Source organism: Pseudomonas sp. GW821-FHT02H06, from assembly GCF_059421525.1.
The window spans coordinates 384,427-485,818 of record NZ_JBWKVD010000003.1 but is presented as its reverse complement, the minus strand read 5'-3'; the positions used below and the strand labels follow the sequence as shown (position 1 = coordinate 485,818).

The 101,392-nt window shown below is 59.9% G+C and carries 96 protein-coding genes and 2 pseudogenes (1 of these 98 cut by a window edge); 56 read left to right on the top strand and 42 right to left on the bottom strand.

The annotated features are described in order from the left end of the window. The coding region (locus tag AC07VF_RS08250) for a hypothetical protein (protein ID WP_495031052.1) at nt 1-225 on the top strand (225 nt) is incomplete at its 5' end. A 35-nt stretch (nt 226-260) separates the two neighbouring features. Here AC07VF_RS08250 and AC07VF_RS08245 read toward each other — a convergent pair. Further along, nucleotides 261-1,481: a CaiB/BaiF CoA transferase family protein gene (locus AC07VF_RS08245; protein WP_495008282.1), complete on the bottom strand. Its 1,221-nt coding sequence runs from the start codon at nt 1,479-1,481 to the stop codon at nt 261-263. Nucleotides 1,482-1,491: 10 nt separating this feature from the next. Beyond that, the gene (locus AC07VF_RS08240; RefSeq protein WP_495008283.1) at nt 1,492-2,673 is read right to left on the bottom strand and encodes an acyl-CoA dehydrogenase; all 1,182 of its coding nucleotides are present in this window, start codon (nt 2,671-2,673) and stop codon (nt 1,492-1,494) included. Between the two features lie 171 nt (nt 2,674-2,844). Between AC07VF_RS08240 and AC07VF_RS08235 the strand changes: the two genes are divergently transcribed. From AC07VF_RS08235 to AC07VF_RS08190, 10 genes are all read left to right on the top strand, one after another. Then, complete coding sequence (locus AC07VF_RS08235; protein WP_346628461.1) at nt 2,845-3,741, top strand: LysR family transcriptional regulator; 897 nt, start codon at nt 2,845-2,847, stop codon at nt 3,739-3,741. A 424-nt stretch (nt 3,742-4,165) separates the two neighbouring features. Continuing rightward, complete coding sequence (locus AC07VF_RS08230) at nt 4,166-5,287, top strand: Re/Si-specific NAD(P)(+) transhydrogenase subunit alpha (RefSeq protein ID WP_495008284.1); 1,122 nt, start codon at nt 4,166-4,168, stop codon at nt 5,285-5,287. 11 nt (nt 5,288-5,298) lie between these two features. Beyond that, the gene (locus AC07VF_RS08225; protein ID WP_065987890.1) at nt 5,299-5,619 is read left to right on the top strand and encodes an NAD(P) transhydrogenase subunit alpha part 2; all 321 of its coding nucleotides are present in this window, start codon (nt 5,299-5,301) and stop codon (nt 5,617-5,619) included. Next, the gene (locus AC07VF_RS08220; RefSeq protein ID WP_192174468.1) at nt 5,619-7,064 is read left to right on the top strand and encodes an NAD(P)(+) transhydrogenase (Re/Si-specific) subunit beta; all 1,446 of its coding nucleotides are present in this window, start codon (nt 5,619-5,621) and stop codon (nt 7,062-7,064) included. Before AC07VF_RS08225 ends, AC07VF_RS08220 begins: the two co-directional genes overlap by 1 nt. 186 nt (nt 7,065-7,250) lie before the next feature. Continuing rightward, nucleotides 7,251-8,744, top strand: coding sequence for a succinyl-CoA:acetate CoA-transferase ScpC (gene scpC, locus AC07VF_RS08215; protein WP_346628459.1), 1,494 nt, complete (start codon nt 7,251-7,253; stop codon nt 8,742-8,744). A gap of 319 nt (nt 8,745-9,063) precedes the next feature. Next, nucleotides 9,064-9,279 carry a DUF1127 domain-containing protein gene (locus tag AC07VF_RS08210; RefSeq protein WP_093466716.1) on the top strand — a complete coding sequence of 72 codons (216 nt, stop codon included), beginning with the start codon at nt 9,064-9,066 and terminating at the stop codon, nt 9,277-9,279. 362 nt (nt 9,280-9,641) lie between these two features. Next, entirely contained in the window at nt 9,642-9,959 is a 318-nt protein-coding gene (locus AC07VF_RS08205; RefSeq protein ID WP_133774179.1) for a DUF2388 domain-containing protein, read from the top strand. Nucleotides 9,960-10,075: 116 nt separating this feature from the next. Continuing rightward, nucleotides 10,076-10,381: a DUF2388 domain-containing protein gene (locus AC07VF_RS08200; protein WP_282365496.1), complete on the top strand. Its 306-nt coding sequence runs from the start codon at nt 10,076-10,078 to the stop codon at nt 10,379-10,381. A 38-nt stretch (nt 10,382-10,419) separates the two neighbouring features. Next, the gene (locus AC07VF_RS08195; protein ID WP_346628458.1) at nt 10,420-10,740 is read left to right on the top strand and encodes a DUF2388 domain-containing protein; all 321 of its coding nucleotides are present in this window, start codon (nt 10,420-10,422) and stop codon (nt 10,738-10,740) included. Continuing rightward, nucleotides 10,737-12,698, top strand: coding sequence for a DUF7844 domain-containing protein (locus AC07VF_RS08190; protein WP_495008285.1), 1,962 nt, complete (start codon nt 10,737-10,739; stop codon nt 12,696-12,698). Before AC07VF_RS08195 ends, AC07VF_RS08190 begins: the two co-directional genes overlap by 4 nt. 30 nt (nt 12,699-12,728) lie before the next feature. On the opposite strand, the gene AC07VF_RS08185 is transcribed toward AC07VF_RS08190, so the two are convergent. Further along, nucleotides 12,729-13,130 carry a GFA family protein gene (locus tag AC07VF_RS08185; protein WP_495008286.1) on the bottom strand — a complete coding sequence of 134 codons (402 nt, stop codon included), beginning with the start codon at nt 13,128-13,130 and terminating at the stop codon, nt 12,729-12,731. Between the two features lie 322 nt (nt 13,131-13,452). Here AC07VF_RS08185 and AC07VF_RS08180 point away from each other — a divergent pair, with 322 nt between their 5' ends. From AC07VF_RS08180 to AC07VF_RS08140, 9 genes are all read left to right on the top strand, one after another. Beyond that, nucleotides 13,453-14,760, top strand: a complete 1,308-nt coding sequence (locus AC07VF_RS08180; protein ID WP_192174463.1) for a CitMHS family transporter — start codon at nt 13,453-13,455, stop codon at nt 14,758-14,760. Nucleotides 14,761-14,826: 66 nt separating this feature from the next. Further along, nucleotides 14,827-15,594 carry a TerC family protein gene (locus AC07VF_RS08175; RefSeq protein ID WP_192174462.1) on the top strand — a complete coding sequence of 256 codons (768 nt, stop codon included), beginning with the start codon at nt 14,827-14,829 and terminating at the stop codon, nt 15,592-15,594. Between the two features lie 262 nt (nt 15,595-15,856). Further along, nucleotides 15,857-17,500, top strand: a complete 1,644-nt coding sequence (locus AC07VF_RS08170; protein ID WP_192174461.1) for a Na/Pi cotransporter family protein — start codon at nt 15,857-15,859, stop codon at nt 17,498-17,500. 67 nt (nt 17,501-17,567) lie between these two features. Continuing rightward, nucleotides 17,568-18,950 (top strand): M16 family metallopeptidase, encoded by a 1,383-nt coding sequence (locus tag AC07VF_RS08165; protein WP_495008287.1) that lies wholly within the window; start codon nt 17,568-17,570, stop codon nt 18,948-18,950. A gap of 128 nt (nt 18,951-19,078) precedes the next feature. Beyond that, the gene (locus AC07VF_RS08160; protein ID WP_346628456.1) at nt 19,079-20,254 is read left to right on the top strand and encodes a DUF5924 family protein; all 1,176 of its coding nucleotides are present in this window, start codon (nt 19,079-19,081) and stop codon (nt 20,252-20,254) included. Between the two features lie 10 nt (nt 20,255-20,264). Then, entirely contained in the window at nt 20,265-21,434 is a 1,170-nt protein-coding gene (locus AC07VF_RS08155; protein ID WP_495008288.1) for an ABC transporter permease, read from the top strand. Beyond that, a complete protein-coding gene (locus AC07VF_RS08150; RefSeq protein WP_423572130.1) occupies nt 21,431-22,237 on the top strand; it encodes an ABC transporter ATP-binding protein in 807 nt (268 codons plus the stop codon). The genes AC07VF_RS08155 and AC07VF_RS08150 overlap by 4 nt, the downstream gene beginning before the upstream one ends. Next, complete coding sequence (locus tag AC07VF_RS08145) at nt 22,237-23,175, top strand: MlaD family protein (RefSeq protein ID WP_192174478.1); 939 nt, start codon at nt 22,237-22,239, stop codon at nt 23,173-23,175. The genes AC07VF_RS08150 and AC07VF_RS08145 overlap by 1 nt, the downstream gene beginning before the upstream one ends. Then, a complete protein-coding gene (locus AC07VF_RS08140) occupies nt 23,172-23,810 on the top strand; it encodes an ABC-type transport auxiliary lipoprotein family protein (RefSeq protein WP_495008289.1) in 639 nt (212 codons plus the stop codon). The genes AC07VF_RS08145 and AC07VF_RS08140 overlap by 4 nt, the downstream gene beginning before the upstream one ends. Here AC07VF_RS08140 and AC07VF_RS08135 read toward each other — a convergent pair. The 6 genes from AC07VF_RS08135 to AC07VF_RS08110 all read right to left on the bottom strand — a co-directional run bounded on the left by AC07VF_RS08135 (nt 23,783) and on the right by AC07VF_RS08110 (nt 29,285). Beyond that, nucleotides 23,783-25,021: a nucleoside recognition domain-containing protein gene (locus tag AC07VF_RS08135; protein WP_192174455.1), complete on the bottom strand. Its 1,239-nt coding sequence runs from the start codon at nt 25,019-25,021 to the stop codon at nt 23,783-23,785. The two genes, AC07VF_RS08140 and AC07VF_RS08135, sit on opposite strands and share 28 nt — an antisense overlap. Before the next feature lie 97 nt (nt 25,022-25,118). Then, on the bottom strand, nt 25,119-26,450 hold the full coding sequence (gltP, locus tag AC07VF_RS08130) for a glutamate/aspartate:proton symporter GltP (RefSeq protein ID WP_346631481.1): 1,332 nt from the start codon (nt 26,448-26,450) through the stop codon (nt 25,119-25,121). Between the two features lie 699 nt (nt 26,451-27,149). After that, a complete protein-coding gene (locus AC07VF_RS08125; RefSeq protein WP_495008290.1) occupies nt 27,150-27,617 on the bottom strand; it encodes an inhibitor of vertebrate lysozyme family protein in 468 nt (155 codons plus the stop codon). 2 nt (nt 27,618-27,619) lie between these two features. Next, the gene (locus AC07VF_RS08120) at nt 27,620-27,784 is read right to left on the bottom strand and encodes a DUF1328 domain-containing protein (RefSeq protein ID WP_002555679.1); all 165 of its coding nucleotides are present in this window, start codon (nt 27,782-27,784) and stop codon (nt 27,620-27,622) included. An 89-nt stretch (nt 27,785-27,873) separates the two neighbouring features. Further along, a complete protein-coding gene (locus AC07VF_RS08115) occupies nt 27,874-28,158 on the bottom strand; it encodes a hypothetical protein (protein WP_495008291.1) in 285 nt (94 codons plus the stop codon). 272 nt (nt 28,159-28,430) lie between these two features. Continuing rightward, entirely contained in the window at nt 28,431-29,285 is an 855-nt protein-coding gene (locus AC07VF_RS08110; RefSeq protein WP_192174451.1) for a BON domain-containing protein, read from the bottom strand. A gap of 256 nt (nt 29,286-29,541) precedes the next feature. Between AC07VF_RS08110 and algB the strand changes: the two genes are divergently transcribed. The 3 genes and pseudogenes from algB to AC07VF_RS08095 all read left to right on the top strand — a co-directional run bounded on the left by algB (nt 29,542) and on the right by AC07VF_RS08095 (nt 32,686). Beyond that, nucleotides 29,542-30,888 carry a sigma-54-dependent response regulator transcription factor AlgB gene (gene algB, locus AC07VF_RS08105; protein WP_192174450.1) on the top strand — a complete coding sequence of 449 codons (1,347 nt, stop codon included), beginning with the start codon at nt 29,542-29,544 and terminating at the stop codon, nt 30,886-30,888. Nucleotides 30,889-30,898: 10 nt separating this feature from the next. Continuing rightward, nucleotides 30,899-32,300: pseudogene (locus tag AC07VF_RS08100) on the top strand (KinB sensor domain-containing domain); the annotation flags it as partial. A gap of 20 nt (nt 32,301-32,320) precedes the next feature. Then, complete coding sequence (locus AC07VF_RS08095; RefSeq protein ID WP_407073261.1) at nt 32,321-32,686, top strand: sensor histidine kinase; 366 nt, start codon at nt 32,321-32,323, stop codon at nt 32,684-32,686. A 15-nt stretch (nt 32,687-32,701) separates the two neighbouring features. On the opposite strand, the gene AC07VF_RS08090 is transcribed toward AC07VF_RS08095, so the two are convergent. The 6 genes from AC07VF_RS08090 to AC07VF_RS08065 all read right to left on the bottom strand — a co-directional run bounded on the left by AC07VF_RS08090 (nt 32,702) and on the right by AC07VF_RS08065 (nt 39,711). Then, complete coding sequence (locus AC07VF_RS08090) at nt 32,702-34,321, bottom strand: EAL domain-containing protein (protein WP_495008292.1); 1,620 nt, start codon at nt 34,319-34,321, stop codon at nt 32,702-32,704. 94 nt (nt 34,322-34,415) lie between these two features. Continuing rightward, the gene (locus AC07VF_RS08085) at nt 34,416-35,192 is read right to left on the bottom strand and encodes an N-acetylmuramoyl-L-alanine amidase (RefSeq protein ID WP_495008293.1); all 777 of its coding nucleotides are present in this window, start codon (nt 35,190-35,192) and stop codon (nt 34,416-34,418) included. A gap of 99 nt (nt 35,193-35,291) precedes the next feature. Further along, nucleotides 35,292-37,373: a GGDEF domain-containing protein gene (locus tag AC07VF_RS08080; protein ID WP_495008294.1), complete on the bottom strand. Its 2,082-nt coding sequence runs from the start codon at nt 37,371-37,373 to the stop codon at nt 35,292-35,294. Further along, a complete protein-coding gene (locus AC07VF_RS08075; protein ID WP_192174445.1) occupies nt 37,370-38,251 on the bottom strand; it encodes an endonuclease/exonuclease/phosphatase family protein in 882 nt (293 codons plus the stop codon). Before AC07VF_RS08075 ends, AC07VF_RS08080 begins: the two co-directional genes overlap by 4 nt. A 9-nt stretch (nt 38,252-38,260) precedes the next feature. Beyond that, entirely contained in the window at nt 38,261-38,902 is a 642-nt protein-coding gene (locus tag AC07VF_RS08070) for a thiol:disulfide interchange protein DsbA/DsbL (protein ID WP_495008295.1), read from the bottom strand. Nucleotides 38,903-39,093: 191 nt separating this feature from the next. Then, nucleotides 39,094-39,711 (bottom strand): c-type cytochrome, encoded by a 618-nt coding sequence (locus tag AC07VF_RS08065; protein WP_495008296.1) that lies wholly within the window; start codon nt 39,709-39,711, stop codon nt 39,094-39,096. A 234-nt stretch (nt 39,712-39,945) separates the two neighbouring features. On the opposite strand from AC07VF_RS08065, the gene yihA reads away from it, so the two are divergent. Then, nucleotides 39,946-40,581 (top strand): ribosome biogenesis GTP-binding protein YihA/YsxC, encoded by a 636-nt coding sequence (gene yihA / locus AC07VF_RS08060; RefSeq protein WP_065987940.1) that lies wholly within the window; start codon nt 39,946-39,948, stop codon nt 40,579-40,581. 238 nt (nt 40,582-40,819) lie between these two features. Here the strand turns inward: yihA and polA are convergent, their stop codons facing one another. Continuing rightward, a complete protein-coding gene (polA, locus tag AC07VF_RS08055) occupies nt 40,820-43,585 on the bottom strand; it encodes a DNA polymerase I (RefSeq protein ID WP_282365484.1) in 2,766 nt (921 codons plus the stop codon). 74 nt (nt 43,586-43,659) lie between these two features. Between polA and AC07VF_RS08050 the strand changes: the two genes are divergently transcribed. Both AC07VF_RS08050 and AC07VF_RS08045 read left to right on the top strand, forming a co-directional pair. Beyond that, on the top strand, nt 43,660-43,950 hold the full coding sequence (locus AC07VF_RS08050) for a DUF2782 domain-containing protein (protein ID WP_495008297.1): 291 nt from the start codon (nt 43,660-43,662) through the stop codon (nt 43,948-43,950). A 34-nt stretch (nt 43,951-43,984) separates the two neighbouring features. Next, nucleotides 43,985-44,935, top strand: coding sequence for a homoserine kinase (locus tag AC07VF_RS08045; RefSeq protein ID WP_192174440.1), 951 nt, complete (start codon nt 43,985-43,987; stop codon nt 44,933-44,935). Nucleotides 44,936-45,026: 91 nt separating this feature from the next. On the opposite strand, the gene znuA is transcribed toward AC07VF_RS08045, so the two are convergent. Then, entirely contained in the window at nt 45,027-45,956 is a 930-nt protein-coding gene (gene znuA, locus AC07VF_RS08040; protein WP_346631474.1) for a zinc ABC transporter substrate-binding protein ZnuA, read from the bottom strand. Between the two features lie 57 nt (nt 45,957-46,013). Between znuA and AC07VF_RS08035 the strand changes: the two genes are divergently transcribed. From AC07VF_RS08035 to AC07VF_RS08020, 4 genes are all read left to right on the top strand, one after another. Then, a complete protein-coding gene (locus AC07VF_RS08035) occupies nt 46,014-46,496 on the top strand; it encodes a Fur family transcriptional regulator (protein WP_122534313.1) in 483 nt (160 codons plus the stop codon). Then, on the top strand, nt 46,496-47,296 hold the full coding sequence (gene znuC, locus AC07VF_RS08030) for a zinc ABC transporter ATP-binding protein ZnuC (RefSeq protein WP_423572114.1): 801 nt from the start codon (nt 46,496-46,498) through the stop codon (nt 47,294-47,296). Before AC07VF_RS08035 ends, znuC begins: the two co-directional genes overlap by 1 nt. After that, nucleotides 47,289-48,071, top strand: coding sequence for a zinc ABC transporter permease subunit ZnuB (gene znuB / locus AC07VF_RS08025; protein WP_346631472.1), 783 nt, complete (start codon nt 47,289-47,291; stop codon nt 48,069-48,071). The genes znuC and znuB overlap by 8 nt, the downstream gene beginning before the upstream one ends. A 157-nt stretch (nt 48,072-48,228) precedes the next feature. Continuing rightward, the gene (locus tag AC07VF_RS08020; RefSeq protein WP_282365480.1) at nt 48,229-48,942 is read left to right on the top strand and encodes a PA5502 family lipoprotein; all 714 of its coding nucleotides are present in this window, start codon (nt 48,229-48,231) and stop codon (nt 48,940-48,942) included. A gap of 72 nt (nt 48,943-49,014) precedes the next feature. Here the strand turns inward: AC07VF_RS08020 and katE are convergent, their stop codons facing one another. Then, on the bottom strand, nt 49,015-51,174 hold the full coding sequence (gene katE / locus AC07VF_RS08015; protein WP_346627325.1) for a catalase HPII: 2,160 nt from the start codon (nt 51,172-51,174) through the stop codon (nt 49,015-49,017). A 382-nt stretch (nt 51,175-51,556) separates the two neighbouring features. Here katE and AC07VF_RS08010 point away from each other — a divergent pair, with 382 nt between their 5' ends. The 3 genes from AC07VF_RS08010 to AC07VF_RS08000 all read left to right on the top strand — a co-directional run bounded on the left by AC07VF_RS08010 (nt 51,557) and on the right by AC07VF_RS08000 (nt 54,077). Continuing rightward, nucleotides 51,557-52,564, top strand: coding sequence for a methionine ABC transporter ATP-binding protein (locus tag AC07VF_RS08010; protein ID WP_192174435.1), 1,008 nt, complete (start codon nt 51,557-51,559; stop codon nt 52,562-52,564). Next, nucleotides 52,564-53,238 (top strand): methionine ABC transporter permease, encoded by a 675-nt coding sequence (locus tag AC07VF_RS08005; RefSeq protein ID WP_192174434.1) that lies wholly within the window; start codon nt 52,564-52,566, stop codon nt 53,236-53,238. The genes AC07VF_RS08010 and AC07VF_RS08005 overlap by 1 nt, the downstream gene beginning before the upstream one ends. A 65-nt stretch (nt 53,239-53,303) precedes the next feature. After that, on the top strand, nt 53,304-54,077 hold the full coding sequence (locus tag AC07VF_RS08000; RefSeq protein ID WP_495008298.1) for a MetQ/NlpA family ABC transporter substrate-binding protein: 774 nt from the start codon (nt 53,304-53,306) through the stop codon (nt 54,075-54,077). Between the two features lie 46 nt (nt 54,078-54,123). Here AC07VF_RS08000 and AC07VF_RS07995 read toward each other — a convergent pair whose 3' ends face one another. After that, nucleotides 54,124-54,756: an SCO family protein gene (locus AC07VF_RS07995; protein WP_495008299.1), complete on the bottom strand. Its 633-nt coding sequence runs from the start codon at nt 54,754-54,756 to the stop codon at nt 54,124-54,126. 151 nt (nt 54,757-54,907) lie between these two features. On the opposite strand from AC07VF_RS07995, the gene AC07VF_RS07990 reads away from it, so the two are divergent. Beyond that, nucleotides 54,908-55,558 (top strand): hypothetical protein, encoded by a 651-nt coding sequence (locus AC07VF_RS07990; RefSeq protein WP_192174431.1) that lies wholly within the window; start codon nt 54,908-54,910, stop codon nt 55,556-55,558. Between the two features lie 21 nt (nt 55,559-55,579). Here the strand turns inward: AC07VF_RS07990 and AC07VF_RS07985 are convergent, their stop codons facing one another. The 3 genes from AC07VF_RS07985 to AC07VF_RS07975 all read right to left on the bottom strand — a co-directional run bounded on the left by AC07VF_RS07985 (nt 55,580) and on the right by AC07VF_RS07975 (nt 59,271). Then, on the bottom strand, nt 55,580-57,109 hold the full coding sequence (locus AC07VF_RS07985) for a SulP family inorganic anion transporter (RefSeq protein ID WP_192174430.1): 1,530 nt from the start codon (nt 57,107-57,109) through the stop codon (nt 55,580-55,582). A 131-nt stretch (nt 57,110-57,240) separates the two neighbouring features. Next, on the bottom strand, nt 57,241-57,906 hold the full coding sequence (locus tag AC07VF_RS07980; protein WP_407073260.1) for a carbonic anhydrase: 666 nt from the start codon (nt 57,904-57,906) through the stop codon (nt 57,241-57,243). 306 nt (nt 57,907-58,212) lie between these two features. Beyond that, complete coding sequence (locus AC07VF_RS07975) at nt 58,213-59,271, bottom strand: PA0069 family radical SAM protein (protein WP_495008300.1); 1,059 nt, start codon at nt 59,269-59,271, stop codon at nt 58,213-58,215. Between the two features lie 195 nt (nt 59,272-59,466). Between AC07VF_RS07975 and AC07VF_RS07970 the strand changes: the two genes are divergently transcribed. Next, complete coding sequence (locus tag AC07VF_RS07970) at nt 59,467-60,144, top strand: dual specificity protein phosphatase family protein (protein WP_423572106.1); 678 nt, start codon at nt 59,467-59,469, stop codon at nt 60,142-60,144. Nucleotides 60,145-60,296: 152 nt separating this feature from the next. On the opposite strand, the gene AC07VF_RS07965 is transcribed toward AC07VF_RS07970, so the two are convergent. Both AC07VF_RS07965 and prlC read right to left on the bottom strand, forming a co-directional pair. After that, nucleotides 60,297-60,584, bottom strand: a complete 288-nt coding sequence (locus tag AC07VF_RS07965; protein WP_192174426.1) for a YheV family putative zinc ribbon protein — start codon at nt 60,582-60,584, stop codon at nt 60,297-60,299. Continuing rightward, nucleotides 60,581-62,632, bottom strand: a complete 2,052-nt coding sequence (gene prlC, locus AC07VF_RS07960; protein WP_346627331.1) for an oligopeptidase A — start codon at nt 62,630-62,632, stop codon at nt 60,581-60,583. The genes AC07VF_RS07965 and prlC overlap by 4 nt, the downstream gene beginning before the upstream one ends. A 90-nt stretch (nt 62,633-62,722) precedes the next feature. Between prlC and AC07VF_RS07955 the strand changes: the two genes are divergently transcribed. Continuing rightward, nucleotides 62,723-63,271 (top strand): gamma carbonic anhydrase family protein, encoded by a 549-nt coding sequence (locus AC07VF_RS07955; RefSeq protein ID WP_192174424.1) that lies wholly within the window; start codon nt 62,723-62,725, stop codon nt 63,269-63,271. An 8-nt stretch (nt 63,272-63,279) separates the two neighbouring features. After that, nucleotides 63,280-63,929, top strand: a pseudogene (locus tag AC07VF_RS07950) (HAD family hydrolase). A 61-nt stretch (nt 63,930-63,990) separates the two neighbouring features. Here the strand turns inward: AC07VF_RS07950 and AC07VF_RS07945 are convergent. Continuing rightward, the gene (locus AC07VF_RS07945; protein WP_495008301.1) at nt 63,991-65,055 is read right to left on the bottom strand and encodes an aminopeptidase; all 1,065 of its coding nucleotides are present in this window, start codon (nt 65,053-65,055) and stop codon (nt 63,991-63,993) included. Between the two features lie 108 nt (nt 65,056-65,163). On the opposite strand from AC07VF_RS07945, the gene AC07VF_RS07940 reads away from it, so the two are divergent. After that, on the top strand, nt 65,164-65,580 hold the full coding sequence (locus tag AC07VF_RS07940) for a PA0061/PA0062 family lipoprotein (RefSeq protein WP_495008302.1): 417 nt from the start codon (nt 65,164-65,166) through the stop codon (nt 65,578-65,580). A 75-nt stretch (nt 65,581-65,655) separates the two neighbouring features. Here AC07VF_RS07940 and AC07VF_RS07935 read toward each other — a convergent pair whose 3' ends face one another. Both AC07VF_RS07935 and AC07VF_RS07930 read right to left on the bottom strand, forming a co-directional pair. Next, nucleotides 65,656-65,889, bottom strand: a complete 234-nt coding sequence (locus tag AC07VF_RS07935; protein WP_192174420.1) for a DUF1161 domain-containing protein — start codon at nt 65,887-65,889, stop codon at nt 65,656-65,658. Nucleotides 65,890-66,020: 131 nt separating this feature from the next. Further along, complete coding sequence (locus AC07VF_RS07930; RefSeq protein WP_037017022.1) at nt 66,021-66,452, bottom strand: OsmC family protein; 432 nt, start codon at nt 66,450-66,452, stop codon at nt 66,021-66,023. A 284-nt stretch (nt 66,453-66,736) separates the two neighbouring features. Here AC07VF_RS07930 and AC07VF_RS07925 point away from each other — a divergent pair, with 284 nt between their 5' ends. Beyond that, nucleotides 66,737-67,738 carry an LLM class flavin-dependent oxidoreductase gene (locus tag AC07VF_RS07925; RefSeq protein ID WP_192174419.1) on the top strand — a complete coding sequence of 334 codons (1,002 nt, stop codon included), beginning with the start codon at nt 66,737-66,739 and terminating at the stop codon, nt 67,736-67,738. Nucleotides 67,739-67,825: 87 nt separating this feature from the next. Here the strand turns inward: AC07VF_RS07925 and AC07VF_RS07920 are convergent, their stop codons facing one another. Together AC07VF_RS07920 and AC07VF_RS07915 are read right to left on the bottom strand one after the other, a co-directional pair. Continuing rightward, nucleotides 67,826-68,050 carry a DUF1161 domain-containing protein gene (locus tag AC07VF_RS07920; protein WP_192174418.1) on the bottom strand — a complete coding sequence of 75 codons (225 nt, stop codon included), beginning with the start codon at nt 68,048-68,050 and terminating at the stop codon, nt 67,826-67,828. A 161-nt stretch (nt 68,051-68,211) separates the two neighbouring features. Next, nucleotides 68,212-68,427 (bottom strand): dodecin, encoded by a 216-nt coding sequence (locus AC07VF_RS07915; RefSeq protein WP_065987998.1) that lies wholly within the window; start codon nt 68,425-68,427, stop codon nt 68,212-68,214. Nucleotides 68,428-68,609: 182 nt separating this feature from the next. On the opposite strand from AC07VF_RS07915, the gene AC07VF_RS07910 reads away from it, so the two are divergent. Next, a complete protein-coding gene (locus AC07VF_RS07910; protein ID WP_037017008.1) occupies nt 68,610-68,933 on the top strand; it encodes an ElaB/YgaM/YqjD family protein in 324 nt (107 codons plus the stop codon). On the opposite strand, the gene AC07VF_RS07905 is transcribed toward AC07VF_RS07910, so the two are convergent. Next, nucleotides 68,934-69,833 carry a LysR family transcriptional regulator gene (locus AC07VF_RS07905; RefSeq protein WP_495008303.1) on the bottom strand — a complete coding sequence of 300 codons (900 nt, stop codon included), beginning with the start codon at nt 69,831-69,833 and terminating at the stop codon, nt 68,934-68,936. 120 nt (nt 69,834-69,953) lie between these two features. Here AC07VF_RS07905 and trpB point away from each other — a divergent pair, with 120 nt between their 5' ends. The 3 genes from trpB (at nt 69,954) to AC07VF_RS07890 (ending at nt 72,619) form a co-directional block, all read left to right on the top strand. Further along, nucleotides 69,954-71,180: a tryptophan synthase subunit beta gene (trpB, locus tag AC07VF_RS07900; RefSeq protein ID WP_192174416.1), complete on the top strand. Its 1,227-nt coding sequence runs from the start codon at nt 69,954-69,956 to the stop codon at nt 71,178-71,180. After that, complete coding sequence (gene trpA, locus AC07VF_RS07895) at nt 71,180-72,040, top strand: tryptophan synthase subunit alpha (protein WP_282365463.1); 861 nt, start codon at nt 71,180-71,182, stop codon at nt 72,038-72,040. Before trpB ends, trpA begins: the two co-directional genes overlap by 1 nt. Nucleotides 72,041-72,115: 75 nt before the next feature. Further along, entirely contained in the window at nt 72,116-72,619 is a 504-nt protein-coding gene (locus AC07VF_RS07890) for an anti-virulence regulator CigR family protein (protein ID WP_346631426.1), read from the top strand. Nucleotides 72,620-72,812: 193 nt separating this feature from the next. Here AC07VF_RS07890 and AC07VF_RS07885 read toward each other — a convergent pair whose 3' ends face one another. Continuing rightward, nucleotides 72,813-73,763 carry a choline sulfate utilization transcriptional regulator gene (locus AC07VF_RS07885; RefSeq protein WP_423572095.1) on the bottom strand — a complete coding sequence of 317 codons (951 nt, stop codon included), beginning with the start codon at nt 73,761-73,763 and terminating at the stop codon, nt 72,813-72,815. Between the two features lie 114 nt (nt 73,764-73,877). Here AC07VF_RS07885 and betC point away from each other — a divergent pair, with 114 nt between their 5' ends. Then, nucleotides 73,878-75,383, top strand: a complete 1,506-nt coding sequence (gene betC, locus AC07VF_RS07880; RefSeq protein WP_495008304.1) for a choline-sulfatase — start codon at nt 73,878-73,880, stop codon at nt 75,381-75,383. Nucleotides 75,384-75,421: 38 nt separating this feature from the next. Continuing rightward, on the top strand, nt 75,422-76,348 hold the full coding sequence (gene choX / locus AC07VF_RS07875) for a choline ABC transporter substrate-binding protein (protein ID WP_495008305.1): 927 nt from the start codon (nt 75,422-75,424) through the stop codon (nt 76,346-76,348). A gap of 141 nt (nt 76,349-76,489) precedes the next feature. On the opposite strand, the gene aroE is transcribed toward choX, so the two are convergent. Further along, entirely contained in the window at nt 76,490-77,320 is an 831-nt protein-coding gene (aroE, locus tag AC07VF_RS07870; RefSeq protein WP_495008306.1) for a shikimate dehydrogenase, read from the bottom strand. After that, nucleotides 77,320-78,240 (bottom strand): oxygen-dependent coproporphyrinogen oxidase, encoded by a 921-nt coding sequence (gene hemF / locus AC07VF_RS07865; protein WP_346627338.1) that lies wholly within the window; start codon nt 78,238-78,240, stop codon nt 77,320-77,322. The genes aroE and hemF overlap by 1 nt, the downstream gene beginning before the upstream one ends. Nucleotides 78,241-78,465: 225 nt before the next feature. Here hemF and AC07VF_RS07860 point away from each other — a divergent pair, with 225 nt between their 5' ends. After that, nucleotides 78,466-79,443 carry an NADPH:quinone reductase gene (locus tag AC07VF_RS07860; protein WP_495008307.1) on the top strand — a complete coding sequence of 326 codons (978 nt, stop codon included), beginning with the start codon at nt 78,466-78,468 and terminating at the stop codon, nt 79,441-79,443. 28 nt (nt 79,444-79,471) lie between these two features. Here the strand turns inward: AC07VF_RS07860 and tsaC are convergent, their stop codons facing one another. From tsaC to AC07VF_RS07845, 3 genes are all read right to left on the bottom strand, one after another. Beyond that, the gene (tsaC, locus tag AC07VF_RS07855; protein ID WP_133774050.1) at nt 79,472-80,029 is read right to left on the bottom strand and encodes an L-threonylcarbamoyladenylate synthase type 1 TsaC; all 558 of its coding nucleotides are present in this window, start codon (nt 80,027-80,029) and stop codon (nt 79,472-79,474) included. Between the two features lie 39 nt (nt 80,030-80,068). Next, entirely contained in the window at nt 80,069-81,181 is a 1,113-nt protein-coding gene (gene dprA / locus AC07VF_RS07850; protein ID WP_495008308.1) for a DNA-processing protein DprA, read from the bottom strand. A gap of 124 nt (nt 81,182-81,305) precedes the next feature. Next, nucleotides 81,306-82,331, bottom strand: coding sequence for a LysM peptidoglycan-binding domain-containing protein (locus tag AC07VF_RS07845; RefSeq protein WP_282365455.1), 1,026 nt, complete (start codon nt 82,329-82,331; stop codon nt 81,306-81,308). Between the two features lie 141 nt (nt 82,332-82,472). On the opposite strand from AC07VF_RS07845, the gene def reads away from it, so the two are divergent. The 4 genes from def to trkA all read left to right on the top strand — a co-directional run bounded on the left by def (nt 82,473) and on the right by trkA (nt 86,807). Continuing rightward, nucleotides 82,473-82,979 carry a peptide deformylase gene (gene def / locus AC07VF_RS07840; protein WP_172610173.1) on the top strand — a complete coding sequence of 169 codons (507 nt, stop codon included), beginning with the start codon at nt 82,473-82,475 and terminating at the stop codon, nt 82,977-82,979. Nucleotides 82,980-83,110: 131 nt separating this feature from the next. Next, entirely contained in the window at nt 83,111-84,070 is a 960-nt protein-coding gene (gene fmt, locus AC07VF_RS07835) for a methionyl-tRNA formyltransferase (RefSeq protein WP_495008309.1), read from the top strand. Then, nucleotides 84,067-85,386, top strand: coding sequence for a 16S rRNA (cytosine(967)-C(5))-methyltransferase RsmB (gene rsmB, locus AC07VF_RS07830; protein ID WP_495008310.1), 1,320 nt, complete (start codon nt 84,067-84,069; stop codon nt 85,384-85,386). Before fmt ends, rsmB begins: the two co-directional genes overlap by 4 nt. A 47-nt stretch (nt 85,387-85,433) precedes the next feature. After that, nucleotides 85,434-86,807, top strand: a complete 1,374-nt coding sequence (gene trkA / locus AC07VF_RS07825) for a Trk system potassium transporter TrkA (RefSeq protein ID WP_495008311.1) — start codon at nt 85,434-85,436, stop codon at nt 86,805-86,807. Between the two features lie 4 nt (nt 86,808-86,811). On the opposite strand, the gene AC07VF_RS07820 is transcribed toward trkA, so the two are convergent. Next, nucleotides 86,812-87,699: a lysophospholipid acyltransferase gene (locus AC07VF_RS07820; RefSeq protein ID WP_282365452.1), complete on the bottom strand. Its 888-nt coding sequence runs from the start codon at nt 87,697-87,699 to the stop codon at nt 86,812-86,814. A 39-nt stretch (nt 87,700-87,738) separates the two neighbouring features. Beyond that, on the bottom strand, nt 87,739-88,311 hold the full coding sequence (locus tag AC07VF_RS07815; protein ID WP_346627343.1) for a DNA-3-methyladenine glycosylase I: 573 nt from the start codon (nt 88,309-88,311) through the stop codon (nt 87,739-87,741). A gap of 82 nt (nt 88,312-88,393) precedes the next feature. Here AC07VF_RS07815 and glyQ point away from each other — a divergent pair, with 82 nt between their 5' ends. The 4 genes from glyQ to AC07VF_RS07795 are packed head-to-tail and all read left to right on the top strand — an operon-like array spanning nt 88,394 to nt 92,789. Then, nucleotides 88,394-89,341: a glycine--tRNA ligase subunit alpha gene (gene glyQ / locus AC07VF_RS07810; RefSeq protein WP_065988033.1), complete on the top strand. Its 948-nt coding sequence runs from the start codon at nt 88,394-88,396 to the stop codon at nt 89,339-89,341. Continuing rightward, nucleotides 89,338-91,392 (top strand): glycine--tRNA ligase subunit beta, encoded by a 2,055-nt coding sequence (glyS, locus tag AC07VF_RS07805; RefSeq protein ID WP_495008312.1) that lies wholly within the window; start codon nt 89,338-89,340, stop codon nt 91,390-91,392. The genes glyQ and glyS overlap by 4 nt, the downstream gene beginning before the upstream one ends. Before the next feature lie 11 nt (nt 91,393-91,403). Then, the gene (gmhB, locus tag AC07VF_RS07800) at nt 91,404-91,961 is read left to right on the top strand and encodes a D-glycero-beta-D-manno-heptose 1,7-bisphosphate 7-phosphatase (protein ID WP_495008313.1); all 558 of its coding nucleotides are present in this window, start codon (nt 91,404-91,406) and stop codon (nt 91,959-91,961) included. 57 nt (nt 91,962-92,018) lie between these two features. Then, the gene (locus AC07VF_RS07795) at nt 92,019-92,789 is read left to right on the top strand and encodes a lysophospholipid acyltransferase family protein (protein WP_192174398.1); all 771 of its coding nucleotides are present in this window, start codon (nt 92,019-92,021) and stop codon (nt 92,787-92,789) included. Nucleotides 92,790-92,971: 182 nt separating this feature from the next. Here AC07VF_RS07795 and AC07VF_RS07790 read toward each other — a convergent pair whose 3' ends face one another. Beyond that, entirely contained in the window at nt 92,972-94,159 is a 1,188-nt protein-coding gene (locus AC07VF_RS07790) for an MFS transporter (protein WP_197984121.1), read from the bottom strand. 314 nt (nt 94,160-94,473) lie between these two features. Between AC07VF_RS07790 and AC07VF_RS07785 the strand changes: the two genes are divergently transcribed. Further along, nucleotides 94,474-95,616 carry an acyltransferase family protein gene (locus AC07VF_RS07785; protein ID WP_495008314.1) on the top strand — a complete coding sequence of 381 codons (1,143 nt, stop codon included), beginning with the start codon at nt 94,474-94,476 and terminating at the stop codon, nt 95,614-95,616. A 61-nt stretch (nt 95,617-95,677) separates the two neighbouring features. After that, nucleotides 95,678-96,826: an acyltransferase family protein gene (locus tag AC07VF_RS07780; RefSeq protein ID WP_495008315.1), complete on the top strand. Its 1,149-nt coding sequence runs from the start codon at nt 95,678-95,680 to the stop codon at nt 96,824-96,826. A gap of 65 nt (nt 96,827-96,891) precedes the next feature. Here AC07VF_RS07780 and gyrB read toward each other — a convergent pair whose 3' ends face one another. The 3 genes in view from gyrB to dnaN are tightly spaced (at most 13 nt apart) and all read right to left on the bottom strand, a layout consistent with a single transcriptional unit that may run on beyond the window. Further along, nucleotides 96,892-99,309, bottom strand: coding sequence for a DNA topoisomerase (ATP-hydrolyzing) subunit B (gene gyrB, locus AC07VF_RS07775; RefSeq protein WP_192174394.1), 2,418 nt, complete (start codon nt 99,307-99,309; stop codon nt 96,892-96,894). A gap of 4 nt (nt 99,310-99,313) precedes the next feature. Next, a complete protein-coding gene (gene recF, locus AC07VF_RS07770; RefSeq protein ID WP_495008316.1) occupies nt 99,314-100,417 on the bottom strand; it encodes a DNA replication/repair protein RecF in 1,104 nt (367 codons plus the stop codon). Nucleotides 100,418-100,430: 13 nt separating this feature from the next. Then, a protein-coding gene (gene dnaN, locus AC07VF_RS07765) for a DNA polymerase III subunit beta (protein ID WP_192174392.1) crosses the window boundary here: on the bottom strand, nt 100,431-101,392 show its 3' portion. The gene runs 142 nt beyond the window's last position; the window shows 962 of its 1,104 coding nt (coding positions 143-1,104); its start codon lies off the right edge, out of view — the gene reads right to left on this strand; its stop codon occupies nt 100,431-100,433.

Here is a 101,392-nt window from a genome sequence, read left to right as displayed (position 1 = left end):
TGTCAACTGCCTTTTTCACCGCTGTCGATTCAAGCATCTGAACCGAAGCATTCCTCGCTGCTTACTTCGTCCAACTCTTTGATTATCAAGGAGTTTTCCGTTTCGTCTGCGCCGGAAGTGGGGCGAATTATAGACAGATCCAGAGGGGCGTCAACACCTAATTTGAACTTTTGGCGAAAAAGCCAAAACCCTAAGGAAATCCGATACTTCCTTCTGTTTATATAGAGACCGGATAAAGACTCCTGCAAGAGCACCAGCCCTTAGAGAACGCCCCTCTGACGCAAGGCAATTACCTCAGCGTCAGGTAATCCTAATAATCCGGTTAGAACTTCCAGTGTGTGCTCCCCCAACAACGGCGGCGCACGCCGATATTCAACAGGCGTGGCAGATAAACGGATCGGACTGGCAACCTGAAGAACAGTCCCACCCAATGCATGAGGCAACTCGACCTGGAGACCGCGGAATTGCACCTGCGGATCTGCGAACACCTGGGCGACATCGTTAATAGGCCCACACGGTACTCCGGCCCCCTCCAACGCCGTGACCCATTCAGCCGTGGTCTTGAAGACGGTGGCCTGCCGGATCAGCGGGATCAGCTCGGCACGATGCGCCACGCGCTGCTCATTACTCGCAAACCGCGGATCGCTGGCCCACTGCGGTTGCCCGGCCACTTCCGCGAATTTGCGGAACTGGTTGTCGTTCCCCACCGTGAGAATGAAATCGCCATCGGCGGTGGGGAAATCCTGGTAGGGCACGATATTCGGGTGAGCATTACCCAGTCGCCTTGGCGATACGCCCGTCGTCAGGTAATTCATTGCCTGATTTGCCAGGCAGGCGACCTGCACATCCAGCAACGCCATGTCGATGTGCTGACCAGGCCCTCCCTGATCCCGATGCGCCAGAGCAGCAAGAATCGCAGAAGTCGAATACAGCCCCGTCAGAATATCCGTCAGCGCCACGCCGACCTTCACCGGTCCCGCGCCATCCTCCCCCTCGGGACGACCGGTAAGGCTCATCAGCCCACCGAGCCCCTGGATCATGAAGTCGTAACCTGCTCGCTTGGCGTAGGGTCCCGTCTGACCGAACCCGGTAATGGAGCAATATATGAGCCTGGGGTTCTCCAGTTGCAGTGATTCGTAATCCAAACCGTAGGCCTTCAGCCCACCAACCTTGAAGTTCTCGATGACGATATCGGACTTCGCCGCCAGTTCGCGGACCAGCTTCTGGCCTTCGGGTTGGGTGAAGTCGATGGTGACGGACTGTTTGTTGCGGTTGGCTGAGAGGTAGTACGCAGCTTCAGACGTGTTTTCTCCGCGCGGATCCTTCAGGAAGGGCGGCCCCCACGCGCGCGTGTCGTCGCCGTTACCCGGGCGCTCGATTTTAATCACCTCGGCGCCGAGGTCAGCCAGAATCTGCCCTGCCCAAGGGCCAGCGAGGACCCTGGACAAGTCCAGCACACGCAAATGCGATAACGCGCCCATTGCTGGCTCCTTAATAGAAGGCCTGGATGCCGGTTTGCGCGCGACCAAGGATAAGCGCATGGACGTCGTGGGTACCTTCGTAGGTATTCACCACCTCCAGGTTGACCAGATGCCTGGCGATACCGAACTCATCAGAGATGCCGTTGCCACCCAGCATGTCACGCGCCATACGCGCGATGTCCAGCGACTTGCCGCAGGAGTTGCGCTTCATGATGGAGGTGATTTCAACGGCTGCAGTGCCCTCGTCTTTCATCCGGCCAAGACGCAGGCAGCCTTGAAGCGCCAGCGTGATCTCGGTCTGCATGTCAGCGAGCTTTTTCTGGATCAGCTGATTAGCTGCGAGGGGACGGCCGAATTGTTGACGGTCCAGTGTGTATTGACGCGCGGCGTGCCAGCAAAACTCGGCAGCCCCCAAGGCACCCCAGGAAATACCATAGCGGGCGGAGTTCAGGCACGTGAACGGACCTTTAAGACCGCGGACGTCCGGGAAAATGTTCTCTTCCGGCACAAACACGTTGTCCATCACGATCTCGCCAGTGATCGAAGCGCGCAGGCCGACTTTGCCGTGAATCGCCGGAGCAGTCAGGCCTTGCCAGCCCTTTTCCAGTACGAAGCCGCGGATATCCCCAGCGTCATCTTTGCCCCAGACAACAAAGACATCGGCAATCGGGCTGTTGGTAATCCACATTTTGCTGCCGGTTAGACGGTAGCCGCCTTCGACGCTCCGCGCACGGGTGATCATCGCGCCCGGATCCGAACCATGATTGGGTTCGGTAAGGCCGAAGCAACCAATCCATTCACCGGACGCAAGCTTTGGCAGGTATTTCTGCTTTTGCGCTTCGGTACCAAATTCGTTGATAGGCACCATGACCAGGGAGGACTGCACGCTCATCATCGAGCGATAACCGGAATCGACGCGCTCGACTTCGCGAGCGATCAAGCCGTAACACACGTAGTTCAGACCGCTGCCGCCGTACTGCTCCGGGATCGTGGCGCCGAGAAGACCTATCTCACCCATCTCGCGAAAGATCGCCGGGTCTGTCTTTTCATGGCGGAAGGCTTCAAGCACACGCGGTACCAGTTTGTCCCTGGCGAACTGCTCGGCGCTGTCGCGAACCATGCGCTCTTCTTCGGTGAGTTGCTGGTCCAGCAACAGGGGGTCGATCCAACTGAAACTTGCCTTGCCGCTCATGACTCTCTCCTCACCAAATGCGCTTCCGGACCTGCCGGAGAAGTAATGAAGCGAGCCTAGGCCTGAACCCGGGATCGAGCAAACGACGATTTCGCATCACCCTGTGCTAATTTCTCACTCCGAGACACGGCCGGTGCCACCGAGCCGTCGCTGTGAGTGAGGCAAAGGTACATGCGTCGTAAAATCCCAAGCACCGCTGCGCTGGTGAGCTTCGAGGCAGCCGCGCGGCACGAGAGCTTCACCAAGGCGGCTGAGGAGCTTTCTCTGACCCAGAGCGCGATCTGCCGCCAGGTCGCGAGCCTGGAAGCGTTCTTGAATGTCGGCCTGTTCCGACGTTCGCGAAGGGGTGTGAAGCTTACGGAGGCTGGCCTTTCCTACAGCCGGCGCATCGCAACGCAACTTGACGCTGTTGAACGCGACACGCTGTCAGTGATGGGTCATCAGGGCGTCAATGTGATCGAACTGGCGGTAGTGCCCACCTTTGGCACGCAATGGTTACTGCCACGCCTAAAGGATTTTCAGAAGAACCACCCTGACGTCACTATCAACCTGACCAACCGCACGCGACCGTTTTTGTTTGCCGATACCGAATTCGACGCAGCGATCTACTTTGGTGATGCTGATTGGTCCGGTACCGAGTCCCACAGACTGATGGGCGAAAATCCCATGCCGGTCTGCAGTCCGGCACTGCTTGGGGCACGGCACAGCATCAGCGCTCAAGAGTTGGCCGAGATGCCGCTGCTCCAGCAAACCACTCGGCCCTACGCCTGGCGGCAGTGGTTCAATTCGCTGGACATGGGGGTGGCTCGCGACATGACAGGTCCCCGATACGAGCTATTCTCCATGCTCGCTCAGGCAGCCATGCACGACATGGGTGTGGCGCTCATACCACCATTTCTTATTCAGCATGAACTGGCCGAAAAACGCCTGGTGATTGCCAACCCTCACCAGCTCTCAAGCTCAAAGGCCTATTACTTGATGATTCCGGAGCGCAAAACGGAATCAGCGTCGCTGAAGGCGTTTCGTGACTGGCTGATTCAGCAGGCCAAGACCTACTCCCTGCCCTGAATGCCTATCCACAACACGAACGTTTCCGTGTAGTACGAAGATCCTAAAACCTACATATATCTTGATTTGTCGCATTTGCGACACACGCTTCTTTGTGCTCGCGTTATCCCAATAGTCATACAAATAGCGCTCTACAGCCTGATTTCGATTCATTTTAGAAATTTTGCCTTACCACGGTTGTGAGAAACCGTAACCATGAAAATGCGTCTGTTATCAATGACTTAACCGGTTTTGTGCGTCAATCGGTCACAGGGTGACTTGTAGTACATTTTTCGTTCAGTTACAGAAACCCTTGAAGGCCTCTGGCATCCCCTGCAAAATGCCGCGCCCGGCTGTTTTAACGGGCGTAGTGATCGCAATCCCAGCCCTCGGGCCGTAGCGCGCTGGCCTAATTAAGACAATAAGATCACGCAGGAGATTTGACGTGCACATTGGAGTCCCCCTCGAAACCCAGCCTGGTGAAACCCGGGTCGCCGCCACTCCCGAAACCATCAAAAAGCTCGTCGCCCAAGGCCACACCGTGACTGTGCAGAACGGCGCGGGCATTGCGGCGAGCGTGACCGACAGTGCTTATGAGGCGGCAGGTGCATTAATGGGCAGCGCCGCCGATGCGTTCGGCGCTGAACTCATCCTCAAGGTCTCCGCTCCCAACGACGCCGAGTTGCCGCTGATCAAAAGCGGCGCAGTGGTGGTCGGGATGCTCAACCCTTTCAATAACGACATGATCGCCAAGCTGGCTGAACGCGGTATCACCGCTTTTGCCCTCGAAGCCGCGCCACGTACCTCTCGCGCGCAAAGCCTCGACGTGCTGTCTTCCCAGGCCAACATCGCCGGCTATAAAGCCGTGCTGTTGGCGGCGCAGCACTATCCGCGCTTCATGCCCATGCTGATGACAGCGGCCGGTACAGTGAAAGCAGCGCGCGTGCTGATTCTCGGAGCGGGGGTTGCGGGGCTGCAGGCCATCGCCACTGCCAAACGACTGGGTGCGGTCATTGAAGCCTCGGACGTACGTCCAGCGGTGAAGGAGCAGATCGAGTCGCTAGGGGCCAAGTTCGTTGACGTGCCCTACGAGACTGACGAGGAGCGGGAAGCTGCCGTGGGCGTCGGCGGTTACGCCCGCCCGATGCCGGCCAGCTGGATGCAGCGTCAGGCTGTGGCCGTTCATGAGCGCGCCAAACAGGCGGACATCGTGATTACCACGGCGCTGATTCCCGGTCGCAAGGCTCCGGTGCTGTTAAGCGCTGAAACGGTCGCGCAGATGAAGCCCGGCTCGGTGGTGATCGATCTGGCGGCAGCGCAGGGCGGCAACTGCCCTCTGACGGTAGCCGACCAAGTGGTGGTCGAGCATGGCGTGACCATCGTTGGCCACACGAATCTGCCCGCCATGGTCGCGGCGGATGCGTCGGCTCTTTATGCCCGCAACCTGCTGGACTTCATGAAGCTGCTCTTCACCCAGGAAGGCCAGTTCCAGATCAACCTCGAAGACGACATCGTTACCGCGTGCCTTATGTGCCGCAATGGCCAAGTCATCCGCAAGAACGGCTGAGGATAAAAATAATGGAAGAGTTCATCTCACCCGGCATCTACAACCTGATCATTTTCGTGCTGGCCATTTACGTCGGCTACCACGTGGTCTGGAACGTGACGCCTGCACTACACACGCCCCTGATGGCAGTCACGAACGCTATCTCGGCCATCGTCATCGTCGGCGCCATGCTTGCCGCCGCGCTGACAGTGACGCCACTGGGCAAAACCATGGGCACCCTGGCCGTTGCGCTGGCGGCCGTTAACGTCTTCGGCGGTTTTCTCGTCACCCGGCGGATGCTTGAGATGTTCAAAAAGAAAGCGCCCAAGGCAAAAGACGAGGTGGCCAAGTAATGAGCATGAACCTCGTCACCTTGCTGTACCTCGTTTCGGCCATCTGCTTCATCCAGGCGCTGAAGGGCTTGTCTCACCCAACCACCTCGCGCCGAGGCAATCTGTTCGGCATGCTCGGCATGGGCCTGGCTGTTCTGACTACGATAGGACTGGTGTTCAAACTGGCTGCGCTATCTACCGACGGCGCCAGCGCAGGCATTGGCTACATCCTTATCGGTCTGCTGGTCGGCGGTACTGCCGGTTCGATCATGGCCAAGCGCGTCGAGATGACCAAGATGCCTGAATTGGTCGCCTTCATGCACAGCATGATTGGTCTGGCAGCCGTGTTCATCGCCATCGCTGCGGTGGTCGAGCCACAGTCGCTGGGCATCGTTCACCACTTGGGCGATCCGATTCCTGCGGGCAACCGTCTGGAGTTGTTCCTGGGCGCGGCGATCGGGGCGATTACGTTCTCCGGTTCGGTCATCGCCTTCGGCAAGCTGTCGGGCAAATACAAGTTCCGCCTGTTCCAGGGCGCACCGGTGCAGTTTGCCGGTCAGCACAAGCTCAATCTGGTTCTGGGTCTGGCGACGCTGCTGTTCGGCATCACGTTCATGCTGACGGGTAGCCTGTTCGCGTTCAGCGTCATGCTGATCCTGGCGTTCGTGATTGGCGTGCTGCTGATTATCCCGATTGGTGGCGCAGACATGCCGGTTGTGGTGTCGATGCTCAACAGTTACTCGGGCTGGGCAGCGGCGGGTATTGGCTTCTCGCTGAACAACTCGATGCTGATCATCGCCGGCTCTCTGGTCGGCTCATCCGGCGCGATTCTGTCGTACATCATGTGCAAGGCAATGAACCGCTCGTTCTTCAACGTGATCGGCGGCGGCTTCGGTGGCGCAGTGGATGCCGGTGCTACGAGCGGCAGCAAGGAAGCCCGTCCGGTTAAATCGGGATCGGCTGACGATGCAACCTTCCTGCTGACCAACGCCGACACCGTAATCATCGTGCCGGGTTACGGGCTGGCGGTTGCTCGAGCGCAGCACGCGCTGAAAGAGCTGACCGAAAAGCTGACCCACGCGGGCGTTACGGTGAAGTACGCGATCCACCCGGTGGCCGGCCGGATGCCGGGGCACATGAACGTGCTGCTGGCGGAAGCCGAGGTGCCTTACGATCAAGTGTTTGAGATGGAGGACATTAACTCCGAGTTCGGTCAGGCGGACGTCGTCCTGGTGCTGGGCGCCAATGATGTGGTCAATCCGGCGGCGAAAAACGATCCCAAGTCGCCGATTGCCGGCATGCCGATTCTCGAGGCGTACAAGGCCAAGACCATCATCGTCAACAAGCGCTCCATGGCCAGCGGCTATGCAGGCCTGGATAACGAACTGTTCTACCTGGACAAAACCATGATGGTCTTTGGTGACGCCAAAAAGGTCATCGAGGACATGGTCAAAGCGATCGAATAATCGCTGCAACTCGCGATGAAACAACCCTCGGCGCAGGTGATGGCCGAGGGTTTTTTACAGCCCGGGTAAAAGTGTTTCTCGCGCAAAGGCGCTAATTAGAGCCTTTAGTGCGACCTTGGTAGCGGGACGAACGCTCCTCAACTCTCTAGACTTCGCTCACGCATCTTTGTCATGAGATTAAACAACATGCACCGTGAACGAATCCGTCTGCCCTCGCTGATGAGCAAGATAATGAGCGCGGCCGACGCCGCTTCCTTGATCAAGGACGGCATGACCGTCGGCATGAGCGGCTTCACCCGCGCCGGCGAAGCCAAGGCCGTGCCCCAGGCGCTGGCCGAACGCGCCAAAACAGTTCCGCTGAAGATCAGCCTGATGACGGGCGCCAGCCTGGGCAACGATCTGGACAAGCAACTGACCGAGGCCGGCGTGCTCTCCCGCCGCATGCCGTTTCAGGTCGACAGCACCCTGCGCAAGGCCATCAACGACGGCACCGTGATGTTCATTGACCAGCACTTGTCGGACACCGTCGAGCAGCTGCGCAATCGCCAGATCAAGGCCGTGGACATCGCCGTGATCGAATGCGTAGCAATCACCGAAGAGGGACATCTGGTGCTCAGCACGTCAGTCGGCAACTCGGCGAGCTTCGCCATTCTTGCCGAACACGTGATTATCGAGATCAACCTTGCCCAACCCATGGAGCTCGAAGGGCTGCACGACATCTATATACCCACCTACCGGCCAACACGCCTGCCGATCCCGGTCCTCAAGACCGATACCCGAATCGGCAGTCAGGCAGTGAAGATCGATCCGGCCAAGATCGTCGGCATCGTGATCAGCAATCAACCCGACTCGCCGTCGACGGTGTTGCCGGCAGACACCGACACTCAGGCTATCGCGGGCCACTTGGTCGAGTTCTTCAAAGGCGAAGTGCGGCTGAACCGACTGACCAATCAGCTCATGCCGCTGCAGGCGGGGGTAGGTACGATCGCCAATGCCGTCATGACCGGGCTAATCGATTCGCCCTTTCACGGCATGACCATGTATTCGGAAGTGCTGCAGGACTCGACGTTCGATCTGTTCGAGGCGGGCAAGCTGGATTTCGCTTCGGGCTGTTCCATGACGTTGTCCGAGCGCAAGCACTCTGCGGTCTACGACAATCTGGAGCAGTACAGATCCAGACTGTTACTGCGCCCCCAGGAAATCTCGAACCATCCGGAGGTCGTCCGCCGCCTGGGCATCATTGGTATCAACACTGCCTTGGAGTTCGACCTGTACGGGAACGTCAATTCCACTCACGTGGGCGGCACACGGATGATGAACGGGATAGGCGGGTCAGGCGACTTCGCCCGCAACGCCCATCTCGCCATTTTTGTGACCAAGTCCATTGCCAAAGCCGGAGCCATTTCAAGCGTGGTGCCAATGGTCAGCCACGTAGACCACACCGAACACGATGTAGACATTCTGGTCACCGAGATCGGACTGGCAGACCTGCGAGGCCTGGCACCCCGCGAGCGCGCCCGGGTCATCATCGACAACTGTGTGCATCCGGCCTATCGCGAGGCGCTGAATGACTACTTCCGCCGCGCCTGTGCAATTGGCGGTCACACACCGCATGTGCTGCGGGATGCACTCAGCTGGCACCTAAACTTGGAAGAAACCGGCCGCATGTTGGCGATCTGAAGACACAGTTTGTCAGTGGCGACGACCTTTCGTCGTCACAGTTCGCAACCTGAACGCAAATTCTGCAAAAACTGTACTGCTGTACGGGTGATTTCACGTACTTCTAATGGGAAATGACTGGCCCAACTGACAAAAAAGCACACTTCTGGTGCAGACCCGTACAGTTGCCCCACTTCCGAACAAAACAGTGGTGATTAACAGTTAACTGGAGCAGCACAATACAAATGAACTGTGTCTAGAGAGAGACGGGCAATGAGAGGAATATTGTCACCAATCAAGTCAATCTCTAATCCCGCCACAAGCGGAAGGAAGAAGCATCATGGAACGCACCGTCAGTTCCGAATTGTTCTACGAAGACACCGCAAAAACCGCACAAGCCTCGTTGCCGCTGCGCATGTTCGCCAACCTGATGCTCTGGCAGCGTCGTCTGTCCAGCCGGCATCAACTGGCTCGCCTGGATGCACGTTTGCTGGCTGACGCCGGTATCAGCGAATCCCAGCGTTATGAAGAGCTGAGCAAGCCGTTCTGGCGCTAAGTTAGCGTCTGCTGGTCCCAGGCCGAGCGCCTCTCACCAGCAACCCGAATTGTTCAAACAAAACCCGTCAGCAGGTCACTGCTGGCGGGTTTTGTCGTTCTGGGGTCGGGCAAACCACGCTAAGGGCCGACCAGTACAGTTTTACGCAACTCAGCAAATCCCATTACAGTCCAACGATCACGGGTAATTGCGGCAGATATAGAGTTACGTAGCGGCGACTGGCACAAGGCCGGGATAGTTCGGCAGCCCGCTTATAAGCTAATCTTGCGCCACCTTGACCACGCAGTCACAAGACAGCTCTCGCTGAGCTTCCCGATTTATGCGTCTGTGGTTTTCGAATCCCGTTATTTTGGAGTGCCTGTATGTCTCGCGTTCGCCTGTTGAGTGCCGCTTTCCTGATCGTCGCTGCCACCGGAGCCCAGGCTTCCAGCTTTGTGGTTACAACGGACACCATCGTCCGTGCGCTCGATGCTTCGTCCAACGCCACGTCTAAAATTTCGTCCTCCTTCCACGATGACAAGATCGTTCTGGCCGCCCGCGACGACGCCGCAAGCTTCGTTGCCAGCGAAGGCGAGATCCGGGGCGTGAAGCTCCAGGGCGCCTTGCAACACATCCGCGAGGTTGCACCGGGCCTGCAAGCGTCGGACGCGCAACTCGCGCAAGCGATTCTTGCCATCTGATTCAGCTTCGCGACAGGTTTCTCAAACGCGAGCCCGGGTCTTTGCACTAGCTCTGGCCCAGGTGTTGCGCTAGCCTTGCGACTCGTTTCGCAGAACCTGAACAGCCCTGAATAGCCATGCATTCGTTGTTTCGCCTCGTGCTTGCCGTCACCGCAGCCTTGAGTATTTCAACTCAGGTTCTGGCGTTCGACGTGACAACACAAAGCCTGGTCAAAACCGGATACGCCACCAGCCAGGTGACAACCGGGCCTTTCGATAGCAAGTTGATAATTGCCGCCCAGGATGATGCTGCAGTGTTTGTCGCCAGTGACGGCCAACTGCGAGGAGCACGGCTGGAGTCTGCGCTGGCGTACCTGCGTCAAACCCGCCCAAAACTTCATGCAAGCGACCTTGAACTGGCGCAGGCAATCCTCGTCCAATAGTCACTTTTTTTGTAACTACCGTATTTTGGAGACGTTCCATGCGTACCCCGTTGATCGCTGCCGCCCTTGGCCTGCTCTTGCTGACTGATATGGCACAGGCACAAACCCTGAAGGCCACCAGTAACATCGTCGTTCGCGCCCTCGGCCGCAGCATCGATTTCACCTCCGACACCACCTCATCCGTGCGCAACTGGAAACTCATCCTCGAAGCGCGCGACGACGCCGCCAGCTATGTCGCCAGTAACGGTGACATCCATGGCGCACTGCTCGACGCTGCGTTCATCACACTGCGTGACCGCCTGCCTGAAGCCCGTAATGCCAGTGATCAGGACCTCGCCGAGGCCATCCTCGCACTGTGAAACGCCTCGCTGTCTGGCTGCTGACGTCGGCGCTCTCGCTGATTTGCACGAGCGCCTTCGCCGACCTGAGCCTGTCGTTGCACACCGACGGACTGAGTCCTGCGCAACAAAAGGCCAGCCAGACATTGCTCGACGAAGCCATGGCGCACCTGCCGCCATTGTTCGTCAGCAAGCTTGATCGCAAGGTGGAAGTGCATTGGACCGACGACATGCCGTCCAATGCCTACGGCCGTGCAGACGGTCCCTACCGTCTGGACCTGAATGAGCACCTGCTCGCAGGCCTGACCGACGGCAGCGCCGCAACGACACGAACCAACCGTCCTCACGGCACCGTGCGCGAGGAAATGCTCGCCACGGTCCTGCATGAGCTGACCCATATTTATGATCACGCGCAGCTCTGGTCCCCTGAAGACCGCAAGCTGATCGTTGCGTGTGCCCGGCAGGGCAAGAGCGTGGGGAAGGTTGGCCTGCGTGACAGCTGCCGGGGGCAGACCGACCGACGTTTCACGCTGAGTGATGATCCGCGCCTTCTGGATCTGGCGGGATGGCCGCAGTACGTCGGCCGCCGCGGTGACAGGGAAGAGCGCAATGGCCAGGTCGCGCGCAGCCCGGATATCTACGAAATCAGCAGCCCGCTGGAATTCGTTGCGGTGAACATGGAGTACTTCCTCCTCGATCCGGCCTACGCCTGCCGCCGTCCGGCGCTGTACGACTATTACAAGGCTCGGTTCGACTGGGCGCCAGCGACGAAGGATCAGTGCCCGACGTCCTATCCTTATCTCAACGCCGGTAACGACTTTGCCCGAGAGCCACTGGGCAAGCTCGACCCCGAGCGGGTGTATGAGGTCGATTACCTGCTGGCTGAGGCCAACCAGAATCTGGCGAGCCGTTGGGGTCACAGCATGCTGCGGCTGGTGATCTGCAAGCCCGGTCGCCCACGCGGCCCGGACTGCCGGCTGGACCTTGATCAGCACTTGGTGCTGTCGTATCGCGCGTTCGTCAATGATCTGCAGCTGTCCAGCTGGAGCGGCTTGACCGGCAAGTATCCGTCGCGCCTGTTTGTCCTGCCGCTGGGTCAGGTGATCGATGAGTACACCAAGACCGAACTGCGCGGCCTGGCCTCGGTCCCGCTGAAACTCTCCCGTGAGGAGATTAACGGTCTGGTTCAGCACGCAGCCGAGATGCACTGGGCCTATGACGGGGATTACTGGTTCCTGTCCAATAACTGCGCGGTGGAAAACCTGAAGCTGCTGCGCAGTGGCACTAACGATCCGCGGCTTGTCGGGCTGGACAGCATCATGCCCAATGGCCTGCTGGAAGTGCTGAAGGGCAGGGGGCTGGCGGATACCAGCGTGCTGGACGATCCCAAGAAGGCGCTGCGCATGGGCTACCGCTTCGACTCGTACCGCGACCGTTATCAGGCGATGTTCGATGTGCTGCGCAAGACCACCAACGTCAAGCAGACCACCGTTGAAGACTGGCTGGCATTGACGCCCCAAGAGCGGCGTCCTTATTTCGCTCAGGCTGACTTGCGTACCAGCGCGGCAATGCTGCTGCTGGAACAGGCCGGACTGCGTCGTCAACTATTGCTCGCGCAGGATGAGGTGAAACAGCGTTATCTAAGTGCTGTGGAGCAAAAGGATAACGGCGTTTCCAAGGCGACCGGTACATTGCAGGACATTCTGGCCAACAGCGGATTCCTGAGTCGCCCGGCGGAACTGCTCGGCAGCGGCGGCTACGGTCTGCCGCAGGAAGGCGAGTGGCAGCGTCTGGAAGACGAAAGTAGCCAGCGCCAGAAACAACTGCAGCGGCTCAGCGGTGATCTGGATAAAGAGGTGAGGGCGCTGCTTGATCCCGACCGCGCCGCCGAGATTGCTGCGACCGAAGACAATCTCAAGCAGGTCGGTGATCACCTGCGGGCATTGCACAAAGCAGCCGGCGGCCTGGAGCTGCCTTGATCGTTGCGCAACTGCACGCCCCGCGATGATTCAGTCAGTTTCCCCAGGCTCACCCGGCAGATGCTCGTCCAGGTGCAGCCAGGGCAGGCGGCTGTCGGTCCAGATATGCCGATCGGCAGGCGTGAGCTCCGGGCGATCAAGGGTGGCGATAGTCACGTCCATAGTCTCCGGGCTGTTGCGGCTGAACAGCGCGACCTGCGCCCCACAGTTATTGCAGAAATACCTGACGCACGTCGGCCCTGAATCATAGGGGGTCGGACTTCCCGCCAACCATTTGAAAGCCTCGACCGGCACGCTGGTCCACGTCACGACGATCCCCCCTGACGTGCGCCGACAAATCGTACAGTGGCAGTGGGCAACGTCATCCACGGGCCCATCGATCTGGTAACGCAGATTGCCGCAATGGCATCCGCCGGTATGCAATTCACTCATGAGCACTCTCCAGGTTATGTAGGGGTCTGACCGCATCCTGGGGTCGATAACTCAAACTCCCGCTCGTCAACTTCAGAAGTGCAACGAAAGCTGGCTGAAAGCTTCCCCGTTTAGCATCACCTCACCGCCGGCGACAGACCGGTCGGCCAGGACGAACGCGCTTGACGTTCTCCGGCCCATCTACAACAACAATTAGGTGATTCCCGATGCTTGCATGTGCCCTGCAGTACCCCCTCCGCAATCCCCGACTCCACGCGCCGCTCGTTTTGAGCTGATCGACTCGTCTCGTCCGTTCCCCGCCGCGTAACGCTGGAGTATTGCTATGTTGACCTTCCTCGGCTTCGCCATGGTCGTCGCCTTCATGTACCTGATCATGAGCAAGCGCCTGTCAGCGCTGATTGCCTTGATCATCGTTCCTATTGTTTTCGCTCTGTTCGGTGGTTTTGCCTCCGAAATCGGCCCGATGATGCTGGCCGGCATCACCAAACTTGCGCCAACGGGCGTGATGCTGATGTTCGCCATCCTTTATTTCGCGCTGATGATCGACTCCGGGCTGTTCGACCCGGCGGTGCGCAAGATCCTCAAGCTGGTGAAAGGCGACCCCGTCAAAGTGTCGGTCGGTACGGCGGTGCTGGCGCTGGTTGTCTCGCTGGACGGTGATGGCGCCACGACGTACATGATCTGCGTGGCCGCCATGCTGCCGCTGTACAGCCGTCTGGGCATGAGCCCGCGCATCATGGCGGGCCTGATCATTCTGGCCGGCGGCGTGATGAACATGACCCCATGGGGCGGCCCAACCGCGCGTGCGGCGAGTGCCCTGCATGTCGATCCATCCGACATCTTTGTGCCCATGATTCCGGCGATGCTGGCGGGCGTTGTGGCGATTCTGGTGATTGCCTACTTCTACGGCAAACGTGAACGTGCGCGCCTGGGCGAACTGCACTTGCCCGGTGACGAAGGCGATCATAGCGACATCAGCGTTTCCCAGTTTCCTGAAGCCCGCCGTCCCAAGCTGATTTGGTTCAACGCCGCACTGACGCTGGCGCTGATGGTGGCACTGATCATGGGCCTGTTGCCGCTGCCGGTGCTGTTCATGATTGCGTTCAGTATCGCCATGATCGTCAACTACCCGTGCCTGCAAGCGCAGAAAGACCGCGTCGCTGCCCACGCCGGCAGCGTGCTGGCAGTGGTCGGACTGATTTTTGCTGCGGGGATCTTTACCGGTATCCTGTCCGGCACCGGAATGGTCGACGCGATGTCGAAGAGCCTGCTGGCCGTGATCCCTGAAGCGATGGGCCCTTATCTGGCCGTGATCACAGCGGTGGTCAGCATGCCGTTCACCTTCTTCATGTCCAACGACGCGTTCTACTATGGCGTGCTGCCGGTACTGGCCGAAGCCGCTTCGCATTACGGCATCAGCCCGGTGGAAATGGCACGTGCCTCGATCGTCGGCCAGCCCGTCCACCTGTTGAGTCCGTTGGTGCCGTCGACGTATCTGCTGGTGGCACTGGCGGGCATCGAATTCGGTGATCACCAGCGCTTTACCCTCAAATGGGCCGTGCTGGTGTGCGTGTGCATTCTGATCGCCGCGCTGCTGATGGGAATCTTCCCGTTCTTCAGCAGCCTATAACGCAACTCAACGCTCCCTCTGGCGCAACCGTGCCGGAGGGAAAACGAACGCTCAAAGGAATACGTAATGGAATGGCTGACCAACCCTGAGATCTGGGTTGCTTTCTTCACGCTGACCGCCCTGGAAATCGTGCTGGGCATCGACAACATCATCATGATCTCGATTCTGGTCAGCCGCATGCCCAAGGCCATGCAGCCACGCACCCGTATCTTCGGCCTGGCGCTGGCGATGGTGACGCGGATTCTGCTGCTGCTGTCGATCACCTGGGTCATGCGCCTCACCGACGACCTGTTCGTGGTCTGGGGCCAGGGCATTTCCGGACGCGACCTGATTCTGTTTTTCGGTGGCCTGTTTCTGTTGTGGAAGAGCTCGCAAGAGATCTACCACGGCATGGAAGGCGAAGAAGAGACGCTGGACGAGCCGAAAGGCAAGGGCGGCATGTTTCTGTACACCATCATTCAGATTGCAATCATCGACATCGTATTCTCGCTGGACTCGGTCATCACTGCTGTCGGCATGGTGTCCCACGTACCGGTGATGGTGGCGGCGATCATCGTGGCGGTGCTGATCATGATGCTGTGCGCGGGCGTCATCAGCGACTTCATCGAGAAGCACCCGTCGCTGAAAATGCTGGCGCTGTCGTTCCTGATCGTCGTCGGTACCGTCCTGATTGCCGAGTCATTCGATGTGCATGTGCCGAAGGGCTACGTCTACTTCGCCATGGCGTTCTCGCTGGCAGTCGAAGCGATCAACATCAAGATGCGCACGTCGATGGCTAAAAAACGTGCGATGCAGGACCCTGTGAAACTTCACAAGGACGTGCCGGGTCAATAACGTCCGCCGCACAGACGTGAAAACAACGGGGCTATGAATGCCCCGTTTTTTATTGGCAGAGCGCAAAAGTGTGGCGTTCAAACACCTGATTTATGACAGATTTGTTTCAAGAAATAATCCGCTGTGCCATGCTGGCATTAAGGCCACAGGCCGACTAAAGCTTTAGTTGAGCGCGCTGTTCGATGCACCTCAAGCGCGTACGCTCGCTACACGCTGGACCTTTTAACTTTGCCCAATGGGCAACCTACAGGGGGCTCTCCGTATGCTGACCCTGCTCGATTTGCTTTCCGCCGTCGCGCTGTTGATCTGGGGCACACACATCGTTCGGACCGGCATTCTGCGTGTCTACGGCTCGCAGCTGCGCCGAGTCATTGGCCAGAATATGTCCAAACGCCCGCTGGCATTTGTCGCGGGGATACTCGTCACCGCGCTGGTGCAGAGCAGTAACGCCACGGCAATGCTGGTGACGTCGTTCGTTGGCCAGGGCTTGATGGGCCTGACGCCCGCGCTGGCCATCATGCTCGGTGCCGACGTCGGTACAGCGGTAATGTCGCGAATCCTGACGTTCGACCTGTCGTGGCTATCACCGCTGCTGATCTTTCTGGGCGTGATCTTCTTCCTGTCGCGCAAACAAACCCGTGTGGGCCAATTGGGTCGTGTCGGCATTGGCCTGGGCCTGATCATTCTCGCTTTGCAACTGATCGTCACTGCCGCCGCGCCGATTACCCAGGCTGCAGGTGTGAAGGTGCTGTTTGCGTCACTGACGGGCGATCTTCTGCTTGACGCATTGGTCGGCGCCATGTTCGCGCTGATTTCTTACTCAAGCCTTGCGGCCGTGCTGCTGACGGCGACCCTCGCAGGCGCGGAAATCATCAGCCTGCCGGTGGCGATCGGTCTGGTGATCGGCGCCAACATCGGCAGTGGTCTGCTGGCGTTCCTTAGCACCAGCATGCAAAACGTCGCCGGTCGGCAAGTGGCGCTGGGCAGCCTGCTGTACAAACTGATCGGCCTGCTGCTGATCACCCCGGTGCTGACCCCGCTGGTGGCGTGGATGGACACGCTGAATGTCAGTCCGTCGAGCCTGGTCATCAGCTTTCATGTGATCTACAACTCCCTGCGCTGCCTGATCATGCTGCCGACGGTGGGGCCGATGGGGCGTCTGTGCGCGTCGATTCTGCCGCAGCAGGCCGAGATCAACGGCCAGACCAAGCCTCGCCATCTGGACCTGACCGCACTCGCCACACCAAGCCTGGCGCTGGCAAACGCGGTGCGCGAAACCTTGCGCATGGGCGATCTGATCGACAGCATGCTCAATGCCATGCAAGAAGTACTGCGTGGCAACCAGACGGCGGTCACTCAGGAAGTGCGCCGGCTCAACGACGATGTCGAGGTGCTTTATAACGCCATCAAGTTGTACCTGGCGCAGATGCCACGCGACGACCTCAGCGATCAGGACAATCGTCGTTGGGCCGAGATCATCGAGCTGGCGATCAATCTGGAGCTGGCCAGCGGGCTGATCGAGCGCATGCTGCGCAAGGTCCAGCAGCAGAAAACGTCGCAGCGGCGGTCGTTTTCCGACGTGGGCCTGGAAGAACTCTCCGGGCTGCACGAGCAACTGATGGCGAATCTGCGTCTTGGCCTGTCGGTATTCCTCAGCGGTGACCCGGAAAGCGCGCGCCAGTTGCTGCGCGAGAAACGTCGTTTCCGGGCACAGGAGCGGCGGCTGGCCCACGCCCATGTCAGCAGACTGCAACGCAAGATCGTGCAGAGTATCGAGACCAGTTCTCTGCACCTCGAGCTGATTTCCGACATGAAACGCCTGAACTCGCTGTTCTGCAGCAGCGCCTACGCGGTCCTTGAAACCACCGACACAGGCGCCTTGTCCAGCGAGGGCAACGCGGATTAATCGTGGTGAACGCAGGGGCCTCTGCGAAGTCTGTTACACATACCGGCCCGCAAGGAAGCCCGTTTTTATGCGTTGCCTGCTGTTCGTTTGTCTGGTTCTGACATCCCTTTCTTCCATGGCCCTCGACCGGTTTCAGGTCGAGGGCTACGTGCTGCCCAACGGTTTGCAGTTGCTGCTCAAGCCTGCGGACAAAGGTCATGTCGCTATCCGCCTGGTCGTGGGCATTGGCTTCGATGACTTCAAATGCGAAGACAAAGAACTGCCGCATCTGCTTGAGCATCTGCTGTTCAGCGGGATCGACAACAGCGGTGAGGGCGGCCTAGAGCAGCAGATGCAGGCGTTGGGCGGTGAGTGGAACGCGTTCACCAGCAACACCGACACCACCTTCGTCATCGAGGCGCCGGCGCAGAATCAGCGCAAGGTGCTCGACCTGCTGCTCAATCTGCTGACCCACACGCAAATCAATCAAGCCAATCTGGACACCGCCAAGCGCATCGTCGCTCGTGAAGACGGGGGCCATTATTCGCATTTGCAACGCTGGCTGGACAAACGCGACCTGGGCCACGGCGCCAGCAGCCAGCTTGCCGTGGAGCTTGGCCTCAAGTGCCCGGAGCGGCCTGAGGTCGATCACCTGACGCTGGAGCAGATCGAGAATATCCACGACAACTGGTACGCCTCCAACAACATGACGCTGATTATCGTGGGCGACCTCGACAAACTGCTGCCTGCCTACCTTGAGCGCACCTTCGGTCAGCTCAATGCGGTGGATCCTACGGAACATCCGCCGCTGCGCTCGATCACTGAAAAGGCCGATCCTGAGCGCACGCTAGTGCGGGGCGCGTTGGGCGATGGCGCGAAGCTGCATCTGCTGTTCCCCGAGCCAGACATGGGCGAGCAGCACGATCAAACCTGGGATCTGGTGAAAGCGTATCTGGACTGGGCGCTGTACAGCGAACTGCGTCTGGACAAGGGTTATTCCTACGGGCCATGGGCCGATCGCGAAGCATTTGGGGACACCGGTTTTCTCAGCCTGAACGCTGATCTCAACCGCGAAGACGTCGATTCGGCCACGTCGGCGGTACGCTCGATGCTCCAGCGGCTGCGCAAGGAAGGTATGGACCCGGCGACCTTTGCTCGGCTACAGCAGGCGTCCATTGCCAAGCAGGCCTGGGCGGTTCAAGGCAACAGCGCGTTGGCCGACTATTACTGGGGTGCGCTGAATGATTACGATGATGGCCGCTTTGAGGATCCGGCCAAGAGGACCCGAGGCGTGAGTCTGGATCTGGCCAATCAGGCGATGCGTCAATTGCTGGCGCAACCCGGGTATCTTCGCGTTGAGGAGCCACTGCTCAGCTACGACGAGCTGTACGCAGTCGGATGCCTTCTGACGGCACTGGTGGCGTTGCTGATCCTCTGGCGGTGGCGGGTATACAAGAAGAGACCGTTGTAAGCGAGGCGCTTGGCGTTTCAATATTTCGACGAAGTGGGCGCAGTCCGGCTTGGTTATTTTTTATACACCCAGCTCCGTACATCCATACTCCAACACCAAGACTCACCCACGAAGAGCGACGCCCCGAGATGCCAGACATTAACGCAATCATTCAGCACTCGCTGGTACAGCGCGTGCTGGAGTTCATCAAGCGCTACCCCGGGCTGATTGCGTTCTTCGGGTTCTGCTCAGGCATCGGCAGCTTCATTCTGGTGGATCGCCAGGCCAAGCTGGCGACCTGGATTGCGGTCATTCTGCTGGTGAGCTGGATCTGGCTGATGGTAGAAAACAGCGCCGTCGCCCTGTTCGCGAAGCTGTTCAAACGCGAGATCCCGCAGCCGCTATTGCGCTACGGCACTCAGATGATCCATCAGGAAAGCCTGTTTTTCGTACTGCCGTTCTTCTTCGTCACCACCACGTGGTACAGCGGCCAGCTGGCGTTCACCGGACTGCTCGGGGCGGCAGGCCTGATTTCGATCATCGACCCGCTCTACTACAAATGGCTGGCGCCGCGCCGCTGGCTGTTCATGGCCCTGCATACCCTGACGCTGTTTGCCGCACTGCTCACGGCGCTGCCGATCATCGTTCACCTGACCACGGCCGAGAGCTACAAGCTGGCACTGGGCATTGCGATGCTGCTGTCGTTCCCGAGCCTGGCATCGGGCTACCCGATCAACAACTGGAAACGCGGCCTCGGTGTGGTGGCCATGACACTGGCCATCGGAGGGGTGGGCTGGATGGCGCGATTCTGGGTGCCGCCGGCGACGCTATGGCTGACCGAGGCGGCGATCAGCACGCGCTTCGATAACCAGAATCGCACCCCCGGCGAGAGCATTCAGGAGATCGGCGTCAACCAGCTGCGCAGCGCCGGGCTCTACGCCTACACCTCGATCAACGCCCCGCGCGGCCTGAATGAACGGATTTATCATGTGTGGCGCCATAACGGCGAGGAAATAGAGCGCATTGCTCTAGACATCAAGGGCGGTCGTGAGGAAGGCTACCGGGCCTGGACGCACAAACAGAATTTTCCGCCGGACGTGTTGGGTAAATGGCAGGTGAGGGTGCTCACTGAGGACGGGCAGATGATTGGTGTGCTGCGCTTTGACGTCACCGAGCGCGACCAGCCTGCCGTCACGCGCAACAAGATCAAGCCGGCAGGCCTGAAGCCAGGCACCGACGCTGCGGATCCGGATGATTCGGAGACGAAAAAACCTGCGGACAGTGCGCCAGCCGAGAGCCCATCTGCCCCGGCCAAAACCAACTAAGCTCGTCGCTATGACCCCATTGACCACGCAGGCTTCCTCCGCGCCCAAGGTTCCAGGACGCGTCTTACTGGACACTTCGATCAATCCCGTGCAACTGCGGATTGCCGGAGACTGGACGCTTGCCCATTACCGCGAACTCAAGCGCCAGACCGATGCGCTGAGCGCCGGATTCAGTCCAGCCACCCTCGTGGACATGGACGAACTCGGCGCCCTCGATACCGCCGGTGCGTCGCTGCTCGTGGAACTGCTCGGCGTACAGCGCCTGCGCCTACTGGCCGTGCAAGCGCCCAACCTGCCGGAATCCAGCCGCGCGCTGATGCAGACCATCCAGAGCGCACTGGCAGACTATTGCCAGCCAGTCCGAGAGCCCGAGGCGGCCGTGGGCATGCAGCTGCTGTCGCGAATTGGCTCGGCAGTGGAGGTGATCTGGAAGGACACGCTGCAGCTGCTCGGCTTCATCGGTCTCATCCTGCAGACCTTCGCGTCCACCCTGTTTCGCCCCAAACGCTGGCGCACCACGTCCGTCATCGCCCACATCGAGCAAATCGGCCTGGACGCCGCGCCCATTGTGGCGCTGCTGACGTTCATGGTTGGCGCGGTGGTAGCCTTTCTCGGCGCCACGGTGCTGAAAGCTTTTGGCGCGACGATTTTCACCGTTGACCTGATCGGCTTCTCGTTCCTGCGGGAATTCGCCGTGCTGTTGACCGCCATCCTGCTGGCCGGTCGCACGGCCAGCGCCTTCACTGCGCAGATCGGCTCGATGAAAGCCAACGAAGAGCTGGATGCGCTGCAAACCTTGGGACTGAGTCCTACAGAGCTGCTGGTATTGCCCCGCGTGATCGCGTTGCTTATCTCGCTGCCCATGCTGACCTTTCTCGCGATGATCTGCGGCATCGTCGGTGGCGGCGTGGTCTGCGCTCTGTCGCTGGGCATCTCGCCGGCGATGTTTCTGTCGTTGATGCAGGCTGACATCGGCGTGCAGCACTTTCTCGTCGGCATCGCCAAGGCGCCCATTTTTGCGTTCTTCATCGCAGCGATCGGTTGCCTGGAAGGCTTCAAGGTCGAGGGCAGCGCTGAATCCGTCGGGGCTCACACGACATCGAGCGTGGTGCAGTCCATTTTTGTGGTCATCGTGCTGGACGCACTGGTGGCAATGTTCTGCATGGAGATTGGCTGGTGACCCGACGCTGCGTACAACCCGTCGAGACGGTGATTGAGGTCCGCGGCTTGAGCAATCGATTCGGCCCGCAGGTGGTGCACGAGAACCTCGATCTGGACCTGTATCGCGGGGAAATCCTCGGCGTGGTGGGCGGCTCCGGCGCAGGCAAATCTGTGTTGCTGCGCAGCATTGTCGGGCTGCAAAGGCCTGCCGCAGGAAGCGTCCGCGTCTTGGGTCAGGATTTGCTGAATCTGTCCGACAAAGCGCGCTCCCAGGTTGAACGACGTTTCGGGGTGCTGTTTCAGAAGGGCGCGCTGTTCTCCTCGCTGACCATCACGGAGAACGTCGCGCTACCGCTGATCGAACACGCCGGCCTGAGCCGCGAGGAAGCAGAGCATCTGGCCGGGATCAAAATGGCGCTGGCCGGGCTGCCGCTGTCGGCGGCGCACAAATACCCTGCGTCGCTCTCTGGCGGCATGATCAAGCGCGCGGCGCTGGCACGAGCGCTGGCGCTGGATCCGGACATCCTGTTTCTGGACGAACCCACTGCCGGGCTCGATCCGATAGGCGCCGGCGCCTTCGATCAGTTGATTCTGACCCTGCGCGACGCCTTGGGGCTGAGCGTGTTCATGGTCACCCATGACCTCGACACGCTTTATACAATCACCGACCGCGTTGCCGTGCTGGCGCAGGAGCGCGTGCTGGTTGCGGACACCATCGACAGGGTGTCGGCGACCAAGGACGCCTGGATTCACGAATACTTTCATGGCCCGCGCGGCCGCTCGGCCTATTCGGCGGCCACCCACCCACACGAGGTCTCATGATGGAAACCCGCGCCCATCACGTTCTGATCGGCCTGTTCACGGTCATCGTGGTCGCTGCCGCGCTGCTGTTCGGTCTGTGGCTCGCAAAGTCCAGCGTCGACTCGGCGTTCAAGGACTATCAGGTTGTCTTCAACGAAGCGGTGACGGGGCTGTCTCGCGGCAGTCCGGTGCAGTACAGCGGGATCAAGGTGGGTGACGTCGTGCAGCTGCGCCTCGATCCCCAGGACCCTCGCCGCGTGCTGGCGCAAATCCGTGTGGCCGGTGAAACCCCGATCAAGCGCGACACCTTCGCCAAACTGGCACTGGCCGGCATCACGGGTACATCGCTTATTCAGCTCAGCGGCGGCACACCGCAAAGCGAGGCGCTGAAAGGCGAGGGCGGCAACCTGCCAGTGATCATCGCCTCGCCGTCGCCCATTTCGCGGCTGCTGAACGACAGCGATGATTTGCTGAGCGGCAGCACCGCATTGCTGCACAACGCCAACGCGATGTTTTCTTCCGAGAACGTGGAGACGCTGTCACGCACCTTGCAGCATCTGGAGCAAACCACCGGGGCCATCTCCGATCAGCGCGACGACATTCGTCAGGCCTTGAAGCAGATGACGCTGCTGAGCAAGCAGGCCGGCGCGACGCTGGAGCAGACCTCTACGCTGATGCGCAACGCCAACCAGCTGCTGACCAGCGACGGCAGGCAAACCATCGCCAGTGCGCAGCAGGCGATGAAATCCCTCGAACAGAGCAGCCAGACCATCAATGCGCTGCTCAAGAACAACCAGAATTCGGTGAACGATGGCCTGCAAGGGCTGGGCGAACTGGGCCCGGCGATTCGCGAGCTGCGTGAAACCCTCAGCTCATTGAAAACCATCTCGCGCAGCCTGAACGCCAACCCGAGCGGCTATTTGCTGGGCAGTGAAAAGAATAAGGAGTTCGAGCCATGAGGCGTGTCGGTCAGTCCATTAATCGACTGTTGTTGGCGGTAACCCTGTTGTCCCTCGGCGCCTGTTCGATCCTTCCCGAGCAGGCGCCGTCAGACGTCTACCGTTTGCCGACGGCATCGCCCGCCAGCAAAGGGGCGGCGCCGGTGGCGTGGTCGTTGCGGGTGGTGCGGCCCAAATCCAGCGAGACACTGGACAGCCCCCGCATCGCCGTCATCCCTCAGGGCAATGTCATCAGCAGCTACAAGGGCGCGCGCTGGAGTGATCCAGCGCCGGTGCTGCTGCGCAACCGCCTGACCGATGCTTTCTACCGTGACGGGCGAGTGCAGTCGATCAGCACCGACGACAGTAATCTGCAGGCTGATTTTGAATTGGGCGGGGAGCTGCAGGCGTTTCAGAGCGAGTATCGCGGGGCCGCCATTGAAGTGGTGATTCGCCTGGATGCGCGGCTCGCTGATGATCGCCAGCGGATTGTGGCGAACCGGCGCTTCGAAGTGCATCAGCCAGTGGCCGACAAGCAGGTGTCAGCGGTGGTCTCGGCATTCGGTCAGGCCAGCGATACGCTGGCCGCCCAAATGTTGCAATGGACTGTCGAGCAGGGTGAAAAGCGTTACACCGTCGCGCCGAAGAACCAGTAGCAGACGGCGATCGCGGCGACCACACCGGCGAATTCCGCCAGCAGCGCGCAGCCCACTGCGTGTCGCGCGCGCTGAATGCCCACGGCGCCAAAGTACACCGCCAGCACGTAGAACGTAGTTTCGGTGCTACCTTGAATCGTCGCCGCGACGAGGGCCGGGAAGCTGTCGACGCCCTGGGTTTTCATGGTTTCGATCAGCATCGCCCGCGCAGCGCTGCCGGAGAACGGCTTGACCAGCGCCGTCGGCAGCGCATCAACGAAGCGCGTGTCCAGGCCGACCCACTGAATCCCGTGACGAATGCCTTCGAGGATCAGATCCAGCGCGCCCGACGCTCGCAGTACCCCAACAGCGCAGAGCATTGCGACCAGATACGGCAACAGGTTCTTGGCAACGTCGAAGCCTTCTTTCGCGCCCTCGACGAAGGTTTCGTACACCTTGACCTTGCGCAGCGCGCCAACCACCAAGAACAGCATGATGATGCCGAACAGCGTCACGTTGCCCAGCACCGACGAGAGGCTCGACAGCGCAGCAGCGGACAGCCCGGCCAGTACCGCCATGAAGCCGCCCAGCAGCAACGCGCCGGGAATCAGGTAAGCGAGCACCACCGGGTCCCATAATTTGAGGCGCTGCATAAAGGCCACCGACAGCAGTCCGACCAGCGTCGAGGCGCTGGTGGCGAGCAGGATCGGCAGAAAGACCATGGTGGGATCGGCGGCGCCTTGCTGGGCGCGATACATGAAGATGGTCACCGGCAGCAGCGTCAGCGAAGAGGCGTTGAGCACCAGAAAGAGGATCTGCGCGTTGCTGGCGATGGTCTGGCTGGGGTTGAGCTCTTGCAGTGAGCGCATGGCTTTGAGACCGATGGGTGTGGCGGCGTTGTCCAGACCCAGCGCGTTGGCGGCGAAGTTGAGGGTGATCAAGCCTAACGCCGGGTGGCCGCGCGGCACTTCAGGCATCAGGCGATGAAACAGCGGCGCCAGGACTTTGCCCAGCCAGTCAACGATACCCGCCTTTTCGGCAATGTTGAGAAAGCCCAGCCACAGGGTCAGGGTGCCGAACAACAGCACCATGACTTCCACCGACAGCTTGGCCATGGCGAAGATGCTCTCGACCATGGCGGCAAAAACGCCAGCGTTGCCCCCGACCAGCCACTGCGCCAGCGCAGAAATCGCCGCGACCACAAAAAACCCAAGCCATAGGCCGTTCAGCATACAAATCCCCTCGCAAGATGCGGCGATGATAACGGCGGGGGCAGAAACAACAAACCCCGGCCGGGGCCAGGGTTTGCTGATTTACGCCAGACAGTGATTACTCCACCGTCGATTGACCCGTCGGCAGAGGGTCCTTGCCGCGCCAGTGCGGCAGGGAGTTCCAGTAGCGCTCGCCCTTGGCGTCGTCGTACATGCCTTCCCAGCGCGAGATCACCAACACCGCCAGTGCGTTGCCGATCACGTTCAGCGCGGTGCGCGCCATGTCCATGATGCGGTCGACGCCGGCAATGAACGCCAGGCCTTCCAGCGGAATGCCCACGCTGCCCAAGGTTGCCAGCAGCACGACAAACGATACGCCCGGTACACCGGCAATGCCCTTGGACGTCACCATCAGGGTCAGGACCAACATCAACTGCTGGCCGATTGACAGATCAATGCCATACAGCTGCGCGATGAACAGCGCCGCGATGCTTTGGTACAGCGTCGAGCCGTCGAGGTTGAACGAGTAACCGGTCGGCACCACGAAGCTGCTGATGGCCTTGGGCGCCCCGTACGCTTCCATCTTCTCGATCACGCGCGGCAGCACGGTCTCGGAGCTGGCGGTGGAATAGGCGAGCACCAATTCATCTTTGAAGATGCGCATCAGCTTGAGCACCGAAAAGCCAAACAGGCGCGCAATCAGGCCCAGCACCACAAAGGCAAAGAAGGCGATGGCGACGTAAACCAGAATCACCAGCTTGGCCAATGGCAGCAACGAGGCAAAGCCAAAGTTGGCGACTGTCACGGCGATCAGCGCGAACACGCCAATCGGCGCGTAATTCATGATCATGTGGGTGACCTTGAACATGGTCTCCGACACGCCCTGGAAGACCTTAACCAGTGGATCACGCACTTCCGCATTCAGGCTCGACAGGCCCAGCCCGAAGAACACCGAGAAGAAGATGATCGGCAGCATGTCGCCACGGGCGACCGCCGCGAAGATGTTCGACGGGATGAGATTGAGGATCGTCGCGACGAAGGCATGGTCATGCTGCACTTCGGAGGTGGTCTTCTCGTACTGCGAGATATCCACCGTGCCCAGCGTGCTCATGTCGATGCCGGTGCCGGGATGAAAGACATTGGCCAGCAGCAGACCCACAACGATGGCGATCGTGGTGACGGCTTCAAAATAGAGAATGGTCTTCAGGCCGATGCGGCCAAGCTTCTTGGCGTCCCCAACGCCCGCAATGCCTACGACCAGAGAGGAGATCACAATCGGGATAACGATCATTTTGATCAGGCGGATAAAGATGTCGCCCGCCGGCTGCAGGATGTTGCTGATCCACCAGGCCTTCTCGGTGCTGAAGTGGTTCAGGACGGCGCCGATGGTGATACCCAGGACCAGGCCGATGAGGATCTGCCAGGCGAGGCTCAGTTTTGCCTTCTTCATGTCATTACCTTGTTGTCATTGCCGGGACATCCCCCAACCACACGTTCATCATTGCGCTTGCCAGCAAGCGCGACGCCGCGGTCGCCGTCAGGACTGTCTCGTAAGTGGCCGCAGGCGAGCATCCGAGCTCTGAGCAGGCGAAAAAGGCGCAACTATTCCCACGGTGACTGTCATCGTCTAATGCCGTAAATGACTACCCCATGCCGAATCGGCATGATGAAAATCAATCACTTACGTTGCAGTGCGCCAAAAGAGGGCGAACGTAGTTGACTGGAGAATGCTGAGAAGTGGCTAAAACGTCGCCTGTAGCCGATTTACGCGAGGCGTGGTGGCAATATGACAGATTGGTCAAAGGTGGCCGACAAGCCATTTAAGCGGGGGATTTTTGGCGATATACGGTCGTAGGAAACGTAGAAGCAGCTCTGTAGGACTCTTGAAGACCGGAGACCTTTGAGGGAATAGAGGGTATTTGCGCCTCACAAGTCCACTGTCGGATAAAGGCTAAAACCGTATCGGACGATGGACTTGCGTTGCGGCTTGCCTGACCCGGCCCACGTGTGGGAGTACTCCTTGTACACCTAGGACGCTTCAATCACTCCGTTGATCGTAACGCCCCGGCCCCTTGGTCATACGCGCACCGTCTTCGGGCTGCGCGCCTATCAGGAAGGTCTGTCAGGGACAGGTCTCCCCTCATTCAAATCAGTACCAGTTCGGGTCTTTCTTGAGCTGCTCTTTCAGAAGGCCTTGCATGCCTTCGTCCGGTTTGCCCAAAAACCGGTAATCCGCATGACGCGTCGGCGATTTGTCTGCGGGAAGTCCCGCCGGCACTTCGACCAACATGGCGTAAGCATGGGATTTGTCGAGACTGAACGCGACGATGAGACGCTTGTTGCGGCAAGTGTCATGGGTTTCGCAGAGCGGCCCTACCAGATACTTGTCACCGTCTTCGGTCACGGCGTTCATTTGCTCCGCGGCACCAGAGAGATTGATCACCCAGTCGGGCAGTCGCTCTTCCTTCTTCACGACGCTCGACCACGTCTCGCGGTACTCGGGATTGGAGCTCAAAAGCTCGTTCGCCCGAGACTGACCGTCGTTGGCCGCCATAGCTGTAACGCTGGCGCTCCCAAGGAGCGCCAATGTCAGTGCATGGAAATGCTTGAAGCCCATATTCAGCCTCGGCCGCGACGGCCAAAGAAGAACGACACCACGAACATGACCAGGAAGACCACGAACAGGATCTTGGCAATGCCGGTAGCAGTACCTGCGATACCACCAAAACCAAGGACGGCTGCAACGATAGCGATGATCAGAAATGTGATTGCCCAACTCAACATGGTGAATCTCCTTACTGTTTATTGATTTTTTTGCTACGTCGAGGCGTCGGAATGACCCTCGGGGTAGATCGCGTCTTCGACCCGGAAGTTCAGAAAACCCAGCTTTGCTGACGTGGCGCTTCATCAGGGGTAGCGGCCGCGTCATCAACTTGCATGCTCAGGGCGACATCCGAGGCTCTCAGCGCACTTGCCTTGGCAAACGGTACGGTGTGGGCATGGGAGTAGTGGACCTGAGTCACTTCCTGCTTCTGATTCCAGTGATTGAACTGCTGCACAGCAATGAGCGTGATCATCAGCGCCAGACTGGCAAACAAAACCTGCTGCAAATGCAGAGGTGAGATACGCAGTTTGTTGGCGAGATGTTGAGCGTTCATTCAGCGGACTCCTGGCAATCTTGTCGGCCGTCTGTTCGGGCCTTTGTTACCAAGGGTATTGCACGCTGTGTGCCAGCTTTCTGAAGGCCAATAAAACTTTATAAATCAATAACTTATAACTACCAACCGGAAGCGTCTTACGCGCAAGCTGCACGATTGAACATTTGCCATCGTGCGGAATGCACGAACCGCCTGACACCACGTTGGCGGCCGAATTCATTCAGGATGTAATTTCTAATCTCAGAACCGTCATTAGACCGCCGTGTAACGCTCTAGCCTGCGCTGCGCGCCGTGACGCGCAGGGTGTCGGCATCGACGCCTTTAACCCCGCGAATGTTGCGCGCGATTTCGACCGCGAGTTCCTTCTCGGCGTAATTGGCCACCACACCGTCCAGCGTGACTACTCCGTTTTTGGTCTCAACCTTGATGTTCAAGCCATCGAGGGTGCGGCTATATATAAGGCTGGATTTCACCTTGCTGGTGATCCATGCATCGCTGAATTCCTCGCGAACGGCGTTGGCCTGGAGTTCGCTCTGCTCTTTGATGGCCTGGGTATCTCGCGCACTGACGCTGATGAGGTTGTTCACCTCCGTCACGCCGTCCGTATTGGTGGCCAGGCTTCCGGCCAGCTGCTTGGCATCTGCGTCTTTCGCCTGTCCCTTTAGGGTGACGACACCCTGAGCAGCGCTGACATCGATATTCAATGCCTCGGTCACGCTGTTCCAAAGCAGCTTGGATTTGATGGTTGCTATCAGCGTTGCGTCGTCGAAACGCTGGGCCATGGTGGCTTTGGTGCCCGGATCGGCCGCGACCTGCGGATCGATCTCAAGCTGATTATCGACCTTGTTGATGCCCTGAATGTCGCCCGCTATCTGCGCGGCAAGATCCTTGTCGACCTGGTTTTCGACCTTGCCTTTGAGGATTGCCGTGCCCTGTTCCACATCCACGCTGATCTTGAAGGGACTCAAATGCCGGTTCAGGGCAAAGGCGGTCCAGATCGAGCCCTCTTGGCGCGCTTCGGCCAGTTGGGTCGGCAGATCGGCGGCTGCGGCGTGAGCGATGACGGGCGTCAGTCCGAGCAGGCTGGCGGTAGTGATGGCCAGGGCGATCTTCTTCAACGGGGGCATGGGAATCTCCAGACAATTGCAAAAGGTACCTCTGGACAGACTGGTCTTTCGCCCAGATGTTCGGCGCGGCCTGATTTTGCCCACATGGAGATTCGGGGCAACGGTAATCCCACGTGCCCTGCCATGGATCAGCGCATAACGGCTTTTTTCAGAAGATCGCTACCATGCAGCGTAAAGAATCAATCAGAATGAACCATGCAACTTGCCCGATCTTTCCGGGACTAACACAGACTATTCACTGAGGAGCGTAGGAAAAATGGAAGCAGCCGCTGAGAATCAGGGCCGTATTCTGCTCGTGGATGATGAATCCGCCATCCTTCGCACCTTCCGTTATTGCCTGGAAGACGAGGGCTACAGCGTAGCCACCGCCAACAGCGCGGCGCAGGCGGAATCGCTGCTGCAGCGTCAGGTATTCGATGTGTGCTTCCTCGACCTGCGTCTGGGCGAGGACAACGGGCTGGACGTTTTGGCGCAAATGCGCGTGCAGGCGCCCTGGATGCGCGTGGTGATAGTGACTGCGCACTCAGCGGTCGACACCGCCGTGGATGCGATACAGGCCGGCGCTGCCGATTACCTGGTCAAACCCTGCAGCCCGGATCAACTGCGCCTCGCCACTGCCAAGCAGCTTGAAGTCCGCCAGTTGTCCGCGCGACTCGAAGCGCTGGAAGGCGAAGTACGCAAACCGAAGGACGGCCTTGATTCACACAGCCCGTCGATGATGGCGATCCTCGAAACCGCCCGCCAGGTCGCCAACACTGACGCGAACATTCTTATCCTCGGCGAATCCGGTACGGGTAAAGGTGAGTTGGCGCGGGCGATTCACGGCTGGAGCAAGCGCGCCAAGAAGGCCTGCGTGACCATCAACTGTCCATCGCTCACTGCCGAATTGATGGAAAGCGAACTGTTCGGCCACAGCCGTGGCGCCTTCACCGGCGCCAGCGAAAGCACCCTCGGTCGAGTGAATCAGGCGGACGGCGGCACGTTGTTCCTTGATGAAATCGGCGACTTCCCGCTCACGTTGCAACCGAAACTGCTGCGCTTCATTCAGGACAAGGAATACGAACGCGTCGGTGACCCCGTCACCCGTCGTGCCGACGTGCGCATCCTGGCGGCGACCAACCTGAACCTCGAAGACATGGTCCGCGAAGGGCGTTTCCGCGAGGACCTGTTGTATCGCCTGAACGTGATCACCCTGAACCTGCCGCCGCTGCGCGAACGAAGCGAAGACATCCTGACGCTGGCGGACCGCTTTCTGGCGCGCTTCGTCAAGGAATACAGCCGCCCGGCGCGTGGCTTCAGCGAACAGGCGCGCAGTGCGCTGCTCAACTACCGCTGGCCCGGCAACATCCGAGAGCTGCGTAACGTGATCGAGCGGGCGAGCATTATCTGCCCACAGGAAAAAGTCGAAATTACGCATCTGGGCATGGCCGAACAACCGGTCAACAATGCCCCGCGTGTCGGCGCAGCGTTGAGCCTGGATGAGCTGGAGAAAGCCCACATCGGCGCAGTACTGGCCACCAGCGATACGCTGGATCAGGCCGCGCGCACGCTGGGCATCGACGCCTCGACGCTGTACCGAAAACGCAAGCAGTACAACCTGTGACAGGGCGCCGATGATGTTTGCGATGAAGTTGCGCACCCGACTCTTCCTGAGTATTTCCGCCCTTATCACCGTTGCCCTGCTGGGCTTGGTGCTGGGGCTCGTCAGCGTCATGCAGATGGCCAAATCTCAGGAATCATCAATTCGGCACAACTTCATCACCCTCGATATCGGCCTGAAGCTGCGACAGAACCTGGGCGACCAATTGGTCTTGATGCTCCAGGACAACCCCGATCAAGCGGCGATCAAGCGCAATCAGGAGGAGTTCCAGAACCTGCTCGATCAGGGCATTGATCATGATCAGCAGACCGGCGTTCCCAGCGGATTCGAAGCGGCACGGGTGAACTACGCCCGCTTCGTCAAAACCATTGAGCAATCCAGCGAACATGGTGACGCGATCCGCGACGATGAGGCCGTGACAGAGGCGTTCAACACGTTGCGTAACGGCTTGCTCGACGCCCATCGTCAGGCGCTTGAGAACATCAGCCAGGCTGAAACCGCGTCGAGATCGCGAGCGCTCTGGGTTTCCGCGCTGCTGGGACTGGTGGGGCTGGCGGTGCTGGTTATCGGCTTCGTCACCGCCCACGGCATCGCCCGGCGTTTCGGCGGCCCCATCGAGCAGCTGGCCAAGGCGGCGGACCGGATTGCCCAAGGGGATTTCGACGTTACGCTGCCCACATCCTCGTCGGATGAAATGAATCTGCTGACTCACCGTTTCGGCATGATGGCCGACGCATTGCGCCAGCATCAGAAAACCAATGTCGATGAACTGCTCGCCGGCCAACAGCGCTTGCAGGCGGTGCTGGACAGCATTGACGACGGTTTGCTGATGATTGATCGACAAGGGCGGCTTGAGCACCTGAACCCGGTCGCGCAACGACAGTTGGGCTGGGAAGAAAGTCGCTTGGGCCAAGGGCTCGGCGAAGCGTTGCAACGCCCGGAACTGGACGAGCAGCTGTATCTGGTGTTGCGCGGCGGCACGCTGGAACGGGCACCCGATGACCTTTCCATCGAGATCGACGGTGAAGTCCGCCTGCTGACCTACAGCCTCACGCCGGTCAGCCACACCAAAGGGCACATCGTCGGCGCCGTGATGGTGCTGCACGACGTCACCGAGCAGCGGGCATTCGAACGGGTACGCAGCGAGTTCGTGCTGCGCGCTTCCCACGAGTTGCGCACGCCTGTCACCGGCATGCACATGGCTTTCGGCCTGCTTCAGGAGCGCGTGCATTTCCCGCCGGATTCGCGAGAGAAGGACCTGCTCGACACCGTCAATGAAGAAATGCAGCGCCTGATGCAGTTGATCAACGACCTGCTCAACTTCTCGCGCTACCAGAACGGCCTGCAGAAGCTGACGCTCGAGCCCTGTGACATCAACGAATTACTCGAAGCGGCGCGTCAGCGCTTTGCCGATACCGCCCACGATCAGGACGTCATGGTGCTGCTGGAAACCCAGGAGCCACTGCCGCGGGTACAGGCGGACAAGGCGCAGCTGGACCGCGTGCTCGACAACCTGCTTGATAACGCTTTGCGCCATACCCCGAAATCCGGCCTGATCCGCTTGCAGGCGCGGCGTCATGGCGAGCGGTTGATCATCAGCGTGGAAGACAACGGCGAGGGCATTGCCTACGGCCAGCAAGCCCGAATCTTCGAGCCTTTCGTTCAGGTTGGACGCAAGAAAGGTGGGGCAGGCCTGGGGCTGGCCCTGTGCAAGGAAATCGTTCAGTTGCACGGCGGGCGAATGGGCGTGTATTCCCGACCTGGGCAGGGTACGCAGTTCTACATGGCGCTGCCGCTCTAGACCGGCATTGCTGCGCTACGCCACATCATCCGCACGCCGCCCGGCGCTGCGTCTGCCGCCGGTCACCAGTTCAGTGAACTTGGTCGCGCTCAGGGGCCGGGCGAACAGCCAGCCCTGGCCATACATCACCCCTTCGCTTTTCAGCAGCATCGCCTGTGACTCGAACTCGATGCCCTCGGCGATCACCCGCAGTTGCAGCGCATGGGCCATCCGAATGATATGCGGCGCCACGCCACTGCTGGCGGCATCGTGGCCGAGGGCGTCAATAAACGCCTTGTCGATTTTCAAACAGTCCACCGGCAGCGTCTGCAGATAGGCGAGGCTGCAATAGCCGGTGCCAAAGTCATCGATCAACACCTGATGGCCCCGATCGCGCAGCGCCTGAAGATGATTGCGCGCGACTACCACGTCCACGAGACCGCGTTCGGTCACTTCAAACGCAATCTGCCGAGGCGCCACCCGGTGTAACGCCAGCAGCTTCGCCGTCACTCGGCCGATGCGTGGGGCCATGACGTCGCACGCTGCCAGATTGACTGACACGTACAGGTGCGGATTGGCGCGTAACAGATGGCCGAGCTGCTCCAGCAATTGCTGGAGCACGAAATCGGTGATCTGACGGATCTGCCCGGTGTTTTCCGCCAGCGGGATAAAAAGGTCAGGACTGGTCAACGTGCCGTCCGGTCGCCGCCAGCGCACCAACGCCTCGGCGCCCACGCACAGCCGCGTGTTGAGGTCGAAAATCGGCTGATACAAAACCTTCAGCTCTCCGCGGCGCAATGCCCCGTGCAGCTCACCGCCCAATGACTGCCGTTGACGCACCAGTTGCAGGACGAGAATGCCGATGAACAACGAAATCAACAGGCTGGCCGGGACCAGCAGCCACCACGCACCGGTGATCTTCTGTTGCAAGGCACTGCGCGGGGTAATCAGGACCAGTTGATATTCCGGGCTCTGGGTCGGCATCCGGTAGACGAGTTTGTCTTGGGTGGACATCAGCGTTTCGGTGGAGGTCGGCGACCAGTCCGGCGTGGGCGGCCATGTCTGAGGCGGGCCCAGGACCGGGACTGCCTTGGAGCCACGATCTAACACCACCACCAGGCTGCCGCCCGCCGGCAGGTCAACGACGTCAGTCAAATGGCCGCGGGAGGTGGAAACACGAAACTCCCCGCGCCCGAGCATCAGTGAAGCCAGGTTGTCGTCAGGCTGGGTGGAGGTATTCAGCCAGTAATCATAAGTGGGGCCGCGAATGTCCGGCGGCCTGGGCTTGCCAATCAGGCTCTGCCGCGTCCAGCTTGAACAGAACTGACTTTCGCTGACGTACGCCACTTCGTAGATAAAACGGTAGCGCGAGTTCACCTGACGTAACTGCTCGATCATTGCGGGGCTGCAACCGCGCAACGGCTGCGCTTCAAGTTGATCGAGCCCGGCCCTCAACTGACCGAATAATTGCTCCAATCGCACCAGAAAGCGCTCGCCCTGTGCATTCATTTGGGCACGTTCGTCCTGCCGGGCCTGATGCATCGCCAGCCCGAAGCTGCCCGCCAGCAAGACGGCCGCGCTTAACAGCGCGGCCACTAATGCCAGAAGCCAGGGACGATAAAGTAAAGAGCGCAGTCGCGGCGTCGCCGTGAACATCGGCAGTCATCCAGATGGTGGTATTTCCATAACCACTGAGGTATAGCAACAAGCGCAGAAATAGTCCGAAAAAAAAACCGGCGATTAGCGGAATTTATTGCCTGAAGTTAAGTACTTGCAGCATAGCTGCACTTTGCAGATCCGGCTCACCGTCAAATTTTTGTGGTCGGTAGTGCATCTGAAACGCAGCCAGCGTGTGACGTGTTGCGATGTCCAGCTCACCGGTCTGCGGCGTCGGGTAACCCAGCAGCGCCAGTTGCTGCTGGAACCACACGATATTTGGCACGACGCCCATCAACTGGGTTTGACGCTGTGCGACCTGCTGTTCATCCGGCCAGATGCCCAGGCCTTCCTGGGCCAGCCGCTTCCACGGGAACAACGGTCCCGGATCGAGCTTGCGCAACGGCGCGATGTCGCTGTGACCAATGACGTGACGGGGTTCGATGTGGTTGCGTTTAACGATGTCTTTGAGCAGAACGATCAGCGCCTGAATCTGCGCTTCGCTGTAAGGATACCAAAGCCGACCCGTAGGCGTGTCGCGATAGCCCGGATTGACGATCTCGATGCCGATGCTGCTTGAGTTGAGCCAGGTGCGTCCGTCCCATTCGCTTTCACCGGCGTGCCATGCGCGCTGGGATTCGTCGACCAGCTTGTAGGTGGTGGCCGGACCGTCGCCGATCAGGTAGTGCGCGCTGACCTCACCGTGGGTCAGCAAGGCCAGTGACCGGTCGAGGGAAGCAGAGGTGTAATGAACCACCACGAACTGCACGCGGCTGTCGAAATTGACGGAAGGGTGGCTGGTGTCGATATTCGGACCGCTGCTGCAAGCGGTCAGCAGCAACAACAGAAACAGGGCGGAAATAGACTTCATGGCGGCACGACGTGTAGGCAAATAATGCAACAGTGTAACGTAACGTCGGCGGCGCATTCAAAAATGCATCAAGCCTACGCAGCCAACCAGACGAAGCGTTCAGCCCTGCTCGATACGGTTACGCCCTTCGTGCTTGGCGCGGTACAGCGCCTGATCCGCACGTTTGAGCACCACATCACTGCGCTCACCCGGAGCGAACAGCGTGATGCCCATGGACACCGTGACCGTCACCCGCTCGCCCTTGAAGTGAAACGGGCATTGTTCGATGCCCTCCCGCAGACGCTCCAACAGCGCCAGCCCCTCATCCATCGGCGTGGTCGGCAGCAGAATCACGAACTCTTCTCCGCCGAAACGCGCAATGAAATCCGAAGCCCGTAACCGCTTTCGCAGCTGACCGGCGATGATCTTCAAGACCTTGTCGCCCGCCAGATGGCCGTAACCGTCATTGATGCGCTTGAAGTGATCCAGGTCGAGAATGCCGAGCAGCAGGCTTGAACGCTTCCTCTGCAACTGATCGATCTCATGCTCCAGCCGCTCGTTCCACGCCGCGCGGTTCGGCAGGCCTGTCAGTGTGTCGATCAGCGCCTTCTGCCGTTGTTCTTCCAGATGAACCCGGAAGCCCAGCGCTTCCTGCTCCATCGTTGCCACGCGGCTGGAGAGGGCTTGCAGGCGGGTGGCGACTTCCTGTTCGCGCTGATCGCGTTGCTGCTGATGATGATCCATGGTGCCAATCAGCCCTTCGAGACGGCTTTCCAACACGTGCTTCAAGCTGTCCAGATCGGCCGCCTGCTGCACACTGGTTTGCAGATCGTCGACGTGTTCACGCAATTGATGGTCCAGTTGACGTGACGCCGAATGCTGATCGGCGTGGTCTTCGCTGGCAGCCAGCAAGCCGCTCTGAAACGACTCAAGGCGCTCGTTGAGCTGCTTGAGATAAGCCTCGAATTCGTGCTGGCCGCTGTCGGTGATAGCAAGCATCAGCACGGCGAGATCGTCGAGGATCGGCAGGAGTTCGTACCAGTTCAGCCCATGCTCAAGCCGGGCGCGCATGGCTTCGGCTTGCGGACGATGGTGTTCAGGCAGCGTCAGTTCGTCGAGCAGGCCCAGCAACGTTTCTTCGATGTGGGCGGCGACCGAGCTGTAACTCGGCTCGGGCGAGGAGGGCAGCGCGTAGGAGCTGTCCTCTTCGGCGAAGGTCTCGTCAGGCTCTTCGTCTTCAGCGACGATTTCGGTGTCGTCGGCAATCACGACGGCTTCAGCAATCTCTTCGGGATCGGGAGAGGGCGCTTCAGCCGCAGGCTCGGATGCTTCGTCGTCGGAAGACTCGGCGGCGGAGGCCTGTGGGACATCAGCGGTGTGGAGCGGGATCTCGGGCTCTTCGTCTGGCCGGGCCGGCTCGGGCTCGGGCTCGGGCATTACCGGCTGGACTGCAACTTCCAAGGGGGGCGTCGGAATGGAGCGCTCGGGCTCTTCGGCGACAGTCTGGGGGACCGGCGGGACGGTGCTGCGAAGTTCAGCCTCCAGCTCAGTGTTCTCTGGGGCAGCTTCCGGCACGGCAGCTGGATGCTGAGGCGCATCATCGGAAGCCTGCAGCCCGGCCGGCTCGGCAACGGAATGGAGCAACGGGGCCGACTCCTCACCTTCGCTGCCAGCCTCACGGTGACTGCCGAACAATCGCTGCAGGAAACCCGGGCGGGACGCTTCATCCGGGTGTTCGATCTGCGACAGCGCCTGCCCCTGAAGTCCGCTCAACTCGCTCAATAACAGCGGTAGCTCACGGGCTTGGGTAATGCGATCTTCCAGGCTCTTGGCGAATCGCTTGAGCGGCTTGCTGACGTCCTTTGGCAGCGGCAACGCCTGCAACTGCGTGACCAACGAGGTCAACGCCGTGCCCATCTGCTCGACGCGCTGCTCGCGACGCTGTTCGGAGTCCAGCACCGCTTTTTCCAGGCGCGGAATCAAGGCTGCCAGGCCTGCGTCCATGTCGTCCTTGCGAACGATTTCGCGCATTTCCTTCATGCACGCATCAACCGCCTTGTCGGCACCTTCGGCCGCCAGGCTGCTGCGCACGAGGCCTCGACGCAGCAAGTCGAGCCGCGCGTTCCAGCGCCGCTCCAGTTTGTCTTGCTGCTCGATGCTCTTGAGGTACTTTTCTTTCCAGCGCTGCGCTTCGTCGGTCATTCCACAGGTCCGCGAGGAGATGTGCTTGTTATCGGCAGCGAGTCACCGATTAATGAGGCCGGCAAGCGAATCTCCACCGCGACGGGCAGATGATCGGAAATGGGCTGCGCCAGTACCTGCACTTTTTCAAGGGTCAGGGTCGGGCTCAGAAGGATGTGGTCCAGGCATCGCTGCGGACGCCAGCTCGGAAAAGTCGCTTCGATCTGCGGGGCGAGCAGGCCGAGATCGCGCAGTGGCGAGGTTTGCAGCAGGTCATTGGCGTGGGTGTTCATGTCGCCCATCAGCACCTGATGGCGATACCCGCCAATCAGCTCGCGAATGTACGCGAGCTGCCGTGTACGGGTCCGCGCGCCCAGTGCCAGGTGCATGACTACTACGACCAGCGCGTCCGGACCTTCGCCGAAGCGAACGAGAATGGCGCCACGCCCGGCGGGGCCTGGCAGCGGATGGTCTTCGATGTCCCACGGACGCAAACGGCTGAGCACGCCATTGCTGTGCTGGGCGAGGCGTCCGAGGTTTCGATTGAGTTGCTGGTGCCAGTACGGAAAAGAACCGAGCTGGGCGAGGTGTTCGACCTGATTGATGTAGCCCGAGCGCAGGCTGCCGCCATCAGCTTCCTGTAACGCGACCAGATCATAGTCGCGCAGCAGATCGCCGATCTTCTGCAGATTCCCGGCTCTGCCATTGTGGGGCAGCAGATGCTGCCAACCCCGGGTCAGGTAGTGCCGGTAGCGTTCGGTGCTGTTACCCACTTGGATATTGAAGCTGAGCAGGCGAAGCCGACCGTCGGCCGGCAACCCTGTTTCGTGAAGATGATGCTCGTTGACCTTCGGCTTGTGCCGGGCAACGACCCGTTCAGTAGTTCCCCAGCGCGCCATGGTCAGCGCTTACTTGGCGGTCAGCGTCGCGCGCTCTTTGGCGATCAACTGATCGGCCACTTGCAGCGCTTGCTCAGGACCACCGGCAGTGCCGAGGTCAAAGCGGTACTTGCCGTTGACGATCATGGTAGGAACGCCAGTGATTTCATACTTCTTGGCCAGTTCCTTGTATTGAGCGATCTTGCCCTTCACAGCGAACGAGTTGAAGGTTTCAAGGAACTTGGTCTTGTCGACGCCCTGGGCGGCGACGAACTCGGCCATGTCGTTCGGGTCAGTCAGACGCTTGCCGCCTTTCTGAATCGCGTCGAAGACGGCGGTGTGGACTTTCTTCTCCACGCCCATGGTGTCGAGGGTAATGAATAGCTGGCCGTGAGCGTCCCAAGGGCCGCCGAACATGGCGGGAACGCGGATGAAGTGGACGTCAGCGGGAAGTTTTTCGACCCATGGGTTGATGACCGGCTCGAAGGCGTAGCAGTGCGGGCAGCCATACCAGAACATTTCGACGACTTCGATCTTGCCCGGCTCGGAAACAGGAACAGCGCTTTTCAGCTCGACGTATTGCTTGCCGGCTTCGATGGGCTCTGCTGCTTGAGCGGTCAGACCGAACAGGCTGGTGAAAATCAGAGCGGCGCTGAGAATCAGATTACGCATGCTTAACTCCTGGGCATGGAAGGTCACTTCGGTGGCCGCAGTTCGACCGGCCGAGGTGATATGAGTTCGCAAGTGTAACGCCTGCAGCCACAAAAAAGGGCAGCCGTTCGCTACCCTTTTTGCCCCGTCCGGGCAGGTCTGTCGGCAATTTGTTTTACCAGCCGTGTCCGTGAGGATCGCTGCCTCGACGCTCAATGCAGCCCTTGAATGTAAGCCGCGAGCGCGTCGATATCCTCGTCGCTCAGCTTCGCGGCGATGGTGCGCATGACCCGCGTGTCGCCGTCGTTGGTGCGGTCACCTTCGCGGAACGCCGTGAGCTGTTTCTTGATGTAATCGGCGTGCTGCCCGCTCACGTGCGGAAAGCCTGCCGTTGCAATGCCCGCGCCGTCTGGAGAATGGCAGCCGATGCAGGCCGGCATGCCCTCATCGAGCTTGCCGCCGCGAAACAGCGCTTCACCTCGGGCGGCGAGATCGGGATCGGCATTGCCGACACTGCCTTTCTGACCAGCGTAGTAAGCCGCGATATCGGCCAGGTCCTGATCCGTGAGCGGATTAAGCTGCCCAGTCATTTCCAGCACGACCCGCTTGCCGTCCTTGATGTCGTGCAGCTGCTTGAGCAGATAACGCTCACCCTGGCCGGCGAGCTTCGGAAAGATGGACACCAGGCTGTTACCGTCGGGCCCATGGCAGGCGCCGCAGACCGCTGTTTTCCCTTGGCCGGCGAGCGGATCGCCCACGGGCGAGTCAGCGGCCTGCACGACGCCATTCAGGCTCAGGGTCAACAGCAGGCTCGACAGAAATGCGTTCATGGGTTGATCCGATGCGGCTGAAAGTACGGCCCTCATGATGGGCTGGCTTGAGAAGAAGCGGCCTGTTTTTGGACGTTTCAGTGCAGATGCCGGGCGGGCTCTTGCGTCGACAACACCCTTGCGGGGGCAGGACAAGGCACACATGAAAATCCGCGGCATTATATACTCGCGCCCATTGAACGGAAAAAGACACGCCGTTGCCGCGCACGTCGCAACGCCCCCACCGGATATCCCATGCAACTCAAGAACCCTATTCTCGGCCTGTGCCAACAAGCCAAGTTCATGCTCAGCGCTGCCAAAGTCGACCAATGCCCGGATGACGAAGGCTTTGAAGTCGCGTTCGCCGGCCGCTCCAACGCCGGTAAATCCAGCGCGCTGAACACCCTGACTCACGCCAGCCTGGCGCGCACGTCGAAAACCCCTGGCCGCACCCAGCTGCTGAACTTCTTCAGCCTGGACGACGACCGCCGTCTGGTCGACTTGCCTGGCTATGGTTACGCGAAAGTGCCGATTCCGCTGAAGCTGCACTGGCAGCGCCACCTCGAAGCCTATCTGGGCGGCCGTGAAAGTCTGAAGGGGCTGATCCTGATGATGGACATTCGCCACCCGATGACCGACTTCGACCTTTTGATGCTCGACTGGGCCATCGCCAGTGGTATGCCGATGCATATTCTGCTGACCAAAGCCGACAAGCTGACCTTCGGCGCGGCGAAAAACACGCTGCTCAAAGTCCAATCGGAAATCCATCGCGGTTGGGGTGACGCAATCACCATCCAGCTGTTCTCGGCACCCAAGCGCATGGGCCTGGAAGAGGCTTACACCGTGCTGGCGGACTGGATGGAACTGGAAGACAAGGCACCGGCGGCCTGAATCGCAGGCAAAAAAAACCCCGGACTTCATGTGGGGAGGGGAAGTTCGGGGTCCAAGTCCAGACCTCTCGGAAGGGGTCCGAATATCTGCCAACACTTAACACAACATAGGAGCATGAATGGCTACGTCAGCCATTCGCAAACTCAGACCGGGTTTTGTCCGCCGAAGTTCAAAACCGGCGGAAATTTAATGATGGCGCGGTTCCGACTCCCTGCAGAATCGGAACGGCAAACCAGTATCAATGCGCCTCGTCCCAGTTGTTCCCCACACCCACTTCAACCAACAGCGGAACGTCCAGCTCGGCGGCGCCGCTCATGTGCACGCGGATGTCCTTGCTGATCTGCTCGACCAGATCCTCATGCACCTCCAGCACCAGTTCATCGTGAACCTGCAGGATGACGCGAGCATCCAGACCTGAGTCTTCCAGCCAGCCGTTCACCGCGACCATCGCCCGCTTGATGATGTCCGCCGCCGTGCCTTGCATCGGCGCGTTGATCGCCATGCGTTCGGCACCTTTGCGCAGCGCCTGATTCTTCGCGTTGATGTCCGGCAGGTAGAGGCGACGACCGAAGATGGTCTCGACATACCCTTGTTCCGCCGCCTGCGCACGGGTGCGCTCCATGTAATCCAGCACGCCGGGATAGCGCGCGAAGTAGCGATCCACGTACGCCTGGGATTGCTTGCGATCAACACCAATCTGCTTGGCCAGCCCGAACGCGCTCATGCCGTAGATCAGACCGAAGTTGATCGCTTTGGCGCTGCGGCGCATGTCGTTGGTCACGTCCGGCAGTTCGACACCGAACACTTCACCCGCCGTTGCGCGGTGCACGTCCAGGTCGTTGCGGAAGGCGTGCAGCAAGCCTTCGTCCTTGGCCAGATGCGCCATGATCCGCAGCTCGATCTGCGAGTAGTCCGCCGCCAGCAGTTTGTAGCCTTGGGGGGCGACAAACGCCTGACGAATGCGACGACCCTCGGCGGTCCGGATGGGGATGTTCTGCAGGTTCGGGTCGCTGGAGGACAAACGTCCGGTCACCGCCACCGCCTGATGGTAGGAGGTGTGAATTCGCCCGGTGCGCGGGTTGATCTGCTCAGGCAGGCGATCGGTGTAGGTGCTCTTCAGTTTGCTCATCGAGCGGTACTGCATCAGCACTTTCGGCAGCGGATATTCCTGCTCGGCCAGTTCAGCGAGCACCGCTTCAGCCGTGGACGGCTGGCCGGTGGCGGTCTTGCTGATGATCGGCATGCCGAGCTTTTCATAGAGAATCACCCCGAGCTGCTTGGGCGAGCCGAGATTGAATTCCTCACCGGCGATGGCGAACGCTTCGCGCTCAAGCTCGGTCATTTTGTTGCCCAGCTCGACGCTCTGATTGCCCAGCAGATTGGCATCGACCAGCGCGCCTTGACGCTCGATGCGCGCCAACACGGGCATGAGCGGCATTTCGATGTCGTTCAGCACCGGCGCCAGACTCGGCGTCTTCGCCAGCCTGTCCTGCAGCACCTCGTGCAAGCGCAGCGTCAGGTCAGCCTCTTCAGCCGCATAGGTGCCGGCCTGCTCCAGCGCGATCTGATCGAAACTCAGCTGTTTCGCACCCTTGCCCGCGATGTCCTGGAAATTGACCGGCGTGTGATCCAGGTACTTGGCGACCAGGCTGTCACGGTCGTGGCGCGTCGCGGTGGAGTCGAGCACGTAGGATTCGAGCATCGTGTCGAACTTGACGCCCTGCACGTTGATGCCCTGGCTCTGGTCGCCGTCGATGGCGCAGTTGGCCAGCAGGTTGATCGCAAACTTGGCGTGCTGGCCGACCTTGATTTTGCTCGCGTCCTCCAGGATGGGCTTGACCGCTTTCAGCACCGCGTCGCGATCCAGTTGCTGCTGCACGCCCATGTAGGAATGGGTCAGTGGGATGTAGCAGGCTTCGTGGGTCTTGATCGCAAACGACAGACCGACGATCTGCGCGCGCTGGGCGTCGGTGCCGTTGCTCTGCACCACGAAGGCAAACAACTGCGCGGCGTTGAGCTTCTTCAGCCAGTCGTCGAATTGGGTTTGCTCAAGAATGAGCTCGTACGTGGCTTCGATGATCGGCGCCGGCTCGGCAGCGGGGACGACTTCCGCGCCTTCCTGGCGGGCATCACGCTGCAGATCGGTGATCCAGCTTTTGAATTCCAGCTCGGTGTACAGCGCCATCAGCGCTTCACGATCAGGCTCGCCGCAGTGCAGAGCGTCGAGCTCGATGTCCAGCGGCACGTCGATCTTGATGGTCGCCAGCTCGTAGGACAGGAAGGCCATCTCCTTGTGTTCTTCGAGCTTGGCCGGCAGGGATTTGGCGCCCCGAAGCGGCAGCGCTGCCACTTTGTCGAGGTTCGCGTAAAGCTCTTTCAGGCCGCCGTTGATGCCCACCAGCAGGCCTGCTGCGGTTTTCTCACCGACACCGGGCACGCCGGGGATGTTGTCGACCTTGTCGCCCATCAGCGCCAGGTAATCGATGATGTGTTCCGGCCCGACGCCGAACTTTTCTTTCACGCCGGCAACATCCAGCACGCTGCCGGTCATGGTGTTGACCAGGGTGATGTGGCCGTCGACCAGCTGCGCCATGTCCTTGTCACCGGTGGAGATCACCACCGGACGATCAGCGGCCGCGCTGCTGCGCGCCAATGTGCCGATCACGTCATCGGCCTCCACGCCTTCGACGCACAACAGCGGGTAGCCGAGGCCTCGCACGCAGTTGTGCAGGAAGTCGATCTGCACGCGCATGTCGTCCGGCATGCTGGGGCGGTTGGCTTTGTATTCGCCGTAGAGCGCGTCGCGAAACGTCCCGCCCTTGGCATCGAACACCACGGCAAACGGGCTTTCAGGATATTGCCTGCGCAGGCTTTTGAGCATGTTCAGCACGCCCTTGACCGCACCGGTGGGCAGGCCTTTGGAGGTCATGAGCGGCGGCAGCGCGTGGAACGCGCGGTAAAGATAAGAAGAACCGTCCACCAGGACGAGGGGCGCAAGACTCATGTGCAAGATCAACCTTTTCGGCGGGGTCGGCGCTAGAATGCGCGGACCGTTGACGACAAAGGCACAAGGTTATCATGCGCGCGCTGAATCGCCTGTTACTGCTCGGCGGGTTGCTGGCCTGTTCGTGGCTGGCGGTCGCGGCGGATGACGAAGCGCCATCGGCAGAGCCTGATGTGACCATCCGTCAGGACAGCGACGGCTTCATCAAGGAGTATCGTGCGAACGGATTCGTGTACGCCGTGAAGATCACGCCCAAATACGGCAAGCCTTATTATCTGGTGCGCGCCGACGGCACAAGTGGTCAATTCATACGTTCGGATCAACCGGACATGCTGATACCCCAATGGGTACTATTCAGCTGGTAACGCCCTACATTCACTCTCTTGCTGGCAGTCTTCTATGTCCGTTTTTACTCCCCTGGCTCGGCCCGAGCTGGAAGCTTTTCTCGCCCCGTACGGGCTTGGCGCCCTGCGTGATTTTCAGGGCATTGCCGCTGGAAGTGAAAACACCAATTTCTTCATCAGCCTGGAGCAGGGCGAATTCGTGCTGACCCTGGTCGAGCGCGGCCCGGTTCAGGAAATGCCGTTTTTCATCGAGCTGCTGGACGTCCTCCACGATGCCAACCTGCCCGTGCCCTACGCACTGCGCACCACCGACGGCCAGGCCCTGCGCGAGCTGAAAGGCAAACCGGCGCTGCTGCAACCGCGTCTGTCCGGCAAGCACCCGGCCGAACCCAACACCCAGCACTGCGTGCAAATTGGCGAGTTCATGGCGCACATGCACATGGCCACACGCAGCGCGACTATCGAGCGTAAAACCGACCGTGGTCTGGACTGGATGCTGGAGGAGGGCGGTAATTTCATCTCTCACCTGGACGAGGCGCAGGGCGCGCTGCTGACCAAAGCCGTCGAGGAAATTCAGCGTCGCAAGGCGGCCATCATGGCGCTGCCGCGGGCCAATCTGCACGCCGACCTGTTCCGCGACAACACGCTGTTCGAAGGCACCCACCTGACGGGCGTGATCGATTTCTACAATGCCTGTTCCGGGCCGATGCTGTACGACGTGGCGATTGCCGTGAATGACTGGTGCTCGTTTGAGAACGGCACTATCGATGCGCCGCGCGCCCGGGCGTTTCTGGGTGCGTATGCCGCGCTGAGGCCGTTTACAGCCGCCGAAGCCGAGCTGTGGTCGACGATGCTTCGTGTGGGTTGCGTGCGCTTCTGGCTGTCACGCCTCATTGCCGCCGAAACTTTTGCCGGCCAGGACGTGCTGATCCATGATCCGGACGAATTCCGCAAACGCCTGGAACAGCGGCAGGAAACCCATATCCCGTTGCCGTTTGCGTTGTAGACATCAGAAAGCTTCGTGAGCAAGCTCACTCCCACAGGGACCGCGTTCAACTGTAGGAGTGAGCTTGCTCACGAAGGCGTCGGCCCAGCACTTACAAACCTTCCAGACACCCCGCCAGATCATCCGCCAGTTTGCTCAGCAATTGCTCATAACCCTGGGCGGTGGCGGGTGTATAGCCGCCCAATCCGTCCAGCTCGGCCAGTTTGACCGGCAGACCCGCACTCAACGTGTCGGCCAGACGCGGGCGAAGAGGCGGCTCGCTGAACACGCAGGTCTTGCCGAATTCGGTCAACCGCGCCCGCATGGCGGCGACGTGCTGAGCACCCGGCTGAACCTCGCTGCTGACGGCAAAGACGCCCGCATGCTTCAACCCATACGCTTCTTCGAAATAATCAAACGCCTCGTGGAACACGAAATACTGCTTGTCCGAAATACCGACGACCCGCTGTTTGATTTTGGCGTCCAGCGCGTCAAGGCGTGCGCTGAAGGCTTTGACGTTGCTCTCGTAACGCGCCGCATTGGCCGGATCGGCCTGGCTCAAGTCGGCGGCCATCTTCGCCGCAATTACCCGCGCATTGACTGACGACAGCCACAAATGCGCATCGACGCTGCCCGGGCGATGATCGTGGTCATGCTCGTCTTCGTCATCGTCGTGATGCTCGGCGCTGGCGGTGAAATGACGCAGGTGCATGCCGGGCAACGACTCGACCGGGACCGAGGCTTTACTGCGCCCGGACAACACGCGAGGCAGGAACGTCTCCATGTCCGGGCCAATCCAGTAGAGCAGATCGGCTTCCTGAACGCGCCGTACGTCGGACGGCCGCAGCGCATAGTTATGAGGGGAAGCGCCCGGCGGAAGCAGGACTTCCGGCACCGCGACTCCGTCCTGCACAGCCGCGGCGATCAGCTGCAGCGGCTTGATGCTGGTCAGTACGCGAACGTTCGCTTCAGCAGCAGTGATGGTTGAAAAACCGGTAATAAATACGACAAAAAGTAAAAAAAGTCGGGACACGATAACCACTCATGGGGGCAGGAACGGGTAACATAATAACGTCTCTCTCAAAGGCCGTCGCCGCTCATGTCTAAAACACCCCTGGCCAGTCGCCCCCACGATCACTCCCACTGCGTGCACAGTGCGCTCACTGAAGCGGACACGCTGTGCGCGGGCAAAGGCCTGCGCCTGACGGCCCTGCGTCGTCGCGTGCTGGAGCTGGTCTGGCAGAGCCACAAGCCGCTGGGCGCCTATGACATCCTCGCCGTGCTCAGCGAAGAAGATGGCCGCCGCGCCGCGCCGCCTACCGTGTACCGCGCGCTGGACTTCTTGCTGGAAAACGGTCTGGTTCACCGCATCGCGTCGCTGAACGCCTTCGCAGGTTGCAATCACCCCACCCACGCGCATCAGGGCCAGTTCCTGATCTGTCGCGAGTGTCACGCCGCCATCGAGTTGCAGCACGCCACCATCAGCGCCGCCATCGTCGACGCTGCCAACGAGGTGGGCTTTGACGTTGAAGCCCAGACCGTCGAAGTCGTTGGCGTGTGTGCCGGATGCAAGGCCGCCTGATGAGCGATGCACTGATCCGCCTGAAGGACGTCAGCGTGACCCGCGCCGGCCAGAGCGTGCTGGAAAACATCCAGCTGAGCGTAAGCTCGGGCGAAATCGTCACCCTAATCGGCCCCAACGGGGCGGGCAAGACCACGCTGGTGCGCGCCGTGCTCGGGCTGCTCAAGGCTGACTCGGGGGATATCTGGCGCAAGCCGAAACTGCGCGTCGGTTACATGCCGCAAAAGCTGCACATTGATGCCACGCTGCCGTTGTCGGTCCTGCGCTTCCTGCGGCTGGTGCCCGGCGTTGATCGCGACACCGCTCGGGCAGCGCTGGTCGAGGTCGGCGCCGAGAAAGTCATCGACAGCCCGCTGCAAGGGATTTCCGGTGGCGAGATGCAGCGCGTGCTGCTGGCACGAGCGCTATTGCGCAAACCGGAGCTGCTGGTGCTCGACGAGCCGGTGCAGGGCGTGGATGTCGCCGGACAGGCCGAGCTGTACGCGCTGATCACTCAGCTGCGCAATCGGCATCAATGCGGTGTGCTGATGGTTTCCCATGACCTGCACCTTGTGATGAGCACCACCGATCAAGTGGTCTGCCTCAATCGCCACGTGTGCTGCTCCGGTCACCCCGAGCAGGTCAGTAACGATCCGGCTTTCGTTGAGCTGTTCGGCCTGAACGCGCCGAGCCTGGCGATCTATCACCACCATCACGATCATGCGCACGACCTGCATGGCGAAGTCTGCCAACCCGCTCAAGTCCACGATCACGTTCATACTCACACTCACGACCACGGGGACAGCTGCAAGCATGGCTGATTTTCTTCTTTACGCCTTGCTCGCAGGCCTCGCGTTAGCGGTAGTGGCAGGCCCTTTGGGGTCTTTCGTGGTCTGGCGGCGCATGGCTTATTTCGGCGACACGCTGTCCCATGCCGCGCTGCTCGGCGTGGCGCTGGGCTTTCTGCTGGACATCAGTCCGACGATCGCCGTCACCGTGGGTTGCCTGCTATTGGCGGTTTTGCTGGTGACCCTGCAGCAGCGTCAACCGCTGGCCTCCGACACGCTGCTGGGCATTCTGGCGCCAAGCACCTTGTCCCTCGGGCTGGTGGTGTTGAGCTTCATGCGTGACGTGCGCATTGACCTGATGGGCTATCTGTTCGGCGACCTGCTCGCCATCAGCCCGAACGATCTGGCTTGGATTCTCGCGGGCAGCGCGTTGGTGCTGGTGTTGATCTGTGCGCTGTGGCGACCGCTGCTGGCCATCACCGTGCATGAAGAACTCGCGACGGTTGAAGGTCTGCCGGTGGCGACACTGCGCATGACCTTGATGCTGCTGATTGCCGTGGTCATCGCGGTGGCCATGAAGATCGTCGGCGTGTTGCTGATTACCTCGCTGTTGATCATTCCCGCCGCTGCGGCACAACGTCACGCCCGCTCGCCGGAGCAAATGGCCCTGGGGGCAAGCATCATCGGCGTCATTGCGGTGTGCGCAGGTCTGGCACTGTCCTGGTTCAAGGACACCCCGGCAGGCCCGTCCATCGTGGTCTCGGCGGCGGTGCTGTTTCTGCTCAGCTTCCTTTTGCCCAAGCGGTAGAACCTTGGGTGGCGGGTAGAGTCATACTCCGCAATAATCCAATGGCGGCAATGTGCAATGACTCCTTGCGCGCCCACCGATAGTGATCAGTTATTTTCGGGGCAAGTCACTTATGTGTAGACTTGCTCGTTTTTTGCGCAAATAGAGAATCGCAGGAATGAAGCCGTTCGCATCCCGTTATCTGCTGCTTGCTGCATTTTCCGTTCTGTTGAGCGCTTGCCAGAGCAAGCCCGTCGAGCAGCCCGCGCCTGTGGCTGCGCCCGATGCCTATCAGCAGCTGGAACAGAATATCGCCAGCAGCGAGTTGGCGACTGCCGAAGATCAACTGGCCGCGCTGCAAAGCAAATCCCCGGACGATCCCCGACTCGAGCAGTACCAGCGTCAGTTGGCCGAGGCGTACCTGAGCCGTAGCCAGATCGTGCTGCAAAAGGGCGACATGAACGCTGCCGCCACCGCGCTCAGCCGCGCCCGTGCCTTGATGCCAAAAGCCCCGGCGCTGACCAGCGGCGTCAACGGTGCCATCGCCCACGCCCGTAAAGCCGAGCTGGAGAAGGCGGAAGCTGATCTGCGGGCTGCCGAAGCCAAGCGCAAGGCGAAAGTAATCGACCCGAGCGCCGAGAGCACGACCATCGAGCTGAAGCTCAGTGACATGAAACAGCTGCGCCGTCAGTTGAGTGACATCGCTGAGGACGTGACAGCCTTCAACTGCGACGTCACCGTGCAGGTGCCGCGCACCGACGACTACCCTTGGCTGGCGACGTTGCTGACAAAGCGTGTCACGAAGATCAACCCGGATTTCGAGTTGCAGATGCAGCGCGAAATCGAGCGGACCGAGCCTGCTAAGATTGTGCTGAAACCCGCTCAGCTCTGATTGTTTTTTGATCAAAAGAAAAGGCGTTGCCCTCGCGGGCAACGCCTTTTTTGTTGCAGCTAGTCCTGCAGATTACGCAGGAATTGCCTTCGCTTTTGGCTCACGAGCCCAGACGCGGTGCTGCTGGATCGCATCGAAAAACGCCTTGAACGAGGCGCTGTCCGAAACGGGCAGCAAGCCGGCATCGGCTTCCAGACGCAGCAGGTCGATCAGTTTCTGTGCATCACCCGCGTAAGCAATGGCTTTGAGGTGCTTGTACGCCTCAAGCACGTAATGCAGTGCCACGCCGTCGCCGCTCAGGGCTTTGATCGAAGCGTCGCCGCCCGGGATGAACACGGCGTCGAACGCGACCGATGGCAAACCTTCCATCGAAGCGTCAACGGCCAGGGACGCACCGCCGGCGGTCTTGACCGGCGCGGAGGTAGGACCCAGCACCTTGGCATGTGCGCCTTCGGCTTCCACCGCCGCTTTCATCGCCGCTACCGCTTTGTCGTCGACGCCATTGGCGACCAGGATGGCAACTTTGCGCGAAGCGATGTCGGCAGGCAGCAGGTTCGCCTGGCTCAGCAGCGGCGACTTGTCGACGCTCAGCTTGCCGTTGCTTTGCGCTTGGACGGTCGCCGCTTTCGGCGCCGGCAAGCCAAGGTTTTCAGCCACACGTGCAGCCAGGGTGAGGTCGATATTCGCGAGAATCTCGTTCACCTGACGTGCGCGGATATGCTCACGCTCAACCTTGCCCAGCTCGAAGCTGTACGCCGCGATGATGTGCTCTTTCTCGTGCTCGCTCATGCTGTTGAAGAACAGCGTGGCCTGGGAGAAGTGATCGCCAAATGAAGGGCTGCGCTCACGCACCTTCTCTGCCGAGACGCGCTCGTGATAAGTCTCGAAGCCACCATCCTGCGGACCCGCAGGGGTTTCTTTCGGCCAGCCGCCGTCGATCGAGTTAGGCTCGTAGGAAGCACGGCCCTTGTCGATAGTAGTGCGGTGTTGCGCATCACGCTGGTTGTTGTGGTTCGGCGAGACCGGACGGTTGATCGGGATCTCGTGGAAGTTCGGCCCACCCAGTCGGCTGATCTGCGTATCCGTGTAGGAAAACAGACGGCCTTGCAGCAATGGATCATTGGAGAAGTCGATACCCGGCACGACGTGGCCTGGGCAGAACGCAACCTGCTCGGTCTCGGCGAAGTAGTTGTCCGGATTGCGGTTAAGCACCATTTTGCCCAGCGGCGTTACCGGCACCAACTCTTCCGGGATGATCTTGGTCGGGTCCAGAAGGTCGAAGTCGAACTTGTGCTCATCTTCCTCGGCGACGATCTGTACGCCCAGTTCCCATTCCGGGTAGTCGCCCATCTCAATGGACTCCCACAGGTCGCGGCGATGGAAGTCGGTGTCCTTGCCCGCAAGCTTCTGCGCTTCGTCCCACACCAGGGAGCAGGTGCCGTACTTGGGCTTCCAGTGGAATTTGACGAACGAGGACTTACCTTCGGTGTTGATCATGCGGAAGGTGTGGATGCCGAAACCCTGCATCGAGCGCAGGCTTTTCGGAATCGCACGGTCCGACATGGTCCACAGCACCATGTGCGCGGATTCCGGCACCAGGGAAACGAAGTCCCAGAAGGTGTCGTGGGCCGAGCCGCCGGTAGGGATTTCGTTGTGAGGCTCTGGCTTCACGGCATGTACGAAATCGGGGAACTTGATGGCGTCCTGGATGAAGAACACCGGCATGTTGTTGCCGACCAGGTCGTAGTTGCCTTCGCCGGTGTAGAACTTGACCGCGAAGCCACGTACGTCACGGACTGTATCGCCGGAGCCACGTGGGCCTTGAACTGTGGAAAAGCGTACGAACACCGGGGTTTTCTTGCCCGGGTCACGCAGGAATTCCGCCTTGGACAGCGCCGAATGGTTCTCGTAGGTCTGGAAGTAACCGTGGGCCGCGGTACCGCGCGCGTGAACAATGCGCTCCGGAATGCGTTCATGGTCAAAGTGGGTGATCTTCTCGCGCATGATGAAGTCTTCGAGCAGCGAAGGGCCGCGCGATCCGACTTTCAGCGTGTTCTGGTTGTCGGAGATCTTAACGCCCTGATTGGTGCGCAAAGCCTCGCCGGTAGCGTCGGAGCGGAACGTTTCAAGACTTTCGATCTTGGCGTTGGTGTTGCCACGGTCCAGCGTGTCAGTGCCAGCCAGTTCACTGTTGCCGTTGGGGCTAACAGGTGGATTGGTGTTCTTACTCATCAGGCAAAACTCCTCAGTTCGGACGGCTCCTTTTTTAGCCTCCAACGACGTGGAGGCAGCAGAAGCTCGTAGGCGGAAATGCCTGACATGCAGCCAGGCAATATTCAGGCGCTAAGTAAATGACTGACGATGAAATCAGCCGTTCCGTTTGTTTTTCCGATTCTTCGATTTCCATCGCCAGACTGACAGGCGGCCATCCATATGACCATTCGGCAGGTGCAGTGCGAAATAAATGCTAAGAAGGCTGGGCCCAACCCGGAATTCACAGGCTAAAATGCGCGCCCGGTTTACCCAGCCGAAGCCGAAATGGCATCGCTCAGCAGCGTGATGAAGGCCCGAGTCTCCACGCTGATTTTTCAACGCGCCCCACAAGGTTCGCTCCGTGATCGAGTTCCAAAACGTCCACAAAACCTATCGGGTCGCCGACCGGGAAATTCCCGCGCTGCACCCCACCAGCCTGCGCATCGAAAACGGCCAGGTGTTTGGCCTGATCGGCCACTCCGGCGCCGGCAAGAGCACGATGCTTCGCCTGATCAACCGCCTTGAAGCCCCTAGCGGCGGCAAGATTCTGGTCGATGACGTCGATGTCACCGCACTGGACGCCGACGGTCTGCGCGGCTTCCGCCGCCAGGTCGGCATGATCTTCCAGCACTTCAATCTGCTGTCGTCCAAGACGGTCGCCGACAACGTCGCCATGCCGCTGACGCTTGCCGGGGACATGTCCCGCGCGCAGATCGATCAGCGCGTGGCCGAATTGCTCGCCCGCGTGGGTCTTTCCGATCACGCCAAAAAATACCCGGCGCAGTTATCTGGCGGTCAGAAGCAGCGGGTCGGCATCGCCCGCGCGCTGGCGACCAAGCCAAAGATTCTGCTGTGCGACGAGGCCACCAGCGCCCTCGACCCACAAACCACGGCATCGGTGTTGCAGCTGCTGGCCGAGATCAATCGCGAACTGCAGCTGACCATCGTGCTCATCACCCACGAAATGGACGTGATACGTCGCGTCTGCGATCAGGTGGCGGTCATGGATGCGGGCGTGATCGTCGAACAGGGCGCTGTGGCCGATGTGTTTCTGCATCCCAAGCACCCGACCACTCGCCGCTTTGTGCAGGAAGACGAAGAAGTCGACGAAAACCAGCTGAACAGCGATTTCGCCCATGTTCAGGGCCGTATCGTGCGCCTGACCTTTCAGGGCGATGCGACCTACGCGCCATTGCTGGGAACGGTCGCGCGGGAAACCGGCGTGGACTACAGCATTCTGGCCGGCCGTATCGACCGCATCAAAGACACGCCTTACGGGCAACTGACGCTGGCCATCACCGGTGGTGACATGGACGCCGCGTTCGCCCGCTTCACCGCAGCCGACGTTCACATGGAGGTCCTGCGCTGATGGACACTTTTCTCAACCTGTTTTCCAACGTCGACTGGTACGAAATCTGGCTGGCGACCGGCGACACCCTGATCATGCTCGGCGTCTCGCTTGCCTTCACCGTATTGCTGGGCTTGCCGCTCGGCGTGCTGATGTTCCTGACCTCGCCGCGTCAGTTGCTTGAGAACAAGCCGGTCTACACCACCGTCGGCTTGATCGTGAACATGCTGCGAGCGCTGCCGTTCATCATTCTGCTGATCGTGATGATGCCCCTGACGGAAGTCATCACCGGCACCTCGCTGGGCATTCTCGGCACGCTGCCGCCATTGATCGCAGGCGCTACGCCGTTCTTCGCGCGCCTGGTGGAAACCGCCCTTCGGGAAGTGGATCGCGGCATCATCGAGGCCACTCAAGCGATGGGCGCAACGACCCGACAGATCGTGATCAAGGCGTTGTTGCCTGAAGCACGCCCGGGCATCCTCGCTGCGATCACCGTCACCGCCATCGCACTGGTGTCGTTCACGGCCATGGCCGGTGCGGTCGGCGCAGGAGGCCTGGGCGATCTGGCGATTCGCTACGGCTATCAACGCTTCCAGAACGATGTGATGTTTGTGACGGTCGTATTGCTGCTGGTGCTGGTGCAGATCCTGCAAACCGTTGGCGACAGACTGGTCGCGCACTTTTCACACCGTTAACCGAATTCGCCGGTCACTGACCGGCAGGTGCACGCCGCTGCGCGTGCATTTCAGGAGTAGTAGAAATGAAGAAGTTGTTGGCTGTATTTGCGGCTGTGGCGGCCCTGTCCGCCCATGCTGATGAGACCTTGACCGTCGCGGCCTCCGCCGTGCCACACGCCGAGATTCTCGAGTTCGTGAAGCCGATGCTGGCGAAGGAAGGCGTGGCGCTGAACGTGAAGGTGTTCAACGATTACATTCAGCCGAACGTGCAGGTCGACCAGAACCGCATGGACGCCAACTTCTTCCAGCACCAGCCATATCTGGATGAGTTCAACAAGGGCAAGGGCACCCATCTGGTGAGCGTGGCCAAGGTTCACATCGAGCCGTTTGGCGCATACTCGGACAAGCTCAAGAGCCTGGCCGAACTGCCGGATGGCGCCAATGTCGCCATCCCGAATGACGCCACCAACGAGGGCCGCGCGCTGTTGCTGCTGGTCAAGGCCGGTCTGATTACCCTGAAGGATCCGACCAGCATCACCGCCAAGCCGAGCGACGTGCAGCAGAATCCGAAGAATTTGAAATTTCGTGAGCTCGAAGCCGCGACCCTGCCACGGGTACTGACGCAGGTGGACCTGGCGCTGATCAACACCAACTACGCCCTGACCGCCAAGCTTGATCCGACCAAGGATGCGCTGATCATCGAAGGGTCGGAATCGCCATACGCGAACATCCTGGTGACCCGCGAAGACAACAAGGATGCCCCGGCCATCCAGAAACTGGTCGCCGCGCTGCACAGCCCGGAAACCAAGGCATTCATCGTTGATAAGTACAAAAGCGCCGTGGTTCCGGCGTTCTGATCGCCACACACCAATGATCTCGGCGCAACGCCGAGATCATCAGTCCTTACTTTCTCTCAACCAGCCCCGGCAACTGCGCTACCAGCTTCTGACTGTTCAGCGGCGCGCGGATGAAGCCGCGCTGGGTGCCGTCGGGGCCCAGGAGGGCGAGGTTGCCGCTGTGGTCGACCGTATAGCCCGGCTTGCTGGTGTCCGCCGGGATGTACGGGATGCTCACGGCATTCGCCAGCTTCTGCAGCGTATCCACCGGCGCCCGCAGGCCGATGAACTGCTTGTCGAAATAACCCAGGTATTGCTTGAGCTGTTGCGGGGTGTCGCGATCGGGATCGACGCTGACCAGCACGATGCGCAGTTTGTCGACGGCCTCACTGGGCAGCTCGCTTTTGATCTGACGCAGCTGGGCGAGGGTGGTCGGGCAGATGTCCGGGCAGAAGGTGTAACCGAAGAACAGCACCGTCCATTTGCCCTTCAATTGGCTCAGTGAAAGGGGCTGGGCGTCCTGATCGGTGAGCGAGAGATCCGGCAAAGTGCGGCTCTGCGGGAGAAGGATAATGCCTGCGTCGACGAGCGCGGTCTGATCGCCCTGATCGGGACCGGACAGCACACGGTAGACGGTCAGGCCAAGCACCAGCGCCACGATGGCCGCCAGGATGAAAACGGTTTTCTGGGTTCGGGTCATGACTTCAGCACAATGAGTGATCCACGGTCGCGCGATTATGCACATAACCATGAAACTGTTATGACAATTACGTCTTAGCGCCATTTGTGGGCAAGCTAAGGTATGGACTTCCCTATAATGACCGTCTGGTTTCACTGCCTATGGAGCATCCATGAACACCGCCGCATTGCGCGAGCAGATCACCCGAGCTCAGGAACACGAAAACCAATCCGGTCAGCTAGCGCGCCAGTTGGAGTCGCAACTTCCTCATCTGCACCCCTCCATTCACCTGCCTGACGTAGACGCGCGAGGCGTGCTGACGCGTTTCGTCATTGCCTACATCGGTCAGGTGCCGGACTTGCTTGACGCCGCCCATGACGTCGCGTTGCAGGCGGGCATTGAAAGCCAGATCAAGCCGGTCCTGAAAATCGCCGAGCAATTCTTCAGCGCGCCTCCCGCCATCATGGCGGGCCACGAAGGGCTGGACGGTCTGCTGGACGAAGCCTATCTGGCCCACCGGCTAGTGGAAGAAGTGAATGATCTGTACATCAAGCATTTCGGCCAGCCGCTGATCCCGATGAACACCACGGTGGCCAGCGTCATCGCCCACCAACTGATCGGCGAATCGTTTGCCAATCAGCTGGACGAAGTGGTGCATCACGCCATCGACGAAATGCTCAATGACGACAGCTTCTCGCTGGAATCGGTGGAAGCCTACCGCGAGCGCCTCGCCAGCCCGGACACCGATGCGGCGTGGAAACGCTGGCCCAGCCTGTCACGTCAGTTGGGCGTAGGGCTGGAACTGGAGCGCGGGAAAGACTGACCCCGCACCCCTTTACCCGCCTCAGTGCAACGCTGCCCCTCCGATCGACGTGCGGATCCGCCCTTCCACGCGACGTTTGAGCAGACGTTGCTCCAGCAGCAAACGCGAGCCCTGCGCGGCATTGGCACGGCCCCATTCCTCAAGCAGCTCCAGGCAGGAATGGTCGATATACCTCAGGTTGCCCAGCGGCACATGCAGCGTGGTGCCAGGCGGCACGGTTTCCAGAGTCTGCGTCAGCGCCGGCACCTTGAGGAACGTGGCAGAACCATTGAGGCGCAGCTCCATCTCACCCTCGGCCGGCAGGTCCACCAGATTGATCTTCAAGCGCGATGCACTCAGCGCCAGCTTCACCAGGGTCAGGCCAAAGCCGATCAACACGCCCGTCAGCAAGTCGGTCAGGACAATCGCACTGGCGGTCGCGCCATAGATGAACATTGGCATGCGGCCATAACGCCCCAGCCCCTTGAGCGCCTGAATATTTACCAGCTTCACGCCGGTGTAGACCAGCACGCCGGCCAAACTGGCCACAGGAATGCTCTGCAACACGCTGGACAGCAACAGTACGAACGCCAGCAGCCACAGACCGTGGAACATCGCCGACAGCCGCGTCTTCGCACCCGCCTGCACGTTGGCCGAACTGCGCACGATCACGCCCGTCATCGGCAGCGCGCCGACCAGACCGCACAACATGTTACCTACGCCTTGGGCGCTGAGCTCTTTGTCGAAGTCCGAACGCTGGCCGTCGTGCATGCGATCCACCGCCGCTGCTGACAATAGGGTTTCAGCGCTGGCAATGAAGGCCACGGCAATGGCCGCGATCAGGATGGCAGGGTCCGCCAGGTTCAGCAGGTCTGCAGGGCGCAGCCAGTCGATGGCCTCGGCAAGGTTCGCCGGGACCTCGACGCGCTTGACCTGCAAGCTCATCACCAGACTCACCACCGTCGCGATACCGACGCCGAGCAACGCGCCTGGCACGAACCGCAGTGCATGGGGCCGACGCTTTTCCCACAGCCACATCACGGCGATGGTGCCCAGCCCGAGAAGACCGGCCTGCATGGCGCTGCCCATTCCCATCGCACCGATAACGGTCTGCGGAAACGCCACCAGATTGTCCAGCCCGGAAGGCTTGGGCCCGCTGTCGAACATCACGTGGACTTGCGAGAGCACGATCAGTACGCCGATGCCCGCCAGCATGCCGTACACCACCGCCGGCGCCGTGACGCGAAACCAGCAGCCGAGCTTCAAGCGACCGGCCAGCAACTGCAGTGCACCGGCGAGCAGCAAAATCGGCCCGAGCATGGCCATGCCGTGTTCACGGACCAGCTCGAACACCAGCACCGCCAGACCTGCCGCCGGGCCGCTGACCTGAAGCGGCGAACCTGCCAGCCAGCCCACCACCAGACCGCCGATGATGCCGGTGATCAAACCCTTGGACGGCGGCATGCCGGACGCAATGGCGATGCCCATGCACAGCGGCAGGGCCACCAGAAAAACCACCACGGAAGCCAGCAGCTCCCGTGGTAACAACGCTTTCAGATCAGTAGTAGCCATGACGACTCTCCGGAATTCAGACGTGACAACGCCCGGCGGCACGCGCTGAACGCGGCCGCTACGAGCTTGTATGAGGGTGGAAGCGTCAGGGCCGACGCCGCTGCACTCAGGCGCAGCGGGTCAGCCGGCGATCAATATCGACCGCGGGGGATCGACGCCATCGGCACCGGATGGTCGCCATCCAACGGCAGGAAGCAGTCCTGCTCGGCATCGTAGGCGCGGATTTCGCTGGTCTCGATGTCGTAGACCCAGCCATGGATGAACAACTGACCGCTGGCCAGTTTGGACGCCACGGAAGGGTGCGTACGCAGGTGTTGCAGCTGCGCGATGACGTTTTCTTCGGTGAGCACGTGCATGGTTTCGTGCTCGCCGGTGCAGTTGCAGTTGTCCTGCACAACGGTCTTGGCGACCTCGGCATGGCGCAGCCAGGCTTTGACCGTCGGCATCTTTTCCAGGGTGTCGGGGTTGAGAACGGCGCGCATCGCCCCGCAATCGGAGTGGCCGCAAACGATGATGTGCTGGACGCCAAGGGCCAGGACGGCATATTCAATAGCCGTTGAAACGCCGCCATTCATAGGCCCATAAGGCGGAACGACGTTGCCTACGTTACGGGTGACGAACAGGTCGCCCGGCGAGCTTTGCGTGATGAGTTCCGGGACGATGCGCGAGTCGGCGCAGGTGATGAACATGGCCCGGGGATGTTGGGCGGTGGCGAGTTTCTTGAACAGTTCTTCCTGCTGAGGGAAGACGTCATGGCGGAAATGCTTGAAGCCATCAACGATCTGCTTCAGCGCCATTTCGGCGGTTTCCACCTGAGGCGTTACGCCTGTCGTCGCAGCCTTGGGCTGCTTATCCTGGTCACTCATGTTTCATCCTCTCTGACGGATTTAAGTGGATTTTCCGGCGAATCCTGTGGATGACCCACTTTTTTCTGGTCTTCTTGCGTTAGTTTTCCTACAAGACCAATCGGTCACTTCCGACTCACCTTAACGACGCAAACTTAATTGAAACTGAATGCGTGGCTCTAGATCGGGGCTCTTGCGTTAGAAAATCTAAAGCGCAAGCGCCTGTCGTGGCGCAACACCCTTAAGACGCCGCTCAAGTCACAACAGCGACATCTGACCGCCAGGCGGGCAAAACGCGGTGCAGTCCAGCTGAAAACTTTCCCGCCGGTTCAAGCCGTGCTTCTTGATCGCGAGACTGTAACGCTGGGCCAGCAGCTCAGCGAACACCCCCTCACCGCGCATTCGCGAGCCAAAGCGGCTGTCGTACACCTCCCCGCCGCGGCTCTGCCGTACCAGACTCATTACATGCTCGGCCCTCTGCGGATAATGCGCCTGGAGCCACTCTTCGAACAACGGGGCGACCTCCAGCGGCAGGCGCAGCATCACGTAGCTCGCACTCAACGCGCCGGCGGCCTTGGCCTCGGCCATCAGCTTCTCCAGCTCCATGTCATTGATCATTGGAATCATCGGCGCCAGCAAAACGCCCACCGGCACACCGGCATCACGCAGAACCTTGATCGCCCGCAGCCTGGCCTTGGGCGCGGCAGCCCTGGGTTCAAGGATGCGCTTGAGCTCATCGTCCAGCGTCGTCAGGCTGATGAACACCGACACCAGCCGCAGCTTTGCCAGCTCGGCCAGCAGGTCCAGATCCCGAAGAATCAGCGAGCCTTTGGTGATGATCGTCACCGGATGGCGGTAGCGCAGCAGCACTTCCAGCGTCGCCCGGCTCAATGTGTATTCGCGCTCGATGGGCTGATACGGATCGGTGTTCGCGCCCAGGGTGATCGGCGCAACGGTGTAGCCAGGCTTGGACAGCTGCTGCTCCAGCAGGGCAGCAGCATTGGTTTTGGCCATTAGCTTGGTCTCGAAATCCAGCCCCGGCGACATGTCCCAGTAGGCGTGGCTCGGCCGGGCGTAGCAATAAATACAACCGTGCTCGCAACCCCGGTACGGATTGATGGAGCGGTCGAAGGGGATGTCGGGCGACGAGTTGCGCGCGATGATGCTCTTGGCGGTTTCCAGCGTGACGGTAGTGCCCTGGGTCAGCGGCACTTCCTGATACCAGCCGTCGTCTTCGGCGACTGATTGGTTGGGTGCAAAGCGGTTATGCGGGTTGGTCGCGGTGCCGCGCCCGCGTGGGGGCAACTGAATGGACATGACGGCTCCTTGATAACTGGTTATGCATACAGTATCGCGAAACGCTCATGCCCTTCACGCGCGGATCCGGAAAAAACACCTCGGGGCCGATCAATGGCTTTCACCAACTTTTGACACGCGCCTCACAGCGCCTTGACCCTGGGGGGCGAAAACTTGCGCCATCGATAAATGGCTGGTTTCCACGGTACGTCTTCCATGCGCCTTCGCCCGCTCGCTGCTCAACTCCTCCTGCTGCTGGTCGTGTCATCTGCCTCTCTCGCTCAAGCCGAGGATGTTTCACCGGCGCAATCGTCACGCCCGGCGCAGTGGGCGCAACTCGTCGACCCGCACTACAACCTCTACCAGATCACGCCGACGCTTTACCGCAGTCGCCAGCCGGACGCCGCAGCACAGCCGCTTCTGCAGCGGCTTGGCGTTCACACGGTGATCAACTTCCTTAAGGAAAGTGACAGCAAATGGCTGTCCGACGCCTCCGTTGTACAAGTGCAGATTCCGCTGCAGGTGGTCCACATCGACGACGCGGACGTGATCGAAAGCCTGCGCGCCATCCAGGCGGCCCAGCAAAACGGGCCGGTGTTGATTCACTGCAAGCACGGGTTGGACCGAACCGGTCTGGTGGCGGCGATGTACCGCATCGTCGCCCAGGGCTGGAGCAAACAGGCGGCGCTGGATGAGATGGAGCATGGCGGTTACGGCGACGAAGACAGCCTCAAGCGCGGGATTGCCTACATCAACAACGTCGATGTGGCGGCGCTGAAGTCGGCAATGGACACGGGCGCATGCAGCACCAGCATGTTTGCCCGGTGCTCGGTCAAGGGCTGGTTCGAGAAAACCGATGGGGTGGGAGTGCAGACGATCCTGTGGCGGTTGTGAAGCCGGACAGTTTGCACATTGTATGGCTGGCGTTAGCAGGCATTTTGTAGGACCAGCTTTAGCCGGGAAGACGTCGCGCCACGCCGCAAAATTGAGGGTGTTCGCACCGGCCTCTTCCCGGCTAAAGCCGGTCCCACTGAAATGCAGCGATATCAGCTTGGATCAACCGGCTTCTTCAGCTTCGGATTCGGGAAGAACTGCACGCCCTGCACCTTGGGATCGGCCGGCTTTACCACAGGCTTGTTCACCCGGGTGCCAAGTTCTGTCGGGATCGATTGCCCCTGCGCATTGAGGGTGTCGGAATAACCACAGTGCACGCACTCACGGTGCGGCACGTCGTCTTCGTTCCACATCATCAACTTGTCAGGCTCGCTGCACGCCGGGCAAACCGCCCCGGCGATGAAGCGCTTCTTGGTAATCACCCGTGGTGTCTCGGTCATGCTGCCGCTTCCTCACTCAAGCCCGAATGGCGCAAGAGTGCGTCAATCGAAGGCTCGCGTCCGCGGAAGTCGACGAACAGCACCATCGGCGCCTGTGACCCGCCCCGCGCCAGAATGGCTTCACGGAACGCCCGGCCGGTCTGCTCGTTGAACACGCCCTCTTCCTCGAACTTCGAGAATGCATCGGCAGACAGCACTTCGGCCCATTTGTAGCTGTAGTAGCCCGCCGCGTAACCGCCGGCAAAGATGTGGGCAAAGCTGTTCGGGAAGCGGTTGTACGCAGGCGGACGCATCACCGACACCTCGTCACGCACGCCTTCCAGCACTTGCAGCGTGGTGCGGCCGTCGCCGTGGGTGGCGTGCAGTTCGAAGTCGAACAGCGAGAATTCCAGCTGGCGGACCATCATCAGGCCGGACTGGAAATTCTTCGCCGCCAGCATTTTCTCCAGCAGGTCCTGAGGCAGCGGCTCGCCGGTTTCGTAATGGCCGGAGATCAGCGCGAGGCCTTCCGGCTCCCAGCACCAGTTTTCCATGAACTGGCTCGGCAGCTCGACCGCATCCCACGCTACTCCATTGATGCCCGACGCGCCCGCGTGTTCGACGCGGGTCAGCAGGTGATGCAGGCCATGACCAAATTCGTGGAACAGGGTGGTGACTTCATCGTGGGTGAGCAGCGCCGGCTTGCCGCTGACCGCCGGGGTGAAGTTACAGACCAGATTGGCCACCGGGCTTTGCAACGTGCCTTCAGCGGTGCGACGACGATCGCGGGCGCCGTCCATCCACGCACCGCCACGCTTGTTGGCGCGGGCGTAGAGATCAAAGAAGAAGCGCCCGACGTGCTGGCCGTTTTCCTTGATTTCGAACAGGCGGACGTCCGGGTGCCAGGTGTCGAAGCCCTTCTGCTCGGCGATTTCGATGCCGTACAGTTTTTGTACGATCGCGAACAGGCCGGTCAGCACTTTGTCGACCGGGAAGTAGGCGCGCAGGGCTTCCTGGGAAACGCTGTAGCGCTGTTCGCGCAGCTTCTCGCCGTAAAAACCGCTGTCCCAGCTTTGCAGGTCCGGGCAGCCTTGTTCGGCAGCATAGGCTTTCAGCTGCTGCAGATCCTGAACAGCAAACGGCTTGCTGCGCTTGGCCAGATCACGCAGGAAGCTGAGGACCTGATCGCTGGACTCGGCCATTTTGGTGGCCAGGCTCAGCTCGGAGAAGCTGGCAAAACCCAGCAGCTTGGCCAGTTCCTGACGCAAATCCAGAATCTGTTCCATGATCGGGCCGTTGTCGTTTTTGCCAGCGTTGGGGCCCTGGTCAGACGCGCGGGTGCAGTACGCGGCGTAGACTTCTTCGCGCAGCGCGCGGTCTTCGGCGTAGGTCATGACGGCGTAGTAACTCGGGAACTCGAGCGTGATCAGGTAGCCTTCGAGATCTTTCGCTTGGGCTGCGGCGGCCATTTGCGCCTTGGCCGAATCGGTCAGGCCGGCGAGGGCAGCTTCGTCAGTGACGTGCTTGCTCCAGGCTTGGGTCGCGTCGAGCAGTTGGTTAGAGAACTGGCTGCCCAGCTCGGACAGCTTGCTCTGCACCTCGGCGTAGCGTTTTTGCTGTTCTGGCGGCAGGTCGATGCCCGACAGGCGGAAATCACGCAGCGATTGTTCAAGAATGGTCTTCTGGGCGACGTCGAAATTGGCCGCTTCCGGGCTGTTGGCCAAGGCTTCGAAGGCCTGGAACAGTTCGCGGTTCTGGCCCATTTCGGTCGAATAGGCGCTCAGTGCCGGTAGGCAAGACTCATAGGCCTCGCGCAGTTCCGGGCTGTTGCACACGGCATTCAGGTGGCTGACCGGGCTCCAGGCGGCGCCCAGGCGATCATTCAGTTCGTCCATCGCCAGCACAAGACCAGCCCATGTAGGCTGAGAACCTTGCTTGGCGAGGATGTCGGCAATCGCGGCGCGGTTGTCGGCGAGAATCTGTTCGATGGCAGGTTTCACATGCTCGGCGCGAATCGCCGAGAAAGGTGGCAGGTCGTAGGATTGCAACAGAGGGTTGTTCGCGCTCACGGTTTGGCACCTTGGCTAAAAGAAACACCCACGCATCTTAATTACAATCGGCGTCGGCCGCAGCTATCGGCGCCAGAGAAGGAGCCTATCGTGGCCATTCGCACGTTCCAGCAGCACACCCCGACCCTTGGCGAGCGGGCGTTTGTCGACCATTCGGCGGTTGTGATCGGCGATGTCGAAATCGGCGTCGACAGTTCGGTCTGGCCGCTGACCGTCATCCGTGGCGACATGCACCGCATCCGCATCGGCGCGCGCACCAGCGTGCAGGACGGCAGCGTGCTGCACATCACCCATGCCGGGCCGTTCAACCCGGACGGTTTTCCACTGTTGATCGGCGACGAAGTGACCATCGGCCATAAAGTCATGCTGCACGGCTGCACCGTCGGCAATCGCATCCTGATCGGCATGGGCACCACGATCATGGACGGTGCGGTGGTGGAGGACGAGGTGATCATCGGCGCGGGCAGTCTGGTGCCGCCCGGCAAACGCCTTGAGAGCGGGTTCCTCTACGTCGGGCGTCCGGTGAAACAAATGCGTCCGCTGACCGAGAAAGAGATCGCCTTCTTCCCCTACAGCGCGACCAATTACGTAAAGCTGAAAGACCAGCATCTGGCCGAAGGCTTCGACAAACCCTGCTGAGAGCACCCATGCATTACCAGAATATTCTGTTCGACCTGGACGGCACCCTGACCGATCCGCGCGAAGGCATCACCCGGTCCATCCAGTTTGCGTTGAGCAAGCTGGGCATCGACGAACCCGACATCACCCGGCTCGAGCACTTCATCGGCCCGCCGCTGTTGCAGCAATTCATGCGCGCCTACGACTTCGACGAAGCGAAGGCCTGGGAGGCCGTGGGCTTTTACCGCGAGCGCTTCAAGGTGACGGGCCTTTACGAGAATCTGGTGTTTGATGGCGTGTTCGAATTGCTGGACATGCTCTCGGATCAGGGCCGGACGTTGTTCATCGCGACGTCCAAACCCTGGGTGTTCGCCCATGAAATCGCCCGGCATTTCGATTTCGCGCGCCATTTCAAGCTGATCTACGGCAGCGAGCTGGACGGTACCCGCACTGACAAGGTTGAGCTGATTCGGCATTTGCTGGATGAAGAGCAGCTCGACCCGAAACAGACGCTGATGATCGGCGACCGCAAACACGATTTGATTGGCGGCAAGCGCAACGGGTTGGATGTGGTAGCGGTGGGTTAGGGTTTGGCAGTCGCGAAGAGCTGGAGGCCGAGGCGCCAACCTATCACTTTGAGTCTGTCAGCGCGCTGCATCGGGCGTTTCTCAAAAGCTGAGAGCACTCAATCAGGCAAGCGATGGTCGTTCCCACGCAGAACGGGGGAACGATCATGCCGCTTAGGCTTTTTGGGCCAGCCGCTGCAGCGCCGCCTTGCGTTCATCCTTGGGCAGTCCGCCCAGCTTTTCCACCGCCGAATAGAATGCGGGCCAATCGCCGTTCACCTGCCTGAACAACGTTTCAAACGCCGGTACCCACTGATCGTACAGACCAATGGGCAGCAGGCGTGCATTGTTCATCGGTGCATACACCCAGCCGTCAAAGCGCTTGTCGCCGCCCCACTGACTGTCGCGCAGCTGCCGATACTCGCTGCGCAGACGCTCGAACTCAGCGGCCTTGCGTGCGCGCATGACCTGCGGACTCAGCGGCTCCGCATACAGCGCTTTCAGCCGAGCCCGAGTGTCGAGGGCCAGTTGGGTGAGCTGATCGCGTCTCTGCGCTTCCGAAGACCCACCTTCGGCAGGCAAACCCCGCGCCGCGCGCCACTGACGTGTGCCTTCCTGCTCCACGAAACTGGCGTAGGACTCGTTGAACTCGCTGTCGTCCTTCACGTAAAACCGCTGGTGCGCCAGCTCGTGGAAGATCAGCGTGGCGAGCCGCTCATCGCCCCAGTTCATCATCGAGCTGATAATCGGATCATCGAACCAGCCGAGCGTTGAGTACGCTTCCACGCCGCTGACATACACGTCTTTACCCTCAAGCTTCTGAACAGCCGCATCCCCCCGCGCGGCGCCCTGGGTGTAGTAGCCGCGATAGGCCACGCACCCGGCGATGGGGAAGCAATGGGTGACAGGATCAAGGGAAAATTCGCCGGTCGCAAATACGTTCCAGACGACAAACGGCCGATGGATATCGGCGTAAAGGCGGTAGCTGCGGTTATCCGGCAGATGCAACTGCTCGGTCGCAAAGGCACGGGCCTGCTGAGACTTGCGCAGATGATCGCGCAGCGTAGGGTCGCGATTGGAGTCAGCGATGACGTCGGCAACCGGCTCGCGCGCTCGCAACAGGGCCATTTGGCCGCTGGCCAGTTGCGAGTAATAGGAAAGACTGGAGCAGCCGCCGAGGAGTAAAGTCGCCAGCACCGGCAGGCCGCGATGCAGCCAGGCCTTTTTCGATCCAATCATGCAGCAGCCTTAACGTCGATATTCATGAAGTCCAAACATCAGCGTTATGCCGGACAGCCTGCCTCTGACGCAACCATCATCGCCACTTGTCCTGCTGCGGAGTTCATCATGCACTTGCCTCTGTCCCTCGTTGCCCTGAGTCTTCTGGCCGGATGCACGGGGCCGCTGCCTGCGGTTGATCCCCAGCAGGCGTGGGTCGATCTGCATACCTTTACCGGCAAAACCCTGATGGCGGACAAGCTGGACGGCGTGCGCACCTACGACGGACGCTTCTTTCAGGTAAGTCCCGGCAAACACAAGCTCGAAGTGCGGTATGACTACGACTACGCTCCGGGCGCGATGGGCCTGTCGATGGACATCTACAACGAGCGAACCTGCTACGTAACGATCAACTACGACCGCTTCGAAGCCGGCCACCGCTACCGTCTCGACGTGCGCAATATTACCAACAGCATCGACGCACAGTTGCGGGACGAGCAACGCAACGTGCTCGCGGAGGAGGGGGACATTTTCTGTATTCCGTGACGCGTTATCTCGGCCTCGCCACGCACACGAGATGGCTTACACACAGCCTACGAACTACTTCAGCTCACGCCCGGACTAGCGACCGTTATTCTGGTAGATGATTTTTTTCGTGTCGTTTTCGCAAGTACCGACGACCATGCTCTGGTCGGTGACATCTTTATTGGCCACGATCTCCAACGTGTATGAGCTGACGCTCTGAGCCTGGATCTTCGTTTCGATTTCAGCTTTAAGCTCTTCACACGGCTTGGGCGCAGCGAAGGCACTGGTGGTCAGAGCACCAAGAATCAGGATTGCGGCGATACGTTTCATGTTCGACTCCTTCGGCACCGTGCGATACGCATCGGCCTAACATGTGACCGTGGGGGCGCACGCCGGTTCTGGCGCGTCCATAACGAAGATGGCCCGCAATTGCGGGCCATCGAGTGCAACAGTAACGCGAATCAGCTCACCAGCGTGGCATCGAGCGTGATCTTGGCGTTCAGTACTTTCGAAACCGGGCAGCCTTCCTTCGCATCGTTGGTCAGTTTCTCGAACTGCTCCTGAGTTGCGCCAGGGATTTTGGCTTTCAGTGTCAGGTGCACGGCAGTGATCGCGAAGCCGCCATCAACTTGATCCAGGGTGACGTCAGCGGTGGTGTCGATGCTGTCGGCTTTCAGATTCGCATTGCCGAGGATCATCGACAGTGCCATCGAGAAGCAGCCAGCGTGGGCTGCGCCGATCAGTTCTTCCGGGTTGGTGCCCTTGCCGCCTTCGAAGCGGGCCTTGAAGCCGTACGGCGCTTCGCGCAGGACGCCGGTTTCAGTAGAGATGCTGCCGATACCCGACTTCAGGTCACCTTCCCAGTGGGCGGATGCTTTCTTGACGATGCTCATGGTGTCTCCTCATGAAAAGTGCGATTTCGCCCGCACGCGGACCAAAGTTCTGAGGAGTGTAGGCGGGACTTAGTTCAACGCTTATGCCCCATGTGCTTTTTTGCGGACGGGCGCAACGTTAAATCCGACCAAATTAGTAGGAAATTTCGCCTTACCCATTGCAACTCTGAAATCCGCCCTTATCCTATGGCTTAACGCAAATATTTAGTCTTAATGCCGGTTTGCTCGCGTGATGTCCCCGACGGATGCGCCGATTCAAGCCTCAAGAGGATCAACAACGGCCTATGAAACGATTAGCTGATGTGAAGATTTCGACGCTCGATCTGGTGCCCGTCCGCGAAGACAAAGGCCCGGCGGAATCGCTGCGTAATGCGCTGGACCTGGCGCAACACGTCGAGAAATGGGGCTACAACCGTTTCTGGGTGGCCGAGCACCACAACATGGACGGCATCGCCAGTTCGGCAACTTCTGTTCTGCTGGCCTATCTGGCCGGCGGCACGTCGACCATTCGGGTCGGGTCGGGCGGGATCATGCTGCCCAACCACGCGCCGCTGGTAATCGCCGAGCAGTTCGGCACGCTGGAAAGCTTGTTTCCGGGGCGGATCGACCTCGGTCTTGGCCGCGCGCCGGGTTCCGATCAGATGACGGCCCGCGCCCTGCGTCGCGAGCGCTCAGGCAGTGCCGATGATTTCCCGGATGACGTGACCGAACTGGTCAACTACCTCGGGCCGCGTCAGCCCCATCAGCGCGTTCTCGCTGTGCCCGGCACCAATACCAATGTGCCGATCTGGTTGCTGGGTTCGAGCCTGTTCAGTGCTCAACTGGCCGGTGAGCGGGGGCTGCCCTATGCATTCGCGTCGCACTTCGCGCCACGCTTCATGCACGAAGCGATTCGGGTCTACCGCAGTCACTTCAAACCTTCGGACGTCCTCGACAAGCCCTACGTGATGCTCGGCGTCCCGTTGGCCGCCGCAGAGACCGACGAGCGAGCTGAATACCTGGTGACGTCGGTGTACCAACGCATCCTGAGCCTGATGCGTGGGCAGAGTCTGATGCAGAAGCCGCCCGTCGAGAGCATGAATGGTTTGTGGCTGCCCCATGAACGTGATGCGGTGATGGATTTCCTGGGGCTGGCGGTCGTCGGCGGTCCGGAGAAGATTCGTGCGAAGCTGGATGTGCTGCTTGAGCAGACCGACGCAGATGAGCTGATCTTCACCTGTGACATGTACGAACATGCCGATCGCCTACGCTCTTACGAGATCTTGGCGCAAGCGGCGAGGGGCTGAGTCACGGCCTTTCGCTGAAACCTGTCCTGCCATAAACAAAAAAACCGACGCCATATGCGCCGGTTTTTTTGTATCAGCGGGCCGAGATCAGCCGCGCTTGTAAACGATTTCCTTGTTGCCGCCTTCGCAGGTGCCAACAACCTTACCGTCCGCCGAGCTGCCTTTTTCTACAGCTTCCAGCGTGTAGGAGGCGACGCCCTTGGCTTTGATCTTCGCGTCGATGTCGGCTTTCACGTCATCGCACGATTTACCAGCGGCCATCGTAGTGCCCGCAATGCTCAACAAGCCTATGGCCAACAGAACTTTTTTCATCGGTACATCCCCTCGTCAGGCGCATTTTCGGATCAACAAGGCCGCTCCAATCGGGGCGGCCTGACTACATGAACCAGCGTCATGAACCTTGGAAAAAGTCACGACTGCGCGGTATGTATAGCGAAGGTTGTGGCACTCGGCCACTCTAAAAGTTCAGCGACTCAGCTGTTGTCGATGCGGAAGCCAACCTTGATGGTCACCTGGAAGTGACCGACTTTGCCGTCTTCGATGTGGCCGCGGGTTTCCAGCACTTCGAACCATTCCATGAGCTTCACGGACTTGGCAGCCTGGGCAATAGCGTTCTGGATCGCGTCGTCGGTGCTCACGGTCGATGACCCGACCAGCTCCAGCATTTTGTAGGTGTGATGATCAGACATGGCAGTTCTCCTGAAAGGTGTTGCGCGGTGGCAGCGCCGCAGTGATTGTGTTCACTATCTCTGTGCCGAAATGCGGCCTAAAAGTTCAGAAGAAACGGCACTTCGCATTACGCACTGCACTTTCTCGAAACCCTGTAGTCGGAAACAACACACGCCACTCATCACAGCAGGAGAGTCAAATCATGGCATTCACGTCATCCCGTAAAGCGTCGTTGCAAAGCATGGAAGCCGAGATCGAGAGTCTGCTCAAGTCGCTGGAAGGCTTGAAGTCCGACGCTTCCGACGAGTCGCGCAAGACTCTGAAAAACCTGAAAGCCAACGCTGAAAGCGCGCTGAGCCATTCGCGCAGCCTGTTGAGCGATGTCTACGAAGACGTCAAAGTCAAAACTCGCGAAACCAGCGTTGCGACCCGTGACTACGCCCAAGAGCACCCTTGGACTACCGCAGGCGTCGCCGTTGGCGCAATCGGCCTGCTGGCAGCTTACCTGCTGTGCAAGCGCGGCTGATCAAGCCTGCCCCGATCGCTCGAGTTCCTGCTTGAGCCATCGAGCCAGGTGCTGAGCGCGCCCATCCGCGGCGCGCTTTGGTACCCATAACGCCAGCTGCGCCGGGGTTTCACTGAAACCCCATGGCGCGGCCAGGCGTCCGGCTTTCAAGTCGTCAGCCACCAACGGCTCCGGCGCGATCGCCACGCCAAGCCCTGCAACGGCCGCTTCCAGTAAATAATACAAATGCTCGAAATCCTGTCCGTAGCTCAGCGCGTCGGGCTCGATGCCGTTTTGCGTCGCCCATGCCGGCCAGGCTTGCAGCCGCGATGTGGTCTGCAGCAATGGCTCGCCCAACAGCGCATGGACCGGGGCGTGTCGCAGCTCGTCGAACCGCGCGAATCGTGGACTCATCACCGGCCCGATGCGCTCGCTGGCAAGCTCGAAGACCTGCATGTCCGTAGGCCATGGCGGTTCGGCGAAAATCAGCAGGGCATCCAGCCCGGGACGTCGCGGGTCAAGGTCGCCTTCTCCTGCGGAGAGGTGCAGGCGCAGGTCGGGGAGGTCAGCATTCAGGCGCCCCAGCCTTGGAATGAACCAGCGTGCCAATAGGCTTCCAGAGCAGCCCAATACGAACGGCGCATTCGCGCTGCCCTGGCTAAGCTCAGCACAGACACCACGCAGACGATCAAATGCTTCGGCACTCGCATCCCGCAACCGAATGCCTGCATCTGTGAGTTTCAGGCCACGTCCATCTTTGCTGAACAGGCTCACACCCAAGTGTTCCTCCAGCACTTTCAGCTGGCGACTCACGGCACCATGGGTCACGTGCAATTGCTCAGCCGCCTGACTGACACTGTTCAGCCGGGCGGTGGCTTCAAAAGCACGCAATGCGTTGAGGGGCGGAAGGTCTCGGCTCATGGGATGTGTGAGTTTTCCTGACAGGTTGCCCCGATCTTATCGGTTTTCATCGTCGCTGGCGCTGGTTAGAGTGTGATCACTGCCTGACGGCTAACTCTATTCGTATCTCCGGAGGTCCACATGACCCAGACCCAAACTGCATACCGCGAAGGCCCGGACGACCGTGGCATGTTCGGTGCCTTCGGCGGGCGTTATGTCGCTGAAACCTTGATGCCGCTGATCCTTGATCTGAACCGCGAGTACGAAATCGCGAAGAATGATCCTTCGTTCCTGAAAGATCTGGAGTACTTCCAGCGCGATTACGTGGGTCGTCCAAACCCGCTGTACTTCGCCGAGCGCCTGACCGAACACTGTGGCGGCGCCAAGATTTACCTGAAGCGCGAAGAGCTCAACCATACCGGCGCGCACAAGATCAATAACTGCATCGGCCAGATCCTGCTGGCACGGCGCATGGGCAAAAAACGCATCATCGCCGAGACCGGCGCCGGCATGCACGGCGTTGCCACCGCTACCGTGGCGGCACGCTTTGGCCTGGAATGCGTCATTTACATGGGCACCACTGACATCGAGCGTCAGCAAGCCAACGTGTTCCGCATGAAGCTGCTGGGCGCCACGATCATTCCGGTGGTCGCTGGCACCGGCACGCTGAAAGACGCCATGAACGAGGCACTACGTGACTGGGTTACCAACGTCGACAGCACCTTCTACCTGATCGGCACCGTCGCAGGTCCGCACCCTTACCCTGCAATGGTTCGTGACTTCCAGTCCGTGATCGGCAAGGAAACCCGCGTTCAGATGCAAGAGCACGAAGGCCGTCTGCCGGACAGTCTGGTGGCGTGCATCGGCGGTGGCTCGAACGCAATGGGACTGTTTCATCCGTTTCTGGATGACACGAGTGTGCGCATCATCGGTGTCGAAGCGGCCGGCCACGGCATCGAGACCGGCAAGCACGCCGCCAGCCTGAACGGCGGCGTTCCGGGCGTACTGCACGGCAACCGCACCTTCCTGTTGCAGGACAACGACGGTCAGATTATCGACGCCCACTCGATTTCAGCCGGCCTCGACTACCCAGGCATTGGCCCTGAGCACGCTTGGTTGCATGACATCGGTCGCGTCGAATACACCTCGGTCACCGACGATGAAGCACTGGCTGCGTTCCACCAATGCTGCCGCCTCGAAGGCATCATCCCGGCGCTGGAAACCGCCCACGCCCTGGCTGAAGTGTTCAAACGCGCTCCAAACCTGCCGAAGGATCACCTGATGGTGGTCAACCTGTCCGGTCGTGGCGACAAGGACATGCAAACCGTAATGCACCACCTGGATCTGTCCCAGCAGGAGAAACACTGATGAGCCGCCTGCAAACGCGTTTTGCTGAACTGAAAGAACAAAACCGCGCAGCCCTGGTGACGTTCATCACGGCAGGCGACCCGGGCTACGACACCTCGCTGGCGATCCTCAAGGGATTGCCGAAGGCAGGTGCCGATGTAATCGAGCTGGGTATGCCGTTCACTGACCCGATGGCCGACGGCCCGGCAATTCAGCTGGCCAACATTCGCGCGCTTAACGCCAAGCAAAACCTGGCGAAGACGCTGCAGATGGTTCGCGAATTCCGTGAAGAGGACAGCGTCACTCCGCTGGTACTAATGGGTTACTATAACCCGATCCACAACTACGGCATTGAGCGCTTCATCTCCGAAGCTCATTCGTCGGGTGTCGACGGGCTGATCGTGGTGGACCTGCCGCCGGAGCACAACGCCGAGTTGTGCGACCCAGCGCAGGACGCAGGTCTGGACTTCATCCGCCTGACCACGCCGACCACTGATGACGTTCGTTTACCGACTGTGCTCAACGGCAGCTCCGGTTTCGTTTACTACGTGTCGGTGGCGGGCGTGACAGGCGCGGGCTCTGCAACGATTGATCACGTTAAGGACGCCGTGCAACGCCTTCGCCGCCATACCGATCTGCCAATCAGTGTCGGCTTCGGTATTCGCACAGCAGAACAAGCGGCCGCCATTGCGCGCGTGGCCGACGGTGTCGTCGTCGGTTCGGCACTGATCGATCAGATCGCCAACGCGTCTTCGCCGGAACATGCGGTCAGCGGCGTGCTGGGTTTGTGCGCGCAGTTGTCGCAAGGCGTGCGTAAAGCCCGCGTAGCCGAAGGTAAAGTTTCTGATACAGAGGAATCTCGGTCTCTGGCAGCACACTAAGCCGTACAGCGAAGGGGTTCAGGACCACGTCCTGAACCCCTTTTTGCTGCCCGTATTTGCTCAGGAGTGCGCTACATGAAAGTCTCGAATCGTTTGATCGCCGGGTTGGGCGTGTTGATGCTCAGCGCCAGCGCGCTGGTTCAGGCTGCACCACCGGATCAACGCGGCGGAGATAACAATGGCCCGGGCCAGCATCAGGACCACGGCCAACCCAATGGTCCGCAAGGCGGTCCGCAGGGCGATCGCGGCAACGGCAACGACCATCGCAACGAACCGCGTGCGGATAACCGTGGCAACAACCAGCGTGGCGGGCGTCCTCCTGCCGACTTCGGCGACGTGCGCCGGACCATCAGCGAGCACCGGGAAGTCATCGGTCGCGGTCAGCCACTGCCTCCCGGCGTCCACATCGTCAAAGGCCACCCGCTGCCACGCGGTTACGGTCGTCGACTGGACCAACGCTCGCTGCAATATCTGCCTCAATACGACGGCTACGAATGGCGCCGCCTGGGCCCGGACGTTGTGTTGATCGCCATTGGCAGCGGGATTGTTTATGAAATCCTGGATGGCGTGCTGAATTAAGGCAGGCCCGTGTGGGAGTGACCGGGGTGGCGCTTCGTCTTGCTCGCGAATACGGCATTTCCGGTGCTGGATATCTAGCGGATCTACCGGACTCTTCGCGAGCAAGCTCGCTCCCACAAGTCGTGCGTCGCAGCTACAACTGCGGCACCATCGATAGGCCGCCAAATCAGCGTCAATGTTTGTCACGAAGGCCCTAAACCGCAATCGACGGCAGCGACTTGCCCTTCAAAAGATCTCCACTCAACGCCTGTTCACTTCTTAACCAGTCCACGAACCGCTGCACGATCTGCACGCGCCGTTTGCGTTGCGGCAGGACGATGTAATACCCGTATCCGGAGACGGCGCTCGCTTCGATCGGGCGGCATAGCAAACCCTGCTCCAGCAAATCATCCACCAGATGTCGCCAGCCGATGGCCACGCCCTGGCCGCCGATCGCCGCCTGAATCAGCAGCGTGTAGTTATCGAATCTCAGCTGCCCCGGCGCGGGTGCCTGGGGAATATTCAAGGCGCGGAACACGCCACTCCAGTCAAACCAGTTGTTGCCGCCCTCGCCACGCAAGTGCAGCAGCGCGAAGTCTTTCAGCGCCTTGGTGGGCAAGGGCAGGTCGCGCCCCTTCAGCAATCGCGGGCTGCAGACCGGGAACACTTCCTCGCTGAACAACCAATGGCTTTCTCCCTGCTTGAATCGCCCGTCGCCGAACAACACGGCCACATCGATATCCGCGCGCAGCATGCTGTGACTGCGCTCGCTGGTGACCAGGCTGACGTCGACGTCGGGGTTGTCCTTGTGGAAACGGTGCAGGCGCGGCATCAGCCAATAGGCGGCGAAGGCGAAATCGGTCGCCACCTGCAAAACCTCGTGCTGATGCTGCTCGGTGATTGCGCTGAGGCCCGCGTCCATCGATTCGAGCCCGGTCTGTACGTGATTGAAGAGAATCTGCCCGGCGTCCGTCAGCTCAATGCCGCGATAGATGCGATCAAACAGCCGCGTCCCCAGTTGCTCTTCCAGTCGCTTGATTTGCTGGCTGATGGCCGGCTGAGTAGTGCCGAGCTCGATAGCCGCAGCGGTAAAACTGCGCAACCGTGCGGCGGCCTCAAAGCCGCGTAGCAAATCCAGTGACATGGCACCAAGGGATTCAAACATAAGCTGTACTTATCCTAAGCATTGCCGCACATGGGCTTTACCGTGGACGGCATGGGCACCATCCTCGGTCAAAGCACTTTCGCATAAATAATGACTATGGGATGCCGCGAAAACATGAAGCGCAAGAACATTCTTTTCATCATGGCCGATCAGATGGCCGCGCCCATGTTGCCGATGTACGCCTCTTCTCCCATCAAGATGCCCCACTTGAGTCGCCTCGCCGCTGAAGGCGTGGTGTTCGACGCCGCCTACTGCAACAGTCCGCTGTGTGCGCCGTCGCGTTTCACTCTCGTCAGCGGTCAGTTGCCGAGCAAGATCGGCGCTTACGATAATGCTGCTGATTTCCCCGCTGATGTGCCGACCTACGCCCACTACCTGCGTCGTCTCGGCTATCGCACGGCGCTGTCCGGCAAGATGCACTTCTGTGGCCCTGATCAACTGCACGGCTACGAAGAGCGCCTGACCAGCGACATCTATCCGGCCGATTATGGTTGGGCTGTGAACTGGGACGAGCCGGATGTGCGCCCGACCTGGTACCACAATATGTCTTCGGTGCTGCAGGCCGGTCCTTGCGTACGCACCAATCAGCTCGATTTCGACGAAGAAGTGGTGTTCAAGGCGCAGCAGTATCTGTTCGACCATGTGCGCGAAGACGGCGATCAGCCATTTTGCCTGACGGTGTCGATGACCCATCCCCACGATCCGTACACCATCCCCAAGTCTTACTGGAATCTGTACAGCGACGACGATATCCCGATGCCCCACGCACCGTTGGCCCAGTCCGAACTGGACCCGCATTCTCAGCGCCTGCTGAAAGTCTATGACCTGTGGGACAAGCCGCTGCCTGAGCAAAAGATTCGCGATGCGCGCCGCGCCTATTTCGGCGCATGCAGCTACATTGATGACAACGTCGGCAAACTGCTGAAAACCCTGGAAGAAACAGGCTTGGCTGACGACACGATCATTGTGTTCTCCGGCGACCATGGCGACATGCTGGGTGAGCGCGGGCTCTGGTACAAAATGCACTGGTTCGAGATGTCGGCGCGGGTCCCGCTGCTGGTGTACGCTCCGGGGCAATTCAAGGCCGGCCGTGTGCAGGCCGCAGTGTCCACCGCTGACCTGTTGCCGACTTTTGTGGCATTGGCTGACGGTCAACTGGACGCCGGTTTGCCGCTCGATGGCCGTTCACTGCTGCCGCATTTGCAAGGTGAGGGCGGTCACGACGAGGTGTTTGGCGAGTACATGGCCGAGGGCACCAACAGTCCGCTGATGATGATTCGTCGCGGCGCGTACAAATTCATTTATTCGGAACGGGACCCATGTCTGCTGTATGACGTGCGCAACGATCCGGAGGAGCAGGAAGAGCTGAGTCGATCCGAGGCTCATCGCGACCTGTTCGCTGCGTTCCTGGCCGAAGCACAGGCCAAGTGGGACATTCCGGCGATACACCACCAGGTGCTCGCCAGTCAGCGGCGCCGGCGTTTTGTCGCCGAGTCGCTGGCCATCGGCAAGCTGAAGAGTTGGGATCACCAGCCGCTGGTCGACGCCAGTCAGCAGTACATGCGCAACCATATTGATCTGGACGATCTGGAGCGCAAGGCCCGTTATCCGCAACCTTGAACCCTGCCAACACCTAGAAAATCAAAAAGGGGCACACCATGAATAAGCTGTTCACCACGCTGGCGGTTGGGGTCTTGGGCTTGAGCAGCGTCGTGGCCTATGCCGCCGACGCGAGCTGCAGCACTGTGCGGATGGCCGATCCAGGCTGGAGCGATATCGCTGCGACCAACGCCACCGCAGGCTTTTTGCTCGACGGCATGGGCTACAAAACCAAGATCGACACCCTGGCGGTGCCCATCGCCTATGGCGGTCTGAAGGACGGGCAGCTCGACGTCTTTCTGGGCAACTGGATGCCGGCGCAGCAGGGCTTCTACGACAAATTCATCGCCACCGGTGACGTGACGCAATACGCGAAGAACCTGGAAGGCACCGAGTTCACCCTCGCGGTTCCCGATTACGTCTATGACGCGGGCGTTCACGACTTCGCCGACCTGAACAAATTTGCCGACAAGTTCCACAAGAAGATCTACGGCATCGGCTCGGGCGCTCCGGCCAACGCGTCGATTCAGGAAATCATCAAGAAGAACGAGTTCGAGCTGGGTGACTGGAAGTTGGTTGAGTCTAGCGAGCAGGCGATGCTGGCCGAAGTGCAGCGCAACGTGAAGAAGAAGGAATTCGTGGTGTTCCTCGGGTGGACGCCACACCCGATGAACGTGCAGATCAAAGGCATGCACTACCTGAAAGGCGGCGAGAAATACTTCGGTGATACCGGCAGCGTTTACACCGTGACGCGCAAAGGTTACGCCGACGCCTGCCCGAATGTGGCCAAGCTGCTTTCCAACCTGGTGTTCACCCAGGACATGGAAAACTCGATCATGCAGACCGTGGTGGACAAGAAGGTCAGCAACACCGAGGCGTTGAAAGCGTGGCTGAAAGCCAATCCGGCGGTGCTGGACAAATGGCTCGACGGCGTGAAAACCGTTGACGACAAAGACGCGCTGCCAGCGGTTAAGGCCAAGTTGTAAGCGCCGACAAGAAGCATCGCGAGCAAGCTCACTCCTACAGGACCAACATCAGTCTGTGGGAGCGCGCTTGCAGCGTGACAGTGCGGCGTCTGGACGACCAGGCATCCACCACAAAATAAGTGTCAGCCTGGAACGTGAGCGTTATCCGTTCTGCACCATCAACCGTCGCAGTTCCGCCAGAACCGGCGCTGACTCCGGTCGCACGCCGCGCCACAGGTAAAACGCCTCGGCGGCCTGCTCGACCAACATCCCCAAACCATCCACTGCCTGTCCGGCGCTGTGCTCCGTGGCCCAGCGGCAAAAGGCGGTCGGCTCCTTGGCGTACATCATGTCGTAGCAAATGGTCACGCCGGGCTGAATCAGACTGGGCGCAATGGGCGGGACTTCGCCCGACAGGCTCGCCGACGTGGCGTTGATAATGATGTCCACCGGCTCTTCTAGCCAGTCATAGCCGGCGGGCAGGATCGGGCCGATGTCGGCGAACTCCTCGGCCAGTTGTTCGGCCTTAGCTACCGTGCGATTGGCAACCACCAGCACGTAGGGATCTTCCGCCAGCAAGGGTTCCAGCGCGCCCCGCACCGCGCCGCCAGCTCCGAGCACAAGGATGCGTTTGTCCTTGAGCGTGACGCCATGATTGACCTTCAGGTCCCGAACCAGGCCTGCTCCGTCCGTGTTGTCGCCCAGCAGGCTGCCATCCGCTTGAAGCGCCAGCGTGTTGACCGCCCCGGCACGACGGCCGCGCTCGGTCAGCTGATCAGCCATCCGGTACGCTTCTTCCTTGAACGGTACGGTGACGTTGGCGCCACGGCCGGTCTGGAAGAATGCCTTGGCGAACGCGGTGAAGCCGTTCAGCGGGGCCAGTGAGGTCTGGTAGTCGAGCGCCTGACCGGTTTGCTCGGCGAACAGGCGATGGATCAGCGGCGACTTGCTGTGGGCGATGGGGTTACCGAAGACAACGTACTGATCAGTCATCACTGTGCCGCCTCAGCCAGCCAGTCGCGATCCTGCAGAAAATACTCCGTCAGGCGTGCTTCCTCGCTGCCCGGCTCGGCTTTCCAGTCATAGCCCCAGCGCACTTGTGGCGGCAGCGACATGAGGATCGATTCGGTCCGGCCACCCGATTGCAGCCCGAACAAGGTGCCGCGGTCGTACACCAGATTGAATTCCACGTAACGCCCACGGCGGAACTCCTGAAATTCCCGCTGCTGCGGCGTGTACGGAGTGTCTCTGCGGCGCTGAACGATGGGCAGATACGCCTCGACGAACGCATCACCGATGGCGCGGATAAACGCAAAGCTGGTGTCGAAATCCCACTCGTTGAGGTCATCGAAAAACAGGCCGCCGACGCCGCGCGGCTCGTTGCGATGCTTGATATGGAAGTAGCGATCGCACCACGCCTTGTAACGGGGATAGACGTCAGCGCCGAACGGCGCGCAGGCCTGCTCGGCGACGCGGTGCCAATGAACGCAGTCTTCCTCGACGCCGTAATAGGGCGTCAGGTCAAAGCCGCCTCCGAACCACCACACTGGTTCTTCGCCTTCTTTCTCTGCAATGAAGAAACGCACATTGGCGTGGGCAGTCGGCACATGAGGATTGTGCGGGTGCATCACCAGCGACACGCCGAGTGCTTCGAAACCACGTCCTGCCAGCTCCGGTCGATGGGCGCTGGCCGATGGGGGGAGGCCGGCGCCGAAGACGTGGGAAAAATTGACCCCGCCCTTTTCGAGGATATGGCCATTCTCGATCACGCGGGTCCGTCCGCCACCCCCGGCAGGCCGCTCCCAGGCGTCCTCGACGAAACGGGCGCTGCCATCTTCGGTTTCCAGCGCGGCGCAAATGCGGTCCTGAAGATCGAGCAAGTAGGCTTTGACGGCATCGGTGCGAAAGGACATGGCGGTACCTGCATAAACTGAAACGTGCGTCGGGAGCGGGATTCAACCGGGCTTGGCGTTGATAGCACGCCTCGCTCAGCAAACCCCGTCGGCGAAATTCGGCCCGTAGCATATCACCGGCATGGCGGCTGCCGCAGTTGACGAAGCGCCAACGAAGGAGTCCGATAGAGCCCTTTCGCATCGACAGTCATCCTCTGCAAGTCCGATCCATGACGGAGAAAGCAAATGGCAAAACGTATCCAGTTCAAGGCGTATGGCGGTCCCGAAGTGCTCGAGTACGTAGACTTCGAACCCCCGGCACCAGGGCCGAAAGACGTGCTCGTGCGTAACAAGGCGATTGGCGTCAACTTCATCGAGACCTACTTTCGCAGCGGCCTGTACCCGGCGCCTTCGTTCCCGTCGGGGTTGGGCAACGAAGGCGCGGGACTGGTTGAATCGGTCGGCAGCGAAGTCACCCACGTCAAAGTCGGCGACCGGGTGGTGTACGGCACCGGTCCATTGGGTGCCTACGGGGACGTTCACGTAACGCCGGCCGCGAACATCGCCAAACTGCCTGACGGTATCAGCTTCGAGCAAGGCGCCGCCGTCATGCTCAAGGGCCTGACCGTGCAATACCTGTTTCGTCAGACCTACGAAATCCGCCCTGAAGAAACCATCCTGTTCCATGCCGCTGCCGGCGGCGTGGGATCGATCGCCTGCCAGTGGGCCAACGCCTTGGGCGTCAAGCTCATCGGCACGGTGAGCTCGGCAGAGAAGGCCGCGCACGCCAAAGCGCTCGGCGCGTGGGAAGTGATTGATTACAGCAAGGAAGACGTGGTCCAGCGTGTACTGGAATTGACCGACGGCAAGAAGGTCCCGGTGGTCTATGACGGCGTGGGCAAAGACACGTGGGAAACGTCGCTGAATTGCCTGGAATTGCGAGGCCTGCTGGTCAGTTTCGGCAATGCGTCAGGCGCAGTGACCGGGGTGAACCTCGGAGTTCTCGCTCAGAAAGGCTCGCTGTACGTCACCCGGCCGACGTTGGGCTCCTACGCGAACACCCCGGAAGCCTTGCAGGCGATGGCGGATGAGGTGTTTGAAATGGTCGCCAGCGGCAAGGTGAAGGTCGACGACATCCAGAAGTTTCCCCTCAAGGATGCCGCGAAGGCCCATACCGAACTGGCAGGGCGCAGAACGGTTGGGTCGATCATTCTGGTGCCTTGATCTCAACCTGCGAAACAGTGGAAGGGCATTAACCTGCCCTTACCACCTCAGCGGTGACCAGATCCCGTATCACACTCGGGTTGCGACGCCCGCCAAGGCTGCCGCTCAGCACCATGTCCAGTTGCTCGTGGAAATACTGCTCAACGCGCAGTCGTGAGCGGGCTGCGGGGCGGCCGGTCGGGTTGGCGGAGGTCGACACCAGTGGACCGGTCAAGGCGCACAGCTCGCGTACGGTCGGGTGATCGCTGACCCGGAGGGCGACGGTGTCGTGCTTTCCGGTGATCCAGTCCGGCAACAGGCCTTGATGTGGCACCAGCCAGGTGTTCGGTCCCGGCCAGGTGCTGGCCATGCGGTCGATCCACAGCTCAGGGAAGTCCTCGAAGAGGAAATCGAACTGACGGATGTTGTCTGCGATGAGGATCAAGCCCTTATCAACAGGCCGCGCCTTGATTGCCAGCAGGCGATACACCGCCTCTGCATCCCAGGGGTCACAACCCAACCCCCACACCGCTTCGGTTGGATAGGCAATCACCGCCCCGGCCCGAATTTCTCGTGCGGCTTGCTGCACTCGCCAACTGCTGACCATCGTCCGTTCTCCCAAATTACGCAGGCGGGCAGTTTAACCTCAGCGTGCCCGGGCAAACCATCGCCCGGCTTCACAGGCCACGCTGCTGTCGAGTTCAAGCTCGGTCAGCGCCGCCAGGACCTTTGGCAACGGCCAACCGCTGTTATGGGCCAGTGCCTCGCCGGTTTGCGGCGCTGCGTGCAAGAGGGCGAGCAGCGGATGAAGCGGGGTCGACGGTTTATCAACGACGTCATGACTCGGGGCGATATTTTTCCAACCCTGCAGCGCTTCAAGAATATGGTCGATGGTTTCCACCAGCACTGCCCCCTCACGGATCAGCTGGTGACAACCCCTGGCGCCCGGATGATGGATCGAGCCGGGGATGGCATAGACCTCACGGCCCTGCTCGGCGGCAAGCCGTGCCGTGATCAGTGATCCGCTGGCAACGCTGGCCTCGACCACCAACACGCCCAGGGACAAACCGCTGATGATTCGATTGCGCCGGGGAAAGTTGCTGGCGTGGGGGCCCGCGTCCAGCGGCAGCTCGGAAATCACTGCGCCGCCATCGGCCACCATACGCGCCGCAAGTTGACGATGCCGCTGTGGATAAAGTTTTTCGATGCCGGTGCCCAGTACGCCGATTGTCCCGCCTTTTACGTCCAGAGCACCTTGATGCGCGGCGCCGTCGATACCCAGCGCCAGCCCGCTGGTGATGACAAAACCGGCACCGGCCAGGCTCCGCGCGAACGCCGCCGCGGTGTCGAGTCCAGGCTTGGAAGCGCGTCGACTGCCCACCATTCCCAACTGCGGACGATCAAGCAATGCACGGTTTCCGGCGATGAAGAGCAGGGGCGGTGGATCCGGGATTTCTGCCAACAGCGCAGGGTAGTCAGGGTCGTCCCACATCAGCAAATGCTGGCCCGGACGCTCTAACCAGGCCAGTGCAGCACTGGCACCGTCGCGCACTTCGGCACTGCGACGGGCCTCGGCACTGGCCGCCGGCAGCCGCAGAGATCGCCATGCCGAAGCCGGCGCACTCAACGCGGCAGAGGCGCTGCCGAACGCATCGATGAGGGTGTGAAAACGTTTTGGACCGACTTCCGGCAGCCGATGCAGACGCAAACGGGCTTCCAGCTCAGCCGGCGACTGACCGGCCTTTTCGAACAACGGCATGTCATCTTCCTTGATCCGAGACCCACCTTAATCAGTGGATCAAGCTGTGGATAAGTCTGTTAACAACAATTTGATAAGTGAAGCATGCCGGTGGAGAAAAGTGATTTGCAGCTGATACATAGCATTACGGATTGCGGACTTTGTCCTGAACCGCCAGAGATCGGGTTGCGTGCAGCACCATGCCGTAGCTCAGTCGCTCGTACGTGCGGAAGACCATCAGCAGCCCTGAGCGCTCGTCGGGAATTTTGACCTGATCACCGTTGACCCGGTCACGCACCGTTTCGCCGGTCTTGTAGATGGCCAGCACGTTGCCTTCGGCCAAGCCATCCAGTCGGCCACGGTCGATGGTCACCACGTCGAACTCGCCGATCTGGGTCACGCCCCGGGGCACATCGATGATAGTGCCGCTGATCGGTTGCTGGGGCTCACTAGGGACAAAGGTAGAATTGATTCCGCGTTCTTCACTGACGAAGAGCCGATCGCCGAGGCGTACTTCCTGGGTCGAGCGCTGCAGTTGCAACGTCGCCACGTCACCTTCGCTGGCAACGATTTGGCCGCTGCCGATGTCATCGGCATTGATGCCCAGCACCACGCCGCTCACCGGATCGACGTAGGTCTTGCCCTTGCGATAGATGCCGTACGACACATGGCTCGGCTCGAACTGGCCCCGGGCATAGATGCGATCACCCGCACCACTCAGCACCCGCTCGCCGGGGCCGGCCACGACATGAGGCGCGACTTCAAACTGGCTGGCGTTGTCGATGATTCGGTTGTTCAGCAGAAACGCATTGATCGCGCCCAGCGGGATGGTGGGAATCGCCTCGGCAATCGGCGTACTGCGCACACGCGGGGAGAGTTTGATGGTGCCGCGAGACTCACCGCGATTGACGACGATGCGTGGCTGACCATCGACATAAATCAGGTTGAGCGTATCGCCTGGGTAGATCAGATCTGGGTCGTGAACCTGAGGATTGGCGCGCCAGAGTTGGGGCCACTTCCACGGCTGGTTAAGAAATTTTCCGGAAATGTCCCAAAGTGTGTCACCGGCGACGACGGTGTAACTCTGTGGATGGCCATCCCTGAGCTGTACTTGCGCCTGGACAAGGCCTGTCGCGGCCAACAGCAGCAGGGCGAGTAGTGATTTCCTCATGCGGTGAATCCCTTTATCATGTTGGCTTCGCGTGAAACGCTGAGTCTTGCGAGACTTCCGGTTTTACTAGGGCTGCAGCTTGTGACGTCCCAAGCCTAGCAGCCGATTTTGACTTTACCCTACAGTGCATCCCTTACGTATATGGCCATTCTAAACATCCTCGAATTTCCCGATTCGCGCCTGCGCACCATCGCCAAGCCGGTGGCTGAAGTGGACGACGGCATTCGCCAGTTGGTCGACGACATGTTTGAAACCATGTACGAAGCGCCTGGCATCGGTCTGGCCGCGACGCAGGTTAACGTACACAAGCGCGTGGTGGTGATGGATCTCTCCGAGGATCGCAGCGAGCCGCGGGTGTTCATCAACCCCGAGATCGAGCCGCTCACCGACGAGATGGACCAGTACCAGGAAGGCTGCCTGTCTGTTCCAGGTTTCTACGAAAACGTGGATCGCCCGCAACGGGTCAAGGTCAAGGCGCTGGACCGTGAGGGCCAGCCCTACGAGTTCATCGCCGAAGGCCTGCTCGCCGTGTGCATCCAGCACGAATGCGATCACCTGAACGGCAAGCTGTTCGTTGATTACCTGTCCAATCTCAAGCGCGACCGGATCAAGAAGAAGCTGGAAAAACTCCACAAGCAAAACGCCTGATCCCGCCATCCTCCTTTCTACCGTAGGAGCCCGTTTGCCCGCGATAGCGACCTGTCCTCTGCCGCATTTGTCGGCTGACACCACGCCATCGCGGGCAAGCGCGTTTCTACCGTCATACTCAAGAGAAGCCCATGACTGAGCCACTGCGCATCGTGTTCGCCGGCACTCCGGAATTCGCCGCCGAGCATTTGAAAGCCCTGCTCGACAGTCCCCACGACGTCATTGCGGTGTACACCCAGCCAGATCGCCCGGCCGGTCGTGGTCAGAAGCTGATGCCGAGCCCGGTCAAGCAGCTTGCCCTTCAGCACACTATTCCTGTCATGCAGCCGCCCACCTTGCGCGCACCCGAAGCCCAGGCCGAGCTGGCCGCGTTGCAACCGGACCTGCTGGTCGTGGTCGCCTATGGCCTGATCCTTCCGCAGGCCGTACTGGATATTCCGCGTCTGGGCTGCATCAACAGCCACGCCTCGTTGCTCCCACGCTGGCGCGGTGCTGCGCCGATCCAGCGCGCGGTGCAGGCCGGCGATGCCGAAAGCGGCGTGACGGTCATGCGTATGGAAGCGGGGCTGGACACCGGCCCGATGCTGCTCAAGGTGACGACCCCGATCACGGCCGACGACACCGGCGGTACGCTGCACGATCGTCTCGCTGAGCTCGGCCCGCCTGCGGTGATTCATGCCATTGCCGGCCTGGCAGACGGTACGCTGGTGGGCGAAGTACAGGACGACAGCCTCGCCACCTATGCGCACAAACTGAACAAAGATGAAGCACGTATCGACTGGACCCGCCCGGCCGTCGAGCTGGAGCGACTGGTACGCGCCTTCAACCCATGGCCGATCTGCCACACCACGCTCAACGGCGAAGCGCTGAAGGTTCTGGCCGCGCAGATCGCCGACGGGGAGGGCACGCCCGGCAGCATCATCGACGCAAGCAAAGACGGCCTGCTGGTCGCGTGCGGTGACGGCGCGCTGCGTCTGAAGCGTCTGCAACTCCCCGGCGGCAAACCGCTGGGCTTCGCTGACCTGTTCAACAGCCGCCGCGAGAAGTTCGCCGTCGGCACTGTCCTCGGCCAAGCGGTGGATGCTCAATGAACCCGCGTCTGGCCGCAGCCAAGGCCCTGGCTGCCGTACTGAGTGGCAAGGCATCGCTGAACAGCTCCTTGCCCGCGCAACTGGACAAGGTTGAAGACCGCGACCGCGGCCTGACCCAGGATCTGGCATTTGGCACCGCGCGTTGGGAGCCAAGGCTCTCCGCGCTGGCGGCCAAGCTGCTGCAGAAACCCTTCAAAACCGCTGATAACGACGTGCAGGCTTTATTGCTGGTGGGCCTGTATCAGCTGTTCTATTCGCGGATTCCTGCCCACGCCGCTATCGGCGAAACCGTGGGCTGCGCCGACAAACTGAAAAAACCGTGGGCAAAAGCGCTGCTCAACGCCGTGCTGCGTCGAGCCCAACGGGAAGGTGAGGCACTGCTGACAGAACTGGAACACGATCCGGTGGTGCGCACTGCTCATCCACGCTGGCTGCAAAAAGCGTTGAAAGCCGCCTGGCCTGAGCATTGGGAAGCGATTTGTGCGGCAAACAACGCCCACCCGCCGATGATTTTACGGGTCAACCGTCGGCACAACACCCGCGAGCAATACCTTCAGCTGTTACTGGACGCAGGCACCGCAGCGGCGCCGAGCACGTTCAGCCAGGACGGCATCGTGCTTACCGAACCGGGCGATGTTCGCTCGCTGCCGGGTTTCGCCGAGGGCTGGATCAGCGTTCAGGATGAGGCAGCGCAATTGGCCGCCGACTTGTTGGAGCTGGCGCCGGGTCAACGTGTGCTGGACGCCTGTTGCGCACCGGGTGGCAAGACCTGCCATCTGCTGGAAGTCCAACCGGGCCTGGCAGGCGTGGTTGCGGTGGACCTTGAAGCCAAGCGCATGGTGCGGGTCAAAGAGAACCTGGATCGCCTGGGCCTAAGTGCCGAACTCATCGCCGCCGACGCCCGCGCCACGGATCTATGGTGGGATGGCAAACCCTTCCAGCGCATTCTGCTGGACGCGCCTTGCTCGGCGACTGGCGTCATTCGCCGCCACCCCGACATCAAGCTGACCCGTCAGGCCGATGATATTCCTGCCCTCGCCGCGCTGCAGGGCGAATTGCTCGACGCGCTGTGGCCGACGCTGCAGGTCGGCGGGATCTTGCTATACGCCACATGCTCGACCCTGCCGACTGAAAACACCGAAGTCATTGATGCATTCCTGGCGCGTACGTCGGGGGCTCGGGAGCTGGACATTGCCGGTCAGCAAGGCAATCCGCCTCCCGGTCTGAAGCAGCCCCACGGCCGTCAGTTGCTGGCGCAGGAAGGCGGGCATGACGGGTTTTACTACGCCAAACTGATCAAGATTGCGGCGGCGTGAAGACAAGTACCCGGTGTGACGGAATCATCATTTCAAGGAGAGACTGATTGAAGATCATCATTCTCGGCGCAGGGCAGGTCGGCGGTACGCTGGCCGAGCACCTGGCCAGCGAAGCCAACGACATCACCGTCGTGGACACCGATCAGGATCGTCTGCGGGCGCTGGGTGATCGCCTCGATATCCGCACTGTCCACGGTCGCGGCTCATTTCCAACCGTGCTGCGTCAGGCCGGCGCCGACGACGCCGACATGCTGGTGGCCGTGACCAGCAGCGACGAGACCAACATGGTCGCCTGCCAGGTCGCGTACACGCTGTTCCAGACCCCGACCAAGATTGCCCGGGTTCGCGAGTCGGCGTACCTGACCCGCTCAGGCCTGTTCGCCAACAGCGCCATTCCCGTGGACGTGCTGATCAGCCCTGAGCAAGTGGTCACCCATTACATCAAGCGGCTCATCGAATACCCCAGCGCGCTGCAAGTCATCGACTTCGCCGGCGGCAAGGTGCAGATGGTGGCGGTCAAGGCGTACTACGGCGGCCCTCTGGTGGGGCAGCAACTGCGTCAACTGCGCACGCACATGCCCAATGTCGAGACTCGCGTCGCGGCTATTTTCCGTCGCGACCGTCCGATCATTCCTCAGGGCGATACGGTTATCGAGGCTGACGACGAGGTCTTTTTCATCGCTGCCAAAGCGGATATTCGCGCCGTCATGGGCGAGATGCGTCGTCTGGATGTGAGCTACAAGCGCATCGTGATTGCCGGCGGCGGGCAGATCGGCGAGCGGCTGGCGGAGGCCATCGAGAACCGCTATCAGGTCAAGATCATCGAGATGAATCCCGCCCGATGCCGTCACCTCTCTGACACGCTCAACAACACGGTGATCCTGCAAGGCAGCTCTTCCGATCGCGACCTTCTCGTGGAAGAGAACATCGATAACGCCGACCTGTTTCTGGCGCTGACCAACGACGACGAGGCGAACATCATGTCGTCGTTGCTGGCCAAACGTCTCGGTGCAAAGAAGGTGATGACGATCATCAACAACCCGGCCTATGTCGACCTGGTGCAAGGGGGAGAGATAGATGTCGCGGTCAGTCCTCAGCTCGCCACCATCGGTACGTTGCTGGCGCATGTGCGGCGCGGCGATATCGTCAGCGTGCATTCGTTGCGTCGGGGCGCGGCGGAAGCCATCGAGATCGTCGCCCATGGCGATGCCAAATCCAGCAAGGTGATCGGCAAAGCCATCATGCACATCAACTTGCCGCCCGGCACGACCATTGGCGCTATCACCCGCGCCGATCAGGTGATCATCGCCCATGACAGCACGGTGATCGAATCAGGCGATCACGTGGTCATGTTCCTTGTGGATAAAAAGTACATCCGCGACGTCGAGCGACTGTTTCAGGTGGGACTGAGCTTTTTCTGAAAGCTCAATACCAGCGCTTCTCGCCCTCGGGGCGTTTCTTGAAGCGCTTCATGGTCCACATGTATTGGCTTGGATAGGCCCGCACGTACTTCTCAACCACCTTGCTCATGGCAGCTGCCGACGTAGCGGTATCGGTGCTGTACATGTCGTCCGGCGCGGCTTCGAGTACGACTTTGTAACCAGAGCCATCCTCCAGACGCATCGCGTGAAGAAACACGCCCACCGCTTTGCCGCCCGCCAGCATGTTCGGGACGAACTTGCTGGTCAGCGCCATCGTCCCGCAGAAGGGCACGAAGACGCCTGCTGACTCAGCGGGTTCCGGGTCCGCCGGAATGCCGACCGAGCCACCTTTGCGCACTTCCTTGATGACGCTGAGAATGCCTTCCTTGGTGGACGCTGCGACGCGGTTCCCCAACTGTACGCGCTGCTTGCGCAGCAGATCGTCCACGGCCTTGAGCTTGGGTGGCCGGTAGAAAATGATCGGTTTGCACTGGCTGCAGTAGAAGTGGTTGAGCACTTCCCAGTTGCCGAGATGGCTGGTAATACCGACGACGCCCTTCCCCGACGCCAAAGCGTCTTTCAACACCTGAAGCCCTTCGACTTCGCGAACCAGATTGATCGACTTCTGCGCCGGCCAGATCCACGCGCAGGCGCTTTCGGTCAGGGTCTTGCCGATGTCCATCAGACTGCGGCCGACCAGTGCTTCGAGTTCTTCAGGGCTAAGTTCAGGGAAGCACTTGGACAGGTTGATGCGCGCGACGTCGCGAGACCGGTTAGGCAACTTCCACATCAGCCAGCCAATGCAGGTGCCGACCCATTGCACTGCGCGCCACGGCAACAGGGCAAACAGACGCAGTGCCCCAACCATCAAGGCGCCTTTGAACTTATCCACAGATCACTCCCGAATACATGAGGCGGCCATTGTAACCATTCATGGGAGCCGATTATCTACATCACCCACCAGCTCGGCGTATCGGTCGCAATCAACCGTATGGTCCATCACCATGCCGGTGGCCTGCATGTAGGCATAACAGATGGTCGGGCCGACGAAGGTGAAGCCGGCTTTCTTCAGCGCTTTGCTCATCGCTTCGGCCTCAGGCGTAATGGCCGGAACCTCGCTGCGATCCTTGAAGTGATTGACCTTCGGCTCGCCACCCACAAACGACCAGACAAACGCGACCGGATCCTCGAGCCGCAACCAGGCCAGAGCGTTCTTGCGCGCGGCGTTGAGCTTGAGACGGTTGCGCACAATGCCGGGCTCCAGCATCAGGACTTCGATTTCCGCATCGGTCATCGCGGCGATGCGCTGGACGTCGAAGCCGAACATCACCTCGCGGTAGCGCTCACGCTTTTTCAGGATGGTGATCCACGACAGCCCGGCCTGGAACCCTTCGAGCAACAGGAACTCGAACAGCATCTGCGCATCGCGCAACGGCACACCCCACTCTTGATCGTGGTAGTCCATGTAAAGCGGATCTTCGTTGCACCAAAAGCAGCGTGGCATAGGGCTCCCAAGGGTGGAGGCGCGGCCGAATCGGGTATACTCCCGCTCTTTAAATCGCAGCCCCCCAGTACAGGTGAATTTCGTGAGCCAGCCTACGCCAGCCGTGCGTACCTTCCAAGACTTGATCCTCGCCCTCCAGCAATACTGGGCTGAGCAAGGTTGTGTGGTACTTCAGCCCTACGATATGGAAGTGGGCGCCGGCACTTTCCACACCGCTACGTTTCTGCGCGCCATCGGCCCGGAAACCTGGAACGCCGCCTACGTACAACCAAGCCGTCGTCCTACCGATGGCCGTTATGGCGAGAACCCGAATCGCCTGCAGCACTACTATCAATTCCAGGTCGTCCTCAAGCCCAACCCGGACAATTTCCAAGAGCTGTACCTCGGCTCCCTGAAGCACGTGGGCCTCGACCCGCTCGTGCACGACGTCCGCTTTGTCGAAGACAACTGGGAATCTCCGACCCTCGGCGCCTGGGGCCTGGGCTGGGAGATCTGGCTGAACGGCATGGAAGTGTCGCAATTCACCTATTTCCAACAAGTCGGCGGCATCGAGTGTTACCCGGTCACCGGCGAAATCACCTACGGCCTCGAGCGTCTGGCGATGTACCTGCAAGGCGTCGAGTCGGTCTACGACCTGGTCTGGACTGACGGCCCGTTCGGCAAAGTCACCTACGGCGATGTGTTCCATCAGAACGAAGTGGAGCAATCGACCTATAACTTCGAGCACGCCAACGTCGACAAGCTGTTCGAGCTGTTCGATTTCTATGAAAGCGAAGCCGTGCGCCTGATCGAAGTCGAGCTGCCATTGCCGAGCTACGAAATGGTCCTCAAGGCCTCTCACACCTTTAACTTGCTGGATGCCCGTCGCGCGATTTCCGTGACGGCGCGTCAGCAGTACATTCTGCGCGTCCGCACCCTGGCTCGCTCCGTGGCCCAGGCGTACCTGATGGCCCGGGCCAAGCTCGGCTTCCCGATGGCCGCGCCCGATATCCGCGATGAAGTGTTGGCCAAGCTGGAGGCTGCGCAATGAGTGCTCAAGATTTTCTGGTTGAACTGGGCACTGAAGAACTGCCACCCAAAGCATTGAATACCCTGGCCGATGCGTTTATGGCCGGTATCGAAAAAGGCCTGCAGGCTGCCGGTCTGACCTACAGCGCCAAGCAGGTTTATGCCGCGCCACGTCGTCTGGCCGTGCTGATTACTCAGCTCGCCACCGAGCAGCCGGATCGCAGCGTCAATCTGGACGGCCCGCCACGCCAGGCCGCGTTTGATGCCGAGGGCAATCCGACCCAGGCTGCCTTGGGCTTCGCCAAGAAGTGCGGCGTCGACCTGAGTGAGATCGACCAGAGCGGCCCGAAGCTGCGTTACAGCCAGAGCATCCCTGGCAAGCCAACGTTGAGCCTGCTGCCGACCATCGTCGAAGATTCGCTCAACGACCTGCCGATTCCGAAGCGCATGCGCTGGGGCGCGCGCAAGGAAGAGTTCGTACGTCCGACCCAGTGGCTGGTCATGCTGTTTGGCGATCAAGTCGTCGATTGCACCCTTCTTGCCCAGACGTCCGGCCGTGAATCCCGTGGCCATCGCTTCCATCATCCGGACAGCGTGCGCATTACCTCGCCGGCCAACTACGCCAGCGACTTGCGCGCGGCCTACGTGCTCGCGGACTTCAACGAGCGTCGTCAGCTGATCAGCAAGCGCGTTGAAGAGCTCGCCACGCAACACGAAGGCACCGCCATCGTGCCGCCAGCATTGCTCGATGAAGTGACTGCGCTGGTCGAGTGGCCCGTGCCGCTGGTGTGCTCGTTCGAGGAGCGTTTCCTTCAAGTGCCGCAGGAAGCCCTTATCACCACGATGCAGGACAACCAGAAGTACTTCTGCCTGCTGGATGCCGACGGCAAGCTGCTGCCGCGCTTCATTACTGTCGCGAACATCGACAGCAAGGACCCTTCCCAGATCGTCCACGGTAACGAGAAAGTCGTCCGCCCGCGTCTGACCGACGCTGAGTTCTTCTTTAAGCAGGACAAGAAGCAGAAGCTGGAGACATTCAACCAGCGCCTGCAGAACGTGGTGTTCCAGGCGCAACTGGGCACGGTGTTCGACAAGGCCGAGCGCGTTTCCAAGCTCGCTGCGTTCATCGCGCCCCGCATTGGCGGCGATGCTCAGCGCGCCGCGCGTGCAGGCCTGCTCTCCAAGTGCGACCTGGCGACCGAAATGGTTGGCGAGTTTCCCGAGATGCAGGGCGTTGCAGGCTACTACTACGCCTTGGCCGACGGCGAACCCGAAGACGTTGCGCTGGCGTTGAACGAACAGTACATGCCACGTGGCGCTGGTGCTGAATTGCCGGGCACTCTGACTGGCGCCGCTGTTGCCATTGCCGACAAGCTCGACACACTCGTGGGCATCTTCGGCATCGGCATGCTGCCGACCGGTAGCAAAGACCCCTACGCTTTGCGTCGGGCCGCGCTGGGCATCCTGCGCATCCTGATCGAGAAGAAACTGGATCTGGATCTGGTCAAAACCGTACAGTTCGCCGTCGCTCAGTTCGGTGTGAAGATCAAGCCTGCTGGTCTGCCAGAGCAGGTTCTCGAATTCATCTTCGATCGTCTGCGCGCGCGCTATGAAGACGAAGGCGTCGACGTTTCTGTCTACCTGTCGGTGCGCGCTTTGCAGCCCGCTTCGGCGCTGGACTTCGATCAACGTGTTCAGGCTGTTCAGGCCTTCCGCAAATTGCCTGAGGCTGCAGCATTGGCCGCCGTGAACAAGCGGGTTTCCAATCTGCTGAGCAAGGCAGATGGCAACATCGCCCAGACCGTCGAGCCGAAGTACTTCGATAACGCCAACGAGTTCTCGCTGTACTCGGCGATTCAGCAGGCAGATCAGGCCGTCGCGCCGATGTCCGCCAGCCGTCAGTACAACGAAGCGCTGACGCGTCTTGCGGCACTTCGCGAGCCTGTGGATGCGTTTTTCGAGGCGGTCATGGTCAACGCGGAAGACGCCAGCGTGCGGGCTAACCGTTATGCCTTGCTCGCACGTCTGCGCAATCTGTTCCTCGGCGTTGCCGACATCTCCTTGTTGGGCTGACAGCGGAGCGCATGCCAGTGAAGTTGCTGATTCTCGATCGGGACGGGGTGATCAACCAAGACTCCGACGCCTACATCAAGTCGGTGGACGAGTGGGTTCCGATTCCCGGCTCCATCGAGGCCATTGCGCAACTGAGCAAAGCCGGCTGGACGGTGGCAGTGGCTACCAACCAGTCCGGCATTGCTCGCGGTTACTACGATCTCGCCACCCTTGATGCCATGCACGCACGCTTGCGTGAACTCGTGGCGGAGGAGGGTGGTGAGGTCGGACTGATTGTTTATTGCCCCCACGGCCCGGACGCCGGCTGCGATTGCCGCAAGCCAAAACCGGGCATGCTGAAGACTATTGCCCGCCATTACGCCGTCGACTTACGCGGCGTGTGGTTTGTGGGCGACAGCAAGGGTGACCTGGAGGCGGCGGTGGCCGTCGACTCACAACCTGTTCTGGTCATGACCGGTAAAGGTCAGAAGACGCGAAGCGGTGCATTGCCCGCAGGCACGTTGGTTTTCGATGATCTGGCGGCGGTTGCCGCAGAACTAATCCACAACAGCGCCCCGTTGAACGGCTAACGGCTATTCAACGGCTCGCTCAATTCGGGCAATTGCCCCGTAACGGTAAAAGCAGCTATGTCGATTGTGCAGGCCATCAGGATTTTCTTCTTTTACCTGCTGCTGGGCACTACCGCCCTGCTGTGGTGTTCGCTGAGTTTCTTTATTGCACCTTTCCTGCCGTTCCGTCTTCGTTATCGCTTCATCAATGTGTACTGGTGCCGCTGCGCCTTGTGGCTGACCCGCGTGTTCCTCAACATCAAGGTCAATGTTACCGGCCAGGAAAACATTCCCGAGACGCCGTGCGTGATCGTCTCCAATCACCAGAGCACGTGGGAAACGTTTTTTCTCTCGGCCCACTTTCAGCCGTTGAGCCAAGTGCTCAAGCGGGAGTTGTTGTACGTGCCTTTCTTCGGCTGGGCGATGGCGATGCTGCGTCCCATCGCCATTGATCGCAATAACCCCAAAGCGGCGCTGAAGGTCGTGGCGAAGAAAGGCGATGAGTTGCTCAAAGATCGCGTCTGGGTGCTGATCTTCCCTGAAGGCACACGCGTGCCGTACGGCCAGATCGGAAAGTTCTCGCGCAGCGGATCGGCACTGGCGGTTAACGCGGACTTGCCCGTCCTGCCCATCTCCCACAATGCCGGCCGCTATTGGCCTAAAGAGGGCTGGGGTAAAAAGCCGGGGACCATCGAAGTCGTGATTGGCAAACCGATGTACGCAGAGGGCACTGGCCCTCGCGCAATCGCTGCGCTGAACGATCGCGTCTCGGCCTGGAACGAGCAAACCCAGCGTGATTTGGGATCGCCCGCAATGCCTGCGCCTGCGCCCGAGAAATCACCGGCGTGAATTGTGGATAACCTGTGCACGAATAAGTAGAAATTCGAGAAATTCACTGCTAACTCATTAATTTTAATGCTTATTTCTTCGAGCGCTTAAAACGCCGATACGTGCATAAGTTTTTTCTCATCGTCTGCCGATGACCTGAAAAGACCGGTCTTGAGCCTGTGCGGCCGAGACCGATCTGTGAATCAAGCCGCTCTGGCCGGCGCTGATATCCGCAGATTGCAGAGCGCTCCTAGACCCACCAGCACAATCCCTCCACACGCCGCTGCGACAAATCCCATGGCGGGAGAAACACTGTCGATGGCGAATCCTACAATTGGCGCCGAAAGCGTCTGGCCTATTCGGTACGCCGAATCGTGCAGCCCCATTACTTCACCTCTCACGCTGGAAGGCGCTAGCTTGGCAACCGCTTCCGAGCCTGCGGCCAGCGTCGGCGTGCACAACAGATTGGTGGGCAGCAGCGCGAGCATCAGCCACCACCAGACGTCATCAAAAAACACTACGGGCAGCAGCAGCAGGCTCATTGCCAAGGCGAGTTTCATCTGCGACCACGACCTGTGGACAATCCCATGAACGTATCCACCCACAATGGACGCGATGGACATGGCGGCGATGACATACCCAGTGAAGGCAAGCTGGTCACTGGCGCGCAGCACAGCGATCAGTGCCAGCTCGGTGCCGTAGAGCACGAACAACGCACCCGCACTGACAAACATCACGGCCAGCAGACGGCCGCTCATCCATGTGCGGAGTTTGGGTCGGACGCGATCAGGATTTGCGGCGACTTCGTCAACATTGCGCGTCGGCCAGTTCAACACATAGAGCACGACATAGGAGAGCGCCCGCCAGAGGCCGATGCCCGCCAGCGTGGCCGTCGCCGAATACGTGGTGATGAGCAAAATGCCGCTCGCCGGCCCAATGACGAATGAGAGTTCCATAAGCATCATGTTGAGAGAATACGCAGGCCGGCGCTGATCCTCCGGCACCAGACTGGCGATGAACTGCCTGGCGAGCGAGCCCGTTGGCACGGTAAAGAGACCGGCAACAAAAGCCAGAAAGACATAGAGCCAGTAACTCACCATCGGTAGCAACACCCAGGCGAGGGTCGACAGCGTCCCGCACACGGCCACTACCGGGCGCAGGCCATGACGGTCAATCATCCGGCCGAGGAGGGGAGAGCCCACCGCAAACCCGAGGGCGGTCGCTGTCCCCACCACGCCCGCATCAAAATAACTACCGCCCATTTCGTTGAGTACATGCAGGCTCAGCGTGAGCCCCATGATGGTCAGCGGCAAACCCGCAACGAACATGAACAATGTCGCGGGCAGCACTCGTGGGATGGCCAGCACTCTCTGGTATTTGCGAATCGACATATAACTGAGGCTCCTTGGTCTTACATCTGTCCTGATGCAACGGGTCATTCGACGGTTTATTTGAGTTTTCGCCGCTGTCATCGCCCAATCGAGGCACAGTGACACAGTCCTGCCCAATAAAAACTATCGTTCGAGTTTCAGGGCCAAATTATTGGCTGACAGGCCATGCAGGTAATCCGCGTCCCGATTAGGGATGCCAATTAGACGCGCGCCACGCCCAGTGTATCGTTCACGCTCAACACCATTTCCAACCCTCGCGATATCGCGCGTCTCCGACAGCGTGAGGGTCACAGCGGTGAATGGATCGAACCAACATGACCCTGATCGCGCGCGGAGGCAGTATGAATACGTTGGGTGACCTGGCGTCCAGACGAAACAACAACTTCAACCTGATCAGAATGCTTGCCGCCACTGCGGTACTGATCTCCCACAGTTACCCTCTCGCACTCGGCCATGATGCGGTCGAGCCGCTCTCGGACTGGATTGGCCTTTCCCTCGGGGAACTGGCAGTAATCACATTCTTCTGCGTCTCCGGCTTTTTTATCTCGCTTAGCCGTGATCGCGCCGGCAGTACGGTGGATTTCTTCACTGCTCGGTTTCTGCGCATCTACCCTGGTCTGACACTCGTGCTGCTGCTCAGCGCGTTTCTGATCGGGCCGTTGTTTACGACACTGAGTGCGTCGGAATATTTCCGGTCAGGTGAAACATACGGTTATCTGACCCACAATTTGACGCTCTTCAGCATGAAATTCCAGCTCCCGGGCGTGTTCGAGAATACCCCTTGGCCCGGCATCAATGGGTCACTGTGGACGCTCTTCTATGAGGTCGCTCTCTACATTCTGGTCGGCGCGCTTGGCGCATTAGCCTTTTTCAGCGAAGGGCGTAAGTTCGCCGGCTTTCTACTGTGTTACGCGGCGCTGTACGTCGCCTTCAAATGCTTGATGTTGAGCAGCGCTCTGCTCAATGACTTCCACCGTGCCGAGTTTTTCTTCAGGTGGAGTTTACCGTTTGTGCTGGGCATGTCCTTCTATCGATATCGTCATCACATCGCGCATCGATTTATCGGCTTCCTGCCTTCTGCCGTATTAGCCGCCTGCACATGGCACACGCCGTATTTCTTCGAGTGCTTTACCGTGGCGTGGACGTATCTGATTTTCTACCTCGGGTTTGCAACCCACCCCGTGGTCGACCGTTACAACCAGCTGGGTGATTACTCATACGGCGTTTATATCTATGCCTTCCCGATTCAGGAAATCCTCGCCCACCTGCTCAAAGGTATCGGCCCCGCCAGCATGATGTTTCTCGCGTTCCCGCTTGCGTTAGTGGCAGCGGTGTTCTCCTGGCATTTCATCGAGAAGCCAGCTATGGCCTGGCGCCGTGGGCTGACTACGGTTCTGGGTAGTGGAATGGACACCTTGAAAACCCGCTGGGCGAGGACCGGGAAGCGCACTGCATAACGACCTGCGTACCGAAAGCGCCGAGTAACGCATCCAGTATCGATTCAACAGGGAGTTGGGGATGAAGAGGTTTCAAGTGCTGGACGGCTTTAGGGGCATCTGCGCGCTCAGCGTTGCGGTCTATCACATCCACATTCCACAGAGCTTCGGCGAGTGGGCGTTCTTCAGGAATGCTCATTACCTGGTGAGCTTTTTCTTTGTCCTGAGCGGATTCGTCATGGTCCACACCTACGGACAGCGGCTCGCAACGACGGACCAGTTCAGGCAGTTCTTTATCACCCGCACCTTCCGACTGTACCCCCTGCACGTCTTTGTGCTCGTGCTCGCCATCGCATTGGAGGTGGTGAAGCTGGCCGCAGAGCATGCTGGCATAGCGTTCAATCAGCCGAGCTTCACCGGACAGCGCGCGCCCCAGGAAATCATCCCCAACCTGCTTCTGTTGCAATCGTGGTGGCCGGGATTCAATCCGCAGTCATTCAACTTTCCGGCGTGGAGCATCAGTGTCGAGTACTACATCTACATGATCTTCGCGGGGATACTCATGTGTACGCCACGCCTTGCCACGCTGATATTTCTGATGATCTCGTTGGTAGCTGTGGTCTGTTTGTCCTTGGGACTTGCCTCTCCGATGGAGCCCGCATTGCAGGGACTGTCCTGTTTCTTTGCAGGGGTGATGACCTATCACCTCTATCAGGTTATCAACACCAAGAGCATTTCGCGCTGGCTGCACACTGGCCTGGAAGTAGTCGGGATTTGCCTTACAGTGAGTGTGCTGGTGAGTAACATCGATCACAAACAGATCGGTCTGATGCTGGTGTTCTGCGCGGTCATGTTGATTTTCTCCTTCGAGGGAGGGGTGATCTCGACCTTGCTGAAAGCTCGCCCGTTCGAGAAGCTGGGCGTGCTGTCCTACTCGATCTACATGACCCATGCGATGGTCCTGTTCGCCTTCACCCTAGCTATGCTGCTGGTGGGGAAGATCACAGGCCACGCCATCGTCACTTACGCCAGTACCTCGCCAGGCCCGATGCTTTCATTCAATAACGCAATGGCTGATAACTTCCTGCTGCTTGGCCTGTTAATCATCATCGTGGGCATATCTGCGGTCAGCTACCGCCTCATTGAACAGCGCGGTATCGAATGGGGCAAACGCTTGAGCAGGAGAGGGCGGCCCACCTCGCCGATTAGTCCAGTGAAGACCGTGAGCTGAAACTCTAGACAAAAAAAGCCCCAATCGATTCGCATCGTTGGGGCTCTTTTCTCAGCGGCTAGACCTTAGAAATCCAGGTTCGACACCGCCAGGGCGTTGGCTTCAATGAAGTCGCGGCGTGGTTCTACTGCATCACCCATCAGGGTGTTGAAGATCTGATCAGCGCCGATGGCGTCTTCGATCGTCACTTTGAGCATGCGCCGCACGCTTGGGTCCATCGTGGTTTCCCACAACTGATCCGGGTTCATTTCACCGAGACCTTTGTAGCGCTGGATGGTGTGGCGCTTGGTGCTCTCTGCCATTAGCCAGGCCAGCGCTTCCTTGAACTCGGTGACCGCTTTCTTGCGCTCGCCACGTTGGACGTAAGCGCCTTCTTCCAGCAGCGTGCTGATCTGAGCACCCAGCGCAGTGACTGTTTTGTAGTCATTGCTACCAAAGAAATCGCGGTTGAACGTCACGTAGTTGGACAGACCATGGGAGATCAGCTCGACCTCTGGCAGCCACACGTTACGCTCGCGGTCTTCGCGCAAGCTGGCTTTGTAGACCAGGCCGGATTTCTCACCCACACGCAAACGTTCATCGAACTTCGCCAGCCAGTCTTGCATGGCTGCGTGATCCGACAACTGCTCCATTGGCACAGCCGGCAGATAGACGAAGTGCTCGGTCAGTTCTTGCGGGTACAGGCGGGACAGACGTTTCAATGTCTTCATGACCATACGGAAATCGTGAACCAGTTTCTCCAGTGCTGCACCGGAAATGCCAGGGGCTGATTCGTTCAGGTGCAGGCTCGCATCTTCAAGGGCCGACTGGGTCATGTACTCTTCCATGGCCTCGTCGTCTTTGATGTACTGCTCTTGCTTGCCTTTCTTCACCTTGTACAGCGGCGGCTGGGCAATGTAGATGTAGCCACGCTCAACCAGTTCCGGCAATTGACGGAAGAAGAAGGTCAGCAACAGGGTACGGATGTGCGAACCGTCGACGTCGGCATCGGTCATGATGATGATGTTGTGGTACCGCAGCTTCTCGATGTTGTATTCGTCACGGCCGATACCGCAGCCCAGTGCCGTGATCAACGTGCCCACTTCTTGGGACGAGATCATCTTGTCGAAGCGCGCCTTTTCCACGTTCAGGATCTTGCCCTTAAGTGGCAGGATGGCCTGAGTCTTACGGTTCCGTCCCTGCTTGGCGGAGCCGCCAGCAGAGTCACCTTCCACGAGATACAGTTCGGAAAGGGCAGGGTCCTTTTCCTGGCAGTCAGCCAGTTTGCCGGGCAGGCCGGCAATATCCAGCGCACCTTTGCGGCGAGTCATCTCACGGGCTTTACGCGCAGCTTCACGAGCACGTGCTGCGTCGATCATCTTGCCGACGACGGCTTTCGCTTCGTTCGGGTTCTCGAGCAGGAAATCAGAGAAGTATTTGCCCATCTCCTGTTCAACCGCGGTCTTCACTTCCGAAGACACCAGCTTGTCTTTCGTCTGCGAGCTGAACTTTGGATCAGGGACTTTGACGGAGATGATCGCCGTCAGGCCTTCACGCGCATCGTCGCCGGTGGTGGCGACTTTGTGCTTCTTCGCCAGACCTTCCTGCTCGATGTAGTTGTTCAGGTTACGCGTCAGGGCAGAACGGAAACCCACGAGGTGGGTACCGCCGTCGCGCTGCGGAATGTTGTTGGTGAAGCACAGCAGGTTTTCGTTGAAGCTGTCATTCCACTGCAGAGCAATCTCTACGCCGATGCCGTCTTCACGCTGGATGTTGAAGTGAAAGACCTGGTTCACAGGCGTCTTGTTGGTGTTCAGGTATTCAACGAATGCCCGCAGACCACCTTCATATTTGAACAGTTCTTCCTTGCCGCTACGCTCGTCTTTAAGAACGATACCCACGCCGGAGTTCAGGAAAGACAGCTCACGAATCCGCTTGGCCAAAATGTCCCAGCTGAAGTGAATGTTCTTGAAGGTTTCAGAGGAAGGCTTGAAGTGGATCTCTGTTCCAGTGGTGTCACTTTCGCCAACGATTTGCATCGGCTCTTGTGGAACACCGTGTACGTACGTCTGTTCCCAGACTTTTCCACTACGGCGAACGGTGAGATTCAAAACCTCGGACAGCGCGTTGACGACTGACACGCCCACACCGTGCAGACCGCCGGATACCTTGTAGGAGTTATCGTCAAACTTACCGCCTGCGTGCAACACAGTCATGATGACTTCGGCAGCGGACACGCCTTCTTCTTTGTGCACATCAACCGGAATGCCACGACCGTTGTCGCGAACAGTAATCGACTCATCCGGATGAATGATGATGCTGATGTCGTCACAGTGACCGGCCAACGCCTCGTCGATCGAGTTGTCCACAACCTCGAACACCATATGGTGCAGGCCGCTGCCGTCGTCTGTGTCGCCGATATACATACCAGGACGTTTGCGTACGGCATCGAGCCCTTTCAGCACTTTGATACTGGTCGAGTCGTACGTTTGGTTTTCGCTCATGCCTTCACTCCCGGTGGTCGTGGGTCTGGGTGATATTGCCGTGTTCCACGTGGAACAAAGCAACTGGCGTTTCCCTCTGCCAGCCTTCCCTCAACAATTCATGATCTACGCAGGTGATGAATACCTGGCAGCGTAATTCTTCCAACAGGCGACATAGCGCACTGCGGTGATTCTCATCGAGCTCTGATGGCAGATCGTCGACGAGGTAAACACATTGGCCACGACGGGCCGTACTGACTAAATGTCCCTGAGCAATGCGGAGGGCGCAGACCACGAGTTTCTGTTGCCCGCGAGAAAGAATGTCCGCCGCGTTGTGACCGCCGAGTCGCAGCCGTAAATCTGCGCGTTGAGGCCCTGCCTGGGTGTGACCCATCTGCTGATCACGGTAGAGGGAGGACGCGAGTACGTCACTCAGGTTTTTTTCCTTGTCCCATCCTCGATAATAACTAAGCGTCAGCCCATCGATCTGAACAAGCTCACTCAGGGTTTGCTCGAACACCGGCTTCAGCGCCTTGATATAGGCGCGCCGAAACTCGTCAATTTCATCGCTCGCAAGGCAGAGCTCACGGTCCCATGCGGCCTGTGAAGCGGCGTCAAGTGTACCATGGCGAAGCCACGAGTTCCGCTGCCTGAGGGCCTTCTGAAGCCGCTGCCAAGTCGACATAAAACGAGGTTCCACGTGGAACACTCCCCAATCCAGAAACTGACGCCGGATCTTGGGAGCACCTTCAAGCAGCCGGAAGCTGTCGGGATTGATCAGCTGCAGTGGCAACGTCTCGGCGAGTTGCGCGGCACTTTTCGCATTCTGACCATCGATGCGAATCTGAAAATCCCCCTGGCGGTCACGTGAGACGCCAAGACTACTGTGGCCACCTTCAGCGAGTTCAACCTGGCCAAAGACCGTGCATGCAGGTTGTTCGTATTGAATGACCGGTTGCAGCCGAACGCTGCGGAAGGAGCGCGCCAAACCGAGTAGATAGATGGCTTCCAGGACACTGGTTTTCCCACTGCCGTTAGCGCCGTACAAGATGTTAATGCGGGGAGAAGGGGAGAAGGTCACCGGGTGCAGATTGCGCACCCCGGTGACCGAGACGCGGCTAAGAGACATTAATCAACTGCTGTTACAGACGCATCGGCATAACGACATAGGCCGAGTCGTCATTGCCGGACTCCTGCACCAAGGCGCTGCTGTTCGAATCCGATAGAATCAGACGGACTTGCTCTGTGGTCATGACACCCAATACGTCGAGCAGATAGCTAACGTTGAATCCGATCTCGAGTGAGCTGCCGTTGTAGTCGACGCTGATTTCTTCCTCGGCTTCTTCCTGCTCCGGGTTGTTCGCTTGAATCTTCAGCTGACCGTTCGCCAACTGAAGGCGGATACCCCGATACTTCTCGTTAGAGAGAATCGCGGTCCGGCTGAACGCCTCGCGCAGCGCCTGACGATCGCCTACAACCAGCTTGTCGCCGCCCTTGGGCAAGACTCGCTCATAGTCAGGGAATTTACCGTCAACCAGTTTCGATGTGAACGTGAATTCACCGGTGGTCGCACGAATATGATGCTGACCTAGCACGATACTGACCAGACCATCTTGCTCGGTCAGCAGTCGTGCCAGTTCAAGGATGCCCTTACGCGGGACGATCACCTGGTGACGGTCAGCCTGCTCGATCTCTGCAGCCATGGAACACATCGCCAGACGGTGACCATCAGTTGCGACCGCGCGGAGAATGCCAGACTGGACCTCAAGCAGCATGCCGTTTAGATAGTAGCGTACGTCCTGCTGAGCCATGGCAAAGCTGGTGCGCTCGATCAACCGGCGCAGTTTGCTTTGAACAAGGCTGAACGTAAGCGAACCCGGGCCTTCCTCGACGGTTGGGAAGTCGTTGGCAGGCAGGGTGGACAGCGTGAAGCGACTACGGCCTGCTTTAACGATCAGCTTCTGCTCATCGAGCTTGATGTCGATAAGGGCGTCATTGGGAATGCTTTTGCAGATGTCCATCAGCTTGCGCGCAGGAACGGTGATTTCGCCCGGCTCTGCAGGTTCTTCCAGATGGACGCGGCCGACCAGCTCGACTTCCAGGT

What these genes read in the sequence shown, in the direction of transcription:
- AC07VF_RS08245 (WP_495008282.1), bottom strand. Translation starts at nt 1,481, where the DNA reads ATGGGCGCGTTATCGCATTTGCGTGTGCTGGACTTGTCCAGGGTCCTC.
- AC07VF_RS08240 (WP_495008283.1), bottom strand. Translation starts at nt 2,673, where the DNA reads ATGAGCGGCAAGGCAAGTTTCAGTTGGATCGACCCCCTGTTGCTGGAC.
- AC07VF_RS08235 (WP_346628461.1), top strand. Translation starts at nt 2,845, where the DNA reads ATGCGTCGTAAAATCCCAAGCACCGCTGCGCTGGTGAGCTTCGAGGCA.
- AC07VF_RS08225 (WP_065987890.1), top strand. Translation starts at nt 5,299, where the DNA reads ATGGAAGAGTTCATCTCACCCGGCATCTACAACCTGATCATTTTCGTG.
- AC07VF_RS08220 (WP_192174468.1), top strand. Translation starts at nt 5,619, where the DNA reads ATGAGCATGAACCTCGTCACCTTGCTGTACCTCGTTTCGGCCATCTGC.
- scpC (WP_346628459.1), top strand. Translation starts at nt 7,251, where the DNA reads ATGCACCGTGAACGAATCCGTCTGCCCTCGCTGATGAGCAAGATAATG.
- AC07VF_RS08210 (WP_093466716.1), top strand. Translation starts at nt 9,064, where the DNA reads ATGGAACGCACCGTCAGTTCCGAATTGTTCTACGAAGACACCGCAAAA.
- AC07VF_RS08205 (WP_133774179.1), top strand. Translation starts at nt 9,642, where the DNA reads ATGTCTCGCGTTCGCCTGTTGAGTGCCGCTTTCCTGATCGTCGCTGCC.
- AC07VF_RS08200 (WP_282365496.1), top strand. Translation starts at nt 10,076, where the DNA reads ATGCATTCGTTGTTTCGCCTCGTGCTTGCCGTCACCGCAGCCTTGAGT.
- AC07VF_RS08195 (WP_346628458.1), top strand. Translation starts at nt 10,420, where the DNA reads ATGCGTACCCCGTTGATCGCTGCCGCCCTTGGCCTGCTCTTGCTGACT.
- AC07VF_RS08185 (WP_495008286.1), bottom strand. Translation starts at nt 13,130, where the DNA reads ATGAGTGAATTGCATACCGGCGGATGCCATTGCGGCAATCTGCGTTAC.
- AC07VF_RS08180 (WP_192174463.1), top strand. Translation starts at nt 13,453, where the DNA reads ATGTTGACCTTCCTCGGCTTCGCCATGGTCGTCGCCTTCATGTACCTG.
- AC07VF_RS08175 (WP_192174462.1), top strand. Translation starts at nt 14,827, where the DNA reads ATGGAATGGCTGACCAACCCTGAGATCTGGGTTGCTTTCTTCACGCTG.
- AC07VF_RS08170 (WP_192174461.1), top strand. Translation starts at nt 15,857, where the DNA reads ATGCTGACCCTGCTCGATTTGCTTTCCGCCGTCGCGCTGTTGATCTGG.
- AC07VF_RS08165 (WP_495008287.1), top strand. Translation starts at nt 17,568, where the DNA reads ATGCGTTGCCTGCTGTTCGTTTGTCTGGTTCTGACATCCCTTTCTTCC.
- AC07VF_RS08160 (WP_346628456.1), top strand. Translation starts at nt 19,079, where the DNA reads ATGCCAGACATTAACGCAATCATTCAGCACTCGCTGGTACAGCGCGTG.
- AC07VF_RS08155 (WP_495008288.1), top strand. Translation starts at nt 20,265, where the DNA reads ATGACCCCATTGACCACGCAGGCTTCCTCCGCGCCCAAGGTTCCAGGA.
- AC07VF_RS08145 (WP_192174478.1), top strand. Translation starts at nt 22,237, where the DNA reads ATGGAAACCCGCGCCCATCACGTTCTGATCGGCCTGTTCACGGTCATC.
- AC07VF_RS08140 (WP_495008289.1), top strand. Translation starts at nt 23,172, where the DNA reads ATGAGGCGTGTCGGTCAGTCCATTAATCGACTGTTGTTGGCGGTAACC.
- AC07VF_RS08135 (WP_192174455.1), bottom strand. Translation starts at nt 25,021, where the DNA reads ATGCTGAACGGCCTATGGCTTGGGTTTTTTGTGGTCGCGGCGATTTCT.
- gltP (WP_346631481.1), bottom strand. Translation starts at nt 26,450, where the DNA reads ATGAAGAAGGCAAAACTGAGCCTCGCCTGGCAGATCCTCATCGGCCTG.
- AC07VF_RS08125 (WP_495008290.1), bottom strand. Translation starts at nt 27,617, where the DNA reads ATGGGCTTCAAGCATTTCCATGCACTGACATTGGCGCTCCTTGGGAGC.
- AC07VF_RS08120 (WP_002555679.1), bottom strand. Translation starts at nt 27,784, where the DNA reads ATGTTGAGTTGGGCAATCACATTTCTGATCATCGCTATCGTTGCAGCC.
- AC07VF_RS08115 (WP_495008291.1), bottom strand. Translation starts at nt 28,158, where the DNA reads ATGAACGCTCAACATCTCGCCAACAAACTGCGTATCTCACCTCTGCAT.
- AC07VF_RS08110 (WP_192174451.1), bottom strand. Translation starts at nt 29,285, where the DNA reads ATGCCCCCGTTGAAGAAGATCGCCCTGGCCATCACTACCGCCAGCCTG.
- algB (WP_192174450.1), top strand. Translation starts at nt 29,542, where the DNA reads ATGGAAGCAGCCGCTGAGAATCAGGGCCGTATTCTGCTCGTGGATGAT.
- AC07VF_RS08095 (WP_407073261.1), top strand. Translation starts at nt 32,321, where the DNA reads ATGGTGCTGCTGGAAACCCAGGAGCCACTGCCGCGGGTACAGGCGGAC.
- AC07VF_RS08090 (WP_495008292.1), bottom strand. Translation starts at nt 34,321, where the DNA reads ATGTTCACGGCGACGCCGCGACTGCGCTCTTTACTTTATCGTCCCTGG.
- AC07VF_RS08085 (WP_495008293.1), bottom strand. Translation starts at nt 35,192, where the DNA reads ATGAAGTCTATTTCCGCCCTGTTTCTGTTGTTGCTGCTGACCGCTTGC.
- AC07VF_RS08080 (WP_495008294.1), bottom strand. Translation starts at nt 37,373, where the DNA reads ATGACCGACGAAGCGCAGCGCTGGAAAGAAAAGTACCTCAAGAGCATC.
- AC07VF_RS08075 (WP_192174445.1), bottom strand. Translation starts at nt 38,251, where the DNA reads ATGGCGCGCTGGGGAACTACTGAACGGGTCGTTGCCCGGCACAAGCCG.
- AC07VF_RS08070 (WP_495008295.1), bottom strand. Translation starts at nt 38,902, where the DNA reads ATGCGTAATCTGATTCTCAGCGCCGCTCTGATTTTCACCAGCCTGTTC.
- AC07VF_RS08065 (WP_495008296.1), bottom strand. Translation starts at nt 39,711, where the DNA reads ATGAACGCATTTCTGTCGAGCCTGCTGTTGACCCTGAGCCTGAATGGC.
- yihA (WP_065987940.1), top strand. Translation starts at nt 39,946, where the DNA reads ATGCAACTCAAGAACCCTATTCTCGGCCTGTGCCAACAAGCCAAGTTC.
- polA (WP_282365484.1), bottom strand. Translation starts at nt 43,585, where the DNA reads ATGAGTCTTGCGCCCCTCGTCCTGGTGGACGGTTCTTCTTATCTTTAC.
- AC07VF_RS08050 (WP_495008297.1), top strand. Translation starts at nt 43,660, where the DNA reads ATGCGCGCGCTGAATCGCCTGTTACTGCTCGGCGGGTTGCTGGCCTGT.
- AC07VF_RS08045 (WP_192174440.1), top strand. Translation starts at nt 43,985, where the DNA reads ATGTCCGTTTTTACTCCCCTGGCTCGGCCCGAGCTGGAAGCTTTTCTC.
- AC07VF_RS08035 (WP_122534313.1), top strand. Translation starts at nt 46,014, where the DNA reads ATGTCTAAAACACCCCTGGCCAGTCGCCCCCACGATCACTCCCACTGC.
- znuC (WP_423572114.1), top strand. Translation starts at nt 46,496, where the DNA reads ATGAGCGATGCACTGATCCGCCTGAAGGACGTCAGCGTGACCCGCGCC.
- znuB (WP_346631472.1), top strand. Translation starts at nt 47,289, where the DNA reads ATGGCTGATTTTCTTCTTTACGCCTTGCTCGCAGGCCTCGCGTTAGCG.
- AC07VF_RS08020 (WP_282365480.1), top strand. Translation starts at nt 48,229, where the DNA reads ATGAAGCCGTTCGCATCCCGTTATCTGCTGCTTGCTGCATTTTCCGTT.
- katE (WP_346627325.1), bottom strand. Translation starts at nt 51,174, where the DNA reads ATGAGTAAGAACACCAATCCACCTGTTAGCCCCAACGGCAACAGTGAA.
- AC07VF_RS08005 (WP_192174434.1), top strand. Translation starts at nt 52,564, where the DNA reads ATGGACACTTTTCTCAACCTGTTTTCCAACGTCGACTGGTACGAAATC.
- AC07VF_RS08000 (WP_495008298.1), top strand. Translation starts at nt 53,304, where the DNA reads ATGAAGAAGTTGTTGGCTGTATTTGCGGCTGTGGCGGCCCTGTCCGCC.
- AC07VF_RS07995 (WP_495008299.1), bottom strand. Translation starts at nt 54,756, where the DNA reads ATGACCCGAACCCAGAAAACCGTTTTCATCCTGGCGGCCATCGTGGCG.
- AC07VF_RS07990 (WP_192174431.1), top strand. Translation starts at nt 54,908, where the DNA reads ATGAACACCGCCGCATTGCGCGAGCAGATCACCCGAGCTCAGGAACAC.
- AC07VF_RS07985 (WP_192174430.1), bottom strand. Translation starts at nt 57,109, where the DNA reads ATGGCTACTACTGATCTGAAAGCGTTGTTACCACGGGAGCTGCTGGCT.
- AC07VF_RS07980 (WP_407073260.1), bottom strand. Translation starts at nt 57,906, where the DNA reads ATGGCGCTGAAGCAGATCGTTGATGGCTTCAAGCATTTCCGCCATGAC.
- AC07VF_RS07975 (WP_495008300.1), bottom strand. Translation starts at nt 59,271, where the DNA reads ATGTCCATTCAGTTGCCCCCACGCGGGCGCGGCACCGCGACCAACCCG.
- AC07VF_RS07970 (WP_423572106.1), top strand. Translation starts at nt 59,467, where the DNA reads ATGCGCCTTCGCCCGCTCGCTGCTCAACTCCTCCTGCTGCTGGTCGTG.
- AC07VF_RS07965 (WP_192174426.1), bottom strand. Translation starts at nt 60,584, where the DNA reads ATGACCGAGACACCACGGGTGATTACCAAGAAGCGCTTCATCGCCGGG.
- AC07VF_RS07945 (WP_495008301.1), bottom strand. Translation starts at nt 65,055, where the DNA reads ATGATTGGATCGAAAAAGGCCTGGCTGCATCGCGGCCTGCCGGTGCTG.
- AC07VF_RS07940 (WP_495008302.1), top strand. Translation starts at nt 65,164, where the DNA reads ATGCACTTGCCTCTGTCCCTCGTTGCCCTGAGTCTTCTGGCCGGATGC.
- AC07VF_RS07935 (WP_192174420.1), bottom strand. Translation starts at nt 65,889, where the DNA reads ATGAAACGTATCGCCGCAATCCTGATTCTTGGTGCTCTGACCACCAGT.
- AC07VF_RS07930 (WP_037017022.1), bottom strand. Translation starts at nt 66,452, where the DNA reads ATGAGCATCGTCAAGAAAGCATCCGCCCACTGGGAAGGTGACCTGAAG.
- AC07VF_RS07925 (WP_192174419.1), top strand. Translation starts at nt 66,737, where the DNA reads ATGAAACGATTAGCTGATGTGAAGATTTCGACGCTCGATCTGGTGCCC.
- AC07VF_RS07920 (WP_192174418.1), bottom strand. Translation starts at nt 68,050, where the DNA reads ATGAAAAAAGTTCTGTTGGCCATAGGCTTGTTGAGCATTGCGGGCACT.
- AC07VF_RS07915 (WP_065987998.1), bottom strand. Translation starts at nt 68,427, where the DNA reads ATGTCTGATCATCACACCTACAAAATGCTGGAGCTGGTCGGGTCATCG.
- AC07VF_RS07910 (WP_037017008.1), top strand. Translation starts at nt 68,610, where the DNA reads ATGGCATTCACGTCATCCCGTAAAGCGTCGTTGCAAAGCATGGAAGCC.
- AC07VF_RS07905 (WP_495008303.1), bottom strand. Translation starts at nt 69,833, where the DNA reads ATGAGCCGAGACCTTCCGCCCCTCAACGCATTGCGTGCTTTTGAAGCC.
- trpB (WP_192174416.1), top strand. Translation starts at nt 69,954, where the DNA reads ATGACCCAGACCCAAACTGCATACCGCGAAGGCCCGGACGACCGTGGC.
- trpA (WP_282365463.1), top strand. Translation starts at nt 71,180, where the DNA reads ATGAGCCGCCTGCAAACGCGTTTTGCTGAACTGAAAGAACAAAACCGC.
- AC07VF_RS07890 (WP_346631426.1), top strand. Translation starts at nt 72,116, where the DNA reads ATGAAAGTCTCGAATCGTTTGATCGCCGGGTTGGGCGTGTTGATGCTC.
- AC07VF_RS07885 (WP_423572095.1), bottom strand. Translation starts at nt 73,763, where the DNA reads ATGTTTGAATCCCTTGGTGCCATGTCACTGGATTTGCTACGCGGCTTT.
- betC (WP_495008304.1), top strand. Translation starts at nt 73,878, where the DNA reads ATGAAGCGCAAGAACATTCTTTTCATCATGGCCGATCAGATGGCCGCG.
- choX (WP_495008305.1), top strand. Translation starts at nt 75,422, where the DNA reads ATGAATAAGCTGTTCACCACGCTGGCGGTTGGGGTCTTGGGCTTGAGC.
- aroE (WP_495008306.1), bottom strand. Translation starts at nt 77,320, where the DNA reads ATGACTGATCAGTACGTTGTCTTCGGTAACCCCATCGCCCACAGCAAG.
- hemF (WP_346627338.1), bottom strand. Translation starts at nt 78,240, where the DNA reads ATGTCCTTTCGCACCGATGCCGTCAAAGCCTACTTGCTCGATCTTCAG.
- AC07VF_RS07860 (WP_495008307.1), top strand. Translation starts at nt 78,466, where the DNA reads ATGGCAAAACGTATCCAGTTCAAGGCGTATGGCGGTCCCGAAGTGCTC.
- tsaC (WP_133774050.1), bottom strand. Translation starts at nt 80,029, where the DNA reads ATGGTCAGCAGTTGGCGAGTGCAGCAAGCCGCACGAGAAATTCGGGCC.
- dprA (WP_495008308.1), bottom strand. Translation starts at nt 81,181, where the DNA reads ATGCCGTTGTTCGAAAAGGCCGGTCAGTCGCCGGCTGAGCTGGAAGCC.
- AC07VF_RS07845 (WP_282365455.1), bottom strand. Translation starts at nt 82,331, where the DNA reads ATGAGGAAATCACTACTCGCCCTGCTGCTGTTGGCCGCGACAGGCCTT.
- def (WP_172610173.1), top strand. Translation starts at nt 82,473, where the DNA reads ATGGCCATTCTAAACATCCTCGAATTTCCCGATTCGCGCCTGCGCACC.
- fmt (WP_495008309.1), top strand. Translation starts at nt 83,111, where the DNA reads ATGACTGAGCCACTGCGCATCGTGTTCGCCGGCACTCCGGAATTCGCC.
- rsmB (WP_495008310.1), top strand. Translation starts at nt 84,067, where the DNA reads ATGAACCCGCGTCTGGCCGCAGCCAAGGCCCTGGCTGCCGTACTGAGT.
- AC07VF_RS07815 (WP_346627343.1), bottom strand. Translation starts at nt 88,311, where the DNA reads ATGCCACGCTGCTTTTGGTGCAACGAAGATCCGCTTTACATGGACTAC.
- glyS (WP_495008312.1), top strand. Translation starts at nt 89,338, where the DNA reads ATGAGTGCTCAAGATTTTCTGGTTGAACTGGGCACTGAAGAACTGCCA.
- gmhB (WP_495008313.1), top strand. Translation starts at nt 91,404, where the DNA reads ATGCCAGTGAAGTTGCTGATTCTCGATCGGGACGGGGTGATCAACCAA.
- AC07VF_RS07795 (WP_192174398.1), top strand. Translation starts at nt 92,019, where the DNA reads ATGTCGATTGTGCAGGCCATCAGGATTTTCTTCTTTTACCTGCTGCTG.
- AC07VF_RS07790 (WP_197984121.1), bottom strand. Translation starts at nt 94,159, where the DNA reads ATGTCGATTCGCAAATACCAGAGAGTGCTGGCCATCCCACGAGTGCTG.
- AC07VF_RS07785 (WP_495008314.1), top strand. Translation starts at nt 94,474, where the DNA reads ATGACCCTGATCGCGCGCGGAGGCAGTATGAATACGTTGGGTGACCTG.
- AC07VF_RS07780 (WP_495008315.1), top strand. Translation starts at nt 95,678, where the DNA reads ATGAAGAGGTTTCAAGTGCTGGACGGCTTTAGGGGCATCTGCGCGCTC.
- gyrB (WP_192174394.1), bottom strand. Translation starts at nt 99,309, where the DNA reads ATGAGCGAAAACCAAACGTACGACTCGACCAGTATCAAAGTGCTGAAA.
- recF (WP_495008316.1), bottom strand. Translation starts at nt 100,417, where the DNA reads ATGTCTCTTAGCCGCGTCTCGGTCACCGGGGTGCGCAATCTGCACCCG.